Genomic DNA, 112869 nt, shown 5'->3' on the forward strand with positions numbered 1-112869 from the left:
GGCCTCGGGACGGAGTCCGATTTCCGCGTCCGCCTTCCCTGCGGCAAGGACCATGCCCAGCCGCCACTCCGGTACGTCGGAAAGCGGCCGGAGCTTGATGAGCGCGGAAGCCCAGTCCTCGGTTGCGAGAAGCCTGGCGACCGGGCCGCGGTAGCCTTTCGCCTGGTCATAGGCGATGAGCCCCCTGCGCAGTGCCTTCATCGCAGCCTCCTGCAATCGCGGGTCGAGCGTCGTGCGCACCGAAAAGCCGGCGGTGTAAAGGGCGGCCTCACCATATTGGCCATTGAGCTGGCGGCGGACCTCTTCGGTGAAATAGTCGGAACTTGCGATCGCGGACGAAGGCCGGCGTTGCTGGACGCCGAGCGGGGCGGCGGATGCCCTGGCGGCAGTCATGGCATCGATGACACCGTTCTGACGCATCTGGTCGATGACCCAGTTGCGGCGGCCCATTGCGCGTTCCGTATGGCGATCGGGATCGTAGTTGTTGGGTGCTTTCGGCAGGGCTGCGAGGAAGGCTGCCTCCGAAACCGAGAGTTCGCTTACCGGCTTGTCGAAATAGGTGAGTGCGGCCTGTGCCACGCCGTAGGCGCCGCGCCCAAGATAGATGTCGTTGAGATAGAGCTCGAGAATGCGGTCCTTGGAGTAGGTCTGGTCGATCCGCAGCGAGAGGATCGCTTCGCGCAGCTTGCGTTCAACCGTGCGGTCCGAAGACAGGAGGAAATTCTTGGCGATCTGCTGCGTGATCGTCGAGCCGCCGATCATGCGCCGGCCGGAACCGTAATTGGCAAGATTGGACAGGAGCGCCGTGGCGATGCTCGCAACGTCGATACCGGGATGGAGGTAGAAATTCTTATCCTCGGCCGAAAGGAATGCCTGGCGGATACGCGCGGGAATCGCGCCGATCGGCAGGAAAAGCCGGCGTTCGCGCGCGAGTTCTCCGACCATCGTACCGTCGCCCGCATAGAGGCGGGTGGTGACCGCGGGTTCCCAGTTCGCGAGCGTGCGGTGATCGGGCAGGTGTCGCGTCAGCGCCGCGACGATCGCGGCCGCCGCGAGCGCGACGATGGTCGCGAGATTGAGGGATGTGCCAAGCAGACTTGCGATGAACTTCATAAGGGCGGAACGGACCTTTGGGGCAAAAGGAAAGCCTGGCCCGCACGGATGCCCGTGCGGCGCGCAGCCTATCTGGAACGGCTTCGCCGGCATCCGAGATGCCGACTGCCGAGCGATGCGGGTGGGCTATGGCCAGGTAAAACGACGCATGGGATCGATCCCCGTAAGCGGCGTGGTCGGCCGCACCTTCCCGAGCTGATGCTGCCGAGCGACAGCGGTGTCAGCCGATGAAGTTCACCGTAAAGGGATTGTGCCGGAGCAACAAACCACGTTTATTTGCGAGACCCATTAGATGAGTTAGGGCATTCATGGTCAGGCCATATCTTCCGCTCAATGCGCTGCGCGCCTTCGAGGCATCGGCGCGGCATCTAAGCTTCACCCGCGCGGCGATCGAACTCTGCGTGACGCAAGCCGCGGTGAGCCATCAGGTCAAGCTGCTCGAAAGCCGACTGAACGTGACGTTGTTCAAGCGGTTGCCGCGCGGACTGATGATCACGGCAGAGGGCGAGGCATTGCTGCCGGTGCTGCGCGATTCGTTCGACCGGATGGCGGATATGCTCGAGCGCTTCGAGGCCGGCCATATCCGGGAGGTGCTGATGATCGGTGCCGTCGGCACCTTTGCCGTCGGCTGGCTGTTGCCGCGGCTTGCCGACTTCCAGGCCAAATATCCGTTCATCGATGTTCGGCTTTCGACCAATAACAATCGGGTCGACATGGCGGCGGAAGGCCTGGATTTCGCCATCCGCTTCGGCGGCGGCTCCTGGCATAATATCGAGGCGACCCGGCTGTTCGACGCGCCGCTTTCCGTGCTCTGTATTCCTGAGATCGGCGATCGGCTGAAGACGCCCTCCGATCTCCTGAACGAAACGCTGCTCAGGTCCTACCGCGCCGATGAATGGGTGAACTGGTTCGACGCGGCCGGCATTGCCTATCCGGCGCCGCTGCTAAAAGGCATCGTCTTCGATAGTTCGCTGGCGATGATGGAGGCGGCGGCCCAGGGGATCGGCGTCGCGCTCGCACCGCCGCTGATGTTCTCGCGGCTGTTGTCGAACGGCACCATCCGACAGCCGTTCGACGTTCACACCTCGATGGGAAGCTACTGGCTGACACGGCTGAAATCACGGCCCATCACGCCGGCGATGGAGGCGTTTGGCGAGTGGCTATCTGCCGCGGCGGCGCAGGAGGCAGTGGCCTTGCCATCGCCTCCGGCACAAGAGGTGCTCGCTGGCTGAAACCGAAGATCTGTTCTTCCTACAGCGCCTCGCGGAGCAGTTTCACCGTGCTGGGTAGCACGCAAGCCATCGAGATCGTTATAAGACCAAATAATTCTAATGCCTGCCCTGAATTCTTGTGATGCCCGTTTTGATCCTCCAGGGCGCCTTGGCCGGCGCCAACGGCGAGAAGCCGTTCGCGTCTTGCTCAGGCGCTTTTTGCCGTCGAACATTCGTACACTATGCGCCCCGTTTGCGGGTCGACGCCGGCGAGGCTGACTTCGTAGCCCCAGAGGTGGCGCACATGGCGCAGCGTCGCGTCGCGACTGCCTTCTTCGAGCACGATTCCGCTCTTCACATTGTGCTGCAATCGAAGATGTCGGTCGCCGAGGAGATCGACGTCCATCACCTGGATATCGGGCTGGTTGGCGCCGACGTCGTAACTGTTGGCGAGGACAGAGCGAACGGCCGAATAGCCGCGTTCGTTGTGGATCGAAGCGACCTCGACAAAACGGTCAGACGCACGGTCTGCGAGGTGGAACAGCCGGAATTTGCGTATCACCGCCGGGCTCAGATATTGCAGGATGAAGGATTCGTCGCGGTGGTTGGCCCAGGCGTCGCGCAGCGTCTCCATCCAGTCGCCGTTGCCGGCAATGGAAGGGAACCAATCGCGGTCCTCGTCCGTCGGCTCGGTGGCGATCCGCTGGATGTCCTGCATCATTGCAAAGCCGAGCGCATAGGGATTGATGCCGGGATAACGCCGGTCGTCGAAATCCGGCTGGAAGACGACGTTGGAGTGGCTCTGCAGGAGTTCCAGCATGTGGCCCTCGCCAATCCGGCCCTGGTCGTAGAGCCGGTTGATGATGGTGTAGTGCACGAAGGTGGCGCAGCCTTCGTTCATGACCTTCGTCTGGCGCTGCGGGTAGAAATATTGCGCGATGACCCGGACGATCCGGAGCAGCTCCCGCTGCCACGGTTCCAGGATCAAGCTGTGCTTCTCGAGAAAATAGAGCAGATTCTCTTCCGGCAGGTTCAGCACTTTCTTGCGCTCGGAAGCGTCCCGCTCGGCGTCGGCCGGGTCACGGCTCTCGGCCGTCTGCGGCAGCGTTCGCCAGAGATCGCTGTAGGTCTGTTCCTCATATTCCAACCGTTCCCGCGCCCGTTCCCGAACCTTTTCGGAGGAGAGCCGCGGCGGCCGGCGATAGCGGAAGACGCCCTGGTCCATCAGCGCGTGGGCGGAATCGAGGATCGCCTCGACCGCGGCGGTTCCGTGCCGTTCCTCGCATTTGGCCACGTATTTCTTGGCGAAATCCATGTAGCTCAGAATGGCTCCGGCATCGGTCCACTGGCGGAAGAGGTAGTTGTTCTTGAAGAAATGATTGTGGCCGAAGGCTGCGTGCGCCGTGACCAGCGCCTGCATCGCCATCGTATTCTCTTCCATGAGATAGGTGATGCAGGGATTGGAATTGATCACCAGCTCATAGGCAAGGCCGCGGTGGCCCTTACGGTAGTGGTGTTCCTCATAGGCGAAGCGCTTGCCGAAAGACCAGTGCTGGTACATGAGCGGCATGCCGACCGAGGAATAGGCGTCGAGCATTTGCTCGGAGGTGATGATCTCCAACTGGTTCGGGTAGACGTTGAGGCCCATTTCCTCGAGCGCGACTTGCTCGATCGCGTCATAGGCACGGGAAAGCGTCACGAAATTCCAGTCCGAGCCCTGGAACAGGAGACCTGAAGTCGCACGTCGAGCCATCCGGTCTTCCCTCATTTCCGGGTACGTGTGGCCGGCTGCCGGGCAAAGAGCCTGCGGAAGACCGGGTAGATGTCGGCGGGCTTGGCGATCCGGGTCATTTGGAAATTCGCCTTTTCGCCATCCACCGTGCGATAGGCGCGCCAGAGCGCGGTGCCGTTGTCCGTCGATCCGAAGATTTCCGTCTCGCGCTCGTCGATGATCTCGACATAGGCGTAATACTGGCAGAGCTTCGTCAGCTTCTCCCGGAGCAGCGCGGCGCAATGCTCGGAATCACCGATGATGTTGTCGCCGTCCGAGGCCTGCGCGGCATAGATGTTCCAGATCTGCGAGGGATAGCGTTCCTCGATGACCCTGATCATCTCCTCGAGCGCGGTCGACACGACCGTGCCGCCGCTCTGGGTACTGTAGAAGAACGTCTCCTCGTCAACCTCGCGGGCTTCGTCCGTGTGGCGGATGAAGACGATGTCGATCCGTTCGTAACGCCGCTTCAGGAACAGGTGCAGAAGCACGAAGAAGCGCTTGGCGAGGTCCTTCTCGCGTTCGCCCATCGAGGCCGAGACGTCCATCAGGCAGAACATGACCGCATTGGCGTTCGGCAGCGGTTGCGCTTCGAAGCGGTTGAAGCGGATATCGACGGGGTCGACATAGGGAATGCGACGTCGCCTGCGCTCGATCCTGTTCAGTTCGCTGCGAAGCTCGCTGAGCCTCTGGCGGTCTTTCGGTGAAAGCTCCGGCGTCGCCTCCAGTCGCGCGATCTCCTCCGCGATGGCGGTCAGCTCCGTTTCTTTCGGTCGATGCAGCGCCAGGCGTCGACCGAAGCTGTTGCGCATGGTCCGCCCGACATTGATGTTGGTCGGCGTGCCCGCGGTGGCGAAGCCTGCGCGACGCGGTTTGAACAACACCGTTTCCTTGAGGCTGAGCTTGACCATGTCGGGCAGTTCCAGATCCTCGAAGAAAAGATCGAGCACCTCTTCGCGTGAAAGGACGAACTGGAAGTCGTCTTCGCTTTCTCCGGTCCCGGGGCGCCCCCGGCCGCCTCCGCCCCCACCTGCTTCCGGCTTCGGCAGGCGGTCGCCTGCCGAAAACTGCTTGTTGCCGGGAAGCACATAATTGCGTTCGCCGCTGCCCCGGGCCGGCTGGAACGTCGGCTCATTGGCGCCATCCGTCGGCATCGGCACGCCATGGGCGGCATCGACGTCGATGATCCTGTCGGCTTTGACCTGTTCCTTGATGACCCGCTTGAGTTCTTCGCGGGCCCGTTTCAGAAATCGCTGTCGGTTGCCGAGGCTCTTGTCCTTCGGATTGAGCCGCCGGTCGATGAAATTCGGCATATACCAATCCCCTGCTTCGGCATCGTCAGCCCGCCTTGTTGACCCGCATGTACCAATCGACCAGCCGCCGGACCTGACGCTCGGTGTAGCCGCGCTCGGTCATGCGCTGGACGAATTCGGCATGCTGCTTCTCGGTAGAGCTGTCCTTCTTCGAGCCGAAGCTGATGACCGGCAGCAGGTCTTCGACCTGGCCGAACATGCGCTTCTCGATCACGTCGCGAAGCTTCTCGTAGCTCGTCCAGGAGGGGTTGCGCCCATGATTCTTGGCGCGGGCGCGCAGGGTGAACTTCACGACCTCGTTGCGGAAATCCTTGGGATTGGCGATGCCGGCCGGTTTCTCGATCTGCGACAGTTCGCTGTCGAGGATCTCGCGATTAAGGATCTGCCCGGTGTCGGGATCCTTGAAATCCTGGTCCTCGAGCCATGCGTCGGCATAGGCGATGTAGCGGTCGAACAGGTTCTGGCCGTATTCGCTGTAGGATTCGAGATAGGCCTTCTGGATCTCGTGACCGATGAATTCGGCGTAACGGGTGGCAAGCTCGGACTTGATGAAGTCGAGATAGCTTGCTTCGGTCTCTTTCGGGAACTGTTCGCGGCGGATCGCCTGTTCCAGGATATACATGAGGTGCACGGGATCGGCCGCGACCTCCTTGGTGTCGTAGTTGAAGGTCTCGGACAACACCTTGAAAGCAAAGCGCGTGCTGATGCCGGTCATGCCCTCGTCGACACCGGCGGCGTCGCGATATTCCTGAACGGACTTCGCCTTGGGATCGGTGTCCTTCAGGTTCTCGCCGTCATAGACGCGCATCTTGGTGTAGAGCGGCGAGTTCTCGTGGCGGGCAAGACGGGTCGATACGGTGAAGCGGCTGAGGCATTCGAGAACTTCCGGTGCGCAGGGGCTCTTGGTGAGCTCGCTTTCGCGCAGCAGCTTCTCATAGATCTGCCGTTCTTCGGTGACGCGCAGGCAGTAGGGAACCTTGACCACCAGGATGCGGTCGAGGAAGGCCTCGTTGTTCTTGTTGTTCTTGAACTGCAGCCATTCCGACTCGTTGGAATGCGCAACGACGATGCCCTGATAGGGGAAACCTCCGAAGCTTTCAGTGCCGTTGTAGTTGCCTTCCTGGGTCGCCGTCAGCAATGGGTGCAGGACCTTGATCGGCGCCTTGAACATTTCGACGAATTCGAGCAACCCTTGCGTCGTGCGGTTGAGACCGCCGCTGTAGGAGTAGGCGTCGGGGTCTGCCTGGCTATAGTTTTCGAGCTGGCGGATATCCACCTTGCCGACCAGCGAGGAAACGTCCTGGTTGTTTTCGTCACCCGGTTCGGTCTTGGCGATGCAGATCTGGCGCAGGCGCGAGGGCATCAGCTTGACGACGCTGAACTTGGAGATGTCGCCGTCGACCTCGTCGAGCCGTTTCGTTGCCCAGGGAGAAATTAGGCCGGTGAGACGACGCCGTGCGATGCCGTATTTGTCTTCGAGGAGATCGGCCATGCGGTCGGGATGGAAGAGACCGAGCGGCGATTCGAAGACCGGGCTGATCTTGCCGCCGACTGCGAGCGTGTAGATCGGCTGCTGTTCCATCAGTTTCTTGAGACGTTCGGCGAGCGACGACTTACCGCCGCCGACCGGCCCGAGCAGGTAGAGGATCTGCTTGCGCTCCTCGAGCCCCTGGGCGGCGTAGCGGAAGTAACCGACGATCCGTTCGATCGTATCCTCCATGCCGTAGAAGTCGGCAAAGGATGGATAGATCTTGACGGTACGGTTTGAAAAGATACGGCCGAGACGTTCGTCCGCGCTGGTGTCGATCAGGGTCGGATCGCCGATGGCAGTGACCATCCGCTCCTGCGCGGTGGCATACATGCTTTTGTCGTCGCGACATGCGAGAAGATATTCTTGAAGGCTGATTTCTTCTTGCGCTGCACTCGTATAGATCTCCGAGAAGAGATCGAAGACATCGCATTCGCTCTTTTGCATCATGCTCTCCCGCGGCCGCTGGCTGAGACGGGGATCGCTGCTTATCGGCTCGCTCATTCGAATAAACGGCGTCCCATGCGCAATGTTCCCTCAGATTACTCGCTTTCTTCTGATTCTCGAAGGGGTTGATTTCATGGATTGACCGCAGGCTCACGAAATCCTGATCCGGATCGCGCCGGCGGAGTGCTTTTTCTTCTTCTTCTTCGGCCAGGAGTCGCGACGGAGTGGTGATTCCGCAAGTGCTTAGGGGGCACTGTGCATGGGTCTCGATGCGACAGGCGCCGGCACCGAGCACAGCAGCTGCACGGAGCGGTGGGCGGCGAGCGCCTACAGCGCCGCGCCTCTTATCAGACGCGCAAAGGTCGCCGTAGCACTTTGAATTGCGGCATGTTTTGTCTTTCAATCGGCTACGATCTAAAGAAACATGCAGTAAGCCCGCGGCAAAGTCGTCAGGACAGCCAGGCCGGCAGTCGCGCCGGCACCTGACCCGTCAGCGCCGCCTCGACGCAATCGCCAAGACTGCCGAAGCGAACCGCGCGGCCGGAAAGGCCGGGTCCGTAATGGGCATATTTGCCGGAATTGGTCATCAGCGCCCGGGTCGTCGTCGGGAAGACCGGTTCGGAGATCGAACACCAGCAGAGATCGGGCAGCACCTGAATGCCGCTTGCTTCAAGGCGCGAGAGCAACCCTTCTTCCTTCGCCTCGGCGATCGCGTCGCGTCCGGCCGTCACGATGACGGCGACATCACTGTGCCGCTTCCGACCGTCGAAGGCTTCGGCCAGTGCGCGGCATTCCTCGAGCGAAGCGTGCGGGCTGCCGATGGCGACGAGCTCGACTTCGGCAGGGCCTTCGTTGAAATGCACCCAGGCTTCGGCCATGTCGGCGCGCGTGATCTCCGTGCGGTCGGCATCTTCGGCGGCGGCCCCCTCGGCTTCAGGCGTGACGCCTTCCACATGCAGCATGGGTGCTGCGGACGTCGTGCCGAAAGCGGCGCAGAGCGCTTTGAGGTCGTCTCGGGAGGGCCGTGCGGAAGCAAGACCACGCAGAACCGGGATGCGATCGGGCGCGCCGCGGCCGGCGAGATAACCGATCAGCGGCCAGAAGGCATCGTCGATGTTCTCGGGAAGCTCCACGTCGATGATGCGCTTCGCCTTGCGGTGTTCGTCGAGATAGACGCCGGACAGTGGTGCGCGTCCCGTGAGCGCAATGCAGAGATCGAGGAAGTCAGGATGCTTTGCCGTGCGTGCGCCAAGCACCGTGTTGGCGAAGATGACGGCGTTGGACTCGGCCCAGGCAATGGCTTCGCCCGCCTTCGGCGCGCTGTCGAGCAGGTAGGGCGAGCAGGTGAAGGTCGGGCGGCAACCCATGCGCACATAGGCGTCGGCAAGCCTTGCGGCCGGATCGCCGAAGCTCTCCGGCACGCCCTGCGCCTGCCAATTGGCGCGGTCGACCGAAATCGCGTTCATCGTCGTCGGCACACGAACCTTGGCGCCCATGTCTGCCATCTTCTCGGCGAAGGTGAGGTTCGCGGGGCTCGCATAGATGCAGCCGTCGATGTGGCCTTGCACCACGTCCACGAGCTTTTCCGCACCCTGCTGGGCGGCCATGGCCGAGATGATGTGCATCGCCTGTTGCACTGCGATGCCGTCGCGGCCTTCGAGCATGGCGCGATCGTTCTCGGTGAAATCGAGTGCGGCCGTCGCCGGCGGTTCGACCGGGATCGTCAGGCCGTCGGCCACGATCGTCGTATCGCTAATGCGCGCCGACTTTGCCTCAAACAGCGCCTTGAAGGCTTCGCGCGAAACCCTGAGCACCGGCAAGGATTTGCCGAACATCTCAGCCGCAATTAGCGCCCCGAGCGTCAACACGTCCTCGGCTTCGCAAAACACCAGCGCGGCGGGTGCACGGCCGGTCAGCGCCATGTCGAGCAGAACGCCCGAACCGGTGCAGGAGCCGCGGCTCGACGGCATCATCAGGATGCCGCCGGTGAGACAGAGGCCATGCAGCGGATGGTGTACATCGATCACCCGGCCCGTAGCGGGGTCAACGCCACCCCAGAAGCTCAGCGCCTCCTCGGTGGCGATAACAGGGCCATCGGCGGAGCCGGTAAGAATGCTGCGGGCGGCGATCGATCGGGTCATTTGACGACAAATCCATGGGCGAAGGGGTCGCGGTCATCGATGAAAATCGTGTTGATGCCGGTCAAGCGGGCCCAGCCGGCGATCGAAGGAATGATGGCATCGCGGCCGGCGACCTTGGTCGCTGCTTCGACGCGGCCCTTGAACAGCGAGCCGATGATCGATTCATGCACGAATTCGTCGCCGACCCCAAGCTTGCCCTTAGCGGCGAGCTGGGCCATGCGTGCCGAGGTGCCGGTGCCGCAGGGCGAACGGTCGATCGCCTTTTCGCCGTAGAAAACGGCGTTGCGCGCGTGCGCCTCGGCCTTGGTCGGCTTGCCGGTCCACTGGATGTGGCTGAGGCCCTGGATCTCGGGGTGCTCCGGATGGACGAACTCGTATTTGGCGTTCAACGCCGCGCGCAGCTTCGGGCTCCAGCCGACGAGTTCGCCGGCCGTATGGTCGGCCATGTCGCGGAAGTTCTTCTGCGGCTCGACGATGGCGTAGAAATTGCCGCCATAGGCGACATCGACGACGATCTCGCCGAGGCCCTCGACGTCCGCCGTCAGCCCCTCGGCATAGAGGAAGCCGGGCACGTTGGTGAGGCGCACCTCCTCGACGAAGCGGCCCTCCTGGCGATAGGTGATGTCGACCTTGCCGGCCGGGGCGTCGATCGAAAGCTTGCCGGGCTCGCGCGGGGTGACGAGGCCATTCTCGATCGCCATGGTAATGGTGCCGATCGTGCCGTGGCCGCACATCGGCAGGCAGCCGGAGGTTTCGATGAAGAGCACGGCCACATCGCAATCGGCGCGCGTCGGCGGATAGAGGATCGAGCCGGACATCATGTCGTGGCCGCGCGGCTCAAACATCAGACCAGTGCGGATCCAGTCGAACTCGCGTAGAAAATGCGCCCGCTTCTCCAGCATGTTGGCCCCTTCGAGCCGCGGTCCACCGCCGGATACGAGGCGGACCGGATTGCCGCAGGTGTGGCCGTCGATGCAGGAGAAAGTGTGGTTGGCCATGGTCGATGCTCTGTCAGAACCTTTGAGGCGAGAAGGATTGGATATCGATCGCCGGACGCTGGCCGGTCAAGAGGTCGGCGACGAGCCGGGCAGTTCCCGCCGACTGTGTCAGCCCGAGATGGCCGTGGCCGAAGGCGTAGACGACGCGGCCCGTGGCGCGGGAGCGGCCGATCGCCGGCAGGCTGTCGGGCAGCGACGGACGGAAGCCCATCCATTGTACGCCGCCTTCGCTCTTGAAGCCGGGCAGGAAGGTCTCAGCCTTCTTCAGCATCGCTTGCGAACGGCGGTAGTTCGGCGGCAGCTTCAGACCGCCGAGTTCGACCGCGCCGCCGACGCGGATGCCGGTTGAAAGCCGCGTGACGACGAAGCCGTGACCGCCGAAAGTGACCTGCGTGCGCAGGTCAAAGGCATCCTGCGGAAGCGTGGTGTTGTAGCCACGTTCCGTTTCCAGCGGGATGCGTTCGCCGAGCGTGCGGGCGATCTGGTGCGAGAAGGCGCCGGCCGAGAGCACGACCTGGTCCGCACGCCGCGTCTTGCCGTCCGCCGTCAGCTCCACGCCGCCATCGACCGGCTTCAATGCCGCAACGTCGGCACGCTCGATGGTGCCGCCCTTGGCGCGGAAATGGTCGGCAAGCGCCAGCGTATAGAGCTTCGGATCGGCGATCGAGTACCAGCCTGGGGTGAATGTGCCGTGAGTGAAGCGCGGCGCCAGACCGGGCTGGATCTCGGCCATTTCGGCCGCACCCATATGACGGAATTCGATGCCGTGCTCGGCCCGGGCCTTCCAGCCGGGAAGCGAGGCCTTCAGTTCGGCTTCGCTTTCATAGACCTGGAGATTGCCTTCCTTGCGCAGCATCGGCAACGTGCCGGTTGCGGTGAGGAAAGGTTCGAGCTCCGCCTTGGAGAGGTCCATCATCGCCGTCTGCGCGGTCGTCGAATGGGCGACGCGGCTTGGCGAGCAGGCGCGCCAGAAGCGGAACATCCATGGGGCGATCTGCGCCGCATAGGCCGGGGGGACGCTCAAAGGCCCAAGCGGGTCGAGCAGCCACTTCGGCGCCTTCTTGAGGATGCCGGGCGAAGCAAGCGGCAGGATGTCGGTGAAGGCGAAGGCCCCGGCATTGCCGGCCGAAGCTCCGGCGGCCGGGCCTTCCCGGTCGAGCACGGTGACGGAAAGCCCCCGTGCCTGGGCGGCGATCGCCGCAGAAAGGCCGACAACGCCGGCGCCGATGACGATGACGTCAGGCTGAACTGCATCCTTCATGATCGGCTCAGTGCGTTGCTGCCAGGAACTTCTTGAGCTCCGGATCCTTCGGCGCGCCGAAGAGCGCTTCGGGTGCCGCGATTTCCGCCATCACGCCCTTGTGGAAAAAGGCGACACGATCGGAAACTTCGCGGGCGAATTTCATTTCATGGGTGACGCAGATCATCGTCATGCCTTCGGAGGCAAGCATGCGCAGCGTGTCGAGCACTTCGCCGACGAGCTGCGGGTCGAGCGCCGAGGTCACTTCGTCGAACAGCATGTATTCCGGCGACATGGCGAGTGCGCGGGCAATTGCCATGCGCTGCTGCTGGCCGCCCGACATGCGGGTCGGGTAAACCGAAAGCTTTTCGCCGAGGCCGACATGGGTAAGCTGCTTGACGGCGATCTCCTCGGCTTTCTCCTTGGAGAGTCCGAGCACCTTGCGCGGCGCCAGCATGACGTTTTCGAGCACGGTCAGGTGCGGGAAGGCGTTCCATTGCTGGAAGACGATGCCGACTTTGGCCCTGAGCTTGTTGAGGTCGGTCGACTTGGCGTGGACCTCGGTGCCATCAACCAGAATGCGGCCGGCATCGATCGGCTCGAGGCCGTTGATGCAGGTGAGCAGCGTCGACTTGCCGGAGCCGGAGCCGCCGATGACGGTGACGACTTCACCCTTGTTGACGGTGAGGTCGATACCTTTGAGAACCTCCAGCGAACCGAAGGATTTGCGGACGTTTTGGATCTCAATCATTGGACCACCGTTTTTCAAGGTAACCGCCGAGCCGGGCGATTGGGAAGCTGATGAGGAAGTAGATGGCGCCGCAGATCATCAGGATCAGCAGCGGTTCCTGCAGGCGTGTGACGAGCACCTGAGAGGCGCGCAGCAACTCGATCAGGCCGAGCCAGAGGACGAGTGCCGAGTCCTTCATGACGCCGAGCGTCAGGCCGATCCAGGACGGCAGCGAAACGCGGGTGGCAAGCGGCGCCACGATATAGCGCATGTCTTGCCACCAGGTCATGCCGAGCGACCGGGCAGCGCGGCGCGTCGTCGGCGGTACCGACGAGATGCCGCCGCGCACGATCTCGGTGCAATAGGCGGCCGTATAGAGCGACAGCACCACGCAGGAGGTCGTGAACGGAGGCCAGCCAAGCTTGGCGATCGACTGGAAGGCGTTGCCGAGTACCAGCTGGATGAGCAGCGGTACCGAGCGGAAGACGTCGAGCACGAAGGTCAACGGCACGGCCCAATAGGGGCCGACCTGGTTGCGCACGACGCCGAAGATGACGCCGAGGATCGTGCCGGCGGTAACCGAGACGGCCGTCACTGCGAGCGTCATCAAAGCGCCCTGCAGGAGGAAGCCGAGGTCACTTAGGGTGAGGGCGGTATTGAACATCTCTCACCTCTCCTTAGTAGCGGAACATGCGCGCGGCGAGCGCACGCGCCGCCAGCGTCACGGCCTTGGCGATGACATAGTAGATCACTGCGGCGATGGCGAAGAATTCGAAGGTGCGGAACGAGCGGGCGTTCAGCTCCTGCGTGATGCCCGCGAGGTCGGTGTTCATGCCGACGGTAACGCCGAGCGATGTCATCAGGATCGCCCAGACCATCTGGTTGGTAACGGGCAGGAAGGCGATGCGCAGCATCTGCGGCAGCACGATGTAGCGGAAGGCCTGGACCGAGGTCATGCCGAGCGAACGGCCGGCGCGCGTCTGGGTGTCGGGAATGGCCTTGAGGGCGCCGCGGAAATTCTCGGCGAGGTAGCCGGCATTGTTGAAGGCGATCCCGGCGAGCAGCGCCGTATAGGGGCTCAGGTGGATGCCGAAATTGCCGAGGCCGAAATGGGCCATGTAGATCTGGAACAGCGCCGGCGTGTTGCGGGCGATCTCGACCCAGGCGGTCGCAAAACTACCGAGGATGCGATTTCCGGACAGGCGGCAGGCTGTTAGCGCCAGCGCCAGTGCCAGGCCGATGACCATCGAGAGCAGAGCCACCTGCAAGGTGACCAACGCTCCATCGAGCATCTGCGGCAGAGCCTTCAGCGCCTGGTTCCAATGGAAGGTATAACTGAACATTGTTCGTCTCACCTCTGCGGAAACGAATAGCGGCGCGAAGCTACACTTCGCGCCGCCAGATGGACGGCCGGATTAGCGGTAAACGCCTTTGGCCGTAAGGTCCGGGAGCTCGCCGCCGACCCACTTTTCGTAGAGTTCTGCGTAGCGGCCGGTGCGGACCTGCTGGTTGATGAAGAGGTTGAGGAAGTTGATGAAGCCGTATTCTTCGCGGTTGGTGAAGAGCGCGACGTAGTCGGTGTCGAACGGAGCCTTGCCGACGACGGAGATACCGGCGAACTTGCCGCCCTTGACGTTGGCCTGGGCAACCGTCGAGGTCGAAACCGTGGCGTCGATCTGGCCCTGGCTGAGAGCGAGGAACACGTCGGCCTGGGTCTGGTACGGACGGAACTCACCGGCGCCCCATTCCTTGACCTGCTTTTCGAGCGCGATCGCTTCGAAGGTGCCGGCGGTGGCGCCGACGACCTTGCCCTTCATGTCTTCGAAGGACTTGACGCCGGACTTGTCGTTGGCGGTCACGGCCATTTCGAAGGCGAAGTAGGGGACCGTCATGCCGACCGTCTTGGCACGCTCAAGCGTGTCCGAGGTCGAGGCAACGCCGACGTCGACACGGCCCGACATCAGAGCGGGAATGCGCTCCGGGAACGGGGTCTCGACGATTTCGGCTGTGACGCCGAGTGCCTTGGCCAGATCGTTGCAGTAGTCGACGTCAAAGCCGATCGGGTTGTTGTTCTCGTCGCGAGAACCCATCGGCGGGAAGTCGAGCACGACTGCGCAACGCAGCGTTCCCGAGCCGATGACGTCATCCAGCTTGTCGGCATGGGCCTGGCTGGTCAGAGCTGCGGCCGCAACGAGGCCGAGCGCGAGCACCGAAGTCTTCATTCTCTCTCTCCCTGAAATGAATGCCGTAGAGGCTGAGCCACTATTTCGTTTTAGAGAGCACAAATCAATAGAAAAATACAATTAGTATACAAAAAGAATAATTTCATAACGCAGGATGTGCGCAAGGTTCCCATTTGTTTCGCCAAATGGGTTCCTTGCGCAGCGATCTGTCGCGGTTCACCAGCGGAAGCGGATGTGAGCGCAAAGGCGCGCGCACTTTTCCGCATCCGGCATTAGCCCTGGAAATCCTCGGGCAGCAGGGCTTCCGGCATGTTCTGGTAGGAAACGGGACGCAGGAAGCGGCGGATCGACATCGTGCCGACGCTCGTCGCGCCGAAGTTGGTCGAGGCCGGGTAGGGCCCGCCATGCACCATGGAATCCACCACCTCGACGCCGGTCGGGAAGCCGTTGACCAGCACGCGGCCGGCCTTGCGCTCGAGGATCGGACGCAGACGGCGGGCGGTCTCGAGGTCGGCCGGATCCATGTGGATCGTCGTGGTCAGCTGGCCCTGGAAGCCGCGGGCAAGCTGCTCCATCTCGCCCGTCGAGCCGACGCGGACGACGAGGGCGAGCGGTCCGAAGACTTCTTCGCCGAGCGCGTGGTCGGCGAGGAATTGTTCGCCTGAAGTCTCGAAGAGATTCGGCGAAGCGGATCGGCCGGAGGATTCGGTGGTCAGCAGCGGCTTCACGGTGTTACGGCTTTCAAAGCGCGCCTGTCCGTCGTGATAGGCCTTGGCGATGCCATCGGTCAGCATCGTCTGCGGCGCCACCTTGCCGAGAGCTTCGACGGCGGCGGTGGTGAAGCGATCGGCGTCAGCGCCGTCGACGACGACGGCGATGCCGGGATTGGTGCAGAACTGGCCGGCGCCCATGGTCAGCGAGCCGGCCCAGCCCTGGCCGAGCGTTTCCGCCCGTGCCTTCAGCGCTTCCGGCAGCAGGAACATCGGATTGACCGAGCCGAGCTCACCGAAGAACGGGATCGGCTCGGGACGCGCGGCGCAAAGGTCGAACAGGGCGCGGCCACCGGCCAGCGAACCGGTGAAGCCGACGGCCTTGATCAGCGGATGCTGCACCAGCGCTTCGCCGACTTGGCGGTTGCCGCCCTGGATCAGCGAAAACACGCCCGGGTGCATGCCGGTCTTGCGGATCGCGGCTTCGACGGCCTGTGCAACGATCTCGCCGGTGCCCGGATGCGCCGAATGGCCCTTGACGACCACGGGGCAGCCGGCGGCAAGGGCGGCAGCGGTATCACCGCCGGCCGTCGAGAAGGCGAGCGGGAAGTTCGAGGCGCCGAAGACGGCGACGGGACCGATCGGCCGCTGGATGAGCCGGATCTCCGGGCGCGGCGCTGGCTGACGCTCGGGCAGAGCCGCATCGAAACGGCGGTCGAGATACTCGCCCTTCTCGATGTGGTCGGCGAAAAGGCGGAGCTGGCCGGTGGTGCGGCCGCGTTCGCCCTGCAGGCGGGCTTCGGGCAGGCCGGTTTCCTGGCTGCCGATCTCGGTGATGGCCTCGGCGCGCGCCTCGATCTCATCGGCAATCGTACGCAGGAAGGCGGCGCGTTCAGCCCGGGTCGAATAGCCGTAGCTCAGGAAGGCTTCTTCGGCGGCCTCGGCGGCGCGGTTGACCAGTGCGACGGTGCCGGTGGCAAACTGATGGACCGGACCGTGCGCGGGCGCCGAGGCGAAGGTGCCCGCTCCGTCGAGCCATTCGCCGGCGACCAGGTGTTTTCCTTTGGGGGTGAAGGCCATCTGCGGATCCTTTCTTTCGATCCCGGATTGCCTTTTGTGGCAGAGGGGATCATGGCTGAATTGCACTCGTGGGATGTTTGTATACTATATGTATGCAGAACATCAATCGCCTGACTGGCTCATCCGGATCAGGCGCAGCATTTGAGAGGGAGAGAGATGAGCGAAACCAACACCCTGACGATCGCAACGCTTTTCGAGCGCGTCGAGGCGATCTTCCTGAAGGCGGGGCTCAACGCCGTCCAGGCCGGCGCGCTTGCCCGCGTGATCGTCGCCGGCGAGCGTGATGCCTGTAAATCGCATGGCATCTACCGCATCGAAGGAGCGCTTCGCACCGTCAAGGCCGGCAAGGTGAAGCCGGATGCCGTGCCGGAACTTGATGCGCAGGAGGATTCCGCGATCGTCAAGGTCAATGCCAAGGGCGGTTTCGCCAACCCGGCTTTCGAACTCGGCCTGCCCGTCCTTGCCGAACGTGCCCGCTCGCTCGGTCTTGCCGCGCTCGTCATCAATGATTGCACCCATTTCTCCGCGCTCTGGCCCGAAGTCGAGGGGCTGACGGGAGAAGGGCTTGCCGGCCTCGTCATGTGCCCGAGCTACGCGACCGTTGCACCGACCGGCGGCAACAAGCCGCTGCTCGGCACCAACCCCTTCGCTTTCGGCTGGCCGCGAAAAAACCAGCCGCCCTATGTCTTCGACTTCGCGACTTCGGTTGCCGCGCGCGGCGAGATCGAGTTGCACCGCCGCGCCGGCAAGCCTTTGCCGGAGGGCTGGGCGATCGATGCCGACGGTAATCCGACGACGGATCCGGAAGCAGCGCTCGCCGGCGCCATGCTGCCCTTCGGCGGCCACAAGGGCTCGGCGATCGGCACGATGATCGAGCTCCTCGCCGGCATCATGATCGGCGACCTGACGAGCCCGGAAGTGCTCGACTATCTCGGTACCACGACGCTGGCACCCTTCCATGGCGAGCTGATCGTTGCTTTTTCGCCGGAAAAATTCGCAGCCGGCCGGCCGGGCAATCCGTTTGCCCGCGCCGAGGTTCTATTCGAGGCGATCGTCGGTCAGGGTGCCCGCCTTCCGTCGCAGCGCCGCTTCGTCGCGCGCGCCAAGTCGGAGGCCGAAGGTGTCGTGCTCAACACGGCCGAGATGGAGCAGCTCGACCGGCTTCTCTCGCTCGGGCTCGACGCCGTCGCGTAAGCGGCGGCTCACCCGCCGCAGTCCTTCGGGATGGCGAAACCGCCAAACGAAAAAGGCCCTCTCATCATGAACTGACCCCCGAAAGTTGGACATCAACCTTCGGGGGTTTTGCATGTCCAAGCACAGCATGGCTTTCAAGCAGTCGGTCGTGGAGTTTTGTCTGCGCGGTGATCGCGGCTACAGGAGCGTTGCGGCGCAGTTCGGCATCGATCATGCGACGGTGCGCAAATGGGTTGCGGCTCATGCGGCGCATGGTTTGGCGGGATTGGAGAAGAAATTCAGCCCCTATGACGCCGCGCTCAAGCTGTCAATTCTGCAACGGATGTGGGAGGATGGGCTGTCCCGCCGGCAGGCAGCGGCGATCTTCGGCATCCGCAATGCCAGCTGCCTTTCGGATTGGGAAAGGCGATATGAACGCGGCGGTATCGAAGCCTTGGCCCCGCGCCGGAGAGGAAGGCCGCCATCCATGCCAAAGCCACCCGTCAAAGCCAGTGGAACGGATGCTTCGCAGAGCGATGAAACCAAGAGCCCGTGAGGAGCTGTTGGCGGAGCTGAACTATCTGCGCATGGAGAACGCCTACCTAAAAAAACTGGAGGCCTTAACGCGGGAACAGGCGCCGAAAAAGCGCAAGTCGTCCAAGCGTTAAGGCCATTCTATCCGCTCGACGGGTTGCTCAAGCTTTCCGGCCTGGCGCGCAGCACCTTTTACTATCAGCAGCGGGCGCTCGCCCGGCCAGACCGGAAGACCGCGCTCAAGGAGCGGATCCGATCGATCTTCGCGGCACACAAGGGCCGCTATGGCTATCGCCGGGTGACCGCGGCGTTGCGCGGATTGGGCGAGACGGTCAACCACAAGAGGGTTCAGCGGCTGATGGTCGAGCTCGGCCTGAAGTCCTTGGTCCGGCCGAAGAAATACCGCTCCTATAAGGGCCAGGCCGGACACGTGGCGCCCGATCGCATCCAACGGCAGTTCACCGCCGAGCGCATGAACCAGAAATGGGTGACCGATGTGACGGAGTTCAACGTGGCGGGCGAGAAGCTTTATCTGTCGCCGGTCATGGACCTCCACAACGGCGAAATCATCGCCTATGAAACCGCCAGACGACCTGTGTTCAAACTGGTCGAGCGCATGCTCAGCAAGGCTCTGCGCCGCTTGCAGGCCGATGAACGGCCGATCCTGCATTCCGACCAGGGATGGCATTACCAGATGCCGACCTGGCAGCGCATGCTTCGGGCGCGCAACATCGATCAGAGCATGTCACGCAAAGGCAACTGTCTCGACAACGCGGCCATGGAAAGCTTCTTCGCCACTCTCAAATCCGAATTCTTCCATCCCACGCGCTTCGAAAGCATCGACAGCCTGCAAGACGGCATCGCAGACTACATCCACTACTACAATCATCACCGCATCAGACTGAAACTCAAAGGGCTGAGCCCTGTACAATACAGGACCCAGCCCTTAAATCATCCCAGCCTATGAACCGTCCAACTTTATGGGGTCAGTTCATCACGGGGGCCTTTTCTTTGTGGCCGATACGGGCGATCAGGCCTTGTACTTCTGGACGGCGCCCGGGAGCTTGCTCCACTGGGCGTACCAGGTGTTGAACAGCTTGAACTGGGTCTCGACGTAGCCGCGCTGGCTTTCCGAAAGCACGTCGCTTTCGTTGAAGTGCAGCGTGTATTCCTTGTCGCCCTTCAGCACCATCATGTGCTTGAAGTAGAGAACGAGGTCCGGACCTTCGTCGAAGGAGGAGAGTACGGCGAGTGCCTGCTCCAGCTCCAGCGCCCGCTGGCGGGCGTCGACGTCGCCTTCGGCGGCCGCCTGCGCCAGGTTGCACATGTGGAGGACTTCCTTCGGCAGCACGCAGCCGATGCCGGTGATGGCGCCGGTCGCACCGCAGTTGACGAAGCCGTGGAAGACCGCGGTGTCGACACCGATCATCAGCGAGACGCCATCGTCACGGCTGGTGATGTTCTCGGCCGCATAGCGCATGTCGGCGGCTCCACCGAATTCCTTGAAGCCGACGAGGTTCGGATGTTCGGCACGCAGTGCGAAGAACAGGTCGGCGCGGGTGGCGAAACCGTAATAGGGGCTGTTGTAGATGACAGCCGGCAGGTCCGGAGCGGCCGACAGAATGGCCTTGAAATGGTTCTTCTGGGCGGCGACGACCGATCCACGCGACAGCACGCGCGGGATGACCATCAGGCCCTTCGCGCCGACCTTCTGGGCGTGCGCCGCATGGGCAACGGCCGAGGCGGTGTTGACGGCGCCGGTGCCGACGATGACCGGGATGCCGGCCTTGACCAGGCGTTCGACGCCTTCCATGCGCTGCGCGTCGGTCAGGAGCGGCCAATCACCCATCGAGCCGCAATAGACGACGGCGGACATGCCCTGAGCAATCAGCTCCTTGCCCTTGCGCACCAGCGCGTCGAAGTCGGGGGTGCGGTCTTCCTTGCAGGGGGTCATCAGCGCCGGGATGACGCCGGTGAAAATCTGAGCCTTCATCTGAAACTCCTCTCGGCTTTGGCTTCGGGCAACGGTGCACGCGCGCCCTTGCCTTTGATCTAGACAATAGCTGTTTGTATTTTATTTGTCGACAAGAAAAATACAAAGGCTCCTACAATGCAATATCGAGCTTGTTGTTGCGGGCAAAAAGCTTTTGCACCTGCTCGACGATCTGCTCGGCATGCGCCTTGCCGAGACGGTCCGCCGCCTCAACGTCGCGCGCTGTGATCGCGGCGATGATTTCCGCGTGCTCGTCGACGAAGCGCTGCGGGAACTGCTCCTCGTAGGACTGGTAATAGAGACGCAGGATCCGCCGCCCCTCGTCGAGCAGCCGGCGGAACAGGCTGGTGAAATAGGGATTGCGGCCGGCCTCGGCGATCGCCGCATGGAAAGCGGCATTGGTGGCGATCATCGCCAGCGCGTCGCGCGATTGAACGGCCGCCGCATAATCCTCGTGGAAGCCGCGAATGATCGGAAGGTCTTCCGGGCGATGGTTTTGCGCCGCAAGCCTTGTTGTGACCCGGTACATCAGCACCAGCGCGTCGAAGAACGGATTGAGATTGAGGAAGTCGATGTTGGCCACCATCGTCGAACGGTTCGGCAATGTGTCGATCAGTCCCTCGCCGGCAAGCCGCACCAGCGCCTCGCGGATCGGCGTGCGTGACATCTTCAGCCGTTCGGCGAGTTGCACCTCGTCGATCGGGCTGCCAGGCGGCAGCACAAGGTCGAGGATCTCGTCGCGCAGGAGGTCGTAGACCATTTTCACGCCGGAACCGCGCTTGCGTTCGGGGATGGGGCTGTTGTCGGTGTCGATATCGGTCATCTCAGAATCCTTTGTCGACAAAAGAAATACTTGTCTCCGTCGTGGGGATCAACAGCTTCCGTGTCGACGATTGTGCGAGGCTGACATATTCAGACGCGGTGCTTTGCCCGCTGGCAACCTGTTCAAGGTTACCCGCCGGCGTGATCAGGGCCGTCCGGATAGCGTTGCGGCATTGCTGATCTCATGCGAGCAGAAGGGCCGCTCTGCAGCCGTCGTATCGACCCATGCATTTCCCACATGGGAGCGCTGACTTTTGAGCGCTACAACTTACCAAGGGCCCTGAGCTATAAGGTGTTCATCGAAGCGAGACGAGGCGCCACGGACTGGCTGCCAGGCTTCGAAGCCCATTGAAAGGGGGATCAAGATGAATATCGCACGCTCTTTTAACAACTGGCGCAAGTATCGTCAGACGGTCACCGAACTGGGCCGCATGTCCAACCGGGAACTCCGGGACCTCGGCATCGAACGCGCCGACATCGACCGCGTCGCACGCACGGCCTTCGCCCGCTAAGGCGATCCACAAGACTGACTAAATTGCCCAAGCGCCTGCATCTCCTGCGGGCGCTTTTGTTTTACAGCCTTTCTTACGCCATCGTCTTCCTGCACCTCGATCTCGCCCTTTAACAAAATGATTAGTTTATCCAATTAAGGCGCCGTCGCTCTTGTCGGCTAAGAGTTTGCGCGCACCTTCGACAAGGTTTGAGTCCAAGCAAATGGTATGGAGGCGGCTGCGGCAATGCTGACAGAATCTGGCAGGGGTCGCGCGTAAAGTGTTCCCATGATCAGAGATAGAGGGATGACCGATGTCGGCGCGTGACATGTTTGAGGTGGGCGTAGGAAGCAGGCCGGGCGAGCGCAACTTCTGGATCGGCGTGGTTCCTGGCGATGACGGGCAGCATGCGTCGCAAGGCGGCTTCTCGCAATTTGGCTACGGCAAGGTTCAATCGTTGACGCGGATGAAGGCGGGCGACGGTTTTGTCGGCTACGCACCCAACGCGGCGTTCCACGGGCGCGGCCCCCACCCGTGCTTTACCGCCATTGGTGTGGTCAGGGAGCGCCTGCCCTATTTCTTCGGCATGAGCGGTTTTGCCCCGCACCACGACGACATCGACTGGGCCGACGGCATAGAAGCTCCGGTTCGCCCATGGCTGGACAGCCTGGAATTTGCCGAAGGCAACCGCAACTGGGACCAGAAGCTCCGTTTCGGTCATCTTGCCGTCAGTGAGCGCGATTTTCGCGTCATTGCCCAAGCAATGCACGCCGATCTCGGTTTGGTCTTTCCGAGAGTGCAGGCTTTTCCCCAACAACTGGCCGGGTAATCGCCAGCGTTTGGGACCCTTGCCGCATGCCGCGTGATGAAACCCAACGCAAGACGACCGTGCGCGTTGTCCGGAGAGTCGTGCGCGTAGCCATTCGAGTTGTCCCTGGCGATTTCCGCGGATACCGTGGGACACTCCTTTCTCTCGGGATGGCGTCCAAAACTTGCCTCGAAGTTTAGCGTCTACTGCCGGGTTTGGACCTCACCGCGCACGGCCCAGAACAAGGTGGCAAAGGAGCGTGGGCCGTCGGCCATTCCACAAAGATACGCGGCTTTGACATGGCGCTCTAATTCGCTGCGGTGCGCGTCTTGGAGGTTAGTGACATAGCTACCGGTCTTTCCCTGACCCGTGAGAAAGCCGGACCAATAGTCTCCGAACGACCGATACTCGAACATCGCGCCGAGTTGTTCTTCCACCACATTCGCGAAACCAACGGCACCGAACAGTCCTGCGAGCCCGCCATGCCAACCCAGTGGCTTGGATACCATTTCGTCGCGCATCGCCGCGCCATCAGGATCGAGCACCGCCGCCGCGTCCCAAACCAAGCTGAACGGCGTCCAGCCACAGCGGAAGTTGTTGACAACCACCGCTACGGTGCCAGCCGGCCGCGTGACCCGCCGGAGTTCGCGTAAGCCTCGGGTCGCGTCCGGAATCAAATCCAGAGCGAGCATAGACAAGGCGCGTTCAAAAACGCCATCCGTGTAGGGCAGATCCAAGGCATCACCAACGTCAAAGGTGACCGTCTTGTCGGCAGTCGCGCGTCGCGCGAAATCGACATAGGGCAGTGACAAATCGATGCCGGTTGCGCGTGCGTTCGCCGCCGCGATTGCACGCGTCAAATGTCCCGTGCCACAGCCGACGTCCAGAACGCGTTCGTTGGCTGAAACACCGGCAAAGCGCACGAAGGCAGGCGCGAGATGCTGACTGCCCCGCCCAACATACGCTTCATAGGCTTCGGGGTTTGTTGCCACGAACCCAGCCATGTCGCACACCTCACCAGGAACTGGCCGATCATTTCACTGCCGCCGGTAGGCGGTCAAGACGCAGCCGCACGAGAACGCCGAAAGCAGACTACGGTTCAGCGTGGTGCAACCTGTTCGAGCGCTTCAGCGATGCGATTGGCCGAAAGCATGCAAAGGCTCAGTCATCATGGTTCCTTGGCGATCTTCAGCTTGAGCGCGTATGTCTGGGGTGATTTTCTATACGCCTCCTCGCAGAGCGGTGAGCAGAACCAGAGGCCTTCACGAACTGCGCGCTTGTAAGCTGAATAGGGCGCATGCATTTTACAAACCGGATCGACCCATCCCGGGTCGGCCGACGGTGCAAGCTCGATCTCAAACAGTTCAACTTCGCTTGCCACGGAGCGCAATGCCTTAGGACCGAGGTTCTTGACCATGACGCCTCTTGCTTGAGCGGCCTCGGCGATCGGGCGCGTCGCGAGTAACTGGCCGGGGGAGGCGAGAGCGGCAACACGGGCTGCAACATTGACCGTCGAGCCGAAAATGTCGTCATCCCTGCGAATGACCGGTCCGTGATTTACGCCAGCCCGCGTCAGCGGCAACCGCGAATCCTTCCGGCATGCCTGCAACAACGTGCCAAGTGCCTGAATTGCCAGGTCTGGATCCGGAAAGGCGAGCATCGCCTCGTCGCCAATCCATTTGAGCGGCGGCTGGTAATCTCTAAGAGAAGTGCGAACCATGTTCTCGAAAAGTTCGAGTATGTAAATTGCAGAAGCATCGCCATAGACGTCGGCAATTGCGCTGAACCCGGCCAGGTCGACGAAAGCGACGGTTGTAGATGCGTTGGAGTATGTCCCATTCTGTCTCATGACGCTTCGCACCGCTTCATATGTGTTGTCGCAGTCTAGCTCACCCAGTGGGATAAACCCAACGTCCGATTTCGACGGGGATTATGCCGAGTTTGTAAGCCACCGCAGCCATTTCGTCACCCTCTTCACGAATGTGGTGGGTATGATGCCGACGGCATATCTGACCGCATGGCGCCTGGCATTGGGGCGAGCCGTCTCGAAGCAGGCAGCAGCGTGAAAACGGCGGCGGCACGGGTGGGATTTGGCAGCGCCGCCGCGTTCTCGCGAGCTGCAAGCCGAGCAAGGACGTCAGTGCGCCATTGTCGCGCCGGGTCGTCATGCACAGCGACCAGGCAAGGATAAAGTGTCGGATGGGCAAGCCCAGCCAATAGGCCCGCATTGACTGTTGCCTGGTCAATCGCTCGCCGGACGGCCAGTACGACAATGATCTCACGGATGTGGTCCTGGACGGTCCCTCCGCCACATCGGCTGTTCTCTACCTCGGCGACCAAGATGTCGGCCAATCCGCGCATCTGTGGTTGCTCTTCCAATGAGAAGACCAGCTCTTCAGGCAGCGCGCCAACGAGCGGATTGGCCGCTCCGCCAAAGTCGATCTTGGCGGCCGCAAGAATGGCAAGGCCGCTTCGCTGCAAGGGGCCGCCCAAGACCCGGAAAAGGATATGCGTGGGACCTTCGCCATCGCCATCGTATTCCATCACCTTCCCGGTCAGGACGCCAAGCAGTCGATCCTTCGCGACATCGCCACGCGGCTCAAGAGCGGAGCGCCATTGATCCTAGCGGGAAACCACTACGCATATGCCTCGCAACCTCTGATGATGGCGGCTTGGGCGGAGCGCTGGCGCATGAACGGCGCGAGTGGAGACGAGATCAAGTCCAAGCTCGGGAAGATCCTGCAAGGTGCCGACCCACCGGAATCCGAGGACGCCGTGGCGGCCCTCTTGATCGCCGCGGGGTTCGAAAAGCCGCAGCGCTTCTTCTCGAGCCTGTTCTGGGGGGCCCGGATCACTCGGCGCATCTGAATAGTCCCCTCCGTAGCAGCTTTTACCCGATGGGGAGCGTTTGCCGCAGGAGATCTCGCACGATCCATATCGAGGACGTCCTTGCCGCGTGAGCGACGCTGCTCGCGCTCAAAGCGCCGGGGCTGGCATTCGGCTCCCAGATGCGATTAGCACCGAAGTGGCTATGCCGGCCTCGCCCGGTCCGGCTGTTGGTTCGTGTCCACGGGCGGGGCCCCCACCGAGCCCGCCGGCACGCTTGCATACATGCCGGTCGTGCGGAATTCGGTCGGACTCAAGCCGAAGGAACGACGGAAGACCTTTGCGAAGTAATTGGGATCTTCGAATCCCGAGAGGATGGCCACTTCCTTGACCGGCAGGCTCGCCGTCTTGGTCAAGAGCTTCACGGCGCGCTGCAAGCGCTTCTGCAAGACATATTCGGCCGGCGCCATGCCTTCGCTGGCGGAGAAGACGCGTGAGAAATGCGCGCGGCTCAAGCCCGAGACACGCGCCAGCTCCTCGACCGGCAGGGGCTTTCCCAGATTGTTCATGATGTGATCGACGACCCGGTGCATCGTCCGATGCTCATGGCTGAACAATGGATGCGAGCCGAAGACGTCGTCATAGAGCGCCATCGCTGCCTCGTACGCAATCGCGGAAGCGCGCCCCGGCGTCTCGCCGCCGCGGATGAGCCGCAGGCTGCAATCGGCGAGATGCTCGATGGTTTCCGGCTGCAGCTTCAGGACCGGGCCGGTTACGGCGAGGATGGCGCGGTGAATGCGCAAGGCCTCGTCGCCGTTCATCGATATCCAGAAGAATTCCCATCGCCCGCCGTCTTCCAGCCAGTAGCGATGATTGTGCGGCACGAGCAAGAGCAGCGTCTCGCCCTCGCGCACCCGATAGCTGCGGTTCTCGTAGCGCAGGTTTCCGGCGCCGGCGATCGTGTGCTGCAGCACGGTGAAGGGTGTGTTGCCGCGCTTTCTTCCATCCCAGTCATAGGTGGCGTTGGTGCGGATTTCGTAGCCGGTGCTGGTCGGCATTGTGTGCAGGCTCTGGCGTCCCCGCGGCAGCGAAACGGTCCGCATGACCGGGCCGTTATTGATCAAATCTTGCAGCATGAAATTACCCATAAAAGCACAATACCGCTCTGGCGGGGTCGGCAATTATAAACATAATGACCGACCAATCGCGCAACGGCCGGCGCTTTCGGCCGAGCCAAAAGCTGGAACCGCGCGGAAGTTGCGCGTAGTAGCGGGGCAAATTCGTGAATTGATTTTACCCTTCTCAAGAAGTGGCGCAGTCCAGGAGGAGTGAAAAGAGCATGGCAAGTTTCAAGATCGCCATCATCGGCGCCGGCAGCATCGGCTTCACCAAGAAGCTCTTCACCGACATTCTCGCCGTGCCGGAGCTCACCGACATCGAAGTCGCGCTCACCGATCTCAGCGACCGCAATCTGGAGATGATCAAGGCGATCCTCGACCGGATCGTCGAGGTCAACCGCCTGCCGACGAAGGTAACGGCGACGACCGATCGGCTGAAAGCGCTGGAAGGTTCGCGTTACATCATCAGCTGCGTTCGCGTCGGCGGCCTCGAAGCCTATGCCGACGATATCCGCATCCCGCTCAAATACGGTGTCGACCAGTGCGTCGGCGACACGATCTGCGCCGGCGGCATCCTCTATGGCCAACGCAACATCCCGGTCATTCTCGATTTCTGCAAGGACATTCGTGCCGTCGCCGAACCGGGTGCCAAGTTCCTGAACTATGCCAACCCGATGGCGATGAACACCTGGGCGGCGATCGAATACGGCAAGGTCGACACGGTCGGTCTTTGCCACGGCGTCCAGCATGGCGGCGAGCAGATCGCCGAAATCCTCGGCGCCGGCGAGGGCGAGCTCGATTACATCTGCTCCGGCATCAACCACCAGACCTGGTTCGTCGATGTCAGGCTCAAGGGCCGCAAGATCGGCAAGGACGAACTGGTCGCCGCCTTCGAGGCGCACCCGGTGTTCTCCAAACAGGAAAAGCTCCGGATCGACGTGTTGAAGCGCTTCGGTGTCTATTCGACCGAGAGCAACGGTCATCTCTCCGAATATCTTCCCTGGTATCGCAAGCGCCCGGAGGAAATCACCCGCTGGATCGACATGTCGGATTGGATCCACGGCGAAACCGGCGGCTACCTCCGGTATTCGACCGAAACGCGCAACTGGTTCGAGACCGAGTTTCCGCAGTTTCTGGAGGCAGCCGGTCTGCCGCTCGACCCGAAGAAGCGCTCGAACGAGCATGCGAGCCATATCCTGGAGGCGCTGGAAACGGGCCGGGTCTACCGCGGTCACTTCAACGTCAAGAACACTGGCGTCATCACCAATCTGCCCGCGGATGCGATCATCGAATCCCCCGGTTTCGTCGACCGCTTCGGCATCAACATGGTCTCCGGCATCACGCTGCCCGAAGCCTGTGCCGCCACCTGCCTATCCTCGATCAATGTCCAGCGCATGTCGGTGCATGCGGCCATCACCGGCGACCTCGACCTCTTGAAGCTGGCAATGCTGCACGACCCCTTGGTCGGCGCCATCTGCACGCCGGAGGAGGTCTGGCAGATGGTCGACGAGATGATCGTCGCGCAGGCTGAGTGGCTGCCGCAATACGCCCATGCGATCGATGGCGCCAGGGAGCGCCTGAGCCGCGCCACGGTCAAGACGCGTGAGTGGAGCGGTGCCGCACGCCGCCAGGTCCGCTCACTCGACGAGTTGCGCGCCGAGCGGCGGGCCCGCGCAGCGGGCTGATCGATTGCAGCACGTGTCCGCGTGAGGAGACGCGGGCCCGTGCTGCGCGACTGCAGACTTTCTAAGGAGGAGGCCGCGCTCCGGCGCGGCGAAAGAGGGAGAATCTGAGCCAATGACCAGCCACAGACTGACGAAGATGGCGAGCCTGCTGCTCGTCGGTATCTCGACCTTCGCGCTTCAGGCGGCGGCGTCCGAACCAACCGTCGTGCCCGAGCAGCCGCCATTTCCGGCCCAGGGCAAGATCACCTATGTGCCGCGCGACTCGATCGCCGAGTTCAAGGCGCTGCCGGAATATAAGGAACCCGCCTGGGTCACCGAGAAATACGTCAAGACCGGCAAGCTGCCGCCGGTGGCCGAGCGTCTTCCGAAGGAGCCGATGGTCTTCAAGACCGGCAACATGCCCGACGGCGTCGGCGTCTATGGCGATACGCTGCGTCACGTCATCGGCGGACGGCCGGAAGGCTGGAACTACTCGGCCGGCCAGAGCCAGGGCTGGGGCGGCATCGACATCGGCATGTCCGAATGCCTGACCCGCACGGCGCCGCTCTTCCAGGTGGAAGCCAAGGACATCGAGCCGCTGCCGAACCTTGCCAAGAGCTGGGAATGGTCCGCCGATGGCCACAAACTGACGATGCATCTGGTCGAAGGCGCCAAGTGGTCCGACGGCGACCTCTTCGACGCCGACGACGTGATGTTCTATTGGGAGGACAACGTTCTCGATCCGAGCGTGACGCCACTGAACGGTGCGACGCCTGAGACCTTCGGCGTCGGCACGACCCTGAGGAAGGTCGATCAGTATACGGTCGAATGGACATTCAAGGAGGCCTTCCCGCGCCAGCACCTTTATGCCATGGCCTATGGTACCTTCTGCCCCGGCCCGTCGCATATCCTCAAGGCCAAGCATCCGAAATATGCGGGTACGACCTACGACCAGTACAAGAACGCCTTCCCGCCGGAATATATGAACATTCCCGTCATGGGCGCCTGGGTGCCGGTCGCCTATCGTCCCGACGATATCATCGTGCTGCGCCGTAACCCGTACTACTGGAAGGTCGATGAAGCCGGCAACCAGCTCCCCTATATCAACGAGCTGCACTACAAGCTCTCGACCTGGGCCGACCGCGACGTTCAGGCGATCGCCGGCTCCGCCGATCTTTCCAACCTCGAGCAGCCGGAAAACTTCGTCGAGTCGCTGAAGCGTGCCGCCCAGGATACGGCACCCGCGCGGCTTGCCTTCGGCCCGCGGCTCATCGGCTACAATCTGCACATGAACTTCTCTGCCAATGGCTGGGGCGAGCCGGACGAACGCGCCCAGGCCGTGCGCGAGCTCAACCGCAACGAGGATTTCCGCAAGGCGGTGACCATGGCCGTCGACCGCAAGAAGCTCGGCGAAGCGCTGGTCAAGGGACCGTTTACGGCGATCTATCCGGGTGGTCTTTCCTCCGGCACGAGCTTCTACGACCGGCAGTCGACGGTCTATTATCCCTACGACCTTAACGGCGCGAAGGCACTGATCGAAAAGGCGGGGCTCAAGGACACCGACGGCAATGGCTTCGTCAATTTCCCGGCCGGTACCGCCGGCGGGCGCGATGTCGAGATCGTGCTTCTGATCGATAACAGCTACAACACCGACCGCAACCTCGCGGAAGGCCTGATCGGCCAGATGGAGAAGATCGGCCTTCGCGTCGTGCTGAACTCGCTTGACGGCAAGCAGCGCGATGCCGCCAACTATGCCGGCAAGTTCGACTGGATGGTTCATCGTAATGCGGCGGAATATGCCTCGGTCGTGCAGAACACGCCGCAGCTTGCGGCGGCCGGACCGCGCACAAGCTGGCACCACCGCGCACCGGAGGGCGGCCAGCTCGACCTGATGCCGTTTGAACAGGAACTCGTCGACATCATCAACAAGTTCATTGCCAGCAATGACAATGCCGAGCGCGCGGACCTGATGAAGCAGTATCAGAAGGTCGCGACGACGCATCTCGATACGGTGGGCCTTACCGAATATCCGGGCGCACTGATCATCAACAAGCGCTTCGCCAACGTACCGACCGGAGCGCCGATCTTCATGTTCAACTGGGCCGAGGACACGATCATGCGTGAACGCCTCTTCGTGCCCGCCGACAAGCAGGGTGACTTCGAGCTCTTTGCTGAACAACTTCCGGGCAAGCCCGGCGAGAAAGGCCTCAGCAACTAAAGCCAAGCCGCTCCTCCGGCTGCAGGCCGGAGGAGCGCTCCATCACCCCAGCCGACAGAAGGAAACGGCATGTTCAGGTTTCTGCTTGTCCGCCTCGCCTCTGCCATTCCGGTGCTTTTGGTCCTGAGCGTGGCGACCTTCGCCATCATCCAGGCGCCGCCCGGTGACTACAGCGATTACATCCGCTCGCAGCTCATCAACCAGGGTGGCGCTTCCTACGAGGAAGCGGAAGCCCAAGCGCAGGCCTATCGCAAGGAACATGGCCTCGATAAGCCGCTGGCGGTGCAATACGCCAACTGGATGACCGGCATCCTGACGCGCGGCGATTTCGGACACAGCCTCTATTACAACAAGCCGGTTGCCGACGTCGTTGGCGAACGCCTGCCGCGCACGCTGGCCCTGGCGCTCGTCTGCCACATCCTCGCGTCCGTCATCGGCATTTCCTTCGGCATCATCGCCGCAACCCGGCAATATTCCTGGATCGACAGCCTGCTTTCGACCGTGTCCTTCCTCGGCATGACGGTGCCGCGCTTCCTGATGGCGCTGATCATCGTCTATGTCCTCGTCTTCCATTTCAATGTCAGCGAGATCAACAGCTTCCACTCGGCCCGCTACGGCGGCGCGCCCTGGTCCTTTGACAAGTTCGTCGACCTCGTCAAGCATGTCTGGCCGGTCGTTGCAATCGCCACTTTCGGCGGCCTCGCCTACAATATGCGGGTGATGCGCGGCAATCTGCTCGACACGCTGAACGCCCAATATGTCGAGACCGCTCGAGCGAAGGGCTTGAGCGAAGGTGCGGTGGTCATGCGCCATGCCGTGCCCAACGCGCTGCACCCGCTGATCATGTACCAGGGTGTGGTGCTGCCCTACATGCTGACGGGCGAGATCGAGACGGCGATCATCTTCGCGCTGCCGACCGTCGGCCCTGCTATCGTCGGCTCCATGTGGGTAGGCGACGTCTATGTCACCGCCACCTTCATGCTGGTGCTTTCGGCAACCCTCATCCTCGGCAACATCATCGCCGACATGCTGCTGGCCGCGCTCGATCCGCGCGTGCGTCTGGGGGGAGCCCACGCATGACCGTCGAGATTGAGACAGCCCTTCCGTTCACCGTCGAACCCAAGCAGGAGCATCACAACGAAAGCTACCAGGCGCTCGTCTGGCGCCGCCTGAAGCGTTCCTGGACCGGCATGCTCGGCCTGGTTCTCGTCGGCCTGCTGATCTTCATGGCGGTATTCGCCGACTTCCTGTCGCCGGTCGATCCGAAGGCCACGGGCGTCGCCTTTGCGCCGCCGCAGGCGATCAGCTTCACCGACAAGGACGGGAATTTCGTCCTGCCGCCGCGCAGCTACCCTTTGACCGAGGGTGCAGAGCTTGACCCGATCACGTTCCAGCCGATCATCGGCCCTGATTACGATAATCCGCAGATCCTCGGTTTCTTCGTCAAAGGGGCGCCCTACCGGCTCTTCGGCCTGATTCCGTCCGAACGGCATTTGTTCGGCGCGGTCGACGGTTCGCCGGTGCATCTGCTCGGCACAGACAAGTTCGGCCGGGACATCCTGTCGCGCATTCTCGTCGGATCACGCATCTCGCTGATGATCGCCCTCGTCGTCGTCTCGATCGTCACCGTCGTCGGCACGACGGTCGGCATGGCGTCCGGCTATTTCGGCGGCCGCTTCGATGTCTGGACGCAGCGCTTCGTCGAGCTGGTGCTCGCCTTCCCGCAACTGCCGCTCTACCTGGCATTGACCTCGTTGATCCCGGTGACGGCGCCGACCAATGTCTTCCTCGCCTTCGTCATCATCGTCATGTCGGCGCTCGGATGGGCGCAGATGTCACGCGAGGTGCGTGGCAAGACGCTGGCGCTTGCCCGCATCGACTATGTGCGGGCGGCGATTGCCGTCGGCGCCAGCGACCGGCGCATCATCTTCCAGCACATCCTGCCGAACGTGATGAGTCACGTGATCGTCGCGGTCACGCTCTCGATCCCGCAGGTGGTGCTGCTCGAATCCTTCCTTGGGTTCCTGGGCTTTGCGGTCAAGCCGCCGCTGATTTCCTGGGGGCTGATGCTGCAGGACACGTCCACCTATTCCGTCATCGGGTCCTATCCCTGGATCCTGTCGCCCGTCGCCTTCGTGCTTGTCACAGTCTTCGCCTTTAATGCCCTTGGCGACGGCCTGCGCGATGCCATCGACCCCTATTGAGGAGGATGCTCATGACAGAAACTATCGACATCCTCTCCGCTGCTCCCGCCGAGAGAAAGGACCTTTTGGAACGGAATGGCCGACCGATCATCGACGCGCGCAATGTCGCTGTCCGCTTCAAGGTCGAACATGGCACGGTGGAGGCGGTGAAGGACGTGTCCTTCCAGCTCTATCGCGGTGAGACCATCGCCATCGTCGGCGAGTCCGGCTCGGGCAAATCGGTGACGGCGCGCAGCGTCATGGGGCTTCTGTCGAAGCGCGCAACGATTGCCCGGCAATCGCGTATCGAATATGACGGCAAGGATGTGCTCAAGTTCTCGCCGCGCGAGCGGCGGGCTCTGCGCGGCGATCGGCTGGCGATGATCTTCCAGGAGCCGATGAGCTCGCTCAATCCCGTCTATACGGTCGGCGCGCAGATCGTCGAGGCGATCCGGGCCCACCGCAGGATCAGCCGCCGCGCAGCGACCGAACGCGCGCTCGAACTGCTGCGCCATGTGAAGATCCCCGATCCCGAGCTGCGGCTCAACCAGTATCCGCACCAGCTCTCCGGCGGCCAGCGGCAGCGCGTGATGATCGCCATGGCGCTCGCCAACGACCCGGACGTGCTGATCGCCGACGAGCCGACGACGGCGCTCGACGTGACCGTCCAGGCGCAGATCCTCAATCTGATCCGCGACCTGCAGCGCGAGCTCGGCATGGCAGTGATCCTGATCACCCACGACCTGACGGTCGTGCGCCAGTTCTCGGACTATGTCTATGTCATGCAATATGGCGAGGTGAAGGAGCACAACACGACAGCGGCGCTCTTCGCCAACCCCTTGCACCCCTATACCAGGCGGCTGCTTTCGTCGGAGCCCTCGGGCGCCGCCAATCCGCTACCGGACAATGCGCCGATCGTCCTTGACGGGCGGGATGTGAAGGTCTCCTTCATGCTGAAGAAGGGCGGCCTGTTCCGTTCGCAGTTTTCCGAGCTGGTCGCGGTCGACAAGCTCAGCCTCAATCTGCACAAGCATGAGACGCTCGGGCTCGTCGGCGAATCCGGTTCGGGCAAGACGACCTTCGGCCAGGCTCTGATCCGACTGCTCAATGCCGATGGAGGCGAGATCTTTTTCGACGGCATCCCGATCCACAACAAGGACCGCACCGCAATGCGGCCGCTGCGTTCGCGCATCCAGATCGTCTTCCAGGACCCCTTCGCCTCGCTCAATCCGCGCATGTCGATCGGCCAGATCATCGAGGAGGGGCTGGTCGTCAACGGCATTGGTGCCAATCGCAAGGAACGGCTCGACCGGGTGGTGGATGCGCTGACAGCGGCCGGAATGCCGGGCAACATCCTGTCACGCTTCCCGCATGAGTTCTCGGGCGGCCAGCGCCAGCGCATAGCGATCGCCCGCGCCATCGCGCTCGAGCCGGAATTCATCCTGCTCGACGAGCCCACCTCGGCGCTCGATCTCTCCGTTCAGGCCCAGATCATCGAACTGCTGCGCAAGCTGCAGGACGAGCGGGGCCTCAGCTATCTCTTCATCTCCCATGACCTCAAGGTCGTGCGCGCGCTCTGCCACCGGGTCGTGGTGATGCAACACGGCAGGATAGTGGAGGAGGGGCCGGTGAGCGAAATCCTGTCCAATCCCAAGACCGCCTACACCGAACGGCTTGTGAAAGCCGCCTTCGATGTGGCCGCATGACACCAGAAAGCAGAGGCAATCCATGACCAGACAACCTAAGATCACCTTTATCGGCGCCGGCTCCACCGTCTTCATGAAGAACATCATCGGCGACGTGCTGCAGCGCCCGGCGCTGTCGGCCGCGACCATCGCGCTGATGGATGTCAACCCTGAGCGCCTGGGCGAAAGCGAGATCGTCGCCGGCAAGCTGGTGCGCACGCTCGGCGTCAAGGCTGATATCGAGACCCATTCCAACCAAAAGAAGGCGCTGGAGGGTGCCGATTTCGTCGTCGTCGCCTTCCAGATCGGCGGCTACGAGCCCTGCACCGTCACCGATTTCGAGGTGCCGAAGAAATATGGTCTGCGCCAGACGATCGCCGATACGCTCGGCGTCGGCGGCATCATGCGCGGGCTTCGCACCGTGCCGCATCTCTGGAAGATCTGCGAGGACATGCTCGAGGTCTGCCCCAACGCCATCCTCCTGCAATACGTCAACCCGATGGCGATCAACACCTGGGCGATCGCCGAGAAATATCCGATGATCCGTCAGGTGGGTCTCTGCCACTCAGTCCAGGGCACGGCCTACGAGCTTTCGCGCGATCTCGATATCCCGGTTTCGGAGATTCGCTACCGCGCCGCCGGCATCAACCATATGGCCTTCTTCCTCAAATTCGAGCACAAGCAGTCAGACGGCAGCTACCGCGACCTCTATCCGGATCTCGTGCGCGGCTACCGCGAGGGCCGTTTCCCGAAACCCAGCCACTGGAATCCGCGCTGCCCGAACAAGGTCCGCTACGAAATGCTGACGAGACTCGGCTATTTCGTCACCGAAAGCTCGGAGCACTTCGCCGAGTACACCCCGTATTTCATCAAGGACGGCCGGCCCGACCTCATCGAGAAGTTCGGCATTCCACTCGACGAATATCCGAAACGCTGCGTCGAGCAGATCGAGCGCTGGAAGGGGCAGGCGGCCGCCTTCAAGGAGGCCGAGACGATCGAAGTGGCCGAAAGCCATGAATACGCCTCGTCGATCATGAACTCGGTCTGGACGGGCGAGCCCTCTGTCATCTACGGCAACCTCCGCAACAATGGCTGCATCACCTCGCTGCCGGAAAACTGCGCCGCGGAGGTTCCCTGCCTGGTCGACGCATCCGGCATCCAGCCGACTTTCATCGGCGATCTGCCGCCGCAGCTCACGGCGCTGATCCGCACCAACATCAACGTCCAGGAGCTGACGGTGCAGGCGCTGATGACCGAAAACCGCGAGCATCTCTACCATGCCGCGATGATGGATCCGCACACGGCGGCCGAGCTCGACCTCGACCAGATCTGGTCGCTCGTCGACGATCTGCTCACAGCCCATCGTGACTGGATCCCGGAATGGGCGCGGGTGTCGAAGAAGGTCCAGGCGGCCTGACATTTTCTCCCGGTCAGGTCGCGTCGAGCCCCGGAACCTCATGTCTTCTCCCTATGTCCTAGCCGATTCAAGGGCAAAACAGGCAGCAGGTTCCGGGGCTTGCTCTTTTCAAGCCGAAGTCGTCGCCTCCCGCGGCAGCACGATGCGCATGCAGGCGCCGCCGGACGGCGAGCGGGCGACGTCGACATAGCCGCCGTGCAACTGGACGATCTTCTGCACCAGGTTGAGGCCCAGGCCCGCCCCCTTGCCGTCCTTGCGAAGCCGCTGGAATGGCTCGAAGATCCGGTCCGTTTCGCTGCGCGGGATGCCGTCGCCGTCGTCGCACACATCGATCGCGCCTTGCGGGTCGACCTTGACCGTAATCGTGCCCCGTCGGCCGCCATGGTCGATGGCGTTCTGCACGAGATTGGTGAGCGCCCGCTCCAAAGATGCTTCGTCCCCTGTCACCACGACGGGGCGTGGATCCGCCTCGAAGGTCATCTCGTAGCCGGCGCCAAAGGCAAGCGGTGCGAGTGCAACGATCACCCGTTCGGCAAGGGCCGCGAGATCGACGGGCCTGAATTCGTCCTTCTGGGCATCGAGCCGTTCGAGGTCGAGAAGCTGACCTGCCAGGATCGAAAGGCGCGTCACGTCCTCGTTGAGGCGGGTCTTGTCCGGTCCCGGTGGCAGCGAGGCGATGCGGGCACCAAGGATGGCAACCGGTGTGCGCAGTTCATGGGCGGCTTGTGCCAGGAAACGCTTGTGCCTCGTATAGCCCTCGTCGAGGCGTTCGAGCGCATCGTTGACGGCCCTCACCAGCGGCAGGAATTCCGAGGGAACGCCTACGACCGGCATCTGGATGCCGCGCCGGTCGTATTCGATATGCGCCGCATGCGAGGCCGCATGGGAGAGGCCCGACAACATTCGCCGTACGACGACCGGCGTGACCACCACGGTCGCAAAGGCGAGCAGCAACAACATCGGCACGAAGATGGTGAGGAAGGCGCCGGTCGTGCTGAGCAGCAGGCGGCCGAAGGTCAGTTCCCCCTCGGTGCCGCTGAAGATCTGGACGCTACCCGCTGGCGACTCAAGCCATTTGACGACGGCTTCGGGGCGCGCGTTCTTGTCCGGGGAAAGCCTGAAACGGCCGTCGTTCATGTGCTCGAGGCCGGCGATCGCAAAGACGAAGGCTTCGGGCACCTTGCCCTCGGCGAGGCTGTGTCCTTGCTTGTCGCGTACGATGAACCAGATGTTTGCTACCCGCCGGCGCAGCCGGATCAGGTCAGGCGTTTCCTGAAGGACGAGCTTACCCTCGGCGTTGCGAGTGATCGCATCCTTCAACACGTCGACATTGCCGTTCTCGTAGCCGTCGATGAGGTAGCCGGTCACCCAGAGCAGGCCGACGGCAATGGCGATCACAACCAGCGTGGCGACCGTTTCGAACAGCACCAGCCAGCCCACGAGGCGCCATTTGAACGAATGCGGGGCTCTGCCGCTCATGAATCTTCTCTGAGGAGATAGCCCACGCCGCGAATGCCGTTGATGATCACTCCGGCATCCGCGTCTGCAAGCTTGCGGCGAACGCGCGAGATATGGGTGTCGAGCGCGTTCGACTGGATGTCGTCATCGAGGCCGAAGACGGCTTCCATCAGCGCTGCGCGCAGCACCATCCGGCCCATGCGCCGGGTCAGCGTCTCGAGCACCAGAAGTTCGCGCCGCGGCATCTTCAGCGGCGCCCCGGCGATACTTGCCTCGCAGTGCGCAAGGTCGAAGGAGAGACGCCCGACAGTGACAATATCGGACTGCACGGGCACGGGACGCCGCGCCAGCGCCCGCAGCCGCGCCAGCAGTTCCTCGAAGGCGAAGGGCTTGCCGATATAGTCGTCTGCGCCGCCATCGAGGCCGGCAACCCGATCCGCGAGATCGTCGAGCGCGGTCAGCACCAGCACCGGCACATTGTTGCCGCGCGACCGGATCACGGGAATGAGCGAGAGCCCGTCACCATCGGGCAGCTTGCGGTCCAGCACGACCACGTCGTAGACTGCATCGTTCAGGATCAAGGCGGCCTCAGTGAGGTCGCGCGCGTGGTCGGCGACCATCCGGTGATGGCTCAAGGCGGCCCTGAGCGCTCCCGCGAGTTCCTTCTCATCCTCGACCAGCAAGACCCGCATGAATGCGCTTTACCTCGTACAATGTGCTTACGCGCGCGACCCTAACGGCGCTTCATTGAGGGAACCTGTCATCCCGCCGCAAAGTAATCCCGATCGCTGCTGCCGTACAATCTTTCGTTGCGAATGCCGTCCATGACATGCTGTCTCAATGTAGATCCTTAGGCTGGGCGGCAATTGCTCGCGAACGTCAATTTTCGCGGGCAAAACCAACCTGGATCAGGACGCATGAAGGTCAGCAATCGAAAGCGACATTCAATCAAGGAGAAAGGAGAAGGGGCTGCTGGCCGCCACACCGTGCGGCAGGTTGTGGTTGCGCACACAAGGTGGCTTCTGCGGCATGGAACGCTGGTGCTTGCACTTGCTGCGGCGGGCTGCACCGGCCCGGATGTGACGCCGACCAACAGGCGGCTCGAACTGACGACCGGAGCAGTGCCCCGGCAGCAGCCAACCTCGGATGCCGGCGACACCGGTATCGTCCTTGCCTTTTCCGGAGGCGGTGCGCGCTCTGCCGCCTTCGGCTACGGCGTGTTGTCGGCGCTGGCGGAAGAGGCATCACCGGCCGCAAGGGGGCGTCGTCTTACGGATGATGTCGCTGTCGTCGCCGGTGTTTCCGGCGGCGCGGTGCTTGCCTCCTATTTCGCCCTCTACGGCCGTTCGGGCCTTGAAGATTTTCGCAAGCGTTTCCTCGGGCGCGATGTCGAGGCCTCGCTCAGGATGTCGTTTTCGCCGGCGAATATCCTGCGCGGCTATCGCGGCGGGGTGAACGATCTAACCGGCTTTCCTGCGTGGCTCGATGCGAACCTGTTCAAGGGAGCGACACTCGGCACCGTTGCACGACCGGGCCACCCGCGCCTGGTGATCCATGCGACCGACCTCTATAACCGCGCGCCGTTCATCTTCGATCGAGCGTCCTTCACCGCCATTTGCAGCAGTTACGACGACTATCCGCTCGCCTATGCCGTCGCGGCCTCGACCGCAGTCCCGGTGGTGTTTGCGCCTCTGACCTTAAGGAACTTCCGGACCGGTTGCGAGGCCTTGCCGGAAGTGCGCGCGCAGGCGGCGCAATCGCAGCCGCCAAGCTCGCTCGTCGCGCGCGAATACGCCGATTCACTCAGGCGCTACGAAACGGCGAAGGATCTCAACTATCTCAAGCTCTACGACGGTGGTCTGGTCGATGGCGTCGGAACGCAGAGCCTACTGCATCTGATGGGGCGGTCGGCGCCCGAACCCATTCCAGAGGAACGGGCCCTGCGCCTCAGGCACCTGATCGTCATCGTCGTCGATGCCTCGACCCGGGTCGGAGGGGATCTGTCGCAAACCGTGGACAGCCCCAAGGCGCCGGATGCGATCGTCGCGGCCATCGACGCGATGATCAACATCCCCAACCTCCAAAGCTTCGATGCCCTGCACGACCACCTGCCCGCCTGGCGCAACAAATTTGTGAAATGGCGTTGCGGTATGGATGGCGCAAGGCGGGGCTGCGGCGATCTTGATGTCGATGTCATCCGGCTGGCCTTGACCGATATCGTCGACCCGCCGGTGGCGCGGCGGATCATGAAGCTCCACAACAGGCTGGCATTGGATGCGGAGGATGTCGATTTGCTGTCGAGCCTCGGCCGGCGGTTGCTCATCGAGCATCCCGGATACCAGCGGTTCCTGGACCGCATCAGGCGGGGAACGACGGATGGGCGTATCAGCGCCTTTTCGGAGGCGCTCGCGCAATCTCAATAACAGTAAATACTAATGCAACCTCTCTGAATAAGCCTTTTGATGTGATAAACTCATCGCGGGAGCAACAGCCGGCTAAGGAGATGCCGGCCTCCATTTCATCTTGCTGTTCAATCGTTTGTGGATGTCGAGGCAGCGTCTCCACCATGCCGGGCAAGGTCGGGTCCATTGCGAAGTGGCCTTTGACCAACAACTCGGATTGGGAGGTGTACAATGGTTCGCAAACTGTTTCTCGTTTTGGCTGCCGCGGCGTCTGCGCTTGCGATCAACGGGGTCGCCTGGGCCGATTTCACAATCCTCGTGCCGTCGAGCAGTGAAGGTGACGGCCTAAGGGCTGCTGCCGCCGACTACTCGAAAATGAAGGGTACGAAGGTGGAGATCGTGCAGGCGCCTTATGCCAATGTGTTTGAGCAGGGCGCCAATGCAGGAGCGACCAAATCCGGCGTGTTCGACATCATCCTGATGGATGACCCATGGATTCCGTTTTTCGCCGAGAACGGACATCTGGAGGACCTGACGCCGTTCTTCAAGCAGGCGGGCTTGGAGGGGCCGGACACCGATTTCCTTTCGAAGTCGCTGGCAATATGCCGCAACCCGTACAATACGGGTCCCTACGTCTGCCTGCCCTATGTGGGAAACGCGCAGATGTTCTTCTACGACGCCGCGAAATACAAGGAAGCCGGTGTTGACGCCCCCAAGACCTGGGACGACGTATTGAAGGCAAGCCAGGCCCTGACCAAGGAAGGCGGCGGTCGCTATTTCGGTTATGTTTTCCGTGGCGGACAGGGTAACCCGGTCGTCGCCGATTTCATGCCGATCTTCTGGTCCTACGGCGCCAATATGTTCAACGAGGATCGTACGAAGGTGACGATCGATACGCCGGAAGGCGCGGCCGCGATGAAGACATTCATGGCGCTCCGCGACGTTTCTCCAAAGGGGATCGAGAGCTACAACGCCAACGAGGTTGGCACTGCGCTTGCCGCCGGCACCGCAGCGTCGTCAATCAACTGGCCGAACTGGGTTGCGACCTTCGAGGATCCGAGCCAATCGAAAATGGTCGGCAAGATATCCTACAGTCCGATTCCGGCGGGCACGAAACCGGGCAGCTCCGAAATCGGCCATTGGACCATGGGCATCATGTCGGCCTCCAAGAACAAGCAGGAGGCTTTCGACTTTATGATCTGGGCGACCTCGCCCGAGCAGATCAAGATCTCCGCCGAGCGCGGCAATCCGCCGGTCCGCACCTCGGTCTTCACCGACCCGGAACTGACCAAGCAGGAGAAATTCCGCCATTACCCCGTGCTGATGGAGGCGATCCAGGCCTCGACGCCACGGCCGCGTCATCCGAAGTGGCCGGAGATCGAAAATGCCTTCGGGATCGAGCTTTCCAAGGCAGTCGCGGGCACGATCACGCCGGAGGAGGCGCTGAAGAACTCACAGATAGCGGTCGAAGAAATCACCGGCCTTAAATAGGCGGACGCCTATATCGGTGGGGCCACAGGCTCTACTCTCGCGGCCGCACCGGAACCGACCGGTGGGGTCGCATCCGACGTCAGTAGCGAAAGCGCTCAACGTCTTACCAGAGACGCAACGGTCGCCGTCGCATTTTGAATTGCTGCATGTTTGCATCCTTGAATCGGCTACGGACACATGCAGTCGCGCCTGCGGGAGGAGCCAATGTTGAGGCCCGACAAAGGCATGCCGGCGGCGTCGCCCAGACCCGGTGGCGTGCTTGAGCATTGGACCGAGCGTCACCTGCGCTACCTGATGCTCGCGCCGACGATGATTGTCCTTCTGGCACTGACGATATTCCCCAGCTTCTACATGTTTTATGCGGCGGTCCACAGGATCAGCCCCAATCCCGACCTGCCCTGGGAATTCGTCGGCTCAGGCAATTTCGCGCGGCTGTTGACCGACGCACAGTTTCACGTCGCGCTGCGCAACACTGCGGTGTTCACGATCGTGGCGGTGACGTTTGAATTCTTGCTCGGACTGGGCCTGGCGCTGCTGCTCGATAGGTTCATCCGCCGGCTGACCTTTCTGAAAACCGTCCTGATGATCCCGATGATGCTGCCGCCGATCGCCGTCGCGATCACCTGGAAGATCATCTATGAGCCACAGTTTGGCGTCCTGAACGAGATCATGTTCCGTCTCGGCCTTCCATTGCAGGCCTGGGCGGGCGACGTGAATTTGGCGATGTTTTCAATCATCGTCGCCGATGTCTGGCAGTGGACGCCATTCATATTCCTCTTAATGTTGGCGGGGCTGGCAAGCCTGCCGATCGAGCCCTACGAGGCGGCGGCGCTGGACGGCGCCTCGTCCTGGCGGCAGTTCTGGGATCTGACGCTGCCCTTCCTGAAACCGGTCATCGCGATTGCCGTGCTCCTGCGCGTCATGGATGCCCTGCGCCTTTTCGATCTGGTCTTCATCCTGACGGGGGGAGGTCCGGCGGATCGAACGAAGGTTCTGAGCCTATACATCTATCAGGTCGCCTACCGCTTCGCCGATCCCGGCTACGCGGCGGCGATCTCTCTCTTCGTGCTGTTCGTGACGATCGTGCTGAGCACCTGGTTCATGAAGCGCATGCGGCTGGCGGAGTGAGGCGACGATGGCGACGATAAGAACACGCAGCCGTGGCAGCGAAATGCTTCTCCACCTGACCGCCTATCTGACGATCCTCGTCGCCCTGATCCTGACGTTGTTTCCCGTCTATTGGATCGCGGTGAATTCGTTCAAGTACGACATCGACATCTTCGCCGTGCCGCCCGAATGGCTGCCGCGCAACCCGACCTTGAAGCACTACCACGAGGCGTTCGTCCAGCGCCCGTTCCTGCGCTACGCGCTGAACAGCTTGCTCGTCGCGGTTGGAACCACGATCATTTCCGTCGGCTTCGGCACGATGGCTGGCTATGCCTTGGCGCGATTCAGCTATCCCTGGCAATGGCGCAAGCAGATCTCGTTCTGGATTCTTTCGACACGGATGATGCCGCCGATCGTCAGCATCATCCCGCTCTATCTGTTCTTCAACTCCTTCGACATGCTCAACACCAAGTCGGCGCTCATCATCGCCTACACTGCCTTCAACCTGCCGTTCGCCACCTGGATGATGAAGAGCTATTTCCAGGACCTGCCCGTCGAATTGGAAGAGGCGGCGATCGTCGACGGCGACACGCAATGGGGCGCCTTCCTGCATGTCGCCTTGCCGCTGGCGCGCCCAGGGCTTGCGGCCACCGCCATTTTCTGCCTGATCATCTCCTGGAACGAGTTTTTGCTTTCCCTGATCATCACGCTCACCGAGCAATCGCAGACGCTGCCGATCGGCATTGCCGGGCGGGTGACGCAGTATAAAACCTATTGGGGAGAAATCAGCGCCGCCGGGTTCATGGCCTGCGTGCCGATCGTCATCTTCGCGTTCATCGTTCAGAAGCATCTGGTCCGGGGGTTGTCTCTCGGGGCGGTCAAGGGGTGAGGCCATGGCGTCCGTGACGTTCAACAACGTCTCCAAGAAATTCGGCGAATTCGTCGCGGTGGCCGACTTCAACCTGGAGGTCCGGGACAAGGAGTTTCTCGTCCTGCTTGGCCCCTCCGGTTGCGGCAAAACCACGACGATGCGCATGGTCGCTGGCCTCGAGGAGGCGACCTCCGGCGATATCTACATCGATGCGGAACGCATTAATGGCGTCCTGCCGAAGTATCGCGACGTCGCGATGGTCTTCCAGTCCTATGCGCTCTACCCGCACCTGACGGTCGAGCAGAACATCGGCTACCCTCTCAAGATCCGCAAAGTGCCACCCGAGGAAAGCAAACGGCGCGTCGCCGAAGTCGCGCGTCGGGTGGAACTCGAGACCATGCTGTCGCGCCTGCCAAGGGAACTTTCGGGCGGTCAGCGCCAGCGCGTCGCGCTTGCCCGCGCGATCGTGCGCACGCCGCGCGTCTTTCTCATGGACGAGCCGCTCTCCAATCTCGACGCAAAGCTGCGCACCCAGATGCGCTCGGAGCTGAAACATCTCCAGCACGAGCTCCAGGTCACGACGATCTACGTCACGCACGACCAGATCGAGGCGATGACGCTGGCGCATCGGGTGGCGGTCATGAACAGGGGGGTGATCGAGCAGCTGGGTACGCCGCGGGAAATCTACAGCGATCCGCGCACGCTTTTCGTCGCCGGCTTCATCGGCTCGCCGCCGATGAACCTCATTCCAGGCGAGGCGCGGGACGGCATCTTCACGAGCGCTGGGCTGAGGGTGGGCGGGCTCGGCCAGGCGAGCGTTCCCCGCGCGGTTCTCGGCGTTCGCCCAGAAGATATCCATGCGACAGGAGTCGGGGGGAGCGATGCCAATCTGGTCGCCCCAATCTATTCGGTCGAGCTCACCGGCGAGAACACGCTCGTCAGCCTCAGGCTCGGCGCCCAGTTGCTGACCCTACGGGCAGACAAGAATTTCGCCGGCCAGATCGATCAGCCGATCGGAATCAAGGTCGCGGCCGACCAGGTGTTTCTGTTCGATGGCGAGTCTCAGCGTCGTGTCGACTTCTGATCTCCGGATGACGGCTGTGGCAATCGCGCTCACGTTTTTTGTGGCGGGGGCGGCCACCGCCGATGAGGGTCCGATCGCCGGCAATCCGCTCATCGACATTCCCGCCGGCACTTTCGTGTTCGGCCGTGATGACGGCCCGGATAACGAACGTCCGCGCCGCCTGGTGTTGGGCCACGCATTTGCCATCAACCGCACCGAAATCACCAACCGGCAATATCGAGCTTTCGCTGACGCGACGGGGCATCGTCCAGCTTTCTACGTCGGGCACCCGATTCTCGGCTTGGACGATCATCCGGTGGTCGGCGTAAGCTGGGGAGACGCCGATGCCTTTTGTCTTCATTATGGCCTCACTCTCCCTTCGGAACAGCAGTACGAGAGGGCGGCGCGCGGGACCGAGGGGCAGGCGTTTCCATGGGGTACTGCGCCCGCGGATGGTCGCCGCGCCAATGCCGGCGCCGCGCATTGCTGCGCTGGCGACGAGCGCGACGGCTATCCGATGACCGCCCCCGCCCTGTCCTTTGCCGATGGCGCAAGCGGCGAAGGGGTACTCAACCTCGTCGGCAATGTCTGGGAATGGACGAGCGATCTCTATGCCCCCTATGCCGCCACGGCCGCGAGCAGCGGCGCCAAATCGTATCGCGTGCTGCGCGGCGGGGCCTGGAACAGTGATCCCACACATCTTACCACAACCTATCGGTTGGCCTATGATCCCAACTTCCGGTTCTCGGGGAATGGCGGTTTCCGATGCGTCCGTTCCGGCAGATGACGATCCTCGTCGCCTTCTTGCTTCTCGCAGCAGGTACCGCTGCCGAGCCGGCGGTCGCGCCGGGCTACCGGCTTGAAAGCTTCAGCAAGGCCGGTGCTGCCTTCGGCGGCCTTTCCCGCGACGGCGAGGCTCTGCTCGTTACCGATCTTGCCAATGGCCGGCTCTATCGGCGGATGCCCGCGGGCGATTTCGAAGCGTTCGGTCCAGTCTTTCCCCATGGTCTCGACGTGATCGGCGATCCGACCGGGCCCTATCGGGTGCTTCGCGCCGGCGACAAGCTGGTCGTCGCTCAAGGATGGACGCCGGCGGATGTGGATGCCGGGCCCTATGACCATGCCCTCATTGCGATCGACAGTGCTGGTCGTCGCCGTGTCATCAACGCCGACTTCTGGAATCCTTTCGACCTCGTCGCCGCCGCGGATGCCTATTACGTCGTCGATTCGGCGCGCAACAGCGTCGAGCGTCTCGGAGCCGACGGTCGCAAGCAGACGCTCATGAGCTTTCGCCGCCTTCGTCAACAGGCGACCGCTCTGGAGACGCTTTCCCCGACGGAGTTCAACAAAGGGAGCTACGAGGTCGATGCCGTGCCGACCGGGATCACGCTTCGCCAGGGGCGTCTTTATGTTGCGCTTTTCGGCGGCTTTCCTTTCCTCGCCGGTGCCGGAAAGGTCGTTTCAATTCCCGAGAAAAGCAAGGGCGCGGAGCCGCGGCCGGAGGTCGATGGCCTGAATGCACCGGTCGCTCTTGCCTTCGACGAAAAGGGACGGATGCTCATCCTTGAACACGGCCTATACGACCAGCAGCAGGGGTTCCGAGCAAACAGCGGCCGGTTGCTGTTGTTCGATAATGCGACGGGCAGCCGGGAGACGGTGGTCGACGGGCTGACGCGACCGGTCTCCGTCCTCGTGTGGGACAACAGGCAGATCGTCATCTCCGAACTCGGCGGCACGCTGCTCTTTCTGGACCGCGAAGAGGGGCGGTGAAGGAACAACGAGCGCCGTGCGTCCTATCAGACGCGCAAGGGTCACGTTGAATTGCCGCAAGTTTTAATTCTTGGACCGGCGACGATCTGAGGAAACATGCCGTAGCGGAGCTATTCGAAGCCCGTTGCTGCGCTCAGCTCGCCCGTGCCTCCAGCCAGTCTTGCCACTCGTCCTCGTTGCCATGGAAGACGTTGAGGTCGATCTTACCGTCGACGCCGTGCGAGAGGCCGGAGCCCGAGTATTGCCAGAACAGCCATTTGCGGTTCGGGTAGACCTTGGATGGATGCTGGGCCACCGCGCGCAGCCAGAAGGGATAGTTCTGGAACGCGCCCTGCAGGTTGTCCTTATAGAAATCCGGTGCCGTGTAAATGATCGGGCGCTGGCCGTAATACGCCTCGAGCTTGTCCATGAAGACCTGCATCTTCTCGCGCACGCGCTCTGGCGACAGGCGCCGCTTGCAGCTGGATTCGCCGTTGTATTCGACGTCGATCACGGGCGGCAGCGCGCCGGGCTCGCGCGGAACGTTGCGGATGAACCAGTCGGCCTGCTCGCCGGCGGTGCGACACCAGTAGAAGAAATGATAGGCGCCGCGCCGCAGGCCGGCCGCCTTGGCGGCGCGCCAGTTCTTCTTGAACATCGGGTCGAGATGGTCGCCGCCGTCCGTCGCTTTGATGAACGCGAAATTCGCGCCCTGGGTGCGCAGCTTCGGCCAGTCGATCTCACCCTGCCAGCGCGAAACGTCGACGCCGTGAACGGCCATCTTGCGCGGATTTTTGGCGCGGCCGAAATTGATCGGCTTGGCATCGCGGAAACGGTGGCCGTAGATGCGCGAGCGCCCCTGCGGCATCGCCTGTGTGACCGGATTGGCGGGGGCTACGAAGGCCACCGGCCGAGCGCCCGGAACGGGCATGTCCATTGTCGCCGTTGTCGTCGTCGTATTGGCCGCCGGCGCAAAGGCTTTGGGCTCCGGAACCGGGCCGGCCCAGGCAAGCATCTCCTGCGGCGGTGCGGACTGGATGGTCTGCGGTGGCGTTACCTCGGCTGCTCTTGCGCCGACATTGGCGGCCGGTACCGGTGCGGCCGAAAGCACGACGGAACTGGTCGTTTCACGCGAGGGCCGCGGTGCGATGGTGTCCAGGCTCGAACTGGAAGAGCAGCCAGAAACAAGGCCGGCAAAAATGATTGCGGTCGCAGCTGAAAGACGCATGGGCACCCGTACGCAGGACAAGGTCGACGGCAATCGCCGGCCGACAGGTGTGAATAGCTAACCGAAGCTTACCCAAAAAGATTGAATCCAATCTTACCAACCCGACCCAACTTCGTGCACTGGAGGTTGCAGCGATGAGGGCACATTGACGCAGTCGCTGGAGTGTTTTCAGCCAGGGGCGTGTTCCATGCCGGTGCCGGCCCGCCGCCGCTGACCGGCGCGGAATTCGAGATTGCGGGCAATGGTCTCGTCAAGCGCGCCCGAGGCGTCGGTGACCATCGTCGGAGCAAAATGCGAGCGGAAGCCTTCGCCGAGCCGGAAGGCCGGCGTGTAGAGTGGTCCCAGCGGCTGCGTCGTCGTGACATAGGTGAGATTGTCGTCGCTCCCCGAGCGTATCGGGAGACCATGGCGATGCATGACCGAGGGAAGCGCCAGGCGCAGGCTGTTGGCAAGCAGGTGGATCATCTGCCGGCCCGAAAGCGAGCGGCGGTAATTGCGGTAGAAGCCGAGGCAATGGCGCAGGATTTGGGCGCGATTGCCGTCAAGGCGCGACAGCTTGCGGGCAAACAGGGCGACATCGTCAAGGTTGTCGAGGGGGCGCGTCATCAATGTGAACCCATCCATGTCGCGCAGCTTGGCAGACGGGAGGAAGCGACCCTCTGCAGCGCATTCGTCAAAGAGCGGCGTGCCCAGCAGCGGGATCGTCAGGCTCAGGAAGGCCGGCAATGGCATTCTGCTCTCGCCGGTGATGAAGGCCAGTTCGTCCTGCATCGCCTGCATCGTCTGCGCTGCCGGATCGAACATCAGTCCGTATTGGAAGGCGACGCCGGCTTTGAGACAGGTCTGAATGGCTTCCAGTTGCGGCACCACCAGGTTCTGCTTCTTCTGATAGCGCTTCAACTGCGCTTCGTTCAGCGTCTCGACGCCACTGAAGAGCCCGAGACAGCCGGCCGCGCGCACCGCTTCGAGATTGTCGGGGTCTCGGAAGAAATCTCCGGTGACGAGCGCGAACCAACCCTGAAACAGACCCTCGCGCCAAAGCGACCGGATCAGCCCGAGCTTAGCATGGAAGGCGTCCTTGCTGTTGCCGTAGAAATTGTTGTCGATGAACAGCACGTATTTCTTGGGCGGGGCATTGCGAAGTTGTGCTTCGATGTAGCCGAGATCGTAGCCGTGGTAGCGGCGGCCTTCCGCGGTGAGCGCGCAGAAACTGCACTTGAAATTGCAGTAGCGACTCGTCTCGACGTAACTGACCGGACCGCCCCAATTGGCGAGGTCGAAGCGTGGCAGGATCGTTTCGGAGACCGCCCATTCCCCGAAGACCTCCTTAATCACGGCCTGCATCTCCTCGACGTCGCCTTCGCAGGCGTAGTCGAAGGTTTCGGCGCTCGAAACCGGCAGATTGCGGACGACCGGTCCACCGGCGACGATGACGCAGCCTGGCGATTTCGTGCGGGCATAGGCGGTCAGGTGGCGCATCCGGTCGAAGGCGGCGGTGACTCCCGTCAGCACCAGCATGTCCAGTTCCGCAAAAGCCGTTTCGTCGACGAGCGGCCCGTCGTGAAATTCGCTGTAGGCGCGAAGGTGCACGCGATTGCGGGCAAAGGCGCCGGCCAGAAACAGGTGGCCGGTCCCCTGCGGGATGAAATCGGGGCGACCTTGCGGATTTCTGGTCTCGTCGAAATGGGCAAGCACGATCAGGACGCGGGGCACTCGAAACTGGGTCACGCTTGGCCTCCCTCGAACGCAACGATCGGAAGATGGGTCTGGAACTCGGCATGATCGAGTTGGAGGACCTCGCTCCAGGTGTTTTGCCGGACGACAAACATTGTCTCCAATGCCTGCCAGGCCGCCGCATCCTTCGGTCCAGCCGGGTGGTGCAACGAAGCGAGCGCTACGGCCGGCATCTCCAGCCGGATCGCCTCCGCGAAGGCGTATCGCGCCACGCGCTCGGCGCGGCGCTGCCGGCCGCGATGAAGGTACAGGGTCGCCTCGCCGAGCGCTGCCGCCGGGCGACCGATAGGATAGACGCGCGCGAAGCGCTCGAGCTTTCTGAGGACAAGCTGCGCCGCAGCCGGGTCGCCACCGTCCGGATCGCTCGCCACGTCGAACAGGCGGGCAAGTGCCGGCAGAGTTCGCGTCTTCATTGCCGGATTGAGCGTCTGGCACCAGGAGAACGCGCGCTCGAACCAGGTCCTTGCTGCGCCCGTGTCGCCCTGCCGTCGGGCGGCTTCGGCCAGAAGAGACGCGCCCTCGATGCAATGTACGAGTTCCAGTCCGTCGGCCCTTGTGGTGATGATCTGCTTGAGCTCATCGAGATCGGCGTCGATGGCAGACCATCGGCCAAGGGCCGCGTGCCCCCTGAGACGGCCAAGCAGGCCGCAGCCAAGCACCTGGATGTCGCCGCGCCTGCGGCCCTCTTCGCAGATCCGCTGAACCAGGATCTCCCATGGGGCAATGCCTTCGAAAGCCGAGGTCAGCAGCCAGGGACCGGAAATCGTCTCGAGGCCAACGGCCACTTCGCACCACCGCCTCAAATCACCGATGGTCGCGGCATTGTTGAGGCCAGCCTCGAACGCCCGCTTGCCTTCGCGCCAATGGCCGATGCCAATCTGGTACATGCCCGACAGGAGGTCGACACGCACGCGCGTTCCCAACTGGTCGACGCGCTCCGAAAGGGCGGCGGCCAAGCGGCTGTAGTGCTCGGCCTGCTTGTGCAGCGGGATGACGCCGCATATGGCGCCGAGGCTTGCATAATTGGTCGCGGTCGTTGGCGAGACATATTTGTTTCTTTCGGCAAGGTTCGTCGCACGAAGCGTCGCATGGATCAGCCGCAGCTTCTCGCTGGTGAAGTAGTAGATCCGCGTCAGGTCCTCATGCGCCTTTGCTGCGAGATGGAAAGGATCAGATGGTGATCGCGAGATCTCCCGTTCCAGGATCCAGTCCTTGTCCCCATGGGTCACGCGGCGCCACACCTGTTCTGCAAGATCGAGAACCAGATGCAGTGCGAGGCCGACCGAAGTGCGCGGAAGCGGCAGGCCGGACAGCCGCAGACCCTCCTCATAGGCATGCCGCGCAGCTTCGGCGCGGCCGAGATTGAGATTGGCTTCGCCAAGCAGGAAACAGGCGGCCGCCCGCCGTGCCGGCGTGATCGAGATCGAGAGATCGCGCCCAGTCTTGAAAAAGCGCTCGACCAGGTCGACGACGGCGGCATTGTCGAACTGGCGCAAGCGCAGTTCGGCGACGCGGTCCAGATAGTTGAACGCAAGTGTGGCCTCGCCGGCGCGCTCCCAATGGCTCAAGATGCGCGGCAGGCTTTCCGCATTGTCGGGCTGTCTGCTTTCCTCCATCGCTTGCGCGATCGCACGATGTGCCTCACGTCGCTGTTCCGAAAGCATGCTGTCGTAGATGGCCTGACGGATGACGGCGTGGCTGAATGTGAAACGTCCCGGGCGGTCATCCATGGGTTTGATCAGATGGGCCGCTTGCAGCCGTTCGATGCTTGCCTCGATGTCCAGGGCGGACTTCCTGATCGGCGGAAGCGCCCGGAGTTCCGCGGCGGAAAAGGTCGCGCCCATGGCGCTTGCGATCTTTAGGAGAGCCTGGAGCTCGGCCGGAAGCTGGTCGGTTCGGGCGATCACCGTGACCTTGGCCGTATTGAGCAAGGTTGCTTCGTTCGAATGGGTTTCGGGGAGTGACAGGGACGCCTGGGTCTCTGCGGCCTTCGGCAATCGCCGTTCGCCGATCATGCGGCAGATTTCGTGTATGAGCAGCGGGTTTCCGGCCGACTGCGCATACACCGCTTCGCAAAAGCCGTCTGCCGGGGAACTGCTGCCGATCGACGCGCGTACGAGTGAAATCGTGCCCTCGAGATCGAGCGGCAGGAGATCGAGTGTCTGCGCACCATTGTGGTGTTGTCCGGTCCATCGCGTCAGGTCTTGCTGTGTCCTGGCCGTACGGGTTGAAACGACGACCGGGATCGGTGCCGGTCCGGAAACCAGGCGTCCGAGCAACTGGCCGGATGCTTCGTCCAGCCAATGGACGTCTTCGAGCACGACGAGACCACGCCCCCAGGAGAGGCTGTCGGTCATGAGATCGCGCAGCAATTCACGCAGGCGGTGGGACCGCCCGTCGCCCGACATCGCCCGGGTCTCGGCCGTGTCGGTCAAAGTGAGGTTGATGGCATCGTTCAGCAGCGGCGCCAGATGAGCGAGTTCGGGTCGGTGGGCGAAGAACTGCATCACCTGATCCGAGGCATTGGCGCCGCGAAGGTCGCCGATGCCAAGCAGGTCGCGGATCACCCCACGCCAGGCGAAGTAAGGCACGTCACTCTCGATATCGTCGGCATGGCCGACCAGAACCTGGCTTCCATGGTCACGGCAGGTTTCGACGAAGGCGCGAAGCAGCGCCGATTTGCCGACGCCGGAATCGCCCTTGACGATCATCACCCCGGCCTGTCCTCGGCCCGCGCGCTCCACATAGGCGTTGAGTGCCGCGAGTTCGGCGGCCCGGTTGAAAAGAACGGGGGATTTGGTGTCGATCGTCGCGACGGTCTCGGCAATCGGCGCAAACGCGACCACGCCACCGCGCATGCCGGGCACGGCAAGTGTCCAGGGACCGGAAAAAGCAATCTGGCCGGCGGTTTCCTTCGCCGTTGCCTGGTCGACGAGAATGCGGCCTGCGGCGACGCTCGCCAGCCGGGAGGCCATGTTCACGGCAGTGCCGACCACGGTGTAGTCGGCGCGATGGATCGTGCCGAGTGCGCCGCAGAAGCTCTCGCCGGTCGAGATGCCCGCCGACAGGCCGAGATCCGGTTCATCGAGTTCGTTCGACAGGCGCAGGGCAGCGATGATCGCTCGGCGCGCATTGTCGGCGTGCTTCTTGCCGGGCAGGCCGAAGACGGCGAAGACCTCAAGCCCGCCTGAATGGAGCGCCGTGTGCAGGATCTCTCCGCCGGTGCGGCCGACGACTGCGATCGAGCGCGCCACGAGCTTGTTCAATCGGTCGAGATCCGTATCTAGGTCGCGGCCGACGATATGCACGAAAAGCGCGGTCACGGTCCTGAGGTCCGCGAGCCATTCCGAAAGCGGTGAGAGCAGGCGGCTGCGCAGCGACAGGGGGAGATAGGCCTCGAGCCGCTCGGATGCGGCGCCCGGCTGGGTACGGGGCGCTTCCTTCGTGGTCGAGCAGGGCTCGATGCTATCGAGGCGCGCTGTTCCTTCGCGGTTCAGCCCGCCCTTGGCCCGCTTGCCGATCAGCTGCCACACGGCATCGGAAACGAGAATCTCGCCGGCGTCGCTCAATTCGCCGCCATGATCGGCCTGGGCCAGGCAGTCGCCTCCGACGATCAGCCAACGCTGGTCTGCGCGTGGCAGCAGATGCAGCAGGGTGATGACGCCGGCGCCGACGGCGATGCGCAGCTGAAGGCCATCTTCGAGATTGCCCGGCCCGCCGATTTTCTCGCGGATCCGTTCGGCGCAATAACAGCTGCGCCAGGCCGTCTGTTCAAGCTCTTCGGCGGAGGAGGCCCGCCAGCCGGCAATCAGGCTGTCGCCGGCGAAACTCAAGACCGTGCCGCCATGCTCCTCGATATGGCTGATGAGCTCGCCCATGAAGGTGTTCAGAAGCAGGCTGACGCGTTCGGCGCCGGCGGCGCGGTCACTTTCGGACCATTTGGCAGTCAGGCGCGTAAAGCCGGAAATGTCGGCGAAAAGCAGCGAGCCGAGGAAGTCTTCGCGTGCCGGGGCAGCCGATTCCGTTGCTGCCGGGGAGGACCATTGGACCAGGGCTCCGGACAGGTAACGTTGGAACTCATATTTGCCGGCGCCACCAACCACGCAAAATTCTCCCCAAGATTTTAGAGTAACACGCCTCCTGTCTGACTGAAAGGCGACCCGCGCTGATCTTCGACTTTCCAGTAACGGCAAGTAAATACCTATTTCGCGAGGTGGCAGGACGGAGTAATGTTTGCCCGATTGTTCGAGGGGGTCTCGCAACAGGAGGGGACGATGGGGGTCGACTGGGCTGGTCCGGTTGCCGCCGTGACGCGCCGCGATTTCTTGCGGCTGGTTTCGGCGGGCGTGCTTGCAAATGTGCTTTCCGGATGCCGGCATCTGCCTTCGCCCGGCGCCTGCAGTCTCAGTCACCCGATCATCGACGTCCATTGCCATTTCTTCAATGCGGCCGATGTGCCGGTGGACGGTCTGGTTCGCTATGTGGCGCTGCGGGAGAAGATACCGGAGAAGCGGCTCTCTTCAAACGCGCAGGAGGCGAAGGGGCTGGAAAATGCCTTGGTGGTCTTTCTCGTTACCGCCCTTGGCGACGTCGCGCCCAAAGCCAGGCATGAACTTGCCGTTCTGAGAAAAAGGGAGCGGCGTCTTTCAGACACCGAACTCGCCCGGCGCAAGGATGAGCAATTGCGCGTCGCGATAAGAGATCTGGTCGCGCGTGCCAACGAGCAACGCTCGACGTTCTCGAGGCGCAGCTTTGGTGAATCCCCTGATTATGACGGTCTGTTGCGCCAGCTTGGCGGTACGTCCAATGTGCCGCAAACATTCCAGAGGCGTTTGGACCAGCGCCGTTCCGGCGGCGGCATGAGTGACGAGGAGGTCGATACCCTAGCCAACAACGCAAAGGCGCACGACCAGATCGGAACCTATCTTTCCTTCGTCCGGCTGATGCAGGACTACCGGGAAAATCTGGCGGAAGCCTATGTCAAGATCTTCGCGTCCAAATGCCGGCTTTCGCTGATCACGCCGAGCATTCTGGACTTCGACAAGTCGCTTCACGGGACATCATCGCCGCAGCGCGACCAGATCGACGTCATGGACGAGGTCCAGCAGATCGTCACCAGGAAGCACGGCATCCGGATGCATAGCTTCGTTGGCTTCGATCCGCACCGGGAAACGCAAAGGCCAGGCTCATCCCTGGCAAATGTCCAGTATGCGATCATGGAAAAAGGCTTCATCGGCGTGAAGATCTATCCACCGATGGGCTTCAAGGCATGGGGCAATGCAAACCCGGCGATCGATGCGGCGCTGAAGCGCCTTTATGTCTGGTGCCGCGACAACGACGTGCCGATCATGGCGCATGCGGAAAACAGCATCGGCGCCGGCTGTGGCTACGGCAATCTGGCAAGCCCCGCCTATTGGAAGAAACTGCTCGATACGAACCAATACGACAAGCTGCGGATCAACCTGGCGCATTTCGGTGCCTTTGACGAAATCCTGCGCCCCGGGGCACCGACGGGCGTCATGGTCTCTTGTCCCCAGGACAAGTTTTCCGGGCCGCCGAGCTGGGAGGAGATCATCGGCAGAACGATCGACCACGAACGCCGCCCGAACCTCTTTGCGGATTTAAGCTATCTCAGTGAGCTGGTCAGCAGCGACGACAAAACTCTTCACGCAGAGATCCGTCAGTTGCTGGACAAATGGCTGGCCGCCTACGATCCCGACGCCCGCCATCTGATGTTCGGGACCGACTGGTCGATGATGGCGCTCGAGAAGGATTACAATGCCTATGTTTCGCGGATCGCCGAGCAGCTGACGCTCGCCAGCGTCAGCGACGAGCATCAGCAGAACATCCTCTGGAGGAACGCTTCCCGCTTTCTCTGTCTCGATCGGCCAGGCAAAACGCGCGACCGGCTTATGGCCTATTGCCGCAAGCGCGGCCTCGATAGCACCTGGCTCGCAGATCTGGCGATCGCCTGAGATGAGGTCGTAGCACCTGCGATGTCAGGGAGGCTCAACGCCACCGCGCCGTACGTGCAATCCATTCGCGCGTCCGCCCTTCGGGATCGGCATTCAGCGTGATGTCGGTGACGACCGCGGCACTGTCGGCGCCATGCTCGAAGACGCCGGCAATCCGGTCGGTATTGAGCCCGCCGATCGCAATGAGTGGCAGCGGCGTGACGCGCTCCCGCCAGGCGGAGAGGCGCGGCAGCCCTTGCGGATCCCATTTCATCTGCTTGAGGATCGTCGGATAGATCGGCCCGAGCGCGACGTAGTCGGGCCTGGCGGCAAGGGCCGTCTCCAGTTCGGCCTCGTCATGGGTGCTGAGGCCGAGTTTCAGGCCAGCGGCGCGGATCGCGGCGAGATCAGCGTCGGCGAGATCTTCCTGGCCGAGATGGATGAAATCGCAGCCCTCTTCGATTGCGAGGCGCCAGTAGTCGTTGACGACGAGCTGGCAACCATGGCGGTCACAGATCGCCTTGGCCGCGCGGATCTCGTCGCGAAGCTCTGCATCCGGACGATCCTTGACGCGAAGCTGCACCAGCTTGACGCCGAGCGGTACCAGCCGCTCGATCCATGCCGCGCTGTCGACGATGAGGTAGAAGGGATCGAGCTTCACGCGAACACCGCCTTTCCGATGACGGGCGTGGAGGGTACGGCAAAATCGCGCGGTTCGAGCATGCCTGCCTCGAGGGCATCGCGTCCGGCATCGATCGCCCGGGCGAAGGCCGACGCCATGAGGGCCGGCTTCGCCGCTCCGGCGACGGCGGTATTGAGCAGCACCGCATCGAAGCCAAGCTCCATCACCGCCGTTGCGTGCGACGGGCGGCCAATGCCGGCATCGACGATCAGCGGCATATCCGGAAAATGGGCACGCATGGCTCTCAAGGCGGAGATGTTCTGTGGCCCCTTGGCGCTGCCGATCGGCGCGCACCAGGGCATCAGCACCCTGCATCCGGCTTCGACGAGGTGCTCGCCGACCACCAGGTCGTCGGTCGTATAGGGGAAGACCTCGAAACCTTCGGCTGAGAGGATGCGTGCCGCCTCGACCAACCCGAAGACATCGGGCTGCAGCGTATCCTGATGGCCGATGACTTCGAGCTTGATCCAGTTCGTGTCGAAGACCTCGCGCGCCATCTTCGCGGTCAGCACCGCCTCCGACACCGAGTGGCAACCGGCGGTGTTCGGCAGCACGCGCACGCCGAGCGCGCGGATCAGTTCGAAGAAGCCGCCGCCTTGTTTTCCGCCGGCGGTTTCGCGACGAAGCGAGACCGTGACGACCTCCGTTGCCGACGAACGAACCGCGTCTTCGAGGGAGGCAGGCGAGGGGTAGCGGGCGGTGCCCAGAAGCAGGCGGGAACGCAGTTCCTGTCCGTAAAGCGTCAGCATGGCTCAGCCTCCTTTCATCGGCGAGAGAATTTCGATCCGGTCGCGATCGTTGAGGGAATGGGCCGAACGGTCGGCCCGGTGCACCAGCTCGCCATTGACGGCGGTAGCAAGCCAATCCCCTTCGAAGTCGAGTGTCGCCAGAAGCTCGGCAAGGGTCGTGACTGCGAGGTCATGCTCCTCGCCGTTGACAATCAATTTCATGCGGCGTCTCCCTTCAGGTTCCAGGCAAGCGCAAGGTCCGCCGCTTCCTCGGCCAAGGCCGGCGAAAGCAGGAAGCCATGACGGTAAAGCCCGTTGAGCGCGATGGTGTTTCCGGCGCGATTGATGTGCGGCAGGTTGTCTGCAAAGGCCGGTCGGACGCCGGTGCCGGTTTCGAGAAGGCGCGCCTCGCCGAAGGCAGGGTGCAGCGCATAGGCGGCATTCAGCAACTCCATCAGGGAGCGGACAGTGATCGGACCGCCATCATCGGATTCGATCATGGTCGCCCCGCACATGAAGAGGCCGTTGCCGCGCGGCACGATGTAGAGTGGGATGCGCGGGTGGATGAGACGGACTGGCCGCGACAATTCCACTTCATCGCTTTGCAGGTAGAGCATCTCGCCACGTACCCCACGCAGTCCGGCGGTGCTGCTGATTCTTGCGGCGCCACGGCAATCGGCGATCAGATCGTAGCCGCCATCGCTATCCGTCTCGCCGATGAGGGCGACACCGCTTTCGACAAGCTTTTGCCTTAGCAAGGAAAGCGCTCGGCGCGGGTCGAGATGCGCCTCGCCCGGAAAAAACAACGCCTCCCGGAAGCGCCCGGCAAGCGCCGGCTCCAGCGCTGTGACCGCCTCGGCATCGAGCCACTCGAAGCCGGAGGTGCGTGAAGCGAAGCGTTTGAGTTCGCCGGCGTCGCGTGGCGGGGCGACGACGAGGGTGCCGTTGCGCGATACCTCTCCGGGAAGCGCCCGATCCCACCAATCGATGGCGGCTATGCCGCGTGTCAGCACCGGTTCCTCGGCGCTCTCGCGCTCGCACCAGGGCGCAAGCATACCGCCGGCAAACCAGGATGCGGCCCCGCCGAAGTCTGGCTGCCGCTCCGCAACCGTCACTTCGACGCCTCGGGCGGTCAATTCATGGGCGAAGGCCAGTCCGACGACGCCGGCGCCTTTGATGAGGGCGCGCATGGTCAATGCGCCCAGCCGCGGCCAGCGGGACGTGTGATGGGAAAAGTCGCGGTGAAGATACGCATTGCCGAGGCTCCATTATTGGAGACCCAGTTCGACCGGAAGGGAGGGAAGGACGCCTTGCCGAAGTCTGTACGCGCGAACGCGACGATTGCGGCAGCGATGTCTGCACCGTCCCTACGCCAGTATGAACTGGATCAGGTTCAACGGGTCACTGCGCTGCGCAAACCGCCTAGCAGAATCTCAGCCCCTTGCCGGGACACCCCTGGTGAATGCGTTAAACTGACCGGCAGTGTCGGTCCTTGTCAAGGCCTGCCGTCTTCTACACGATGGGTAGAATCCCGGCTGAAAAAATAATCTATAAAATTGCCGCCGAGAGATGACGCGTGCGCAGCGAGTTGTCACTTGCGGCTTGCCGGGCGAGCAATCGCCCGGTTCGGAAACGCTGCAAGCCGCAAAAGCGATCATTCAAATCGGATATCACTCGCTGATCGCTGCATTTCGTCGGGTGCCGCCATCGTTAAGCATTTGCAGTGCGTTCCGGCATCCTCCGCTATTTCTGCTGGCCCTAATCGAGTTGCATTCTGCGCCCACTGGTTGAATATTTCCGTCGGTTTTTCCGAGGGGTGGTTGCTTGCTCAAGAATGAGAAGAAATTATAGATAATATCAGAATCTATCTATATTGCTTCGCGAAGCCAGAGGGAGTGAGCAGCAGTGCTGGATGCAAACATATCGATCGAGCCGACTTCGAACACCGTCGAAACCACCGAAAACCGGTGGGATCTCGCCGAAGCGCAAGAAATCTATCAACTGCCGTTCAACGACCTGCTGTTTCGCGCCCATTCCATCCATCGCTCCCATTTCGATCCCAACGCCGTCCAGATGAGCCGACTGCTCTCGATCAAGACCGGGGGCTGTGCCGAAGATTGCGGTTATTGCAGCCAGTCGGCACATTACCCGACCGGGCTCAAGGCGTCGAAATTGATGGAGGTCGAGCGCGTTCTCGCTGAAGCGCGGAAGGCAAAAGACGGTGGCGCGACGCGCTATTGCATGGGCGCCGCCTGGCGCAGTCCGAAGGAGCGCGACATGGAGGCGATTGTCGCCATGATCAGCGGCGTCAGGGCACTCGGCATGGAGACCTGCATGACGCTCGGAATGCTGACACCCGCCCAGTCCGAGCGTCTCGCGGACGCCGGGCTCGACTACTACAACCACAATGTCGATACGTCGGAGCGGTTCTACAGCGAGATCATCACCACCCGCACCTTCGCCGATCGCCTGGAGACGCTCGCCAATGTCCGCGACGCCGGCATCAAGGTTTGTGCCGGCGGCATCCTCGGCATGGGCGAAACCGTTGACGACCGGGTCTCGATGCTGGTGACGCTCGCCAACCTGCCGGTGCCGCCTGAAAGCGTGCCGATCAACATGCTGATCCCCATCCCCGGCTCGAAACTTGGCGATGCAGCGCCGGTCGACCCGATCGATTTCGTCCGCACCATCGCGCTCGCGCGCATAATGATGCCTAAGTCCCATGTGCGCCTCTCGGCCGGCCGCACCGACATGAGCGACGAGATGCAGGCGCTCTGTTTCTTCGCCGGCGCCAATTCGATCTTCGTCGGCGAGACGCTGCTGACCGCCGACAACCCGGGCGAGGACCATGATGCGGGCCTCTTCCGCCGCCTCGGGTTGGAGCCGATGGCGCTTGCCGCAAAAGAGGGCGCTGCCGAATGACCGCGAGCCTCGTCACCTGCCACGCGAAGACGCTACACGGCCTCGAACGCAAGGGGCGCCGGCGTGAACTTGTCGCCGGGGGTGGCATCGACTTCACCTCCAACGACTATCTGGCGCTTGCCGGGTCGCCGCGGTTGAAGGCCGCGATCACCGCTGCGATCGAGCGCGGCGTGCCGGTCGGGTCTGGCGGCTCGCGGCTCCTGCGCGGCAACCATGCGGAACACGCGGCGCTGGAGGCAGAGGCAGCCGCCTTCTTTGGCGCGGAGAGGGCGCTCTTCTTCGCCAGCGGCTATGCGGCCAATGCCGCCTTGTTTTCGACGCTCCCACAGCGCGACGACATCATCGTCCACGACGCCTTGATCCACGCGAGTGCCCATGAGGGTATCGCCGCAAGCAGGGCCGGTGCGGTCGCGGTCAAGCACAACGACGTCGATGCCTTCGCCGATGCGATCGGTATCTGGCGCCAGCGCGGCGGCATGGGGCATCCCTGGATCGCCGTCGAAAGCCTCTATTCGATGGATGGCGACCGGGCGCCGCTTGCGGATCTTGCGGCACTTGCCGCGCGGTATGATGGATTTCTGGTCGTCGACGAAGCGCATGCGACCGGTGTTTTTGGACCGGACGGCCGCGGTTTGGCCGCGGAATTGGAAGGCCGACAAAATCTCGTCGTGCTCCACACCTGCGGCAAGGCGCTTGGCGTCTCCGGTGCGCTGATCAATGCAAATGCGGTGCTGTGCGACTACCTCGTCAATCGCGCCCGCAACTTCATCTATTCGACGGCGCCTTCGCCGCTCACTGCCGCCGCCGTCCGCGAGGCTCTGGTGACGCTCGTGGATGAGCCTCGGCGCCGGGCGGAGTTCGATGATCTCCGGACCTTCGCCAATCGAGCATTCACTGACACCCTCGGCATCGAGGGTAGTGGCTCGCAGATCCTTCCGGTCCCGGTCGGCGACAACGGTTGCGCCGTACGAATTGCCGCGCGCATGCGCAAAGAAGGCTTCGACATCAGGGCCATCCGTCCGCCGACCGTCCCAGAGGGGACCGCGCGGCTCCGGATCGCGATTACGCTGAACGTCGACCGTCCGACGATCGCGAATATGCTGGAGCGCTTGACGGCCGCAATGGCGCAGGAGCGGCCATGATGCCCCGTTTCGTCGTCACCGGCACGGACACCGGCATCGGCAAGACGATATTCTCTGCGGCGCTGACCGATGCGCTTTCCGGCAGCTACTGGAAGCCAGTACAGTCGGGGCTCGACGGGGAGACCGACAGCGAGGCCGTAGCACGGCTCGGCAGGGTTCCACCCGAACGGATTCTGCCCGAGGTCTATCGGCTCATGACTCCGGCCTCGCCACACCTGTCGGCACGGATCGATGGCGTGACGATCGTGCCTGACAGCCTCTCGCCGCCGGCAGTGAACCGACCGCTGGTGATCGAAGGGGCCGGTGGGCTCCTCGTGCCGCTCACCGAGCGGGTGGTCTTCGCCGACGTGTTTGCGCGCTGGCAGATCCCGGTGATCCTCTGTGCCCGCACCGGGCTCGGCACGATCAATCACACCTTGTTGTCGCTCGAGGCACTGCGTCGCCGTGCAATCCCGCTCCTGGGCGTCGCCTTCATCGGCGACGAACAGGCGGACAGCGAGGCGATCATTGCGGAACTGGGAAAGGTTCGGCGGCTCGGCCGGCTGCCGCGGCTCGATCCGTTGACCCCGGATCGCCTGCGACAGGCCTTTCGCGAAAACTTCGACATCGACTGCTTCCATGAGGTGACGGCATGAGACGATCTCCGGTCTGGCACCCCTTCACCCAGCATGCACTGGAGCCGGCGATGCGACGCGTCGTCCGGACCGAGGGCGCCTATCTCATCGATGAAGACGGGGCGGCGATCCTCGATGCGATCTCGTCCTGGTGGGTCATCACCCACGGCCACCGGCATCCCGCCATCATGGAAGCAATCCGCGCGGCCTCGCAAACCTACGATCAGCTCATCTTTGCTGAGTATACCCATGCGCCGGCAGAAGAACTGGCGAGCAGGCTGATCGAGATTGCGCCATCTGGGCTCGCCCATGTGTTCTATTCCGACAGCGGCTCGACCGCGGTCGAAGTCGCACTGAAGATGGCACTTGGTTTCTTCCACAATCTCGGCCGACCACGGAACCGTATCTGCGTTCTCGAAAACGGCTATCACGGCGACACGATCGGCACGATGTCGGCGGGAGAAAGGGGCGTCTTCAATGCGCCTTACGCACCGCTGCTCTTCGCCGTCGATCGGCTGCCGTTTCCGGAGCCGGGCAAAGAGCAGACGACGCTGGATGCCTTCGAGGCGGCCTGCGCCTCCGGCGAGGTCGCGGCCCTGTTGATCGAACCGCTGCTTCTCGGTGCGGGCGGCATGAGGACCTACCCGGCTTCGGTCCTTTCCGAGTTGAAAGGGATCGCCGAACGGCACGGCAGCCTGTTGATCGCCGACGAGGTGATGACGGGATGGGGAAGGACGGGCAGCCTGTTCGCTTGCGAGCAGGCTGGCATCACGCCCGACATCCTTTGCACCTCGAAGGGGCTGACCGGTGGCGCGTTGCCGCTGGCGGCGACGCTCTCAACGGCTGAGATCTTCGAGGCACATCTCTCGACGGATCGACGCAAGACCTTCTTCCATTCGAGTTCCTATACGGCCAATCCTATCGCCTGCGCTGCAGCCGTCGCCAATCTCGCCGTCTGGAAAGAGGAGCCTGTGCGGGAACGCATCGACGCGTTGACGGAGCAGCAGCGTCGGCATGTCGCGCGCTTTGCCGAAGATCCCCGCTTCAGCGGTACCCGCCAGCTTGGTACGATTGCCGCCCTTGATCTCAAGGTTCCAGCCGCCGGTTATCTCTCCGAGGCCGGCCCGCGGCTCAAGGCGTTCTTCCGCGAGCGCCGTCTGCTGATCCGCCCGCTGGGCAACGTCATCTATCTGATGCCGCCCTATTGCGTCACTTCCGAGGAGCTCGACCGGGCCTATGGAGCGATCGACGAGGCGGCTTCACTTTTCGCGGCTGGGCGGCTGTGAGGGTCGCGCGCTCATCCCGTCTTGTCGGTTTCGGCCATGCGGTGCCGGCGCGGCGTGTTGAAAACGCCGAGATCGAAACACAGCTCGGTCTCGATCCCGGTTGGATCGAGCGCCGTACTGGCATTCGCGAGCGGCGTTGGGTCGAGGACGGCGATACGCTGACGGGTCTGGCAGCGGCAGCCGGGGCCGCGGCGCTCAGTGACGCTGGTTTGCCCAAGGGCGACGTGGCCCTGACCCTGCTCGCGACCTCGACGCCCGATCATCTCCTGCCACCTTCGGCGCCGCTTCTTGCCCATCGGCTCGGGCTGGGCCGTTCGGGCGCGATCGATCTGGCCGGGGCATGCTCGGGCTTCCTCTACGCTTTGACACTCGCCGACGGCTTCGTCCGTTCGCAGGGAAAGCCTGTGCTGGTGGTGGCGGCCAACATTTTGAGCCGGCGCATCAATCCGGCGGAAAGGGCAAGCGCCGTTCTCTTTGCCGACGCGGCCGGTGCCGTCGTCGTTACGCCTTCCGATGATCCGCAGACCGGCTTGCTTGGTGTTGATCTTGCCGCCGACGGCAGCCGTTACGACCTGATCTCCATCGCCGCCGGCGGCAGCAGCCAACCGTTCTCGCCGGGTATGCCGCCCGAGGATTTCCTGATGACGATGCGTGACGGGCGGGAGATGTTCGCCCGGGCGGTGGAGATGATGGCGTCCTGTGCCAAGCGCGCCCTGGATGCCGCCGGCTGCAGTCCAGAGGAGATCAGCCGCTTCGTGCCGCACCAGGCCAATGCCCGGATCTTCGACGTCGTCTGCGATCGCCTTGCCATCGAACCGGCAAGAACGGTGCGCACCATTGCGGACTATGGCAACTCTTCCGCCGCCACGATCCCGCTCTCGCTGTCGCTGGCGCACGAGGTAAAGCCGTTCGCTCGCGGCGAGAAACTGCTGTTGACGGCGGCGGGCGCCGGGCTCACTGGAGGTGCGGTCGTGCTTGGTTTCTAGCGCAATTCCAGGAAGACCGTTTCACACTTTTCCTCATCCCGTCTCGCCTTGCCTCAGGGGACGGGTGGTGCCGCGCAGGATCCGCGCTCGATAAGCACGGGCCGCAGCTTGTATTCTTCTTGCAGCGCGTGGCTGCCGAGCACGCCCTCGAGTGCCAGCCGGGTGATCTCGGCGATCGGCTGGCGGATGGTCGTCAGGCGCGGCAGCACCAGCGAGGCGAGCGGAATATCATCGAAGCCGACGATCGAAAGGTCTGTCGGCACGCGCAGGCCCATGTCGCCGGCGGCACGTAGAAGGCCAATCGCCTGCTGGTCGCTGGCGGTGGCGATCGCCGTCGGGCGGGTTGCGTCTGCTTGCGTCAGCAGCTTCTTACCAAGCTCCTCGCCCGAGCGATAGTCGAAGTGACCTTCGACGACTTGCGGCGCGACATACTCACCGGGATTCGTCTCCCGAAACTCGTCGAGGCGTCGCAGAAAGCCTTCACGGCGTTCGGCCGAGACGTCGGTCGAGTTCGGCCCGCTGATATAGCCGATGCGCCGATGACCAAGGGCCAGTAGATGGTCGGCGGCGAGATAGCCGCCCTCCCGGTTGTCGACCGCGACAAGCGCGTGCCCGCTCAAGGGCCGGTCGATCGTGACCGTCCGCGTGCCCGAAATCAGGCCGTCAACGAGGCTGTTGCTGACGGGGACGAGGATCAGGCCGGCCGGCAGGCGCCCGAGCAGTGTCTCAATCTGCTGCTTCTCCGCTTCCGGGTCGTCATGGGTGTTGGCCAGCAGAACCGAATAGCCCTCAGCAGACGCGAGCATCTCGACGTGTTTGGCAAGTTCGGCGAAGAAGGGGTTGGTGATATCAGGGACGACGAGGCCGATGATGTCGGTCTTGTTGAGCCGGAGACTCCGCCCGAGGATGTTGGGCCGGTAGCCGATCGCCTCGATTGTCGCTTCCACCTTGGCTCGAATGTCCTCGCTGACAGTCTTGTTCTTGGCGAGCACGCGCGAAACGGTGCCGACGGAGACGCCGGCACGCTGGGCAACATCCTTTATCGTCGGGTTCAAACGATCGCTCCCGGTGTCGTGCGTTGGATCGGCTGCAGATAGAAAATTATGCAGCGGATCAAAGTCTTACAGCATTACTCGCGTCCTGGCCGACGGGCAGCTGATTTCCTCTTAAATCAGAGAATGCCGCGAACCGGTAGCGGCTTCCAGCACAAAATTCACAATGATGAAACGTTTCATATTGACAGTCACGATGTGTTTCGTTCTTCTAGCGACCGAAGCACCTCACGCTTGCCCGCGTGATGAAACGTTTCATCGATGGTTGGAGGACCATCTTTTCACCGGAGGAAGAACCCATGAAATTTTCACGATTCGCATCCATCGTCGCGCTCACCGTTGCCACTGCGCTGCCGACGATCGCCGTGGCCGCCGACAAGCCCGTTGTCGGCCTCGTCATGAAGTCGCTTGCCAACGACTTCTTCAAGAACATGCTCGAAGGCGCCGAAGCACATGCGAAGAAGCGCGGCGACTATGAGCTCAAAGCGATCGGCATGCAGAACGAGACCGATTTCGAAAGCCAGCTGAACGGCGTCGAGAACTTCATCACCCAGGGTGTCGATGCGATCGTCATTGCGCCTGCCGACTCCCGCGCCATGGTTGCGCCACTGAAGAAGGCAATGGACGCCGGCATTGTCGTCGTCAATTTCGACGTCTCGCTCGACGAGCAGGCGAAGAAGGATGCGGGCATCGATCTCGCCTTTGTCGGGCCCGACAATCGCGGCGGCGCCAAGATGGTCGGCGATGCGCTTGCCAAGGATCTCGGCGCCGGCGCAAAGGTCGTGATCCTCGAAGGCAACCCCGGCGCCGACAATGCGGCGCAGCGCAAGCTCGGTTTTGAAGACGCGATTGCCGCCGGCAAGCTCGATCTTCTCGACTCCAGAACGGCGCACTGGGAAACCGAGGAGGCGAACGCCGTCTTCTCCACCATGCTGACCGCCCATCCCGATATCCAGGGCGTTCTCGCCGCCAACGATTCCATGGCGATCGGTGTGGTCAAGGCGCTTGATGCGGCCGGCCGTAACGACATCAAGGTCGTCGGCTTCGACAACGTGCCGGCGGTTGCTCCCATGCTGAAGGACGGCAAGTTGCTGGCTACGGTTGACCAGTTCGGTTCGCAGATGGCCGCGAACGCGATCGATAAGGCGCTCGAAGTCGTTGCCGGCGGCCCCAAGCTCGAAGGCTGGGTCAAGACCGATATCGAGCTCGTGACCAAGGACAACGTGAAATAGCCCAACACCGCTTCGAACCGCGCCGGGCGATGCCCGGTGCGGCTACTGTATGTTCCTTAAATCTGATCCGATTTAAGGAACAACATGCAGCATTTCAAAGTGCTACAGCGACCTTGCCCGTCCAATGAGACGCGCGGCGCTGTAGGCAGAGGCAGCAGTCCACAGGGTAGCGAACGGCTTCCGGCTCGCACTGCTACGTTTCAAAGGGCTAGATCATGATCAACGCGGAAACCGTGCGCGCGCAGGCGGCCGGCGTTTCAACGCCGCCCGTTCTGGAGTTGCATGATGTCAAAAAGTCCTTCGGCGGCACCAGGGCGCTGAACGGCGTCAGCCTGTCCATTCAGCCGGGCGAAGTGCATGGACTCATCGGCGAGAACGGCGCCGGCAAATCGACCCTGATCAAGGTTCTCTGCGGCATCGTTCGTCCGGACGAGGGCGCAATCAACCTTGCCGGCCGGCCTTATATGCCGACCACGCCGCGCGAGGCCAAGGTCAACGGCCTTCAGGTGGTGCACCAGGAGTTCAACCTGCTGCCCTATCTGTCGGTGGCGGAGAATATCTTCATCGAACATCTGCCGCGCAATGCGCTCGGCATCGTCAAGCGGCAGGAGATGCATGCCGGTGCACGGGCCGCGCTTGACGCCATCGGGCTCAGCGATATCGACGTGCACTGGCCGGTCGAGCGGCTTGGCATCGCTCATCGCCAGCTCGTCGAGGTGGCGCGCGCGCTGATGACGGAAAGCCGCATCCTCATCCTCGACGAGCCGACGGCAACGCTGACAGCGCGCGAGACCGAGCGGCTGTTCGCGATCATAAACGACCTTCGCAGCCGCGGCGTTTCGATCATCTTCGTGTCGCATCACCTCGACGAGGTCTTCCGTATCTGCGATCGGGTGACGGTGTTGCGCAATGGCGAGACGGTGTTTTCGCGGTCGATTGCCGCCACCAGCCAGGACGAGCTGGTGCGCGCCATGGTCGGCAGGAAGCTGCAACAGCAGATGGCAAGCGAGATTGTCTCGCTTGCCCGGCCGGAAGAAGCGCTGTCGCTCGTCAACTTCCGCCATCTGCAATCGCCCCATGCTCACGGCATCTCACTTCGGTTGCATAGGGGCGAAATCCTCGGGATCGCCGGCCTCGTCGGTTCGGGGCGCACCGAGCTGCTGCGTGCGATCGCGGCGGCGGAACTGCCACTCTCCGGCGAGCTTCGCCTCGAAGGTGCGCCCATTTCCTTCCGCTCGCCGCGCGAGGCGATCAATGCCGGCATCGGTTTCGTCACCGAGGACCGCAAGGAGGAGGGGTTGATCCTCAATATGCCGATTGCGGCCAATGTCACGCTCGCCTCCCTTGCGGACGTGTCGCGTGCGGGCATCCTCGACGCGAAGGCGGAGATCGCGGTGACGCAGAGGCTCGGCGCCGAGCTGAAGCTGAAATATGGCGGCCCTGGCAAGAATGCCGCGACGCTTTCGGGCGGCAACCAGCAAAAGGTGGTGCTCGCCAAATGGCTGGCGCGCAACCCGAAGGTGCTGCTGCTCGACGAGCCGACCCGGGGCGTCGACGTTGGCGCAAAGGCCGAGATCTATGCGCTGATCCGCCAGTTCGCCGAACGCGGTCTGGCGCTGCTGATCGTCTCGTCCGAGCTGCCGGAATTGATGACGCTGTCGGACCGCATTCTCGTGATGTCGCAGCACCGCGTCGTCGGCGAACTGTCGCGGCCGGAATTCTCCGAAGAACGGATTCTGCAATACGCCTACCAGGGCGAACAGCAACAGGGGAGGCACTGAGATGCAAGCACTCGAAAAGACCCAAGTGACCGAAACCGACGACACGCGCCGGCTGGCGGGCTGGTCGCCAAAAGTGCTTCTGCGCGACGCCGGCATCGGTCTGGCGCTGCTGCTGCTGATCGTCTTCTTCTCGGTCAGCACCGAGCACTTCCTGACGCCCAACAATATCTCCAACATCCTGACGCAGATCACCATCAACCTGATCCTCGCTGTCGGCATGACCTTCGTCATCCTGATCGGCGGCATCGATCTCTCCGTCGGCTCGATGCTCGCCTTCTGCGCCGTCGTCGGCGGCACGGTTCTGACGATCCCCGATCTCTCGGTGTTCCAGGCGGTGGCGCTCGCGACGCTTGCGGCCATCGGCACCGGTGTCGTCTGCGGTTTCCTCAATGGTTGGATCAGCGCCTTCTGGGGGCTGCCCTCGTTCATCGTCACGCTCGGCATGCTGAATATCGCGCGCGGCGCGGCGCTGCAGGTCACGGATGCGCGGACGATCTACTCCTTTCCGCCGAGCTTCAACGCCTTCGGCTCGCAGATGATCTTCGGCGTTCCCGTGGTCTTTCTGATCGCGCTCGTGCTTGTCGCGATCGCCTGGTTCGTGCTGTCGAAGACAGTGTTCGGCCGGCTGCTCTACGGCATCGGCAACAACGAGGAGGCCGTGCGTCTCGCCGGTCATTCGCTGATGTTCTACAAGGTGGCGGCCTTCACCATCGCCGGCGCCCTGGTGGGCATCGCCGCGATGGTCTACATGGCGCGCCTCAACATCGCGAGCCCGATCATCGGCATCGGCTTTGAGTTGAATGCGATCGCGGCCGTCATCATCGGCGGAACGAGCCTCAACGGCGGCCGCGGCACGGTGATCGGCACGTTGCTCGGCGCCTGCATCACCGGGGTCCTGGCCAACGGCCTGATCCTGTTCGGGCTCAGCGACTTCATGCGCCAGATGATCACCGGCGTTGTCATCATCCTCGCCGTCATCATCGACAAGTATCGCGAGCGGCTGACCGGCGTCTGAGACGCGGGCAAGGTGTCGGCGGCCTGCCGCCCGCTCCAACGACGACAAACGATCACGCGCGCGGTGGGCCGACGAGGCTCGCACGCGGCGCCGTCTCGCGCCCGGATCTCCGGGCGGAAACAAGCTGAAAACAAGCTGAGAAAAGGATACGCTGATGCTCAAGAACATCGACCCGGCGCTGAACGCGGACGTGCTGCACGCGCTGCGCTCGATGGGCCACGGAGACCGGATCGCGCTCGTCGATGCGAACTTTCCGGCCGACACGATTGCCCGCCACACCCGGCTCGGTTTGCCGCTGCACATTGCCAATGTCTCGGCGGCGCGCGCGGCGAGGGCCGTGCTTTCGGTCATGCCGCTCGATACCCCGCTGCAGCCCTCAGCAGCAAGGATGGCGGCTGAAATCAAGGCAGGCGAGTTGCCGGATGTCCAACGCGAGGTGCAGGCCGAAATCACGCGTGCAGACGGCGACGCACCGAAGATGTATGCGATCGAGCGCTTCGCCTTCTACGAGGAGGCAAAGCGGGCCTATTGCGTCATCGTGACCGGTGAAGCTCGCGCCTATGGCTGTTTCCTGTTCACCAAGGGCGTGCTGCCGCCCGCCAGCCATTGGGACGAAGCAATGTGACTGAAGCCGGCATCGCTGTTTCGTCGTCGCGCACCGCGATTGCACTCGGCCCGTGGCTCATGCAACCGGGAACTCCGCGGATATAGGCACCTTGACCCAGGCCGCTCCCGTCTGGCCGTGGTGGAAGCCGTTGGAAAATGGGATGCCCGGATAGACGGATTCGAGCCGTGCCAGGCTTTCACCGATGGTACGCCGGCCGGCAATCGCGTCGTCGTAGATTTCGGCGACGGCGACCATGTCGCAATCCTGTGGCGACAACCGGATCCGGGAGACGCCGGCGGCGGCCAGTTCGAGGAGTTCCTGCATCAGCGTCTGGCAGGTGTGCGACATGGTCTGCACACCATTGAGGGCCAGGAAAGGCTGGCGGTCGAGCGTCTCGACGGTCAGGCCATCCGTGTCTTGGCCACAGATGAACTGGCAATTATCCTTGATCAGGCCCTTGGAACGGGCATGGGCGCAGCGCGCCGAGATCGCCAAGGGTACGCGGCCGAAGGCGAAGACCTCGAAAGCGACGCCCGGATTGTCCTGAATGATGCCTCGCACCGATGCCATCGGCAGCTCCGGCGGCAAACAGATGCTCCTCGCCCCCCGCGATGCCAGCAGCCTTGCCGTGGCGCCGTTGTAGACGTTGACCAGCGGTCCGATCGAATGCGGCTTGCCGGCAAGCAGGTGCAGGGCGGATAGGTCGTTGGCCTCGATCGGATGGGCGCTGTCACGCACCAGTCCGCGCACAAGCTGGCTCTCTCGCTCCAGCGTCACGAGCGCCAGCGAGGCGAGGCTCACCTTTTTGCCGGCGCTTTCCAGCCGTTCGATGACATCGCCGAGTTGCGGTTCGATGAAATGTAGTCGCTTCGAGCAGACGGCCTCGCCGATCGTTACCTGGGCGATCGGCGCCTCGTCGGCAATGCGGAAGTAGAAGTCGCGCCACTTGGGGCCGTCCCAGAGATAATAGATCGGGCCGAGGCTCAAGGCCGGTTTGGATGGGCTGACGGACGTGGTCATGGGCCGGTTACCTCCAGCGCTTCTCATAGGCGCCTGTTGTCGTCTTTTGGCCTTCGCTCAGAGCTTTCAGCCGCGATACAAGCGCGGGCCGTTCGGCGGCGCCGGCGGTCAGCGCCCGCCGCATGACCGAGACGACCTCGGCAACATAAGCCTTGCCGCGCTGCCGCCCTTCGATCTTCAGTGCGCTGACGCCGGCGCTGCGCAGCGCATCGATATGGTCCATGACGTCAAGCGAGACCGGATCCTCGAAGGCGTAGCCGCGTTCCTCGGCAATGTCGAAGCGCCCCTTGCAGAGCGTCGGATAGCCCGCGGCCTCGCCGGCCGGGAAGCGGTTGATCGTGTAGTCGCCGAGCTCGGAGACGAGTTCGCGCCCGTCCTGGCGGTAGCGCACGTGGCTGGCGGGCGAACAGACGCCGTGCATGTTGGGCGACTTGCCTGTGGCGTAGGACGAGAGCGAACAGCGCCCCTCGGCCATCACGCAGAGCCCGCCAAAGGCGAAAACCTCGATCTCGCAATCGATCTGATTGGCAAGGCGGGCGATGTCGGCGATCGTCAGTGTGCGCGGCAACACGACGCGTTTTGCCGCGAAAGCCTCGACGAGGAACCGCACGGCATCGGCATTGGAGGCGGAGGCCTGCACCGAGACATGCAGCCGCTGCTGCGGATGGCGCTCGACCGTGTAGGCCATCAGGCCGAAGTCGGCGAGGATGACGGCATCGGCACCGAGTGCCACGGCGTCGTCAACTGCCTGGTGCCAAAGTGTCTCCTGGCCGGCGCGCATGAAGGTATTGATCGCAATGAAGGTCATCACCTTGCGCTGCTTGGCATAGGCAATGGCCGTTCGGAGTTCCTCTCGCGAAAAGTTCAATCCGGGAAAATTGCGGGCGTTTGTCTCATCGCGAAAGCCGCAATAGACGGCGTCGGCGCCGGCATCGACGGCTTCGCGGAAGGCGGCCGGCGTGCCGGCTGGGCAGATCAGTTCCATTGGGAAGTCTCCTCCTTGAGAACGCGGCCAAGTGCGCGTTCACGGATCTCCTCCCCGGCGCGGCGTACGAGTGGCGCGAGCGGCCCGCTCATGCGCGCGAGATCGTTTGGAAGATCTATTTCGCAATCGTCGAGGGCGTTGCGTAGCGCCAGCATCGCCTCCATGTCGCCGCTGACCGTGAGATCACGGGAGAAGAAGACGGCGTCGCCATCGATGCGCCCTTCGAGCAACGCCAGCAGCAGGACGAATTCGCCTTCCATGCGGGCGTCTGACGCGGGCGCGCGCTCCTTGCGATGGACGGAGATACGCCGCACCGACGGCTCGACCAGAAAGCCGATCGGCAGATCAGACGGCAGGAAGGCGTAGCGCTTGGCGGCATGGTCGGCGAGGCGATCGAAGAGGCCGGGATGGGCCGCGATCACGCGGGCAAAGACCCGTTGCACCACGCTTTCGATGGCGACGAGGGGAACGAAGCTCAGGGGTGCGGTGATCGCGAGCGGAAGGGTCATTTACTACCTGTGGGGCGGCCTGCGGAGCGACGGAATCGGAAGGTGATGCGCATGTTAGACGCCCGCCGCCCGCGGTTGTTTGCGCCACATCAAAGACAAGGGCCATTCGCCGCCACAAACAGGCTCCATGAACAGGACCTTTCGCCCATCTCAGGGCTTCGCAACGCTTCGGGATTTTGTCGATACGCTTGAGCGTGAAGGCGACCTGAAGCGCATCTCGCGACCCGTTTCGCTGGTGCACGAGGTGACCGAGATCCACCGCCGCGTGCTCGCGGCCGACGGGCCCGCGCTTCTTTTCGAGCAACCGGTCGATGCCTCTGGTGCCGTGCAGCCGATCCCGCTTCTTGCTAATCTTTTTGGGTCGGAACGCCGGATCGAACGTGGTTTCGGCCTGATGCCGGGAGGACTCGATACGCTGGCCGGCGCCTTGGCGGAACTGCGCGATCCACGAGCGCCGCAATCGCTGCGCGATGCCTGGGACAGGCTGCCGCTGCTGAGATCGGCGATGTATATGCGGCCGCGAAAAGTGGCGCGTGCGCTTTGCCAGGAAATCGTGTGGCGCGGTCGGGAAATCGACCTCGGCCGCCTGCCGGTTCAATGGTGCTGGCCCGGCGAGCCGGCGCCGCTCATCACCTGGCCGCTGGTGATCACGCGTGCGCCGGATGACCCGCTGGATGTCAATGTCGGCATCTACCGCATGCAGGTGCTAGGCCCTGATCGCGTGATCATGCGCTGGCTCGCCCACCGCGGCGGCGCTCGCCACCATCGCCTGTGGCAACGCTTGGGTCAGGACATGCCGATCGCGGTCGTCATCGGCGCTGACCCGGCGACGATCCTTGCCGCCGTCATGCCGCTGCCGGACGGATTGAGCGAACTGAATTTCTCGGGATTGCTCAGGAGGGGCAGGACGCCGCTCGTCACGGCGAAGACCGTGCCTCTTTTGGTGCCAGCCAATGCCGAGATCGTGCTGGAGGGCACCGTTTCGGCAGTCGAAACGGCGCAGGAGGGCCCCTATGGCGACCACACCGGCTATTACAATTCAATCGAGCCATTCCCGGTCATGCGCCTGTCGGCAATCACCATGCGCCGCAACCCGCTCTATCTCTCGACCTATACCGGCCGGCCACCGGACGAGCCTTCGCGGCTCGGTGAAGCGATGAACAGGCTGTTCGTACCGCTGGTCCGCAAACAGTTTCCGGAGATATCCGATCTCTGGCTGCCGCCCGAAGCCTGCTCCTACCGGGCGATGGTCGTTTCGATCGACAAGCGCTATCCGGGGCAGGCCAGGCGCGTGATGATGGGGCTTTGGTCGATGCTGCCGCAATTCAGCTACACCAAGCTGATCATCGCCGTCGACCCGGATATCGACGTGCGCAACTGGTCCGACGTGATGTGGGCGCTTGCGACACGGTTCGATGCCAGCCGCGACGTAACGGTGATCGAGGGCACTCCGATCGACTATCTCGACTTCGCCTCGCCGCGCTCGGGTCTCGGCGGTAAACTCGGGCTCGACGCCACCAACAAGATCGGTAGCGAAACCGATCGTGAATGGGGGCGTGTTCTGGATATGTCGCCGGGGATCGTCAGTCAGGTCGATGCGATCTGGGCGGATCTCGGGCTTGGAGGCCTGACGCGATGAACAGGATGAAGATCGTACTCGGCGTGACCGGCGCCTCCGGCGCTGCGATCGCCGTGCGTATCGCCGAGCGGCTCAGCGAAATCGAAGATGCCGAACTGCATCTCATCCTGTCGCCCGCGGCGCACCGCACGCTCGCGCACGAGGTCGGCGCGGAAGCGCTTCCGTCCTTGTTACGTAAGGCCGCGCGAACCTATGACCACGCAGACATCGGCGCGGCGATTGCTAGCGGGTCGTTTTCGACGGCAGGCATGATCGTCGCGCCATGCTCCATGCGCACGCTTGCGGCGATCGCCAGTGGCATGGCCGACAATCTCGTGGTTCGTGCGGCCGACGTGCATTTGAAGGAGCGGCGCAGGCTGATACTGATGGCGCGCGAGACGCCGCTGCATCTCGGCCATATGCGCAACATGTGCGCCATCACCGAAATGGGGGCGATCGTCATGCCGCCGGTGCCGGCCTTCTACCATCGCCCCGAAACCGTTGAAGCCATCGTCGACCATCTGGCGGCTCGCGCGATCGATCTCCTGGCGTTGCCGATCACGCCATTGGCAAAGGCCTGGCAAGGAGAAGACCAAGGCTAGTCGAAGGCGAATGCCTGGAGCAGGGGGTCGGCTCCGAAGAGGACATCGTGCCCGCCGAGCAGCAGCCAGACGGCAATCGCGACGGTCGCAAAGGCGGCGATGATCATGACGGGGTCGGCGCGCAAACGGGTTTTGCCCCGGATGATCGCTGCAAAGGGCCAGACCGATGTTCCCTTCGAGGCAGCTCGCCAGCCGGCACCGAGGCGCCGGCGGGCGCGCCTTTCGAGCATGAAGAAACCGCCGACGGAAAAGAGCGCGAAGCCGCCGAAGAGCACGAGCGAGCGCAGGTCGCCATTCGGTACGATATGGCCGGCGGCCCAGAGCAGGAAGCCCCACAGCACCGGATGGCGGGTGATCGTCAGGATGGCACCGGGCCGTTCGTTTCCCTGGTAGATCGAAATCGACAGCGCGTTCTCGCTGAAGAGGCCGGCCAGCACGAGAAAGATCCCCAGCGGCGCCAGAACGAAGGTCACCCAGGCCTGCCAGGCGGTCGGTTCCCAGAGTGGGATGAAATCGAGCTGCAGCGCCGCGTGAAAGACGAAGCCGAGGGCGAGCACGGAGAGCAGCGAATAGACCGCGAAATAGGTCGAGCGGCCGAGCCGGTCGATCAGGCCCTGGCGAAGCGCCGGCCAGGCCGGCACGAGATGGAGCAGGAGGAAGACGGCGAAGGCGAGGAGAAAATAGGTCATGTCGATCGACTCACGCGTGGCGCCATAGAAGCAGGCGCTCCGTTGCTACATGGCGGCGAACGGTTTCGAAAAACCCCCGTAACATATAGCCGATCGCGTCCCAATTGACCGATGCCCTGTTGTCGAGAACTGCTCTCAGCACGCGCACCAGTTCGATGGCGGCCCGATCGTCCTGGTCATGCTCGGCGCGCAGCCGCGCGATCAAGGCGTCGCGATCTTCGCCAGCCCGCTGGTCTTCGACTGCGGGAAACAGGATCATTTCCTCCAGCGCATGGACCCGCCTGAGCTTTTCCGGCAGTTCCGTCATGATCATGCGGCAACTCGCGGCGTCGATACGATGCGGGATCGAATCGGCGAGCGATTCGAGCCGGTCGCATAGGTCGAGAAGTCCGCGGTAAGCCTGTCCCAGCTCCTGTTGTCCCGAAAATCGCTGCTGCATAGAACCTGCTCCATTAGGTATTGATGCCTCAACTACACCCACTGAAGGCGGCCATCTTTGACATTTCTCAAAGTCTGCGGCGCGACCCTTCGCCGCTCGGGACTACAGCGCTCCGCGCCCTGCAAGACGCGCAAAGGTCGCCGTAGAGTTTTGAAATTGCTGCATGTCCCGGCCTCCATTGATCGGCTGCGATCAATGGACCCCCGCGGTCGGTCGTGAGCGCATGACGATTGCCGGATTTATCGCATCACGAACGCGGGTCCATGCGCTCGAGCCATGCGGTGAGCCTCGATCGCTCGCGGACCAAACCATCCTGATTGAAGTGGTGGACACAAAAATGCGCCCACGAATTTTCGTAGGCCATCTCCATATCCCCGGTGACCGAGGTCGTACCCAGCCCGATTTCTGCGTAGGTAAATTCGAAACTGCCGCTCGGACGCGCCATCGCAATGTGGAACGGCTGGCCGGTAAACTCGTTGATCTTCGGCCTGCCGCGGCTCACCATGACGCCGGGTATCTCTACCCTGGCGGTTCTGAGCTCCAAGTCCGCCTCAAGCTGAATCGACAGGAACAATGTCTTGCAAAATTCGGAGCATGTGGACGCGAATACGGAGAAGAGATTGCTCAAGGGTTCGCCGGCGTCGCCGGAGATGATCGCTTCAAGCGCGATCCGTTGAGCTTGGTTTGCGCGCTCGTCGATAACGATCTGGCGCCGGCCATTTCCGTCCTTGATTTCTCCGGGCCACTTGTAGATTGCCGCCCAGTTCAGGCCCGCGATCGGCGTATCACCGTAGTAGCCCTCTACCAGGTTGCCGACGAAGGCCGACTGACAGTAGCCGTGTGTGCTCGGCAGGTTGAACTGGCAGCCGCAATTCATAGCGCAATTGCAGTTGTCGTAGGTCTCGCTTTTGAATAGCCATTGGTCGATCATCCCTCCAATCCTCCCCTTGAACGGTCGCATTTGTAAGAGGGTATTTCTTCCGCTCAGCGCCTCGAAGCGGTGATCGTCCTCTCGAGGAGGCAAGCCCTGACCGACTTTGTCTGCGGCGCGAATGGTAGTATCGCCCCGCGCCTGCTTCGCTCACGGGACCCGCTCCTGTTTGGATGCGGAAGAAGCGAATTTTAGCAGTGTCGAAAGGTCGCTTCAATCGGCACCGCCCGCCACGAAGGGAGGTTGCTCCACCGGTCTCCGACATCCGTTGGCGTGGGCGACGCTGCCGCTCAGCGGTCGAGAAAGAGAACGATGGCGATCGCGACGGAGGAGAGGATCGCCGACAGCGTCGCGCCGCGCTGCAGCACGCCCATGCGATAGAGCACGAGGGCGAAGACGATGATGATGGGGGTGGCGACGGAAAGGCCGATCTGTGCGTCTGTCATCGGAGGGCTCCTTTGTCACCGCCAATAGCCCCGCACCCTGCCGCCTTCTTTGCTCAATCGCAAAGACAGGGTGTGCGCCCGCGCCTAGCTCAAGCCTCGAGTTTTTGAGGCGGGATGAAAAACGTGTGCTGTTTTCCGGCCGCTTCCCGCTCCAACCCATTGAGACCTGACGGAGGCGCTGACATGGATGCCCGCAGTTATCCGATTGCCGCAGCGGCGGAAGAGGACACCACGGACACCCTGCTGCTCTGGGTGCTCGTCTGGAGCGAACTTGCTGCCTTCGGCATCCTGCTCGTCGGCTTTCTGGTTGTCGGCCTCATCCAGCCGGACGCATTTGCGGTCGCTCGTTCGCATCTCGATCCGCTGCTTGCCGGTATCAACACGCTCGTTCTCCTGACCAGCGGCTGGCAGGCGGCCCTGGCGACAAGGCCTCGGGCCTCGCTCGGGCAGCGTCGGCGGGCGCTGGTGAATGCCGCGCTCTTCGGCTTTGCCTTCGTCGCGATCAAGCTCTTCGAATACAGCGCGGAAGCCGGTGTCGCCGGAGATCCCGCATTCGGCTCCTTCTTCGAACTCTATTTCCTCGTTACCGGCTTTCACCTGCTGCACGTGGTCTTCGGCGCCCTCGTGCTGCTCATCGTCGCCTGGCGGCCGGCTCCCGGCAATGTCGCGCTCATCACTACGCTCTGGCACGTGATCGATCTCGTCTGGATCGTGATGTTTCCGCTCGTCTATCTCGTGTAAGTTCCATGACCGACCGCAATCCAAAACAATTGTTCAACACCTGGCTCGTGCTCGCCGCGATCGTGATCTCGAGCATGGCGCTGATGGCGGTTGCCGGGCCGACGGTGATCGTCATCGCCGTCCTGCTCGGGCTCGCCATCGTCAAGAGCCGGGTCGTCGCGCTCGATTTCATGGGGCTCAGCCATGCGCCGTCTGCTCTCCGTCTCGGTCTTCTGATCTGGCCCGCAGCACTGGTCCTGCTCGCTGCGGCGAAGCTGGTGCTGAGCGCCGTTCTCCTCACCTGAGGTCACCCGCCGACTTGTTTGCCGAAACGCAAAGAAGCCGCTGCCGATTTCCCTAGACATGGGGTCGCCCCGATTGTTGCCGACGCCACACGGGGAGGGGATCAGATCAGCCGGCCGCGCGCTTTGCGGCCATCTGAAATCGAAAGGACCACGTGATGGCAGAACGCCTCACCAAAACCGGGGCCCGTAACGTCTTTTACGGCGGGTCCTTCTTTTTCTTCGCAATCTTCGTCGGGCTGACTGCCCACAGCCACTACTACATGCGGACGACCTCGACGGACGAAACGACGCTGACCGACTCGGTCGCGCGCGGCAAACACGTCTGGGAAAAGAACTCCTGTATCAACTGCCACACATTGCTGGGCGAGGGCGCCTATTTCGCACCCGAGCTGGGCAATGTCTGGAAGCGCTTCGGCGGCGAGGCCGATCCGGACGGCGCCCGCGAAACGCTGAAGGCGTGGATGGCCGCCCAGCCGACCGGCATCGAAGGGCGGCGGCAGATGCCGCAGTTCAACCTCAGCGAACAGGAACTCAACGACCTCGCCGACTTCCTGGAATGGACGAGCCGCATCAAGACCCAGAGTTGGCCGCCGAACGAGGCCGGCTAAATAGAGCAATTGGAGTGTGACGCCATGAAATACCAAACCCAGAAGGTCGCGATGCTCTATTTCTATGGAGCGCTCGGCCTCTTCCTCGCCCAGGTGCTGTTCGGCGTGCTTGCCGGCACCATCTACGTCCTGCCCAACACGCTCTCCGAGCTCCTGCCCTTCAACATCGTGCGCATGGTCCATACCAACGCACTGATCGTCTGGCTGCTCATGGGCTTCATGGGTGCTACCTATTACCTGCTGCCCGAAGAAGCGGAAACCGAACTCTACAGCACGAAGATCGCCATCGCGCAGTTCTGGATCTTCCTGATCGCCGCGGCCGTCGCCGTCGTCGGCTATCTCATGCATATCCACGAGGGTCGCGAATTCCTCGAACAGCCCTTCGCGATCAAGGTCGGCATCGTCATCGTCGCGCTGATGTTCCTCTACAACATCACGCTGACGGTGCTGAAAGGCCGCAAGACCACGGTTACCAACATCCTGATCTTCGGGCTTTGGGGTGTCGCGATCTTCTTCCTCTTCGCCTTCTACAACCCGATCAACCTCGCGCTCGATAAGATGTACTGGTGGTACGTCGTCCACCTCTGGGTCGAAGGCGTCTGGGAACTGATCATGGCATCGGTGCTCGCCTTCCTGATGATCAAGCTCAACGGAATCGACCGCGAAGTCGTCGAAAAGTGGCTCTATGTCATCGTCGGCCTGGCGCTCTTCTCCGGCATTCTCGGCACGGGCCACCATTACTACTGGATCGGTGCGCCGGGTTACTGGCAGTGGATCGGTTCGTTGTTCTCGACGCTGGAAGTCGCACCCTTCTTCACCATGGTGATCTTCACCTTCGTGATGACCTGGAAGGCCGGCCGCAAGCATCCGAACCGTGCCGCCCTCCTCTGGTCGATCGGCTGCTCGGTCATGGCCTTCTTCGGTGCCGGCGTCTGGGGTTTCCTGCACACGCTGTCTTCGGTCAACTACTACACCCACGGTACCCAGGTGACCGCGGCCCACGGACACCTCGCCTTCTTCGGCGCCTATGTGATGCTGAACCTCGCAGTCATGGCCTATGCCATCCCGGAGATCCGCGGCCGCGCCCCCTATAACCAGTGGCTGTCGATCACAAGCTTCTGGATCATGTGCACCGCCATGTCGGTCATGACCTTCGCGCTCACCTTCGCCGGCGTTCTCCAGGCGCACCTGCAGCGCGTGCTCGGCGAAAGCTACATGGACGTTCAGGATCAGCTTGCGCTGTTCTACTGGATCCGCCTCGGCTCCGGTGCCGTCGTCCTGATCTCGGCGCTGATGTTCATCTGGGCGGTTCTCGTGCCCGGCCGGGAGCGCAGCGAGAAACTCAGCGGCGTCGTCCAGCCCGCCGAATGACCCATCAGCCGGCGCGGTTCCCCGCGCCGGCACCCCCCAAGAATTTTCAGCATGGAGACCTGCCATGAGCCCTGTCCAAACCGCCATCAGTCGCGCGGCGCTCGATATCCCCGCCTATAGTCCCGCCGGCAATGAATGCACGCTGTTCGAAAGCGCCTGGGTGCGGCAGTTGCCGCTGCTCCTCAAGGGACCGACCGGTTGCGGCAAGACTCGCTTCGTCAGCCACATGGCAGCGAAGCTCGGCCTGCCGCTTTCGACCGTGTCCTGCCATGACGATCTTGCCGCCGCTGACCTCACTGGTCGCTATCTGCTGAAGGGTGGCGACACCGTCTGGGTCGACGGCCCCCTGACCCGCGCCGTGCGCGACGGCGGCGTTTGCTATCTCGACGAGATCGTCGAGGCTCGCAAGGATGTCGCCGTCGTCCTGCATCCGCTGACCGACGATCGCCGCATGTTGCCGCTCGAACGCACCGGCGAACTGCTCGAAGCCCCCTCGAGCTTCATGCTGATCGTCTCCTACAATCCCGGCTACCAGAACCTGCTGAAGAGCCTTAAGCCCAGCACCAGGCAGCGCTTCGTGGCGATCGAATTCGATTTCCTGCCGAAGAACCAGGAGATCGCGGTCGTTTCCCAGGAAAGTGGATTGCTGGAAAGCCAGGTGGCGCCGCTCGTCAATCTCGCGCATCGGCTGCGCGCCCTCAAGGGGCATGACCTGGAAGAAGGCGTGTCGACCCGGCTGCTCGTCTACTGCGCCTCGCTGATCGATGCCGGCATGCCGGTCAAGGACGCGGTGCGGGCCGCGATGATCGAGCCGCTCACCGATGAGCCGGATGTGCGCGCAGCACTTCTCGAAGTAGCCGGCTCCCTGATCGCCTGAGGTGAGCCATGCTTGATTTCCTCGAGCTCGAAGAAACCGTCGGGCGGGCATGGCACCGTTTCGTCGGCAACACCAGAACGTGGCGGCGCTATCCGGAAGAAGCGATGAAGCTCACCGACATGATGCCGGTGCTCGGCGTGTCCTTTCGCGGACATGGCGGCGAGGCGGCGGTGCAGATTGTGCCGGCCCGTGGTCGAACCTCTACCCATCGATTGCGGTGGCGGCAGCGCATGGGGCTCGGCGAAGAGAAGCTCGTGCAGCCGGCGCGCGACCACGCGTCGCTGATGCTGCCTGGCGAGATCGATATCTTTCCGACGAAGGACCTCAACCGGGATCTCTATCACTGGCTGGTTGCCTTCATGGCAACGATGCCGGTCGACCCCGTCAGTGAAACCGATCCGCTCCGCCGCGACCTGGCGCTCGTGTCGCGCGCCCAGGAGACTGTCGAGGAGGTGTTCCAGCGGTTTCCGGGACTTCGGCGGCGCTATCGGCGCCTGGCGGAAGCGACGCTTGCCGAGCGGCAGCGGGGCGCGTTGCCGGCGACCGAACAACATCTCGAAAACCATATCCTGCGCCTCCTGCGCAAGGCTGCGGGTCAGGCGGATGCGACGCTGCCGGTGATTTTCCCGCATCGCGCGCCGCCCGGCTATTTGCCGATGCTGCCGATGCCGCTCTGGCCGGACACGCTGGGTCGGGCGGAAACCACGACCACGCGCGACGAGGATGTCGCCGCGACGCCGGGTACTCAGGCCGCGGTTACCGAAGTCGAACGCCATGTCGCCGTTCGCGAAAACCCGGAAAACCGCAAGGGCGAGCGTAGCCCCTTCATTCTTAACCGCTTCGAGAAGATCCTGGCCATGGCCGAGATGGTCAATGTCGACCGCCCCGGCGATGACAGCGACGACCACGACAGCAAGGCTGCCCAGGAACTCGACGACATGACGCTCGGCGAGCGCAAGGGGCGGCCCTCGGCGCGCTTCCGCTTCGATCTCGACCTGCCGCCGGAAGCGGTCGATCCGACGCCGCTGATGGCCGAGCTCACCTATCCCGAATGGAACTACCGGACAGGCCAATATCTCAAAGACCATTGCCGCGTGCTGGCGATGGCGGCCTCCGGCCACGAAGAGCGCCCTGAACTCACGGATGAAAGCAAGAGCCTGATACGCCGCGTGCGACGCCAGTTCGAAGTGCTGCGTCCGCGGCATGAGATGCTGCGCGCCCAGCTGGACGGCGCCGATCTCGATCTCGACGCGGTCGTGCGTGCCTGCACCGAACTCGCCGCCGGCGGCCAGGGTAGCGATCGCATCCACTTGATGAGTCGGCCGCAGATGCACGATCTGGCGGTGACGATCCTCGTCGACGTGTCGCTGTCGACTGACTCCTGGTCCGACAACCGGCGGGTGCTCGACGTGGAGAAAGACGCCCTGCTCATCCTGGCGCACGGGCTTTCCGCTTGCGGTGACAACCACTCGATCCTGACCTTCACGTCGCGACGGCGCGACTGGGTGCGGGTCGAAACGGTCAAAGCCTTCAACGAGGCGATGGGACCGCTGGTCGAGGCGCGCATTGCCGCGCTGAAGCCCGGCTATTACACCCGCATCGGTGCGGCCATCCGCCATGCCTCGGCCGAGCTGCGGCGGCAACCGAACCGCAAGAAGCTTCTCCTGGTACTGACCGACGGCAAGCCCAACGACATCGACCATTATGAGGGACGCTTCGCGCTTGAAGACAGCCGCCGCGCGGTCACGGAGGCGCGTCGGAGCGGCATCAACACCTTCGCCGTCACGGTCGACCGCGAGGCGAAGTCCTATGTGCCCGCCATGTTCGGCCAGAACGGCTACGCCGTGGTCGGCAACATCTCCCGCCTGCCGGCGGCATTGCCGGGGATCTATCGCAATCTGGTGGGGTGAGGCGGACCCGGTCAGGAAACAAAAGGCCCGGCAACCGCCCCAGCCACTAACGTAAATGGCTTCTACTCGCCGGACATGGTCGAGAAGTGCCTGGTGATCTTCCGCACCTACTTCAACTTCATCGCCAAGGGCAAGGACCGCAACACCCCAGCCATGTGTCTGGGCTTGGCCAAGGGCGCGATCCGCTTCGAAGACGTCCTGTACTTCGAATAATCGCCCAGCTCGAGAAATTGCGGGATCGGCACTGCCTAACCAGTCTAAAGGCAAATTCCGCCATACTCGGCTTTCAGGTTAGACACTGAACCACCGTCAGCCTCCCAGAAAATCCGCCAACTCAGCCTGCAAGGTAACCCCGCCTTTTCAAACACGGCTCGTCGACCTGCAGAATCGACCGTGAAGCCTTCCTTTTCCAGGGACGTCACAAGCTCTGTTTCAGTGGTTGCCCCCGAGAACTTGACGGTAACTCTTCTTTGAAACTCCCTCTCACCGTCGGAAAATCTACTAGGTAGCCCCCTTGCGATCTCTGGTAGCAATGGAAGAGGTGGGAACAAAATCAGGTATCCACCTCCAACTACGATGATCGACGATATGACACCAATCAGAAGGATTATTCGAAGCATCGGCATCGCTCGCAATCGTGCTCTCCCCCTCGCGAGCAACGACGATAAACACTGAGCGTAGTTTTTCAACAGTATCGGCCGTCAGCGGTCATGGCTAAGAAATGTGGAACCGTACAATTTTAGCGATTCCACATTTACGTTAGTGGCTGGGGAAACCGTCGGGCCCTTGCTACTTGCACATGACTGTGTGACGAGAGAGGCGTACCCTCTCCGTCATCCTCGCCATTGTGGCGGTGATGTGCGACCCGACGGCCGTCGGGTCGAAAGACTCTTCAGCCCAAGGACTTGGGCTGACTGGACTCCTGTGACAAGCACAGGAGTGAGGGAGGTCTTGGATGGCGCCAGGGCTCTTTGGGCCTATCCGATTATGCCTTCACGCCGCCTTGCTGTGCACTCGCTGAGACTCATCGATATAGGCATCGAAGGCCGCCGCCACCGCGCGGATGACGAAGCGGTGCTCGGGCCTGACCGTGATGACGCCATCAGCGATATCGATCACACCGTCCTGTTGCAGTTCAGTCAATTTGCCGTTGCCTTCGATGAGCGACTGCCAGTCCCGGCCGTGCGTCGCGGCGATTGCGGAAATATCCGCGCTGAAATCGCACATCAACCGTTCAATGATCACGGCACGCAGCCTGTCCTCGTCGGTCAGCCGGTAACCCTTCGTGGTCGCGAGCCGGCCCGAGGCGATGCGGCTTGCGTAAACACCCGGCGGTACCTCGTTCTGGACATAACCGTCGCGCGAGCGGCCGATTGCCGAGGCGCCGAAACCGATCAGCGTCTCGCAATTGTCGGTCGTATAGCCCTGGAAGTTGCGGCGAAGCCGTCCGGCTGCCTGGGCGGTGACGAGATCGTCATCAGGCAAGGCAAAATGATCGAGGCCGATCTGCCGGTAGCCGGCCTTGACGAGCGCCTCACTGATCGCCATCGCCTGTTCGGCGCGGGCGCTACTGTCCGGCAGTGCCTTCTCGTCGATCATGCGCTGGTGTTTCTTAAAGCTTGGCACATGGGCGTAGCCGAAGACGGCGAACCGTTCCGGATACATCGCCACGGCCGCTTCGACCGTCTCGATGCAGGAGCGAATTGTCTGATGCGGCAGGCCGTAGATCAGGTCGAAATTGATCCCGCCAATGCCCGCCCCACGCAGATGATCGACGGCCTCGGCCGTCTGCTTCTCGCTCTGAATGCGATTGATCGCCTTCTGCACGACGGGATCGAAGCTCTGCACGCCGAGGCTTGCGCGCCGCACGCCACCTTCGCCGAGCGCCTCGGCCATGGCGAGCGTCAGCCGGCGCGGATCGATCTCGACGGCGACGTTGGTCGACGGAGTGAGAGCGAAGCGTTCGCGCATCAACGTCATCAGCGCCAGGAATTCGTGCGGCTCGATGATCGTCGGCGTACCGCCGCCGAAGTGCACTTCCGCCACCGGCAAGGGGCGTCCGACGGTATCGGCGACCATGCGGATCTCGTCTCGGAGCACGTCGAGATAATCGAGGATCGGATCGTCCTTCTTGGTGATCGTCGTGTGGCAGCCGCAATACCAGCACATCGATCGACAGAAAGGGATGTGCAGATAGAGCGACACGTCCTGCCCGCCGGGGATCGCTTTCAGCCAGTCGCCATAGGTCTGCTCGTCGACAGATGCGGCAAAGCGTGGCGCGGTCGGGTAACTCGTGTAGCGCGGCAGGCGCATTTCACCGTATTTCAGGAGCGCGGAAGCTAACATTTCGTCCTCATCTGGGTGGCGATGGATGCATCTTTCTAGGCTGCGCGGCCCGGCAACTCTTTGCGAAAAGTCAAGGACGGGGGTGGTCTCGGGCAAACCGGGATTTGTTTGCGCTTCGACAAAATGTCGCGGTCCGGCCGTCGTTAGGTTGCGGAAATCCGGGGCGTGCGCGCCGGCGTTTCCCGGATCATCAAGCAACGACGGCGACTAGAGCGGATGACCATGAGCATTGCAGAGACCGACAAGCCCTTCATCGACGTGCGGACGATCCCGCCGGTGGAGCGCCATCCCAAAATCTTCGGCATGTTGAACGCGCTTGCCGAGGGCGGCGCCTTCATCATCATCAACGATCATGATCCGCGTCCGCTGCACTACCAGTTGGAGACGCGTTATCCGGGCGAGTTCACCTGGGAATATCTCGAGCAAGGACCTGATGTCTGGCGTGTCGAAATCGGCCGGCAACAATCCTCCGGCTGCGATTGCTGCTGCGGCGGGCACTGAGCCCCTCGGTGCGCCTCGAGAGCGGGATGAAGAAAAGTCTGTGCGGACTTCCGCGCACATCCCGCTCTAACTTACGAGAATCGATCACGTTTATTGGTTTTTGATCGGCTCGGCCAAAACCCATCGTGATCTAGGGGATGAACCGCCATGTTCGCAGCCACGCTGTCCCGCTGGACCATGTCCTATTTCGCGGCCGCGCTGATCTTTCTCGTCCTTGGCGAGATCATGATGGTTCTCGGCTACGGCCACCCGGTCTCGGCCCTTGAGGCGCCGGAAACGCTGGCGCTCGTCCATATCGTCGTCCTGGGCTGGTTGAGCCTGCTGATGACCGGTGCGTTGCTACAATTCGTGCCGGTTCTCGTCGGCCGGCCGTTGTCCTTTCCGAGCGTTGCCCTGCCGGCACTCCTGTTGCTCATTGTCGGCATCGCCAGCCTGACGCTCGGCTTCGTCAGCCTTTCGGGCACGATCGATCTTCCGGTGACGCTGCTTCCTCTCGGAGGCGCCTTCTCGATCGTCGGGTTCTCAGTGCCTGGCTTCGCCTTCGCGGCGACACTCTGGCATGCGCGCCCGCTGCCGCTTCCCGCCCGCTTTGTCGCGGTCGGTCTCGCTGCGCTCCTCGCCACGATGCTGCTCGGCGGCGTCTATGCCGGCGTGCTCTCGGGATTGATCGATGCGGAAGGCGCGATCGACCTGACGATCGACGGGCTTTCGCTTCATGCCTCCCTGGGCCTTTGTGGCTGGTTGAGCTTCACCACCATGGGCGTCAGCTACCGGCTTTTGACCATGTTCATGCTTTCGCCGGACAAGGAACGCGCAAGCAGCCGGCTCGTCTTCGTGCTCGGTACGCTTTGTCTCGGCCTTCTGGCCGCAGCGGTCCCTGTCGTTCTCGTGGGCGCATTCGGCCGTGTGCCGCTTCTCATCCTTGCCGTCGCTTCCGGCGCTGCAGTCGTGGCGATCTATGTCGGCGATATCCTGCGCATCTATCGGGAGCGCCGGCGTAAGGCGATCGAGCTCAACAGTCGCGCCAGCATCGGTGCCTTCGCATCCCTGATCGCCGCGACCGTGCTGTTCGTCGCCCTGTTGGCGGCCGGCCGGCTCGACACCGGTTCGGGCGCCGTCATCTATCTCGTCACCTTCGGCTGGCTGACCGGCATGGGTCTCGCCCAGCTTTACAAGATCGTACCGTTCATGACCTGGCTCGAATGCTATGGGCCGGCACTTGGGCGTATGCCGACGCCGCGGGTCCAGGAACTCGTCGTCGAGGCCGCGGCACTTCGCTGGTTTCGGCTCTATTATCTGACGGTTGCGGTCGGGACGCTGGCCCTGCTGATCGGTAGCGCGATCCTGTTTCGCTTTGCGAGCTTCGGCCAATTGATTGCCATCAATGCTCTCATCATGGAGTTCGTGCGAACACGCCGACTGATCAATGTTCCGGCCGAACTTCGATTGCCTGATGGACTTGTTCGACCGGGCCTGTTTCTGCCATCCATTCCTCACGGAGGTTCCCATGAGCCAAGATCCCTTTGAACTCGACGTTCGACCGCTGTTGCGCGGCGGCAGCGATCCGTTTCAGGCCATCATGAATGCTGTCGACAGCCTGGCGCCAGGCCAGGCGCTGAAGCTGATTGCCACCTTCAGGCCCGTTCCGCTCTTCAGCGTCATGGCCGGTCGCGGTTTCACGCATCAGGATCGCCCGCTCGACAATGGCGACTGGGAGGTTTTGTTCACGCCCGAAGGAGAGGTCGACGAGATCCGGCTTTCGGCCGGCGAAACGGATCTCGATACCTGGCCGGATCCGAGCCGCCAGCTCGACCTGACCGATCTCGATCCGCCCGAGCCGATGGTGCGCATTCTGGCGACGGCCGAGAAAATGACGGAGGGCGAAGTGCTCTTCGCCTTGCTCGCGCGCGAACCGCTGTTCCTCTATCCGGAGCTCGCCAAGCGCGGGCACAAATGGGCCGGCAATTTCGACGCGACCGGCGAGACCTACCGGATCCTCATTCGCATCGGCGGAGGGCGTACCCATGTCGGCGCCTGAAACCCTAGATCTCGAAGCGAAGATTCGCGATGCGCTGCGCATCATCATCGATCCCGAAATGGGCAAGAATGTCGTCGATCTCGGCCTGATCTATGACATCGACGTTCAGGAAGGCGGGATCGCCCGCGTCACCATGACGACGACGATCAAGGGCTGCCCGGCGACGGCCTTCCTCAAGGAGGCGGTTCAGAACTGCGTCTGGTATGTGCCGGGTGTCGAGTACGCCGAAGTGCGCCTGACCTACGAGCCTCCATGGACGCCTGAGATGATGGCTGACGGCGCGGTCGAATTCACGAAGGGCAGCATCTTCTGAAAGTGGTCTTGCAAAAAAAAGCGCCGCTGATCCGGCGCCTTTTGCTTTGGGTTCGAAACGCGCCGTCAGGATGAGGCGCGCGGCGAGCGGCGTTCGCGCACCAGCATCGGCCCGTATTCGAGCGTGAACAGAGCGAAAGCGGCGATCCACAACGCACCCGAAAGCGCGACCAGGTGTTGGTAGTGCGCGGGCAGCACCTCCGCCAGCGGCCGGATCAGCGCTGCGGTCATGATCGCGACATAGGAGGCGTTGGTGAGCGCCGAGCCGACCAGCTGCCTGCCGGTGTGGCCGCGGCTGGCGCGGGTCATGACGGCGAGCATCATCGACGCGACGACGCCGACGGTCAGCACATGCATGACCGGGTATTCGCTCAGGAGTTCGATCGCACCGGCTGATATCGCGAGGAAGCCGAGCGGCACGAAGGCATAGGCCGCGTGCAGCACGAAGAGCAGCTTTTCTGGCCAGGTCGCCAGTCCGCGCCAGCGGAACAGCCGCACCGTATGGAAGGCGCAGGCGACGAGCGCGATCGCCCCGGTGACGATGTGAACAGGTGCGAAGGTCCAGGCGGCAAGCGCCGCGATGCCGATCAGGATCGCCGCCGTGTCGAAGCGGTTATAGGGCACCGGGAAATCGGTGCGCCCGACCTTGTTCAGCCAGTTGCGCGTGAAGCTCGGCACGATGCGCCCGCCGACGATCATGATCAGCATAGTGTAGGCGCCGATCGCCAGCCGCGCTGCGGCATCGACGTCGAGGTCGCTGAGAACCGAAAGATGGAACCAGATGTTGGCGGTGGACAGGAGCACCAGCCCGCCGATGACCTTCAGGTCCTTCCACTTCCGGCCGACGATCACCTCGCGCGCGCAGATCAGCAGGAGGACCGGCAGGAACAGCGCTTCGATACCTGCGGCGACGGGCAGACCGATGACACCGCTCGAAAGCAGCGCGGCCCGACCGACGATCCAGAGCCCGAAGAGGGCGGCGAGCGGGCGCCCGGAAACCGGAAGCCTGCCGGTCCAGTTCGGGATCGCCGTCAGCAGGAAGCCGCCGAGCACGGCGGAGGAGAAACCGAACAGCATTTCGTGAGCGTGCCAATGCGCGGCGCCGTAGTTGCCGGCAAGGTCGACCCCGAGAATCAATGCGGAGATCCAGAGTGCCATGGCGCCGATCGCCCAAAGGGTGGCGCCCAGAAAGAACGGCCGGAAACCGTAGGAGAAGAGTACCGGGCCGGTGGTCGAGAGCCCGCGCGGAATGCCGCCGCTCGGTTTCGGTCTTATGAGTCTGTCCAACATGATCATCGTCCTTGTCGTGCGTGCTTGCGGATGAGGCTTGATCTATCAATGGCTTCGGAGCCGCTCTTTGCGAAAACGCAAGTATTGTTACCCGGCTCCGCCATGTGCGTTCATGCGGCGGCAAAGAAAAGCGATCTCCGCGAAAGGATTTGTTCCAAGACAAAGACGCGATTCGTCTCCGGTTCTACTTTTCTTGTGACTGCTGGGGGACCGGTGGTCGAGACCGGAGGTGAGGCTGCCCAAGTCGGCGTCGCCCACCCTAACTCGTTGAATACAGGCGCGTTTCGCAGAAGGCCAATTCCGGCCGCTGGAGTGCGTCGAAGGAGAGCAAGATGACTGAACAACTTCAGATGACCCGCCGGACTATGCTTGCCGGTGCTGCCCTGGCGGGCGCGGTTGCGCCGCTTCTCCATACCGCGCAGGCTAAGGCGGCCGGTGCCGCCACGGCAGCGGGTGCTGCCCCCGTCGACATCTCGACCCTGCCGCGCGTGAAGGTCGATCTCGTCAAGCCGCCTTTCGTGCATGCCCACGAGCAGGTCGCCAAGACCGGACCCCGCGTCGTCGAATTCACCATGACGATCGAGGAAAAGAAGCTGGTGATCGACCGTGAGGGCACCGAGATCCACGCGATGACCTTCAATGGCTCGGTGCCGGGCCCGCTGATGGTCGTGCATGAAAACGACTATGTCGAACTGCGGCTGATCAACCCGGCGACCAACACGTTGCTGCACAACATCGACTTCCACGCCGCGACCGGCGCTCTGGGCGGTGGCGCGCTGACCCAGGTCAACCCGGGCGAGGAGACGACGCTTCGCTTCAAGGCCACCAAGCCCGGCGTCTTCGTCTACCATTGCGCGCCTGAAGGCATGGTGCCCTGGCACGTCACATCGGGCATGAACGGCGCCATCATGGTGCTACCGCGTGAAGGCCTGAAGGACGAGAAGGGCCAGCCGCTGACCTATGACAAGGTCTACTATGTCGGCGAACAGGACTTCTACGTGCCGAAGGACGAGGCGGGGAACTACAAGAAATACGAGACCCCCGGCGAAGCCTATGAAGATGCGGTGAAGGCGATGCGCACGCTGACCCCGACCCACATCGTCTTCAACGGCGCGGTCGGCGCGCTGACCGGCGACAATGCCCTGACCGCGGCCGTGGGCGAGCGCGTGCTCGTCGTCCATTCGCAGGCCAACCGCGATACGCGGCCGCACTTGATCGGCGGACATGGTGACTATGTCTGGGCAACCGGCAAGTTCCGCAATCCGCCGGACCTCGACCAGGAAACCTGGCTCATTCCGGGCGGAACCGCGGGCGCTGCCTTCTACACCTTCCGCCAGCCGGGTGTGTACGCCTATGTCAACCACAACCTGATCGAAGCGTTCGAACTGGGTGCTGCTGGCCACTTCAAGGTCACCGGCGAATGGAACGACGACCTCATGACTTCGGTCGTCAAGCCGGCGTCGATGTAGCCTGAAGCAAGGTAACCGTGGGGCCGCGGTCTCAGCGACCCCACACGCCAAGGGCACGCGCCTGCCAGCGCGTGCCGTTTCCCCGGAGACCTCCCATGCCCAGCAAAAAGAAATCTGCGGTTTCGCTCCTGTCGCTCGCAGCGCCGGCCGTTCTTCTGGTCGCCATCGGCGGCGGGCTTTCGGCGAAGGTGGGGCTGTTCGACGATCTCAAGGACGGCGTCGACCTGTCGGTCAAGGCACCGGTGACCGTGACGATCGCGCCGCGTGAAATGAGCTATCGGGCAGAGGGACACTTCCTGAAGAACGGTTTTGCCGTCGATGCGCCCATCGTCGTCGCAGCGCTTAAGGAGCCGCTCGAGATCATGAAATACCAGGTGACGCGTCAGGACTATGAACGCTGCGTTGCCGACGGCGCCTGCCAGCAGCCGGAAGGCGGGCATGGCGCGGGCCTGCCGGGTGTGCCGATGACCGGGGTCAACTATACCGATGCGACTGAATATGCGGCGTGGTTGACGAAGAAGACCGGTGTGGTCTGGCGCCTTCCGACCGACCAGCAGTGGGCCTTTGCCGCCGGTTCCAAGTTTCCAGACGATGCGCTCGGGATCGACGGCACCAAGGACAATCCGGCGCTGCGCTGGCTGGCGGACTACGAGCGCGAAGCGAGCCGGCAGCGCGCAGAGAACCCGATGCCGCAGCCATCGGGCGCTTTCGGCGAAAACGAGTATGGGGTTGCAGACCTGGACGGCAATGTCTGGGAATGGACCGAGACCTGCCACCGCCGCGTCACCATCGGCGAAGACGGCGAGGTGCTGAAGGAGTCTCCTGCCTGTGGCATCTTCGTCGTCAACGGCAAGCACCGGGCGTCGATGAGCTTCTTTATCCGTGACCCGAAAAGCGGCGGCTGCGCCGTCGGCGTACCGCCGGATAATCTCGGCTTTCGGCTGGTGCGCGACGGTCGCTGGTATTCGGCCTTGCTCTATGCCTTCGAACGCCGGCTCCAGGGCGCTGGGTGACACGGCGCGGCCGGTAGAGCCGCCAAGTCCTCGCGCCTCAGCCGGCATGGATCCAATACATGCTTTTGCCCCTGGATCGCCGCCGGTCCAGGGGCAAGAACATGTGGTATTCGAGGTGCTGCCGCGACCTTTGTGCGTCTGACCGGTCGTGCGGCGCTCTGGTCCTTTTGCAGGGTCCTGGGCTGTGCTACATCAGGGCAACTCAAACGGCAGGATATAGGGCCAAAGTGGCTGCACTTGATCGCACACTCGTCAAATCGCTCCCTCTGTTCCAGAAGATGAGCGATCCGGAACTGGATTCGCTGCTGACGCGCGCCACGGTGCGGCGCGTTCCGCAGAACGAAGCGGTGTTCGAACAAGGTGCGACAGCCGATTTCTTCTTCCTGCTGCTGCACGGTCGGCTGAAGGTGACCCAGGTCACCAAGGATGGGCAGCAGATCATCGTCCGGGTCGTCAATCCCGGCGATCTTTTCGGCTTTGCCCGTGCGCTCCAGCGCAGCGACTACCCGGGAACCGCGACGGCAGCAATCGAGAGCCTCGTTCTCGCCTGGCCGACGGAGCTCTGGAACGTTTTCGTCGAGAAGAACCCCCACCTTGCCGTCAACGCCATGCATACGATCGGCCAGCGTCTCGACGAGGCGCATACCCGCATCCGCGAAATGTCGACGGAAGAGGTCGAGCGCCGCGTCGCCCACACGGTGCTGCGGCTGGCCGAGCAGGCCGGCAAGCCCGATGGTGGCGGTATCCGCATCGATTTCCCGATCTCGCGCCAGGATATCGCCGAGATGACGGGAACGACGCTGCATACGGTCTCGCGCATCCTCAGCGCCTGGGAAGGCCAGGGCCTCGTCCAGGGCGGCCGGCAGAAGCTGACGCTCAAGGACATTCCAGGCCTGCGGCGTCTCGCCGAACGCGTCGGCGGCTAGATCTCGGATGCCCCTACGGACTGACGGAACAACTACGGTTTTGCGGCGCGAATGGCGTAGCGGTGCTGTGACTGCCGCGCCAGACCTTTGAAGACATTCCAGTTCCTCGCCTGGGTGCGATGGATCTCGCCAAGATCGGTATCGACCTCGATATCGACAAATCCGGCCCTCTGCAGAAGAACGACGACGGCCTCGGCGCGCGCACCTTCAGAGAAGTGAACGCGCGAGAGGATGCTGCGATGCGTCGCCATCATCTGTGATGAGCCGCTCGGCGTTTCCGACTTGAACACGCCGAGTTGTTGTCCCCAGGCACTGAGCTTCGAGAACAACCGCTCGAGCCCGCTGGTATTCACAAAGTCGCCATCGACGATCAGCAGGGTTCCGCCCGGTTTGAGAACGCGAAGCCACTCCGTGAAGGCTGCGGCCGGATCGACGAGCGTCCAGACGAGATGCCGGTTTACGACGACATCGTAGTGGTCATCGGGTTCCATGGTGTTTTCGGCGTCACCCAGACCAAAACGGATGGAACGACCCCGCTTGCGGGCCTTTTCACGGGCGCGTTCGAGCATCGGCTCGGCCCAGTCCAGGCCCTGCACCTTGAAGCCGAGATCATCGAGCAGGTGCGAAATGACGCCGGTGCCGCTTGCAAGATCCAACGCGCTGCGGCCGGACCCCGGTCCGAGATGGCGTAGAAACAGCCTGTGCCAGGCCGCGCGCTCGTCCTCCGAGAAGACCTCATGTCCTGGCGACAGATCGAAGGTCGCGGCGCGTTCCGACCAGTAGGCCTTGATTTCATCCCGCAGGTTGTAGTTCTGCCGATCCGTTACATCGCTCATATCGATACCGCTCGCCCTTGTTTGGAGGCGTTCTAAAAGATAAATGTTGACTAATAAAGTCATGAAACATTAGATCGCGTCGATTTTCCCAGCGGAGCAGAAAACAATGCAGTTTTTCAACAGGGTGGCCGCGGCCGCCACGGGCTTTTGCGTGCTTTTTTCAACGGCAGCCTTCGCTGATGTCGTGACGTTGAGAGATGTCACCGGTCGCGACGTCGAGGTCAATGTACCGGTCGAGCACGTCATCCTCGGTGAAGGGCGCCAGATCTATTTCCTCGGCGCCCTCGACCGCGATGAGCCGCTCAAGCGCGTCGTCGGCTGGCGCGACGACCTGGCGAAGGCGGATCCTGAAAGCTACGCCGCCTATCTCGCGAAATACCCTGACATCGCCAAGCTGCCGACCTTCGGCGGCATGAAGGACGGGACCTTCGACATCGAGCAGGCGGTGGCGCTGAAGCCCGATGTCGTCCTGATGAATGTCGATGCCAAGACGGCGACGGAAGAGGCCGGCTACATCGAAAAGCTCGCCAAGGTCGGCATCCCGCTCGTCTATGTCGACTTCCGCGAAAAGCCCATGGAAAACACCGAGCCGAGCATGCGTGTGATGGGCAAGCTTCTCGGCAAGGAGGAAAAGGCCGAAGAGTTCATCACGTTCCGCGCCGAGAACATCGCCAAGGTGACCGACGTGCTGGCGAAGGCCAATCCGAAGAAGCCGCTCGTCTTCGTCGAGCGCGCCGGCGGTTACTCCGAGGATTGCTGCATGTCCTTCGGCAACGAGAATTTCGGCAAGATGGTCGAATTCGCCGGCGGCGTGAACATGGCGAAGAACATCATTCCCGGCACATTCGGCACGGTCAATCCGGAGCAGATCATCGCCGCAAATCCGGAGCAGATCATCATCACCGGCGGCAACTGGCAGGGTTATGTGCCGGGGGGGGCCTGGGTCGGCGTCGGCTACGGTGCCGATGAAAAGGAAGCCGTCCGCAAGCTCGAAAACCTCACCAAGCGCCCGGCCTTTACCGGCGTGCAGGCGGTCAAGGACGGCCAGGTCCATGCCATCTGGCACCAGTTCTACAACAACCCCTACCAGTTCGTCGCGATCCAGCAGATCGCCAAGTGGCTGCATCCCGACCTCTTTGCCGATCTCGACCCGGAGGCGACGTTCAGGGAGTTGCACGAGCGTTTCCTGCCGCTTCCTTACAAGGGTGGCTACTTCGTTTCGCTGACGACCAGCAAGTAACTGCATCGGCGGCTAGCGGAACGGGAGGCCGCCGGCGCCGCGATCGAAAGGTATGAGAATGTCGATCTTCAGGAAAATCGCGTCCGCGATGATTGCGGCGGTCGTGTTGGCGGCTCTGCCGGCCGGCGCTGCGGAAATCGTCGACGTCACCGGCCGTCGGGTCGAAATGGCGCTGCCCGCCAAACGGATACTGCTTGGCGAGGCGCGACAGATTCACATCGCCGCGGCGCTGAAGGGGGTGCAGGTCTTCGATACGATCGTTGGTTGGCGCGACGATCTCATCAAGAAGGATCCGGATTCCTACGCCGCCTATGTCGAGCGGTTCCCCGAGATCGAGAAGCTGCCGCGCTTCGGCTATATCCCGACGGGGGATTTCAGCCTCGAAGCGGCTATTGCGCTCAAGCCTGACGTGTTGACGCTGAACCTCGAAGCGCGAGATGCAGTCGAGGAATCTGGCTTCATCGAAAAGGCCGCGGCTGCCGGCATTGCCGTCGTCTATGTTGATTTCCGCGTCGATCCGGCGGCCAACAGCGAGAAATCCGTCGAAATCCTCGGCCAGCTCTTTGGCGCCGAAGCAAGGGCGCGCGAATTCATCGAATACCGCAACGCCCAGATCGCGCTGGTGACCGACCGGCTGGCCAAGGCCGGGGCGGTTGCGCGTCCGAAAGTGTTCATCGAACGCTCGCCCGGCATCACCGGCGAATTCGCCTGCTGCCGAACCTTCGGTCCGGCCAATTTCGGCGAGATGGTGGAAAAGGCCGGCGGCCACAATATCGGTTCGGACGTCATCAAGGGCACCTTCGGGGACCTCAATCCCGAGCAACTCATCGTCAGCGATCCGGACCATGTCATCATCACCGGCAGCAACTGGTCGGCCGAATCCGATCTCAACCAGTTCGTCAGCGTCGGCCGCGGTGCCGATGCAGCAGCGGCTGAGACGCGGCTGCGCGGCCTGATGCAGCGCCCGGGCTTTCCCGGCTTGAAGGCGGTGAAGGAGGGCAACGTGCATGCGGTCTGGCACCAGTTCTATGGTGCGCCCTACGAGTTCGTGCCGATCCAGCAATTCGCCAAGTGGTTCCACCCGGAACTTTTCGCCGACATCGATCCGGATCGGACCTTCCGCGAGTTTCATGAGAAGTTCCTGCCGGTGATCTATCGCCCGGGTTACTTCATCTCGCTTGCGACAGGGGGTGAATGATGGTTGCCATGACCGACCATATTTCCGGCATTGAGGGACGAGGGCGCTACCGCGCCCTCGTTCTGCGCCGTCTGGTGCTGATCTTCTGTCTCATCGGCGCGCTCTTTGCATCGGTCGCAGTCGACATGGCCCTCGGACCTGCAAACTATCCGCTCGCCGACGTGCTGACGGCGCTGTTTCGGCCTGACACGGTGAGCGACCAGCTTCGCGTGGTCATCTGGGACATCCGCATGCCGATCGCGCTGATGGCGGTGACGGTGGGCGCCTCGCTGTCGGTCGCGGGCGCGCAGATGCAGACGATCCTCGCCAATCCGCTCGCAAGTCCGTTCACGCTCGGCATTTCCGCCGCTGCCGGGTTTGGCGCGGCCCTCGGCCTCGTTGCCGGCGTCGCGGTCTTTCCGGTCGCGGTTCAATACATGGTGCCGATCAACGCCTTCCTGATGGCGATGCTGGCAGCACTCTTCATCCATTTCGCCTCCACCATGCGCGGCGTCACGGTGGAAACGATCGTGCTGCTCGGCATCGCGCTCGTCTTCACCTTCAATGCCGCGTTGTCGCTGCTCGAATATCTCGCCTCCGAACAGGCGCTGGCCGCTGTCGTGTTCTGGACGATGGGCAGCCTCACCAAGGCAACCTGGCCGAAGGTCTGGATCACCGGTGCCGTGCTGCTTTTCGCTCTGCCGCTCTTCGCACGGCACGCCTGGGCGCTGACGGCGCTTCGGCTCGGCGACGACAAGGCGGCGAGTTTCGGCATCAATGTTCGCCGGCTAAGGCTCGAAGCGATGATGACGGTGAGCCTGCTTGCGGCGATTCCGGTTTCCTTCGTCGGCACGATCGGCTTCGTCGGCCTCGTCGCGCCGCACATCGCCCGGATGCTGGTCGGAGAAGATCAGCGCTTCTTCCTTCCCGCCTCGGTTTTGTGCGGGGCACTCTTGCTCTCGGTCACCTCCGTCGTCAGCAAGATGCTGATCCCGGGTGCCGTGCTGCCGATCGGCGTCATCACCGCACTCGTCGGGGTGCCCTTCTTCTTCGTGCTGATTTTCACCAATAGGAGGCGCGCATGGTAAGCCTGACGCTGGAAAAAGTCGGCGCGACCTATGGCCGGCGAACCGTGCTGTCCGACGTCAATACCGGCGTGCTCAGAGGCGGCGGCCTGACGGCGGTGATCGGTCCGAATGCGGCCGGCAAGTCGACGCTGTTCAAGCGCATAGCAAGCCTGACGTCCGGGCCCGGAACCGTCCATCTGTCCGACACCGCCAAGGGGACCGAGGGCATCTGCTACATGCCGCAGGATACCGGCGCCAATGCCGTGCTCACAGTCTATGAATCGGTGCTCTTGTCGGCCAAGCAGGGCTCCGGCTGGAAGGTGAAGGACAGCGAGCTCTCGGAGATCGATCGGGTGCTTTCAGAACTGCGGATCGCCGATCTCGCTTTTCGCGGCCTCGGCGAGCTCTCCGGCGGCCAGCGCCAGCTCGTCTCCATTGCCCAGGCCCTGGTGCGTAAGCCCGAAGTGCTGTTGATGGACGAGCCGACCTCGGCGCTCGATCTCTTCCGCCAGATCGAGGTGCTCGGCTTCATGAAACGCCTGTCGGCGCAATCGGGAATGGCGGTGCTGATCGCGCTGCACGATCTGAACCATGCGCTGCGCTATTGCGACGACACGATCGTCATCGGCGGCGGTTCGGTGCTCGCGAGCGGTCCGACCCATGAGGTCATCACCGCGGACATGCTGCGCTCCGTCTACCGCGTCGAGGCGCGTGTCGAGGCTTGCTCGATGGGGCGTCCTGTCGTCATCGTCGACGAGTCGCTGTAGGCGCTGTTCCGGCATGAGGCACTTCGCCGCCGCGGCGGCGAAGTGCGGATTTTCGTAATCAGGTCGGCCTGTGCCCCTTCAAGCCGTAGAAGGCGATATAGGCATAGCAGGCGACGGGCATCAGGAAGGCGAGATGGATGCCGAGCGTGTCGGCAAGTCCGCCCTGGATCAGCGGCAGGAGCGCGCCGCCGACGATCGCCAGGCACAGGATGCCCGAGCCCTGGCTCGTGTATTTCCCGAGACCGTAGAGCGCCAGGCTGAAGATCGCCGGGAACATGATCGAGTTGAAGAACCCGATCGCCAGGACCGACCACATGGCAACGCGGCCGCCGGCAAAGACGGTGAGGAGCAGCAACATGATCGCTGCGACCGCGTTGAAGGCGAGCGCCTTGCCGTCGTCGACGAAGCGCATCGCAACCGCGCCGATGAACCGGCCGATCATCGCTCCGCCCCAGAAATACATCACATAGTGGGCGGCGTCGGCTTCGGAGAGGCCGGCAATGTCGGGCTGATTCAGGAAGTTGACGAGGAAGCTGCCGATGCTGACTTCCGCGCCGACATAGACGAAGATGCCGATCGCACCGAGAACCAGGTGCCGATAGTGCCAGGCCGACTTGGCGTCGGTGATCGGCTCGATCTCGTCATGCACTTCGACGGTCGGCAGCTTCAGGGCGGCGAAAAGCGCCGCAAGCAGCAGGAAGGCGGCGGCAAGGAGCAGATAGGGCAGCTTGACCGCGCTCGCTTCCGCGAGCCTTAGAGCATCAAGTTGCTCTGGCGTCGGATCGGCAGTCGCGACGACCGCAGCCGACAGGATCAGCGTCGCGCCGAACATCGGGGCGAGCGTGGTGCCGAGGGAGTTGAAGGCCTGGGTCAGCGTCAGGCGGCTTGCGGCCGTGTCCGGCGGACCAAGCACGGTCACATAGGGGTTGGCCGAGACCTGCAGCAGCGTGATGCCGCTCGCCAGCACGAAGAGAGCGCCGAGGAACAGCGCATAGATGCGATAACTTGCCGCCGGTACGAAGAGCGCGCAGCCGACCGCGGCGATGACGAGACCGAGCACGATCCCCCATTTGTAGCTGATGCGCTTGACCAGCGCGCCGGCAGGAAGCGAGACGATGAAATAGGCGCCAAAAAAGCAGAACTGGATCAGCATCGACTGCGTGTAGTTGAGCGAGAAGACGTTCTTCAGATGCGGGATCAGAATGTCGTTCAGGCACGTGATGAAGCCCCACATGAAGAACAGTGAGGTGAGTGCGAAGAGGGCAAATCGATAGCCCGTGGCGTCCGATGACGCGGATGAGACCGCGCGCGCGGGCTCAGAGCCCTTGGTGATGATACCTGCCAATGGTTTAACCTCATGATGTCGTTGACGCCGGAGCTTGGGCCTTGGGAGGGCGTCCAATTGGACGCGCCGGCGACAGCCGGTGATCTTTGTTTGGGAGCACGAAGATGCCCGGGCTGCGCGGCGCTTATACCGCGCGAGCGGGGTTTTGACAGTGCGAAAGGCAGGATTTCCCCGATCGCCGGGCAGGTGGAACTGCCGCGGGCACTGACTGCAGGTCAGAGGGTAGCAAGCTCGCGATTGGAAAGGGTGCCGCCGTTGGCCCGCTTGATGTCGAGCTTCTGTTCAAGCGCCGCCACGATATCCTCACTGAAATCGATCGAGGTAAGCTCGGCGATCTCGGGCAGGGCCCCGGGGGTAAAGACATTCACCTCGACGAGCTTGTCGCCGACCACGTCGAGCCCGACAAGGAACATGCCGTCGCGCACCAGCTTGGGACGCATCTGTTCGGCGACGGCGAGCATTTCGGGCGTTATCACCGCGGCGATCGGCCTGCCGTTGACATGCATGTTGGACCGCAGCTCGCCGTCCGCCGGGACGCGCCGAACCGCGGCATAGGTATCGCCGCGTTTGAGCGGCCGGCCGTTCATCAGGAACAGCCTGACGTCTCCTTCGGTCGCTGCCGGCAGATATTCCTGCGCGATCACATAGCCCATCTCGGAGACCGCCTCGAAGATCTGATTGAGGTTCGTCTCGTGGCTGGAACTGACCTTGAAGACGTTCTTGCCGCCGGAGCCTTGCAACGGCTTGAGGATGACGCCCCCGGGGTGCTCGTCGACAAAAGCCTTTATCTCCTCGATGTGCTTTGAGATCAGTGTGGTCGGCCGAACGATTTCGGGGAAGCCCTGAAGATAGAGCTTGTTCTGCGCTCGTGCCAGGCCGTCGGGGTCGTTGACGACAATTGTCCCGCGTTCGGCTGCAAGCCGTCCGAAGATCACGCCGGAGTGGGCGGCCCAGGAGCGAGGGCCGGTGTCTTCCGACGGATCGCTTCTGAGAAACAGAACCTGGATTTCGGCAATGTCCAGGATATCGTGCTGTGTGGCGCCGCTTCGCAATGCGGCGATGAAGGCCTCGGCCTTGGGCGGCTTCGCCGAACCGAGTTTCAGGGCGTGGATCGTCAGCCGGCCATCGGGCCTCAGGGTGAAATCGCCGGGCGTGATGTAGGCAATCTCGTGGCCGCGGGCGAGCGCTGCAAGCGCCAGCGACGTCGTCGCGTAAAACGTCTCTTCACCCTCGATCGAGTTGACGAAAAAGGCGATGCGCATCCGGTTTCCTAGTGGTCCGACTCCGACATATGCTGCGATCTCAGTGCGTTCATCGGAACGCACGGCGCTCTAGTCTGCGACCATGTCGAGCGGGGTCATTCCCCTCTCGGCTCTTTGAAGCCGGTCGCGCGCTTTGACGTCATCGAGAAAAATAGGGCGAATGGCCGCGGCACCAAGGAGGCCGCGCAAATTGAGTTCCTGGATTGCACCGAAATGCGACGCGGCGATCTTGCCCATCCAGAAGGGTTCGAGACTGCCGCCGTCGGCGAGGTGGTCGAGAAGCTGCAGCAGGCCGCGCATGTAGATCGCGTCCTTGACCAGTCCGCCGCCGCGATAGATGCGAAGCGTAATGTTGAAGGCCTCGGCGGTCCCGAAACCGTGGTCATCGACGAGCATCCGGTAGGTTTCCGGAAACTCGGCGCCGTCGAGCAGGGCAGCGCAGCCGACAACTCTCGCCGCAAGCACCCGCAGCCGATCTGCGGTCATGCCGGCGCTCAAGTATTCGGCGAAAACGGCGAGCCCTTCCTGCATGCCCTCGTAACCTGCAAGGCCCGAGCGCAGAATCCTGAGACCCTGTGCCGAGCCGTTGAAGTAGGTCAGCAGGTGCACGCCCACCTCATGATTGAGCAGCGCCTCGACGCGGTCGGCGTCGAGTGCCGAGCTTCGGGCGATCAGCAATTGGCCACGCGAAACGAGCAGGCCGGCGGGCAGATCGTCGCGAATTTCGACGGACGCGGTGAAATCGGGCGATTGGCGCCGATAGGCTGATATCATCGCCTGCCCACGCTCCCTTATGTAGTCGCAGCCGCGCTTGTTGTCGGATGTCGGCGACGTGTTGCCATCGGTGGCGGTTTCCGCAAGGACGTCGGAAGCGGCGTCGAGAAGCTCGTCTTCGACCGGGCCGTAGAGGGCGCGACCGAGTTCAACGAATTTGCGGGTCTCGCGGGCGGAAATCATCGAGAGTTGGAGATCGACTTCCTGCTGCTTTTCGCGATAGAGGGCGTAGAGCAGCGGATCTTCGAGATGCTCGAAATTGAGGGTGAAGAGTTTGCGCTTGGCCGTTTCGATCTGCAGCGTCAGCGGGCGATAGTAGAGGCGGGGACTTCGCGAAAAGCCGCTCGACGCGAACTCAGCCCAGGCGGCCTCGGCGTTGATCGGCGTTACCGCGAGCAGGAAATCGAAGCTGGAGGCGATGTCGTCCATGCCGCGATCGGCGCGCACGACCGCATCGACGAAGGCCTTCCGGCCAAGGGCACGGTGCGTCGGTATCCGGAAGTCGTCAGACCTGGCGCGGGCGAAGGCTGTGATGGCCCGAAGGCCGGCATCGAAGACGCTTGCGACCAGCCGCTCGCGCAATTGCGGATAGATGCGGCGGGTGCCGGGCTCGCAATAGATCGGCGCGAAGCGTACGGTGAGATGAGGATAGTCGATCGCCAGGGATTTCCGCCGCGCGGTCGCATCCGGGTTTCGCTCGACGAGCGTCACATGTGGCGTTCGGAACTTTCCTTCGATCGTTGCAGCTGTCTCGATCAGTGCTTTCGCGGCAACCTGCTCGGCGCCGGTCGTCCCGGCGACAACCTCGATCAGGAACGGCGGCAGGAAAGGCGCGTCCTTGGCGGGCGGATCGTCGCTTTCGAGTTCCGCAAATTCGAGAACGATGAACATGCCCAGTCGTTCTTCGATCACGCGGCCGACCCGTTCGATGACGGCGGCGGCGATATCGACGCTCGGCGCCAGCAGATAGGCGGCATTCGCCTGGGCGATGTCGCGCGCGACCGGCTGCTGGTGCTCGGCGGTGATATGAACGCAGAGGAAGGGAAGCAGGCGGTCGATGTGCAGCCGTCCACCCTCGCCGAAGTCCCGTCGCACGGCACGGCCACTCTTCAGTCGGACAATGGCTTCATCAAGCCACTCCGATCCAGGACCGGCGAGCATGGGTGTCCGGTCCGTCATCGCTGCCTCGCGAGCGCCTCGGTCAGGACCGGAGCGAGCGATCCGACCAGTGTGCGCAGCGACCGCAGCGCTTCGAGATCCGGCTTGCCAGTCCACTCGTCCATGAAGGTTTTCTTGAACTCGATCGCGATCGCGCAACCGGTATCGGGAAAGTGCTCGTGGATGAAGCGCGTCTGTTCCCCGCGCCCCTGGAAGGCGATGTTCTCGCGCACATCCACCGGCCGGCCCGCGACCGTGGTGGCGCTGACGGTTGATATCAGCGTGTCGATGACGCCGGCCCATTTGACCCGGTCCATGGACGAGGTTCCGATATTGACCTCGGGTGTTTCGGCGATATCGGCCGGTTCGGCCTCCGGCCCCTGGCGTCGATGGTTGTAACTGTGCACGTCAAGAACGATGAATCGCTGATGGCGGCGCTCGATTGCCGTCAGCATCGACCGCAGCATGGCATAGTATTCGTCATGGAGGGCAAGGGAGGCCTCGATCAGCTCCGCCGACGGCGGCTCCCGCCAGACGGAAAGGCCCCAAGCCTGAGCCGGCTGGAGATAGACCGCGCCGGGACGGGCACGGTTGATGTCGACCTCAAAGCGGGATCGATGGACGACAATGCGGTTGGCGAGATCCCGGATGATAAACTCGGTGAATGGGTCCTCTTCGCGCAGCCTTTGCTCGTCCGTCAGGGCCACCAGCGCCCGGGCGTCGCTGCGCATGGCATGCCCATTGTGGATCGCGGTGCCGACGATCGGTCCATCGCCGCGATGGACAGTCCACCAGGCGTTCTCAGTGGCTGAACGGAACTGTTCCGTCGGCGCGCGTTGCATGATCGCTCCCGTGACCCTCGTTATGGGCGCTTCGGGAATGCAACTCCCGGGCATGCCCGAGAGTTCCGGAACGAGGCAAAAATGTTGGGCTCACGCTGCGAGCTCGCCCAGGATCCATTGACGGAAGGCGCTGATCTTCGACGAATTGCGCCGCGTTTCCGGGTAGACCAGCCAGTAGGCCTGGTCGTCGTTACAGAGGAGATCGAAGGGCTGGACGAGGCGCCCATCGGCTAATTCCGCGGCAAAGAAGGCGGGCGTCAGGATTGCGACGCCCTGGCCGGCCGTCGCGGCGTTGCCCTCATAGACCTGTGCGCCCATGCTTGCGCCCGGACGGCTCGAGAGGCCCTCGGCCGGCACATTTGCGGCCATGAACCACTTGGCCCACCAGGGGTCGCCCGGATCGAGCAGCGGCAGACGCAGGAGATCGGCCGGCTCTTTCACCCCGCCGATGCTTGCGGCGAGGCTCGGGCTGAGCATGGGGGTGAAATCGGCGTTGATGAGCCGGTGTGCCGCAAGCCCCGGCCAGTCGCCGCCGCCTGAGCGAATACCGATATCGACCTCTTCGCGGCTGAAGTCGACCAGGTGGGGCTCGGTTTGAAGGCGGACGGCAAGCGAGGGGTGGGCGATCTGGAAGGAGCCAAGGCGCCGTGCCAGCCAGTTGGAGGCGAAGGTGGCGATCGTGCTGATCACCAGCGTTCCCTGGGCACCGCCGCGCGCCGTCACGTAGGCTTCGCTGAGCTGCTCGAAGGCTTGCGTCACGGCGGGTGCGAGCCGTTGCCCCACTTCGGTCAGGGCGATCTGGCGCGGCCGGCGCAAAAACAGAGGCGCGCCGACACGATCCTCGAGAACCTTGATCTGATAGCTCACCGCCGCCTGGGTCATGCCGAGCTCGGTTGCGGCCTTGGTGAAGCTTCCATGCCGGGCAACCGCCTCGAAGACGCGTATCGCCGTCAATGGCGGGAGCGGAAGTGTCTTATGCATCAAATGGCCTTATGTATGGTGAGCGAAATTCGATTGGAAGGTGATGTGGTTCATAACCATTTTCAAGGTCCGTCCATTAGACGGATTGATGAAGAGGATGATGGCTATGACAACCATTCAAGTACGTAGTTTTTCGTCGACAAACGATTTTTCCGCGGGCTCCTGGCTGGCGTTTCTGTTCGCCCGGAAGCGCCCGGTGCTTGATGTCGTCGACGTCAGGGACCTGTCGGATCATCTGAAGCGGGACATGGGCTTCCTCGATGGCAACCGCCCCGACGCGAAGGACCTGCCCACCGCTTGACGTCTCCCGACCTGGGCGAGCCTCCCATCGCCCAGGTCCCACCCATGCCGCAGGGTGCGACAGCGTTGCCGGCAAACCCATCCATCTCCCCGCCGCTTGCGCCTGCGGCATGAACCAAAGGCGGTGCAGTTTTTTCACGTCTCGCCCGCTCTTTGGGTCAGATTTCCTTTAATCTACCATTTGTGTGGATAATCTCGGAGAAGCTCGGTCAGGAATTGGGCCGGGCAGAAACGCTCTCCGGTCGGCGCGAGTTGCGGCGACTGCTGAAACGAGGTCTGAGATGAGTATGCTGCGGCAATATGAGCGCTTGAGCGCAATCCGCGAGGTCTTGCAGGGCCGGCTGGAACTGCACGAGGCGCGGGACTGTTTCGGTTTCGACGATATCGAGGACGGAACGGCCAATGAGCTCAGGAACCGTATCGCCGAACTCTCCGATGAGATCTCGACCTTGAGGAGTCGTTGCGATCGATACGAAAGCTTCGGCCGCCAATGACCAACCCGAACGGCGGCAGCGCGTCGCCGATGAATGGACCATCCCCATGACATTGCATGTGAATTCACGTGTCGCGGACCACGCGATCAATCCGCTGTTCCTCGAACGCTGGTCGCCGCGGGCCTATTCGGGCGAAGAGATTTCCGAGGCCGCGCTGTTCGAAATCCTGGAGGCCGCCCGCTGGGCGCCATCCGCCTACAATGCCCAGCCCTGGCATTTCGTCTATGCTCGCCGCGGCGGACGGGACTGGGAGAAGCTGCTCGGCCTTCTGAACGAGTTCAACCGCAGTTGGGCAAAGGAAGCCTCGGCCCTCATTTTCGTGCTGTCGAAGACGTCGCTGTTGCCGCCGGGCGCCAGCGAAGAGGTGCCCTCCTACACCCATTCCTTCGATGCGGGCGCGGCCTGGGGTGCGCTCGCCCTGCAGGCGGCCCATTCCGGCTGGCAGGCGCACGGTATGGCCGGCATCGACTATGATCGCGCGCGGGCCGAACTCGAAGTGCCCGAAAACTTCCGGATCGAGGCCGCCGCCGCGATCGGCCGTCAGGGCGACAAGGCACTGTTGCCGGAGGCCCTGAAGCAGCGCGAACAGCCGAGCCCGCGCAAGGCCCTCTCCGAGATCGTGTCCGAGGGGCGCTTCGTGGCCGGCTGAGCCGCGGCAGGCTTGCAGCGGGAGAGCGGGCACGCTGGCATCCGCTCTCCTCAGCGATCGTCCGATTCATTCCTGCTGGTTGCATTCAACGCCTGCACGCTGATGGCCGCGACGAGGCCCGTCAGGACGATGCCGGAAAAACCGATCACCAGAGCCAGCACCCGTGCGGTCAGGTATTTCGGCGTGATGTCGCCGTAGCCGATCGTCAGCCCGGTGACGAAGGTGAAATAGAGAGCCTCATCGAGCCGCCAGTCCTCGATCTGGCCGATGATGACACCGGATCCGGTCATCACGATCAGGATCGCGGAGAAGATCGGCCACAGCACCTGAAGCTGCTGGTAAAGATTCGAGAAGAACAGGCGCCGCATTCTTTTCGAATGGCTCCTGCGATGAGATGCCGCCACGCAATCCTCCCTTTCGCGGGACTGGAAGCCCGCCATGCCAACGATCCCGTTTCGCGTCTGTCGCCGGGATTCCCGCTCGGCTCCGCATCCGCCACCGTCAAGATAGCCGCAAGTCGAGCAGCCTGCCAGCGGCTGCGTTGAGAGACGGGAACCGACGTTCGATCTCCGGCCGCGGCGCTCCTTGCAACGGTTTTTACCCAGTGCTATCGCTTTAGAATTACTTCATGAAAGCTTCTGTCAGAGGGCGGTCCGGATGGCATCGAACGAGCATTCGCCTGTCGGCGACGGTCGCGGTTTCACCACGGGTTTACGGCTCGATGTGATTGCAGGTCTCACGGCCGCTGCCGTGGTTCTGCCGAAGGCGATGGCCTATGCCACGGTCGCCGGTCTGCCTGTCAGTGTCGGTCTCTACACCGCCTTCGTGCCGATGATCGTCTACGCGCTTCTCGGCACCTCCCGGGTCCTGAGCGTCTCGTCGACGACCACCCTTGCGATCCTCGCCGGAACGCAGCTCGGGCTTGCCGTCCCCGATGGCGATCCCGGCAGGCTGATAACGGCAACCGCGACGCTGACGGCGATGACCGGCGGGATTCTTATCCTCGCTTCCGTTCTCCGCTTCGGCTTCGTCGCCAATTTCATCTCCTCGCCGGTCCTGATCGGCTTCAAGGCCGGCATCGGCCTCGTCATAGTGCTCGACCAGGTGCCGAAGCTGCTTGGCCTTCACATCACCAAGGAAGGCTTCTTCCGGGATATCGTCAGCATCGTCGGCCACTTGCCGGAAACCTCGACGCTCACCTTGGCGATTGCGGCTGCCGCCCTGGTGGCGCTGCTGGCGATGGAGCGGCTCTGGCCGCATTCGCCGGCGCCGCTTCTGGCCGTGGCGGCGGGTATTGCGCTTTCCTGGCTTGCCGGTCTCGAGGCACTCGGCGTCTCCATCGTCGGCTTCATTCCGCAGTCGCTGCCGTCGATCACCCTGCCTAGCCTCGGTCTCGCCCGAGAGCTTCTGCCCGGTGCTCTGGGGATTGCGCTGATGAGCTTCACCGAGACCATCGCCGCCGGGCGTGCATTTGCCGCTCCCTCCGACCCGCCGATCAGGGCGAACCGCGAGCTGCTGGCGACGGGCGCCGCAAACCTCGCCGGTGCCTTGTTCGGCGCTATGAGCGCCGGTGGCGGCACATCGCAAACCGCCGTCGTGCGCGCCGTCGGCGGGCATTCGCAAGTGGCGTCGCTGGTCACTGCTGCGGCCGCGGCGGCGACCATGCTCGTCCTGGCGCCTTTGCTCGGCCTGTTGCCGCAGGCCGTCCTCGCGGCGATCGTCATCGTTTACTCGGTCGGCCTCATCAAGCCGGCGGATTTCTGGTCGGTGCGCAAGGTCAGGCGGATGGAGTTTCGATGGGCGCTTGCGGCCTTCCTCGGCGTGCTGTTCTTCGGCACGCTCCAAGGCATCATCATCGCGATCATCCTGTCGTTCATCGGGCTGGCCCGCCAGGCTTCGGCACCGAAGGTGCATGTCGTTGGCCGCAAGCGTGGCACCGATCGGCTCCGGCCGCTGTCACCGGATCATCCAGACGACGAGACCTTTGAAGGCTTGCTGATTATTCGGCCGGAGGGACGCCTGTTCTTTGCCAATGCCCAGCAGGTGGCAGACCAGGCGCAGATGCTGGTCGCCAAGCACAAGCCCAGGATTCTCGTGCTCGACATGAGCCGCGTCTTCGATATCGAGTATTCCGCGCTGCAGATGATGATGGAAGGCGAGCGCCGCATCAGCGAACACGGGGTTACCGTCTGGCTGGCCGAGCTGAACCCGGACGTGCTCGCCTATGTGCGGGCTTCCGGTTTTGCCGATCAGCTCGGCCCCGATCGCCTGTTCGTCAACACCCGCACCGCCCTGCAGCACTACCTGCAGAACGCCGCTCCGGCCGCGGCCTGACTCATTCCCCGATCAATTCCCCGGTGCCGCCGAAAGCTGGTGGGAAATCGCGATATTTGGGCAAGCCGTCCTTCATTGGCAGCACGGTCTCCTGATAGTTGACGTGGAGCGCGGGCTTGAACGGCAATGCCGGGATGACGGCAGCAGAGACGTCCGTCACGCCCCACAGCGGATGCTCGGTCATGAGATGACCGCCGCAGACTTTGCACCATTTGCGCACGCTCGTCGCGGTCTTCTGATAGCCGACGAAATTATCGGCGCCCTTGACGATCCGGACTTTCTCCGGCGGCCAGAGCGTGAAGGCGTTCACCGGCCCCGCCGACCACGTCCGGCACGAACTGCAGTGACAAAAGCCCATGGCGGTCGGGTCGCCGCTCACTTCGATCTCGACTGCGCCACAGAAGCACGTTCCGTTGTAGCTACCGTTCCCTGCCATGACTCGTCTCCTCTCGGCTCGCGCCACCCGGAGTATGGTCCTCGCGGATGACCGAAGTGACCCACGCCTGAGCGTGTCACGCCTGGTCGTGAGGTCAACGCCTTCTTTCGAGCTAGTTTGAGTTGCCGGGAGTCCTGGCGGCGTCGCGAAGGGTGAAACGGTTTTCCGCGGGAATTGCGGAACGGCAGACAGTTGTGCAAAGCCGCACGTCCGGCTCTGGCGCAAGCTCACCGCACGAGGCTCGGCGGCAGCACGATGCGCGCTGACAGGCCGCCGCTTTGGCAATTGCGGAGTTCGAGTTCCGCGCCGGTGCGATCCAGCGCCTGTTCGACGATGCTCAAGCCGAGGCCGCTGCCGACCGCCGTCTTGAAGCGGCCACGGAAGAAGCGCTCGGTAACATGCGGCATCTCCTCGTCGGGAATGCCGGGTCCCATGTCTTCGATCGCGAAGACGAGGCGGTCCACCTCCATCTTGCAACTGCAGGAGACCGTTGCGCCCGGCGGCGAATGGTTGAGGGCGTTTTCCAGGAGGTTGCGTGCCACCAGCCGGAAGAGGTTCGGATCCATGCCGATCCTGAGACCGAACAGCTGCGCGTCGATGGCGACATCGACCCTGTGAGCCTGGCCGACGAGTTCAGTCCGAAGGGCCGTCAGCATTTCACCGACATCGCAGTCGGCTGCCGGTTCGGCGCTCTCTGAGGCCCCAACCGAAGCGATGTCCAGCAATTGTCGCACCAGCTTTCCGGTGCGGTCGACCCCGGCGACGATCTGGCCGAGCGCCTTTTCGCGGATTTCGCCATCGTCGCTCGCGAGCGCGACCTGGGCTTGCGTCTTCAGGCCGGCCAGGGGCGTGCGTAACTCGTGCGCGGCAAAGGCGATGAAGTTCTGTTCGCGCTCGCGGGCGCCGGCGACACGGGCGAAGAGACCATTCAGGGATTTCAGAACCGGGCTGATTTCGCGCGTCGTGCCGAGGTCTTCGATCGCGTGCAGATCGGAGGCCTCGCGCGCTGCGAGATCGCCGGCGAGTTTCCTGAGCGGTGCCAAACCGCGCCCGACGCTGAGCCAGATCAAGACGGCGAGCAACGGGATGATCAGCAGGGCCGGCAGCAGCAATCCCTTGACCATATCGTTGACCAACCGGTCGCGGATACGCAGGTTGTCGCCGACGAGGACGCGCACGCCGAGGCTGGCGTTCTCAACCGCGAAGACCCGCCAGGTCTCACCGTTGATGACGGTTTCCGAGAAGCCCGTCGCGTGTGGCGCAAGGGTCGTGTCGGGAGCGCTGTCGGACTTGCCGATCAGTGTGCCGTCCAGCGACCAGATTTGACAGGAGAGTTGGCGATCGTAGTGCGGATGCTCGAGCAGCGGGATCTTGGTCGCGCTTTGTATCAGGCGGTTGGCGTCAGCGTCGCCTTCTTCCTTCAACATGTCGGGGCTGACAATCAGCGAATTCACCATGCGCGCGGCCTCCATCAGCCGTGCGTCGAGCACCCGCTCGACTTCGGCGCGGGTGCTGAGAAAGATCCAGACCGTGGCCGAAAGCCAGAGAAGGCCCGTCGTGACCAGCAGGATGGCGAAGAGGCGCGTGCGCAGTGACCGCATCAGCCGGCCCCGCCCAAGCGATAGCCGATGCCCCTGACGGTTTCGATCAGGCCGGGCCCGAGCTTGCTACGCAAATGATGGATATGGACCTCGACGGCGTTGCTTTCGATTTCCTCCTGCCAGCCGTAGAGCCTGTCTTCCAGCTTGGTCTTCGAGAAGATGAGGCCGGGATGTGCCATCAGCGTATGTAGGATGGAGTATTCGCGCCGGGATAGCTGCACCGGCCTGCCCGCCTGTTCGACCGACCGTCGAGCGGGATCGAGCCGCAAGCTCGCCCATTCGAGCGCAGCCGTTGCGCGGCCCGTAGACCGCCGGGACAACGCCCGCAGCCGAGCTGCCACCTCGTCGAGGTCGAACGGTTTTCCCAGGTAGTCATCGGCCCCGGTGTCGAGGCCGGCTACCCGATCGCGAACCGTGTCACGGGCGGTCAGCAGCAGCACTGGAGTGTCATTCTGACCGGAGCGCAAGTCCTTGAGGATATCCATGCCTGAGCCGTCTGGCAGCATCAGGTCGAGCACGATCGCGTCGAAGCCGTTGGCGGCGAGCGCGGTTGCTGCCGCGTCGCAGGTGCCGACGGCATCGGTGGTGAAGCCGGCCAGCGCCAGGCCCACCTTCAAGCCGTCTCTGAGGATATCGTCGTCTTCGACGATCAGGACTCGCATTGCTATTCCTCACATTCTTGAGAGCCGAACTTTTAAGGCGCTCCCTTAAGGCAGCCTTAAGGTAGGCCTTCCCTGTGAAGCGGCATTGCAACAATCGAATCGTTGAATGCCCGATATGACCGAATCAAACGAGCCCTCTTCATCCATGGCCGATCACAAGACCGGCATCACGCTCACCCGCCGCAGCCTTTTCGTCGGCACAGCCTCCCTGTTTGTCACCGGCTGTGCGACCGCAGGCCCGACGCCTGTACTGATCCCGGCGGCGGCAACGGTACCGGCAACGACGGGATCGGTCGTGCCGCCGATGTACTATGCGATGCCGGACGAAGAGTTCCCGATTCCCGAAGTCAAGGTCGCCGAGGTCGATCCGAAGTTCTGGCGGCAGGAGGTGGATTATCCGACCGATGAGCGGCCCGGCACGCTGATCGTCGATACGCCGGCGAAGTATCTCTATCACGTGCTGCCCGGCCGACGGGCAATGCGCTACGGCATCGGCGTCGGCCGCGAGGGGTTCGCCTGGTCGGGGCGCGCGGTCGTTGCCTACAAGCGCCAATGGCCGCGCTGGACACCGCCCGACGAGATGGTGGCGCGCCAGCCGAAGCTCGCTCCCTACAGCATCGCCAATGGCGGCATGCCCCCGGGCCTGAAGAACCCGCTCGGTGCGCGTGCCCTCTACATCCACAAGGACGGCAAGGATACGCTCTACCGCATCCACGGCAGTCCCGAGGCGCATTCAATCGGCAAGGCGGTTTCGTCCGGCTGCATTCGTCTGCTCAATCAGGACGTCGTCTATCTCTACGACCAGGTGCGGGACGGCAGCACCATCGTCGTCATTCCAGATCCGACAAAGCGTCATCTGGCGATCGGATAGAACGGGCAACCGTGGCGGCGCGGGAATTCTGCAACACTCCGAATGCGAGTGCCTTCGGCGGTGGCGATCCACGCCAAAGAATGATTTTCACCACATTTCGGTCACGGTTCGGCCCAAGAGCCTGGGCCTCTCCTCGGAAAAATTTCCAATTGAAATCCCAACCTGGAATAGAAAAAAGTGTCGATGAATTTGTCCCGCCGGTCGCTGCTCGCGGTGATCGCCAGTTCCGTCTTGAGCGCCTGCACGCAGATCCCGAAACCCGAACCGAAGCCGAAGCTGATCGAACCGATCGCCGGAAACGGCAATCCGCCGGGGGAGGCATCGGGTTCAGCGGTCGGACCGACGAAGACCTTTGATTATGCAAAGGCCTACGCACCGGTGAAGGACGAGGGCTACGACGTTCCCGGCATCCAGTACGGTGAGATCAAACCGGAATTCCTGCGCCAGGAGGTGGCTTACGTGACCAGCGAGCCGCCCTATTCCATCGTCGTCGATACCCAGAGGATGTTCCTGTACTGGGTGCTGCCGGGCGGTCGTGCGATCCGCTACGGCGTCGGTCTCGGCGCGGCGGGCCGCGCCTGGAAGGGGCGCGCCGTGGTCCAATGGAAGCGGAAATGGCCGCGCTGGACCGTGCCTGACGACATGATCGCGCGCCAACCGCACCTCAAGAAATACGGCATCGAAGCCGGCGGCATGGATCCGGGCCTCGACAATCCGCTCGGCGCCCGCGCCATGTACATCTTCCAGAACGGTCAGGACACACTTTACCGCATTCATGGCTCGCCGCAGTGGCGCTCGATCGGCAAGAACGCGTCCGCCGGCTGCGTACGCATGCTGCAGCAGGACGCGATCGATCTCTACGATCGGGTGAGGGGCAAGACGCCGCTTCTCGTTCTGTAGCGCGCTACCGCCTTGAACCGGACGCGCCGCCTTACAGGGGCTGCGGAGGCGGCAGTCCGTCCGGGCCCATCTGCATATAGTCCGACGGCTCAGGCAACGGCTGCTGGTCCGGAAGTGGCTGTGACTCCGGCATCGGCTGCGATTGTACCATGCCGCCGCCGGTCAGGTCGGTGACGACGATCGGCGTGCCGTTCGGCACACGATTGTAAAGGTCAACCACGTCCTGGTTGATCATGCGCACGCAGCCCGACGACACGGATTTGCCGATGGTCCACCATTCCGGCGAGCCATGGATGCGATAGAGCGTGTCCTCGCCGTTCTGGAAGATGTACATGGCGCGGGCACCGAGCGGGTTCTTCAGGCCGGGATCCATGCCGCCCGCCTCGATGCTGAACTGCTGCAACTCGGGCTGGCGGGCCACCATTTCGTTCGGCGGCTTCCAGCGTGGCCATTCGCGCTTGTACTGGATGACGCCGCGGCCGGCCCAGGCGAAGCCGGCGCGCCCGAGGCCGACGCCGTAGCGCATCGCCTGGCCGTTCTCGTAGACCCGGTAGAGAAAGTGGCTGCCGACGTCGACCACCAGCGTGCCCGGCTTTTCGCCGGTCGGATCGGCGACCATCTGGCGGTAAAAGCGAGGATCGATCTTCTCGTAGGGAATGGCCGGCAGCGGATAAAGTTCGTTCGGCTTCTCGCCGTACATGTCCGCAAGGAACGCGTTCGCTTCCGGGACCGGCTCCGGAGCATAGGTGCGCGTCACCGTCGGCCGGGTCGAAGCGCAACCCGCTAGACCGGCAGCCGCGATCCCCGCGGAGAGTTGCAGGAAGGTGCGGCGGCGGATCTCTCTTTCAGGCATGGAACCCTCGATGGTCCTGTATTCGCTTCTGGCGATGCAACCGACCTTTTAAGTCATTTGTGCGTCGCCAGCCGACGAACGATTACAGGCCGGCGTAGGGATCCGCCAGCGCCGCTTCGGGTCGGCTGATAGGATACTTAGTTGCCGAGATCTTCGCGGCCAGCTTTTCAGCACCGTTTTTCTCGAGAAGCGCCCGGAAGCTCGGATGCATGCCACCGTCGACATAGGCGTTGAGCGGGGCCGGCGTCTCGCTTGCCATCAGGCTCGCGAGCTTCACGTCTTCCGATTGCAGCTTCGCAACGAGCCCGGCGTCAGGTGTCGATACCGCGGGCGGGCAGGCGGCGAGCGGATCGGAAGGCTCGCCGTCCGCGAACTCGGTGTTGAAGACATAGCGGCGACCGCAGGCGGAAACCTTCGGCTGGCGCTTCGTCGTTTCGAAGATGTCGTAGCCCTGCTTGATGTTCTTCCAGAAATCGAAATTCGGATCGCCGCGGTGCTTGGCCATGTTTTCAGCCGTCATGCGGAAGGGATAGGCCTGCACCTGGAAGGTGCCCTGGCCACCGGCAAGGGCACGCTGGACCACGGAGTAGATCTCGCCGACGCCCTGATCTGTTAGGGCGTAGCAGCCCGACGACGAACAGGCGCCGTGCACCATCAGCGCTTCGCCGGTATAGCCGAGCGCCGACTCCAGCCGGTTCGGGTAGCCGAGATTGAAGGACAGGAAATATTGCGACTTCGGATTCAGCATGCCGGCGGAAACATGGTAAAAGCCTTCCGGCGCCTGGCGGTCGCCGACCTTCGTCTTCGGCCCGAGTTTTCCCGACCAGCGGCACATGGGGTAGGTCTTCAGAAGCGTATATTGCCCCTGCTTGTTCTGTTTCCAGACCTCCAGCT

102 protein-coding genes, 1 pseudogene and 1 riboswitch (2 of these 104 cut by a window edge) are annotated in these 112869 nt (G+C 62.8%); of the genes and pseudogenes, 54 read left to right on the plus strand and 49 right to left on the minus strand.

The genetic code is table 11. The features are described 5' to 3' along the window. Nucleotides 1-1113: the 5' portion of a penicillin-binding protein 1A gene (locus tag BHMPCIPO_RS25505; protein ID WP_173519524.1), read on the minus strand. It extends 1341 nt beyond the left edge of the window; the window shows 1113 of its 2454 coding nt (coding positions 1-1113); its start codon is at nucleotides 1111-1113; its stop codon lies beyond the left edge, outside the window. 308 nt (nucleotides 1114-1421) lie between these two features. Between BHMPCIPO_RS25505 and BHMPCIPO_RS25510 the strand changes: the two genes are divergently transcribed. Further along, complete coding sequence (locus tag BHMPCIPO_RS25510) at nucleotides 1422-2345, plus strand: LysR family transcriptional regulator (protein ID WP_173519525.1); 924 nt, start codon at nucleotides 1422-1424, stop codon at nucleotides 2343-2345. A 187-nt stretch (nucleotides 2346-2532) separates the two neighbouring features. Here BHMPCIPO_RS25510 and BHMPCIPO_RS25515 read toward each other — a convergent pair whose 3' ends face one another. From BHMPCIPO_RS25515 to BHMPCIPO_RS25565, 11 genes are all read right to left on the minus strand, one after another. Further along, nucleotides 2533-4077, minus strand: a complete 1545-nt coding sequence (locus tag BHMPCIPO_RS25515) for a SpoVR family protein (protein ID WP_173519526.1) — start codon at nucleotides 4075-4077, stop codon at nucleotides 2533-2535. 11 nt (nucleotides 4078-4088) lie between these two features. Next, complete coding sequence (locus tag BHMPCIPO_RS25520) at nucleotides 4089-5408, minus strand: YeaH/YhbH family protein (RefSeq protein WP_173519527.1); 1320 nt, start codon at nucleotides 5406-5408, stop codon at nucleotides 4089-4091. A 25-nt stretch (nucleotides 5409-5433) separates the two neighbouring features. Then, nucleotides 5434-7383: a PrkA family serine protein kinase gene (locus BHMPCIPO_RS25525; RefSeq protein WP_173519528.1), complete on the minus strand. Its 1950-nt coding sequence runs from the start codon at nucleotides 7381-7383 to the stop codon at nucleotides 5434-5436. Nucleotides 7384-7832: 449 nt separating this feature from the next. Continuing rightward, on the minus strand, nucleotides 7833-9524 hold the full coding sequence (lhpI, locus tag BHMPCIPO_RS25530; RefSeq protein WP_173519529.1) for a cis-3-hydroxy-L-proline dehydratase: 1692 nt from the start codon (nucleotides 9522-9524) through the stop codon (nucleotides 7833-7835). Next, entirely contained in the window at nucleotides 9521-10522 is a 1002-nt protein-coding gene (locus tag BHMPCIPO_RS25535; protein ID WP_173519530.1) for a 4-hydroxyproline epimerase, read from the minus strand. The genes lhpI and BHMPCIPO_RS25535 overlap by 4 nt, the downstream gene beginning before the upstream one ends. Before the next feature lie 13 nt (nucleotides 10523-10535). After that, on the minus strand, nucleotides 10536-11783 hold the full coding sequence (locus tag BHMPCIPO_RS25540) for an NAD(P)/FAD-dependent oxidoreductase (RefSeq protein WP_173519531.1): 1248 nt from the start codon (nucleotides 11781-11783) through the stop codon (nucleotides 10536-10538). A 7-nt stretch (nucleotides 11784-11790) separates the two neighbouring features. Continuing rightward, a complete protein-coding gene (locus BHMPCIPO_RS25545; RefSeq protein WP_173519532.1) occupies nucleotides 11791-12513 on the minus strand; it encodes an amino acid ABC transporter ATP-binding protein in 723 nt (240 codons plus the stop codon). Beyond that, complete coding sequence (locus BHMPCIPO_RS25550) at nucleotides 12506-13156, minus strand: amino acid ABC transporter permease (RefSeq protein ID WP_173519533.1); 651 nt, start codon at nucleotides 13154-13156, stop codon at nucleotides 12506-12508. Before BHMPCIPO_RS25550 ends, BHMPCIPO_RS25545 begins: the two co-directional genes overlap by 8 nt. Nucleotides 13157-13169: 13 nt before the next feature. Beyond that, nucleotides 13170-13835, minus strand: coding sequence for an amino acid ABC transporter permease (locus BHMPCIPO_RS25555; RefSeq protein ID WP_173519534.1), 666 nt, complete (start codon nucleotides 13833-13835; stop codon nucleotides 13170-13172). Between the two features lie 72 nt (nucleotides 13836-13907). Continuing rightward, complete coding sequence (locus tag BHMPCIPO_RS25560) at nucleotides 13908-14714, minus strand: ABC transporter substrate-binding protein (RefSeq protein WP_173519535.1); 807 nt, start codon at nucleotides 14712-14714, stop codon at nucleotides 13908-13910. Between the two features lie 233 nt (nucleotides 14715-14947). Then, nucleotides 14948-16465: an aldehyde dehydrogenase (NADP(+)) gene (locus BHMPCIPO_RS25565; protein WP_173519536.1), complete on the minus strand. Its 1518-nt coding sequence runs from the start codon at nucleotides 16463-16465 to the stop codon at nucleotides 14948-14950. 156 nt (nucleotides 16466-16621) lie between these two features. On the opposite strand from BHMPCIPO_RS25565, the gene BHMPCIPO_RS25570 reads away from it, so the two are divergent. Next, on the plus strand, nucleotides 16622-17659 hold the full coding sequence (locus BHMPCIPO_RS25570) for an Ldh family oxidoreductase (protein WP_173519537.1): 1038 nt from the start codon (nucleotides 16622-16624) through the stop codon (nucleotides 17657-17659). A 112-nt stretch (nucleotides 17660-17771) separates the two neighbouring features. After that, a pseudogene (locus BHMPCIPO_RS25575) lies at nucleotides 17772-19139 on the plus strand (IS3 family transposase). A gap of 63 nt (nucleotides 19140-19202) precedes the next feature. On the opposite strand, the gene BHMPCIPO_RS25580 reads toward BHMPCIPO_RS25575, so the two are convergent. Continuing rightward, complete coding sequence (locus BHMPCIPO_RS25580) at nucleotides 19203-20165, minus strand: dihydrodipicolinate synthase family protein (protein WP_173519538.1); 963 nt, start codon at nucleotides 20163-20165, stop codon at nucleotides 19203-19205. Nucleotides 20166-20277: 112 nt separating this feature from the next. Continuing rightward, nucleotides 20278-20988 (minus strand): GntR family transcriptional regulator, encoded by a 711-nt coding sequence (locus BHMPCIPO_RS25585; protein ID WP_173519539.1) that lies wholly within the window; start codon nucleotides 20986-20988, stop codon nucleotides 20278-20280. A 364-nt stretch (nucleotides 20989-21352) separates the two neighbouring features. On the opposite strand from BHMPCIPO_RS25585, the gene BHMPCIPO_RS25590 reads away from it, so the two are divergent. Beyond that, entirely contained in the window at nucleotides 21353-21499 is a 147-nt protein-coding gene (locus BHMPCIPO_RS25590) for a DUF1127 domain-containing protein (RefSeq protein ID WP_173519540.1), read from the plus strand. Between the two features lie 292 nt (nucleotides 21500-21791). Further along, nucleotides 21792-22307 carry an EVE domain-containing protein gene (locus BHMPCIPO_RS25595; RefSeq protein WP_173519541.1) on the plus strand — a complete coding sequence of 172 codons (516 nt, stop codon included), beginning with the start codon at nucleotides 21792-21794 and terminating at the stop codon, nucleotides 22305-22307. 182 nt (nucleotides 22308-22489) lie between these two features. On the opposite strand, the gene BHMPCIPO_RS25600 is transcribed toward BHMPCIPO_RS25595, so the two are convergent. The 3 genes from BHMPCIPO_RS25600 to BHMPCIPO_RS33715 form a co-directional block, all read right to left on the minus strand. Continuing rightward, nucleotides 22490-23290 (minus strand): class I SAM-dependent methyltransferase, encoded by an 801-nt coding sequence (locus BHMPCIPO_RS25600; RefSeq protein ID WP_173519542.1) that lies wholly within the window; start codon nucleotides 23288-23290, stop codon nucleotides 22490-22492. Nucleotides 23291-23454: 164 nt separating this feature from the next. Further along, complete coding sequence (locus BHMPCIPO_RS25605) at nucleotides 23455-24135, minus strand: adenylate/guanylate cyclase domain-containing protein (protein ID WP_173519543.1); 681 nt, start codon at nucleotides 24133-24135, stop codon at nucleotides 23455-23457. 125 nt (nucleotides 24136-24260) lie between these two features. Next, nucleotides 24261-24830 carry a cupin domain-containing protein gene (locus BHMPCIPO_RS33715; protein ID WP_173519544.1) on the minus strand — a complete coding sequence of 190 codons (570 nt, stop codon included), beginning with the start codon at nucleotides 24828-24830 and terminating at the stop codon, nucleotides 24261-24263. Between BHMPCIPO_RS33715 and BHMPCIPO_RS25615 the strand changes: the two genes are divergently transcribed. Further along, complete coding sequence (locus tag BHMPCIPO_RS25615; protein WP_210266649.1) at nucleotides 24795-25154, plus strand: hypothetical protein; 360 nt, start codon at nucleotides 24795-24797, stop codon at nucleotides 25152-25154. The two genes, BHMPCIPO_RS33715 and BHMPCIPO_RS25615, sit on opposite strands and share 36 nt — an antisense overlap. Before the next feature lie 161 nt (nucleotides 25155-25315). On the opposite strand, the gene BHMPCIPO_RS25620 is transcribed toward BHMPCIPO_RS25615, so the two are convergent. Beyond that, a complete protein-coding gene (locus BHMPCIPO_RS25620; RefSeq protein ID WP_173519545.1) occupies nucleotides 25316-26260 on the minus strand; it encodes an AraC family transcriptional regulator in 945 nt (314 codons plus the stop codon). A gap of 191 nt (nucleotides 26261-26451) precedes the next feature. On the opposite strand from BHMPCIPO_RS25620, the gene BHMPCIPO_RS25625 reads away from it, so the two are divergent. From BHMPCIPO_RS25625 to BHMPCIPO_RS25650, 6 genes are all read left to right on the plus strand, one after another. Further along, the gene (locus tag BHMPCIPO_RS25625) at nucleotides 26452-27915 is read left to right on the plus strand and encodes an alpha-glucosidase/alpha-galactosidase (RefSeq protein ID WP_173519546.1); all 1464 of its coding nucleotides are present in this window, start codon (nucleotides 26452-26454) and stop codon (nucleotides 27913-27915) included. 112 nt (nucleotides 27916-28027) lie between these two features. Continuing rightward, complete coding sequence (locus BHMPCIPO_RS25630) at nucleotides 28028-30112, plus strand: ABC transporter substrate-binding protein (protein WP_173519547.1); 2085 nt, start codon at nucleotides 28028-28030, stop codon at nucleotides 30110-30112. Between the two features lie 69 nt (nucleotides 30113-30181). Next, nucleotides 30182-31192: an ABC transporter permease gene (locus BHMPCIPO_RS25635; protein WP_173519548.1), complete on the plus strand. Its 1011-nt coding sequence runs from the start codon at nucleotides 30182-30184 to the stop codon at nucleotides 31190-31192. After that, complete coding sequence (locus tag BHMPCIPO_RS25640) at nucleotides 31189-32316, plus strand: ABC transporter permease (RefSeq protein ID WP_173519549.1); 1128 nt, start codon at nucleotides 31189-31191, stop codon at nucleotides 32314-32316. The genes BHMPCIPO_RS25635 and BHMPCIPO_RS25640 overlap by 4 nt, the downstream gene beginning before the upstream one ends. A 5-nt stretch (nucleotides 32317-32321) precedes the next feature. Further along, complete coding sequence (locus BHMPCIPO_RS25645; protein WP_173519550.1) at nucleotides 32322-34001, plus strand: ABC transporter ATP-binding protein; 1680 nt, start codon at nucleotides 32322-32324, stop codon at nucleotides 33999-34001. Between the two features lie 22 nt (nucleotides 34002-34023). Beyond that, complete coding sequence (locus BHMPCIPO_RS25650) at nucleotides 34024-35397, plus strand: alpha-glucosidase/alpha-galactosidase (protein ID WP_173519551.1); 1374 nt, start codon at nucleotides 34024-34026, stop codon at nucleotides 35395-35397. Nucleotides 35398-35505: 108 nt separating this feature from the next. On the opposite strand, the gene BHMPCIPO_RS25655 is transcribed toward BHMPCIPO_RS25650, so the two are convergent. Both BHMPCIPO_RS25655 and BHMPCIPO_RS25660 read right to left on the minus strand, forming a co-directional pair. Continuing rightward, on the minus strand, nucleotides 35506-36876 hold the full coding sequence (locus BHMPCIPO_RS25655; RefSeq protein WP_173519552.1) for a sensor histidine kinase: 1371 nt from the start codon (nucleotides 36874-36876) through the stop codon (nucleotides 35506-35508). Then, a complete protein-coding gene (locus BHMPCIPO_RS25660) occupies nucleotides 36873-37547 on the minus strand; it encodes a response regulator transcription factor (protein WP_173519553.1) in 675 nt (224 codons plus the stop codon). The genes BHMPCIPO_RS25655 and BHMPCIPO_RS25660 overlap by 4 nt, the downstream gene beginning before the upstream one ends. Before the next feature lie 348 nt (nucleotides 37548-37895). On the opposite strand from BHMPCIPO_RS25660, the gene BHMPCIPO_RS25665 reads away from it, so the two are divergent. The 7 genes from BHMPCIPO_RS25665 (at nucleotide 37896) to BHMPCIPO_RS25695 (ending at nucleotide 45559) form a co-directional block, all read left to right on the plus strand. Further along, nucleotides 37896-39278, plus strand: a complete 1383-nt coding sequence (locus BHMPCIPO_RS25665) for a patatin-like phospholipase family protein (RefSeq protein WP_173519554.1) — start codon at nucleotides 37896-37898, stop codon at nucleotides 39276-39278. 210 nt (nucleotides 39279-39488) lie between these two features. Next, nucleotides 39489-40748: an ABC transporter substrate-binding protein gene (locus BHMPCIPO_RS25670; RefSeq protein WP_173519555.1), complete on the plus strand. Its 1260-nt coding sequence runs from the start codon at nucleotides 39489-39491 to the stop codon at nucleotides 40746-40748. Between the two features lie 204 nt (nucleotides 40749-40952). Then, on the plus strand, nucleotides 40953-41876 hold the full coding sequence (locus BHMPCIPO_RS25675) for a carbohydrate ABC transporter permease (protein ID WP_173519556.1): 924 nt from the start codon (nucleotides 40953-40955) through the stop codon (nucleotides 41874-41876). A 7-nt stretch (nucleotides 41877-41883) separates the two neighbouring features. Then, complete coding sequence (locus tag BHMPCIPO_RS25680) at nucleotides 41884-42744, plus strand: carbohydrate ABC transporter permease (RefSeq protein WP_173519557.1); 861 nt, start codon at nucleotides 41884-41886, stop codon at nucleotides 42742-42744. Between the two features lie 4 nt (nucleotides 42745-42748). Beyond that, nucleotides 42749-43810, plus strand: coding sequence for an ABC transporter ATP-binding protein (locus BHMPCIPO_RS25685; protein ID WP_173519558.1), 1062 nt, complete (start codon nucleotides 42749-42751; stop codon nucleotides 43808-43810). Between the two features lie 7 nt (nucleotides 43811-43817). Next, the gene (locus BHMPCIPO_RS25690) at nucleotides 43818-44576 is read left to right on the plus strand and encodes a formylglycine-generating enzyme family protein (RefSeq protein ID WP_173520190.1); all 759 of its coding nucleotides are present in this window, start codon (nucleotides 43818-43820) and stop codon (nucleotides 44574-44576) included. Further along, on the plus strand, nucleotides 44555-45559 hold the full coding sequence (locus tag BHMPCIPO_RS25695) for a ScyD/ScyE family protein (protein ID WP_173519559.1): 1005 nt from the start codon (nucleotides 44555-44557) through the stop codon (nucleotides 45557-45559). Before BHMPCIPO_RS25690 ends, BHMPCIPO_RS25695 begins: the two co-directional genes overlap by 22 nt. Before the next feature lie 133 nt (nucleotides 45560-45692). On the opposite strand, the gene BHMPCIPO_RS25700 is transcribed toward BHMPCIPO_RS25695, so the two are convergent. From BHMPCIPO_RS25700 to BHMPCIPO_RS25710, 3 genes are all read right to left on the minus strand, one after another. Further along, nucleotides 45693-46766, minus strand: a complete 1074-nt coding sequence (locus BHMPCIPO_RS25700) for a glycoside hydrolase family 25 protein (RefSeq protein ID WP_173519560.1) — start codon at nucleotides 46764-46766, stop codon at nucleotides 45693-45695. Nucleotides 46767-46934: 168 nt separating this feature from the next. After that, entirely contained in the window at nucleotides 46935-48494 is a 1560-nt protein-coding gene (locus BHMPCIPO_RS25705) for a B12-binding domain-containing radical SAM protein (RefSeq protein ID WP_173519561.1), read from the minus strand. Beyond that, nucleotides 48491-52603: an AAA family ATPase gene (locus BHMPCIPO_RS25710; RefSeq protein ID WP_173519562.1), complete on the minus strand. Its 4113-nt coding sequence runs from the start codon at nucleotides 52601-52603 to the stop codon at nucleotides 48491-48493. The genes BHMPCIPO_RS25705 and BHMPCIPO_RS25710 overlap by 4 nt, the downstream gene beginning before the upstream one ends. Before the next feature lie 126 nt (nucleotides 52604-52729). On the opposite strand from BHMPCIPO_RS25710, the gene BHMPCIPO_RS25715 reads away from it, so the two are divergent. Continuing rightward, complete coding sequence (locus tag BHMPCIPO_RS25715) at nucleotides 52730-54475, plus strand: amidohydrolase family protein (RefSeq protein WP_173519563.1); 1746 nt, start codon at nucleotides 52730-52732, stop codon at nucleotides 54473-54475. Between the two features lie 34 nt (nucleotides 54476-54509). On the opposite strand, the gene BHMPCIPO_RS25720 is transcribed toward BHMPCIPO_RS25715, so the two are convergent. The 4 genes from BHMPCIPO_RS25720 to thiO are packed head-to-tail and all read right to left on the minus strand — an operon-like array spanning nucleotide 54510 to nucleotide 57054. Beyond that, the gene (locus tag BHMPCIPO_RS25720) at nucleotides 54510-55115 is read right to left on the minus strand and encodes a thiamine phosphate synthase (RefSeq protein WP_173519564.1); all 606 of its coding nucleotides are present in this window, start codon (nucleotides 55113-55115) and stop codon (nucleotides 54510-54512) included. Further along, nucleotides 55112-55885, minus strand: coding sequence for a thiazole synthase (locus BHMPCIPO_RS25725; protein WP_173519565.1), 774 nt, complete (start codon nucleotides 55883-55885; stop codon nucleotides 55112-55114). Before BHMPCIPO_RS25725 ends, BHMPCIPO_RS25720 begins: the two co-directional genes overlap by 4 nt. Before the next feature lie 3 nt (nucleotides 55886-55888). Beyond that, on the minus strand, nucleotides 55889-56086 hold the full coding sequence (gene thiS / locus BHMPCIPO_RS25730) for a sulfur carrier protein ThiS (protein WP_173519566.1): 198 nt from the start codon (nucleotides 56084-56086) through the stop codon (nucleotides 55889-55891). Next, complete coding sequence (thiO, locus tag BHMPCIPO_RS25735; protein WP_173519567.1) at nucleotides 56083-57054, minus strand: glycine oxidase ThiO; 972 nt, start codon at nucleotides 57052-57054, stop codon at nucleotides 56083-56085. The genes thiS and thiO overlap by 4 nt, the downstream gene beginning before the upstream one ends. Before the next feature lie 156 nt (nucleotides 57055-57210). Continuing rightward, nucleotides 57211-57331: riboswitch (TPP riboswitch) on the minus strand. A gap of 459 nt (nucleotides 57332-57790) precedes the next feature. On the opposite strand from thiO, the gene bioB reads away from it, so the two are divergent. From bioB to bioZ, 5 genes are read left to right on the plus strand one after another with little or no spacing between them, the layout of a single operon-like run. Next, nucleotides 57791-58786: a biotin synthase BioB gene (gene bioB, locus BHMPCIPO_RS25740; RefSeq protein WP_376741721.1), complete on the plus strand. Its 996-nt coding sequence runs from the start codon at nucleotides 57791-57793 to the stop codon at nucleotides 58784-58786. Beyond that, nucleotides 58783-59928: an 8-amino-7-oxononanoate synthase gene (locus tag BHMPCIPO_RS25745; protein ID WP_173519568.1), complete on the plus strand. Its 1146-nt coding sequence runs from the start codon at nucleotides 58783-58785 to the stop codon at nucleotides 59926-59928. Before bioB ends, BHMPCIPO_RS25745 begins: the two co-directional genes overlap by 4 nt. Then, nucleotides 59925-60563, plus strand: coding sequence for a dethiobiotin synthase (gene bioD / locus BHMPCIPO_RS25750; protein WP_173519569.1), 639 nt, complete (start codon nucleotides 59925-59927; stop codon nucleotides 60561-60563). The genes BHMPCIPO_RS25745 and bioD overlap by 4 nt, the downstream gene beginning before the upstream one ends. Further along, nucleotides 60560-61828: an adenosylmethionine--8-amino-7-oxononanoate transaminase gene (locus BHMPCIPO_RS25755; protein ID WP_173519570.1), complete on the plus strand. Its 1269-nt coding sequence runs from the start codon at nucleotides 60560-60562 to the stop codon at nucleotides 61826-61828. The genes bioD and BHMPCIPO_RS25755 overlap by 4 nt, the downstream gene beginning before the upstream one ends. Next, the gene (gene bioZ, locus BHMPCIPO_RS25760) at nucleotides 61825-62814 is read left to right on the plus strand and encodes a 3-oxopimeloyl-[acyl-carrier-protein] synthase BioZ (protein WP_173519571.1); all 990 of its coding nucleotides are present in this window, start codon (nucleotides 61825-61827) and stop codon (nucleotides 62812-62814) included. Before BHMPCIPO_RS25755 ends, bioZ begins: the two co-directional genes overlap by 4 nt. Nucleotides 62815-62867: 53 nt before the next feature. Here the strand turns inward: bioZ and BHMPCIPO_RS25765 are convergent, their stop codons facing one another. Beyond that, on the minus strand, nucleotides 62868-63869 hold the full coding sequence (locus BHMPCIPO_RS25765; RefSeq protein WP_173519572.1) for a LacI family DNA-binding transcriptional regulator: 1002 nt from the start codon (nucleotides 63867-63869) through the stop codon (nucleotides 62868-62870). Nucleotides 63870-64165: 296 nt separating this feature from the next. Here BHMPCIPO_RS25765 and BHMPCIPO_RS25770 point away from each other — a divergent pair, with 296 nt between their 5' ends. The 4 genes from BHMPCIPO_RS25770 to BHMPCIPO_RS25785 all read left to right on the plus strand — a co-directional run bounded on the left by BHMPCIPO_RS25770 (nucleotide 64166) and on the right by BHMPCIPO_RS25785 (nucleotide 68519). Next, nucleotides 64166-65098, plus strand: a complete 933-nt coding sequence (locus BHMPCIPO_RS25770) for a sugar ABC transporter substrate-binding protein (RefSeq protein WP_173519573.1) — start codon at nucleotides 64166-64168, stop codon at nucleotides 65096-65098. Nucleotides 65099-65313: 215 nt separating this feature from the next. Next, nucleotides 65314-66879: a sugar ABC transporter ATP-binding protein gene (locus BHMPCIPO_RS25775; RefSeq protein ID WP_173519574.1), complete on the plus strand. Its 1566-nt coding sequence runs from the start codon at nucleotides 65314-65316 to the stop codon at nucleotides 66877-66879. 1 nt (nucleotide 66880) lies between these two features. Continuing rightward, entirely contained in the window at nucleotides 66881-67894 is a 1014-nt protein-coding gene (locus tag BHMPCIPO_RS25780; RefSeq protein WP_246304563.1) for an ABC transporter permease, read from the plus strand. Between the two features lie 154 nt (nucleotides 67895-68048). Beyond that, the gene (locus BHMPCIPO_RS25785) at nucleotides 68049-68519 is read left to right on the plus strand and encodes an RbsD/FucU family protein (RefSeq protein WP_173519575.1); all 471 of its coding nucleotides are present in this window, start codon (nucleotides 68049-68051) and stop codon (nucleotides 68517-68519) included. Between the two features lie 57 nt (nucleotides 68520-68576). Here the strand turns inward: BHMPCIPO_RS25785 and ubiV are convergent, their stop codons facing one another. The 3 genes from ubiV to ubiT are packed head-to-tail and all read right to left on the minus strand — an operon-like array spanning nucleotide 68577 to nucleotide 71015. Then, nucleotides 68577-69521 (minus strand): ubiquinone anaerobic biosynthesis protein UbiV, encoded by a 945-nt coding sequence (ubiV, locus tag BHMPCIPO_RS25790; RefSeq protein WP_173519576.1) that lies wholly within the window; start codon nucleotides 69519-69521, stop codon nucleotides 68577-68579. Between the two features lie 7 nt (nucleotides 69522-69528). After that, nucleotides 69529-70506, minus strand: a complete 978-nt coding sequence (gene ubiU / locus BHMPCIPO_RS25795) for a ubiquinone anaerobic biosynthesis protein UbiU (protein WP_173519577.1) — start codon at nucleotides 70504-70506, stop codon at nucleotides 69529-69531. Next, a complete protein-coding gene (gene ubiT / locus BHMPCIPO_RS25800) occupies nucleotides 70497-71015 on the minus strand; it encodes a ubiquinone anaerobic biosynthesis accessory factor UbiT (RefSeq protein WP_173519578.1) in 519 nt (172 codons plus the stop codon). Before ubiT ends, ubiU begins: the two co-directional genes overlap by 10 nt. A 127-nt stretch (nucleotides 71016-71142) precedes the next feature. Here ubiT and BHMPCIPO_RS25805 point away from each other — a divergent pair, with 127 nt between their 5' ends. Next, the gene (locus tag BHMPCIPO_RS25805; protein WP_173519579.1) at nucleotides 71143-72654 is read left to right on the plus strand and encodes a UbiD family decarboxylase; all 1512 of its coding nucleotides are present in this window, start codon (nucleotides 71143-71145) and stop codon (nucleotides 72652-72654) included. Further along, complete coding sequence (locus BHMPCIPO_RS25810; protein WP_173519580.1) at nucleotides 72651-73235, plus strand: UbiX family flavin prenyltransferase; 585 nt, start codon at nucleotides 72651-72653, stop codon at nucleotides 73233-73235. Before BHMPCIPO_RS25805 ends, BHMPCIPO_RS25810 begins: the two co-directional genes overlap by 4 nt. On the opposite strand, the gene BHMPCIPO_RS25815 is transcribed toward BHMPCIPO_RS25810, so the two are convergent. From BHMPCIPO_RS25815 to BHMPCIPO_RS25830, 4 genes are all read right to left on the minus strand, one after another. Next, the gene (locus tag BHMPCIPO_RS25815) at nucleotides 73232-73924 is read right to left on the minus strand and encodes an NnrU family protein (RefSeq protein ID WP_173519581.1); all 693 of its coding nucleotides are present in this window, start codon (nucleotides 73922-73924) and stop codon (nucleotides 73232-73234) included. The two genes, BHMPCIPO_RS25810 and BHMPCIPO_RS25815, sit on opposite strands and share 4 nt — an antisense overlap. Nucleotides 73925-73934: 10 nt before the next feature. After that, a complete protein-coding gene (locus tag BHMPCIPO_RS25820; RefSeq protein ID WP_173519582.1) occupies nucleotides 73935-74363 on the minus strand; it encodes a hemerythrin domain-containing protein in 429 nt (142 codons plus the stop codon). Nucleotides 74364-74610: 247 nt separating this feature from the next. Next, entirely contained in the window at nucleotides 74611-75294 is a 684-nt protein-coding gene (locus BHMPCIPO_RS25825) for a DUF1326 domain-containing protein (protein ID WP_173519583.1), read from the minus strand. A gap of 290 nt (nucleotides 75295-75584) precedes the next feature. Further along, nucleotides 75585-75740, minus strand: a complete 156-nt coding sequence (locus BHMPCIPO_RS25830; protein ID WP_089044838.1) for a hypothetical protein — start codon at nucleotides 75738-75740, stop codon at nucleotides 75585-75587. A gap of 183 nt (nucleotides 75741-75923) precedes the next feature. On the opposite strand from BHMPCIPO_RS25830, the gene BHMPCIPO_RS25835 reads away from it, so the two are divergent. From BHMPCIPO_RS25835 to BHMPCIPO_RS25860, 6 genes are all read left to right on the plus strand, one after another. Continuing rightward, entirely contained in the window at nucleotides 75924-76481 is a 558-nt protein-coding gene (locus BHMPCIPO_RS25835; protein WP_173519584.1) for a cytochrome c oxidase subunit 3, read from the plus strand. 5 nt (nucleotides 76482-76486) lie between these two features. Continuing rightward, complete coding sequence (locus tag BHMPCIPO_RS25840; RefSeq protein ID WP_173519585.1) at nucleotides 76487-76765, plus strand: cytochrome C oxidase subunit IV family protein; 279 nt, start codon at nucleotides 76487-76489, stop codon at nucleotides 76763-76765. A gap of 155 nt (nucleotides 76766-76920) precedes the next feature. Beyond that, nucleotides 76921-77373, plus strand: a complete 453-nt coding sequence (locus BHMPCIPO_RS25845; protein ID WP_173519586.1) for a c-type cytochrome — start codon at nucleotides 76921-76923, stop codon at nucleotides 77371-77373. Nucleotides 77374-77397: 24 nt separating this feature from the next. Further along, complete coding sequence (locus BHMPCIPO_RS25850; RefSeq protein WP_173519587.1) at nucleotides 77398-78744, plus strand: nitric-oxide reductase large subunit; 1347 nt, start codon at nucleotides 77398-77400, stop codon at nucleotides 78742-78744. A 64-nt stretch (nucleotides 78745-78808) separates the two neighbouring features. Further along, complete coding sequence (locus BHMPCIPO_RS25855; RefSeq protein ID WP_173519588.1) at nucleotides 78809-79621, plus strand: CbbQ/NirQ/NorQ/GpvN family protein; 813 nt, start codon at nucleotides 78809-78811, stop codon at nucleotides 79619-79621. An 8-nt stretch (nucleotides 79622-79629) separates the two neighbouring features. Then, complete coding sequence (locus tag BHMPCIPO_RS25860; protein ID WP_173519589.1) at nucleotides 79630-81531, plus strand: nitric oxide reductase activation protein NorD; 1902 nt, start codon at nucleotides 79630-79632, stop codon at nucleotides 81529-81531. A 993-nt stretch (nucleotides 81532-82524) separates the two neighbouring features. On the opposite strand, the gene hemN is transcribed toward BHMPCIPO_RS25860, so the two are convergent. Further along, nucleotides 82525-83877 (minus strand): oxygen-independent coproporphyrinogen III oxidase, encoded by a 1353-nt coding sequence (gene hemN / locus BHMPCIPO_RS25865; RefSeq protein ID WP_173519590.1) that lies wholly within the window; start codon nucleotides 83875-83877, stop codon nucleotides 82525-82527. A 222-nt stretch (nucleotides 83878-84099) separates the two neighbouring features. Between hemN and BHMPCIPO_RS25870 the strand changes: the two genes are divergently transcribed. From BHMPCIPO_RS25870 to BHMPCIPO_RS25885, 4 genes are all read left to right on the plus strand, one after another. After that, entirely contained in the window at nucleotides 84100-84378 is a 279-nt protein-coding gene (locus BHMPCIPO_RS25870; RefSeq protein ID WP_376741699.1) for a DUF2249 domain-containing protein, read from the plus strand. Nucleotides 84379-84525: 147 nt separating this feature from the next. Further along, nucleotides 84526-85905, plus strand: a complete 1380-nt coding sequence (locus BHMPCIPO_RS25875; protein WP_173519592.1) for a hypothetical protein — start codon at nucleotides 84526-84528, stop codon at nucleotides 85903-85905. Further along, a complete protein-coding gene (locus BHMPCIPO_RS25880; RefSeq protein WP_173519593.1) occupies nucleotides 85886-86416 on the plus strand; it encodes a DUF2249 domain-containing protein in 531 nt (176 codons plus the stop codon). The genes BHMPCIPO_RS25875 and BHMPCIPO_RS25880 overlap by 20 nt, the downstream gene beginning before the upstream one ends. Further along, the gene (locus BHMPCIPO_RS25885; RefSeq protein WP_173519594.1) at nucleotides 86403-86729 is read left to right on the plus strand and encodes a metal-sulfur cluster assembly factor; all 327 of its coding nucleotides are present in this window, start codon (nucleotides 86403-86405) and stop codon (nucleotides 86727-86729) included. Before BHMPCIPO_RS25880 ends, BHMPCIPO_RS25885 begins: the two co-directional genes overlap by 14 nt. A gap of 65 nt (nucleotides 86730-86794) precedes the next feature. On the opposite strand, the gene BHMPCIPO_RS25890 is transcribed toward BHMPCIPO_RS25885, so the two are convergent. Further along, on the minus strand, nucleotides 86795-88018 hold the full coding sequence (locus tag BHMPCIPO_RS25890) for an NnrS family protein (RefSeq protein WP_246304564.1): 1224 nt from the start codon (nucleotides 88016-88018) through the stop codon (nucleotides 86795-86797). A gap of 332 nt (nucleotides 88019-88350) precedes the next feature. Here BHMPCIPO_RS25890 and nirK point away from each other — a divergent pair, with 332 nt between their 5' ends. From nirK to BHMPCIPO_RS25905, 3 genes are all read left to right on the plus strand, one after another. Then, entirely contained in the window at nucleotides 88351-89487 is a 1137-nt protein-coding gene (gene nirK, locus BHMPCIPO_RS25895) for a copper-containing nitrite reductase (RefSeq protein WP_173519596.1), read from the plus strand. 95 nt (nucleotides 89488-89582) lie between these two features. Beyond that, entirely contained in the window at nucleotides 89583-90500 is a 918-nt protein-coding gene (locus BHMPCIPO_RS25900; RefSeq protein ID WP_173519597.1) for an SUMF1/EgtB/PvdO family nonheme iron enzyme, read from the plus strand. A gap of 227 nt (nucleotides 90501-90727) precedes the next feature. Then, entirely contained in the window at nucleotides 90728-91426 is a 699-nt protein-coding gene (locus tag BHMPCIPO_RS25905) for a Crp/Fnr family transcriptional regulator (RefSeq protein ID WP_247959178.1), read from the plus strand. 32 nt (nucleotides 91427-91458) lie between these two features. Here the strand turns inward: BHMPCIPO_RS25905 and BHMPCIPO_RS25910 are convergent, their stop codons facing one another. After that, entirely contained in the window at nucleotides 91459-92262 is an 804-nt protein-coding gene (locus BHMPCIPO_RS25910) for a class I SAM-dependent methyltransferase (protein ID WP_173519599.1), read from the minus strand. Nucleotides 92263-92368: 106 nt separating this feature from the next. Between BHMPCIPO_RS25910 and BHMPCIPO_RS25915 the strand changes: the two genes are divergently transcribed. Genes BHMPCIPO_RS25915 through BHMPCIPO_RS25930 form a run of 4 tightly spaced genes read left to right on the plus strand, consistent with a single transcriptional unit; the run spans nucleotide 92369 to nucleotide 96513 of the window. Then, nucleotides 92369-93502, plus strand: a complete 1134-nt coding sequence (locus BHMPCIPO_RS25915) for an ABC transporter substrate-binding protein (RefSeq protein WP_173519600.1) — start codon at nucleotides 92369-92371, stop codon at nucleotides 93500-93502. A 58-nt stretch (nucleotides 93503-93560) separates the two neighbouring features. Continuing rightward, a complete protein-coding gene (locus tag BHMPCIPO_RS25920; RefSeq protein WP_376741700.1) occupies nucleotides 93561-94700 on the plus strand; it encodes an ABC transporter substrate-binding protein in 1140 nt (379 codons plus the stop codon). Further along, complete coding sequence (locus tag BHMPCIPO_RS25925) at nucleotides 94697-95767, plus strand: FecCD family ABC transporter permease (protein ID WP_173519602.1); 1071 nt, start codon at nucleotides 94697-94699, stop codon at nucleotides 95765-95767. The genes BHMPCIPO_RS25920 and BHMPCIPO_RS25925 overlap by 4 nt, the downstream gene beginning before the upstream one ends. Continuing rightward, nucleotides 95761-96513 carry an ABC transporter ATP-binding protein gene (locus BHMPCIPO_RS25930; RefSeq protein ID WP_173519603.1) on the plus strand — a complete coding sequence of 251 codons (753 nt, stop codon included), beginning with the start codon at nucleotides 95761-95763 and terminating at the stop codon, nucleotides 96511-96513. The genes BHMPCIPO_RS25925 and BHMPCIPO_RS25930 overlap by 7 nt, the downstream gene beginning before the upstream one ends. Before the next feature lie 58 nt (nucleotides 96514-96571). Here BHMPCIPO_RS25930 and BHMPCIPO_RS25935 read toward each other — a convergent pair whose 3' ends face one another. The 5 genes from BHMPCIPO_RS25935 to BHMPCIPO_RS25955 all read right to left on the minus strand — a co-directional run bounded on the left by BHMPCIPO_RS25935 (nucleotide 96572) and on the right by BHMPCIPO_RS25955 (nucleotide 102875). After that, on the minus strand, nucleotides 96572-97846 hold the full coding sequence (locus BHMPCIPO_RS25935) for a sugar MFS transporter (protein ID WP_376741722.1): 1275 nt from the start codon (nucleotides 97844-97846) through the stop codon (nucleotides 96572-96574). A gap of 227 nt (nucleotides 97847-98073) precedes the next feature. Then, nucleotides 98074-99120 carry a glutathione synthetase gene (locus BHMPCIPO_RS25940; protein WP_173519604.1) on the minus strand — a complete coding sequence of 349 codons (1047 nt, stop codon included), beginning with the start codon at nucleotides 99118-99120 and terminating at the stop codon, nucleotides 98074-98076. Nucleotides 99121-99189: 69 nt separating this feature from the next. Continuing rightward, a complete protein-coding gene (locus tag BHMPCIPO_RS25945) occupies nucleotides 99190-101073 on the minus strand; it encodes a peptidase MATCAP family protein (RefSeq protein ID WP_173519605.1) in 1884 nt (627 codons plus the stop codon). After that, a complete protein-coding gene (locus tag BHMPCIPO_RS25950) occupies nucleotides 101070-101894 on the minus strand; it encodes an N-formylglutamate amidohydrolase (protein ID WP_173519606.1) in 825 nt (274 codons plus the stop codon). Before BHMPCIPO_RS25950 ends, BHMPCIPO_RS25945 begins: the two co-directional genes overlap by 4 nt. A 90-nt stretch (nucleotides 101895-101984) precedes the next feature. After that, on the minus strand, nucleotides 101985-102875 hold the full coding sequence (locus tag BHMPCIPO_RS25955) for a LysR substrate-binding domain-containing protein (protein WP_173519607.1): 891 nt from the start codon (nucleotides 102873-102875) through the stop codon (nucleotides 101985-101987). A 106-nt stretch (nucleotides 102876-102981) separates the two neighbouring features. Here BHMPCIPO_RS25955 and BHMPCIPO_RS25960 point away from each other — a divergent pair, with 106 nt between their 5' ends. The 3 genes from BHMPCIPO_RS25960 (at nucleotide 102982) to BHMPCIPO_RS25970 (ending at nucleotide 104318) form a co-directional block, all read left to right on the plus strand. Beyond that, nucleotides 102982-103176, plus strand: a complete 195-nt coding sequence (locus BHMPCIPO_RS25960) for a hypothetical protein (protein ID WP_173519608.1) — start codon at nucleotides 102982-102984, stop codon at nucleotides 103174-103176. Between the two features lie 280 nt (nucleotides 103177-103456). Next, complete coding sequence (locus BHMPCIPO_RS25965) at nucleotides 103457-103669, plus strand: hypothetical protein (RefSeq protein ID WP_376741701.1); 213 nt, start codon at nucleotides 103457-103459, stop codon at nucleotides 103667-103669. A gap of 46 nt (nucleotides 103670-103715) precedes the next feature. Then, on the plus strand, nucleotides 103716-104318 hold the full coding sequence (locus BHMPCIPO_RS25970) for a nitroreductase family protein (protein ID WP_210266651.1): 603 nt from the start codon (nucleotides 103716-103718) through the stop codon (nucleotides 104316-104318). A gap of 50 nt (nucleotides 104319-104368) precedes the next feature. On the opposite strand, the gene BHMPCIPO_RS25975 is transcribed toward BHMPCIPO_RS25970, so the two are convergent. After that, nucleotides 104369-104686 carry a potassium channel family protein gene (locus BHMPCIPO_RS25975; protein ID WP_173519609.1) on the minus strand — a complete coding sequence of 106 codons (318 nt, stop codon included), beginning with the start codon at nucleotides 104684-104686 and terminating at the stop codon, nucleotides 104369-104371. Nucleotides 104687-104975: 289 nt separating this feature from the next. On the opposite strand from BHMPCIPO_RS25975, the gene BHMPCIPO_RS25980 reads away from it, so the two are divergent. Further along, entirely contained in the window at nucleotides 104976-106652 is a 1677-nt protein-coding gene (locus BHMPCIPO_RS25980) for a SulP family inorganic anion transporter (RefSeq protein ID WP_173519610.1), read from the plus strand. 1 nt (nucleotide 106653) lies between these two features. On the opposite strand, the gene BHMPCIPO_RS25985 is transcribed toward BHMPCIPO_RS25980, so the two are convergent. The 3 genes from BHMPCIPO_RS25985 to BHMPCIPO_RS25995 all read right to left on the minus strand — a co-directional run bounded on the left by BHMPCIPO_RS25985 (nucleotide 106654) and on the right by BHMPCIPO_RS25995 (nucleotide 109351). Then, entirely contained in the window at nucleotides 106654-107088 is a 435-nt protein-coding gene (locus BHMPCIPO_RS25985; RefSeq protein WP_173519611.1) for a GFA family protein, read from the minus strand. Between the two features lie 227 nt (nucleotides 107089-107315). Beyond that, nucleotides 107316-108689 carry an ATP-binding protein gene (locus BHMPCIPO_RS25990; RefSeq protein ID WP_173519612.1) on the minus strand — a complete coding sequence of 458 codons (1374 nt, stop codon included), beginning with the start codon at nucleotides 108687-108689 and terminating at the stop codon, nucleotides 107316-107318. After that, nucleotides 108689-109351, minus strand: coding sequence for a response regulator (locus tag BHMPCIPO_RS25995; protein WP_173519613.1), 663 nt, complete (start codon nucleotides 109349-109351; stop codon nucleotides 108689-108691). The genes BHMPCIPO_RS25990 and BHMPCIPO_RS25995 overlap by 1 nt, the downstream gene beginning before the upstream one ends. A gap of 115 nt (nucleotides 109352-109466) precedes the next feature. On the opposite strand from BHMPCIPO_RS25995, the gene BHMPCIPO_RS26000 reads away from it, so the two are divergent. Both BHMPCIPO_RS26000 and BHMPCIPO_RS26005 read left to right on the plus strand, forming a co-directional pair. After that, a complete protein-coding gene (locus tag BHMPCIPO_RS26000; protein WP_246304567.1) occupies nucleotides 109467-110222 on the plus strand; it encodes a L,D-transpeptidase in 756 nt (251 codons plus the stop codon). A 183-nt stretch (nucleotides 110223-110405) separates the two neighbouring features. Continuing rightward, complete coding sequence (locus BHMPCIPO_RS26005; RefSeq protein ID WP_173519614.1) at nucleotides 110406-111122, plus strand: L,D-transpeptidase; 717 nt, start codon at nucleotides 110406-110408, stop codon at nucleotides 111120-111122. Nucleotides 111123-111153: 31 nt separating this feature from the next. Here BHMPCIPO_RS26005 and BHMPCIPO_RS26010 read toward each other — a convergent pair whose 3' ends face one another. Then, complete coding sequence (locus BHMPCIPO_RS26010) at nucleotides 111154-111975, minus strand: L,D-transpeptidase (RefSeq protein ID WP_173519615.1); 822 nt, start codon at nucleotides 111973-111975, stop codon at nucleotides 111154-111156. Nucleotides 111976-112057: 82 nt separating this feature from the next. Then, nucleotides 112058-112869, minus strand: partial view of a hypothetical protein gene (locus BHMPCIPO_RS26015; protein WP_376741702.1) — the 3' portion only. 208 nt of this gene lie beyond the right edge of the window; only the last 812 of its 1020 coding nucleotides appear in the window; its start codon lies beyond the right edge, outside the window; the stop codon is at nucleotides 112058-112060.

It is taken from the genome of Ensifer sesbaniae (assembly GCF_013283665.1).
Lineage (GTDB): Bacteria > Pseudomonadota > Alphaproteobacteria > Rhizobiales > Rhizobiaceae > Ensifer > Ensifer sesbaniae.

Bases quoted from the DNA above. Each gene is read 5' to 3' on its own strand.
- BHMPCIPO_RS25510 (WP_173519525.1), top strand. From the start codon at position 1,422: ATGGTCAGGCCATATCTTCCGCTCAATGCGCTGCGCGCCTTCGAGGCA.
- BHMPCIPO_RS25515 (WP_173519526.1), bottom strand. From the start codon at position 4,077: ATGGCTCGACGTGCGACTTCAGGTCTCCTGTTCCAGGGCTCGGACTGG.
- BHMPCIPO_RS25520 (WP_173519527.1), bottom strand. From the start codon at position 5,408: ATGCCGAATTTCATCGACCGGCGGCTCAATCCGAAGGACAAGAGCCTC.
- BHMPCIPO_RS25525 (WP_173519528.1), bottom strand. From the start codon at position 7,383: ATGCAAAAGAGCGAATGCGATGTCTTCGATCTCTTCTCGGAGATCTAT.
- lhpI (WP_173519529.1), bottom strand. From the start codon at position 9,524: ATGACCCGATCGATCGCCGCCCGCAGCATTCTTACCGGCTCCGCCGAT.
- BHMPCIPO_RS25535 (WP_173519530.1), bottom strand. From the start codon at position 10,522: ATGGCCAACCACACTTTCTCCTGCATCGACGGCCACACCTGCGGCAAT.
- BHMPCIPO_RS25540 (WP_173519531.1), bottom strand. From the start codon at position 11,783: ATGAAGGATGCAGTTCAGCCTGACGTCATCGTCATCGGCGCCGGCGTT.
- BHMPCIPO_RS25545 (WP_173519532.1), bottom strand. From the start codon at position 12,513: ATGATTGAGATCCAAAACGTCCGCAAATCCTTCGGTTCGCTGGAGGTT.
- BHMPCIPO_RS25550 (WP_173519533.1), bottom strand. From the start codon at position 13,156: ATGTTCAATACCGCCCTCACCCTAAGTGACCTCGGCTTCCTCCTGCAG.
- BHMPCIPO_RS25555 (WP_173519534.1), bottom strand. From the start codon at position 13,835: ATGTTCAGTTATACCTTCCATTGGAACCAGGCGCTGAAGGCTCTGCCG.
- BHMPCIPO_RS25560 (WP_173519535.1), bottom strand. From the start codon at position 14,714: ATGAAGACTTCGGTGCTCGCGCTCGGCCTCGTTGCGGCCGCAGCTCTG.
- BHMPCIPO_RS25565 (WP_173519536.1), bottom strand. From the start codon at position 16,465: ATGGCCTTCACCCCCAAAGGAAAACACCTGGTCGCCGGCGAATGGCTC.
- BHMPCIPO_RS25570 (WP_173519537.1), top strand. From the start codon at position 16,622: ATGAGCGAAACCAACACCCTGACGATCGCAACGCTTTTCGAGCGCGTC.
- BHMPCIPO_RS25580 (WP_173519538.1), bottom strand. From the start codon at position 20,165: ATGAAGGCTCAGATTTTCACCGGCGTCATCCCGGCGCTGATGACCCCC.
- BHMPCIPO_RS25585 (WP_173519539.1), bottom strand. From the start codon at position 20,988: ATGACCGATATCGACACCGACAACAGCCCCATCCCCGAACGCAAGCGC.
- BHMPCIPO_RS25590 (WP_173519540.1), top strand. From the start codon at position 21,353: ATGAATATCGCACGCTCTTTTAACAACTGGCGCAAGTATCGTCAGACG.
- BHMPCIPO_RS25595 (WP_173519541.1), top strand. From the start codon at position 21,792: ATGTCGGCGCGTGACATGTTTGAGGTGGGCGTAGGAAGCAGGCCGGGC.
- BHMPCIPO_RS25600 (WP_173519542.1), bottom strand. From the start codon at position 23,290: ATGGCTGGGTTCGTGGCAACAAACCCCGAAGCCTATGAAGCGTATGTT.
- BHMPCIPO_RS25605 (WP_173519543.1), bottom strand. From the start codon at position 24,135: ATGAGACAGAATGGGACATACTCCAACGCATCTACAACCGTCGCTTTC.
- BHMPCIPO_RS25615 (WP_210266649.1), top strand. From the start codon at position 24,795: ATGCGTGGGACCTTCGCCATCGCCATCGTATTCCATCACCTTCCCGGT.
- BHMPCIPO_RS33715 (WP_173519544.1), bottom strand. From the start codon at position 24,830: ATGGAATACGATGGCGATGGCGAAGGTCCCACGCATATCCTTTTCCGG.
- BHMPCIPO_RS25620 (WP_173519545.1), bottom strand. From the start codon at position 26,260: ATGGGTAATTTCATGCTGCAAGATTTGATCAATAACGGCCCGGTCATG.
- BHMPCIPO_RS25625 (WP_173519546.1), top strand. From the start codon at position 26,452: ATGGCAAGTTTCAAGATCGCCATCATCGGCGCCGGCAGCATCGGCTTC.
- BHMPCIPO_RS25630 (WP_173519547.1), top strand. From the start codon at position 28,028: ATGACCAGCCACAGACTGACGAAGATGGCGAGCCTGCTGCTCGTCGGT.
- BHMPCIPO_RS25635 (WP_173519548.1), top strand. From the start codon at position 30,182: ATGTTCAGGTTTCTGCTTGTCCGCCTCGCCTCTGCCATTCCGGTGCTT.
- BHMPCIPO_RS25640 (WP_173519549.1), top strand. From the start codon at position 31,189: ATGACCGTCGAGATTGAGACAGCCCTTCCGTTCACCGTCGAACCCAAG.
- BHMPCIPO_RS25645 (WP_173519550.1), top strand. From the start codon at position 32,322: ATGCTCATGACAGAAACTATCGACATCCTCTCCGCTGCTCCCGCCGAG.
- BHMPCIPO_RS25650 (WP_173519551.1), top strand. From the start codon at position 34,024: ATGACCAGACAACCTAAGATCACCTTTATCGGCGCCGGCTCCACCGTC.
- BHMPCIPO_RS25655 (WP_173519552.1), bottom strand. From the start codon at position 36,876: ATGAGCGGCAGAGCCCCGCATTCGTTCAAATGGCGCCTCGTGGGCTGG.
- BHMPCIPO_RS25660 (WP_173519553.1), bottom strand. From the start codon at position 37,547: ATGCGGGTCTTGCTGGTCGAGGATGAGAAGGAACTCGCGGGAGCGCTC.
- BHMPCIPO_RS25670 (WP_173519555.1), top strand. From the start codon at position 39,489: ATGGTTCGCAAACTGTTTCTCGTTTTGGCTGCCGCGGCGTCTGCGCTT.
- BHMPCIPO_RS25675 (WP_173519556.1), top strand. From the start codon at position 40,953: ATGTTGAGGCCCGACAAAGGCATGCCGGCGGCGTCGCCCAGACCCGGT.
- BHMPCIPO_RS25680 (WP_173519557.1), top strand. From the start codon at position 41,884: ATGGCGACGATAAGAACACGCAGCCGTGGCAGCGAAATGCTTCTCCAC.
- BHMPCIPO_RS25685 (WP_173519558.1), top strand. From the start codon at position 42,749: ATGGCGTCCGTGACGTTCAACAACGTCTCCAAGAAATTCGGCGAATTC.
- BHMPCIPO_RS25690 (WP_173520190.1), top strand. From the start codon at position 43,818: ATGACGGCTGTGGCAATCGCGCTCACGTTTTTTGTGGCGGGGGCGGCC.
- BHMPCIPO_RS25695 (WP_173519559.1), top strand. From the start codon at position 44,555: ATGCGTCCGTTCCGGCAGATGACGATCCTCGTCGCCTTCTTGCTTCTC.
- BHMPCIPO_RS25700 (WP_173519560.1), bottom strand. From the start codon at position 46,766: ATGCGTCTTTCAGCTGCGACCGCAATCATTTTTGCCGGCCTTGTTTCT.
- BHMPCIPO_RS25715 (WP_173519563.1), top strand. From the start codon at position 52,730: ATGTTTGCCCGATTGTTCGAGGGGGTCTCGCAACAGGAGGGGACGATG.
- BHMPCIPO_RS25725 (WP_173519565.1), bottom strand. From the start codon at position 55,885: ATGCTGACGCTTTACGGACAGGAACTGCGTTCCCGCCTGCTTCTGGGC.
- thiS (WP_173519566.1), bottom strand. From the start codon at position 56,086: ATGAAATTGATTGTCAACGGCGAGGAGCATGACCTCGCAGTCACGACC.
- thiO (WP_173519567.1), bottom strand. From the start codon at position 57,054: ATGCGCGCCCTCATCAAAGGCGCCGGCGTCGTCGGACTGGCCTTCGCC.
- BHMPCIPO_RS25745 (WP_173519568.1), top strand. From the start codon at position 58,783: ATGACCGCGAGCCTCGTCACCTGCCACGCGAAGACGCTACACGGCCTC.
- bioD (WP_173519569.1), top strand. From the start codon at position 59,925: ATGATGCCCCGTTTCGTCGTCACCGGCACGGACACCGGCATCGGCAAG.
- BHMPCIPO_RS25755 (WP_173519570.1), top strand. From the start codon at position 60,560: ATGAGACGATCTCCGGTCTGGCACCCCTTCACCCAGCATGCACTGGAG.
- BHMPCIPO_RS25770 (WP_173519573.1), top strand. From the start codon at position 64,166: ATGAAATTTTCACGATTCGCATCCATCGTCGCGCTCACCGTTGCCACT.
- BHMPCIPO_RS25775 (WP_173519574.1), top strand. From the start codon at position 65,314: ATGATCAACGCGGAAACCGTGCGCGCGCAGGCGGCCGGCGTTTCAACG.
- BHMPCIPO_RS25780 (WP_246304563.1), top strand. From the start codon at position 66,881: ATGCAAGCACTCGAAAAGACCCAAGTGACCGAAACCGACGACACGCGC.
- BHMPCIPO_RS25785 (WP_173519575.1), top strand. From the start codon at position 68,049: ATGCTCAAGAACATCGACCCGGCGCTGAACGCGGACGTGCTGCACGCG.
- ubiV (WP_173519576.1), bottom strand. From the start codon at position 69,521: ATGACCACGTCCGTCAGCCCATCCAAACCGGCCTTGAGCCTCGGCCCG.
- ubiU (WP_173519577.1), bottom strand. From the start codon at position 70,506: ATGGAACTGATCTGCCCAGCCGGCACGCCGGCCGCCTTCCGCGAAGCC.
- ubiT (WP_173519578.1), bottom strand. From the start codon at position 71,015: ATGACCCTTCCGCTCGCGATCACCGCACCCCTGAGCTTCGTTCCCCTC.
- BHMPCIPO_RS25805 (WP_173519579.1), top strand. From the start codon at position 71,143: ATGAACAGGACCTTTCGCCCATCTCAGGGCTTCGCAACGCTTCGGGAT.
- BHMPCIPO_RS25810 (WP_173519580.1), top strand. From the start codon at position 72,651: ATGAACAGGATGAAGATCGTACTCGGCGTGACCGGCGCCTCCGGCGCT.
- BHMPCIPO_RS25815 (WP_173519581.1), bottom strand. From the start codon at position 73,924: ATGACCTATTTTCTCCTCGCCTTCGCCGTCTTCCTCCTGCTCCATCTC.
- BHMPCIPO_RS25820 (WP_173519582.1), bottom strand. From the start codon at position 74,363: ATGCAGCAGCGATTTTCGGGACAACAGGAGCTGGGACAGGCTTACCGC.
- BHMPCIPO_RS25825 (WP_173519583.1), bottom strand. From the start codon at position 75,294: ATGATCGACCAATGGCTATTCAAAAGCGAGACCTACGACAACTGCAAT.
- BHMPCIPO_RS25830 (WP_089044838.1), bottom strand. From the start codon at position 75,740: ATGACAGACGCACAGATCGGCCTTTCCGTCGCCACCCCCATCATCATC.
- BHMPCIPO_RS25835 (WP_173519584.1), top strand. From the start codon at position 75,924: ATGGATGCCCGCAGTTATCCGATTGCCGCAGCGGCGGAAGAGGACACC.
- BHMPCIPO_RS25840 (WP_173519585.1), top strand. From the start codon at position 76,487: ATGACCGACCGCAATCCAAAACAATTGTTCAACACCTGGCTCGTGCTC.
- BHMPCIPO_RS25845 (WP_173519586.1), top strand. From the start codon at position 76,921: ATGGCAGAACGCCTCACCAAAACCGGGGCCCGTAACGTCTTTTACGGC.
- BHMPCIPO_RS25850 (WP_173519587.1), top strand. From the start codon at position 77,398: ATGAAATACCAAACCCAGAAGGTCGCGATGCTCTATTTCTATGGAGCG.
- BHMPCIPO_RS25855 (WP_173519588.1), top strand. From the start codon at position 78,809: ATGAGCCCTGTCCAAACCGCCATCAGTCGCGCGGCGCTCGATATCCCC.
- BHMPCIPO_RS25860 (WP_173519589.1), top strand. From the start codon at position 79,630: ATGCTTGATTTCCTCGAGCTCGAAGAAACCGTCGGGCGGGCATGGCAC.
- hemN (WP_173519590.1), bottom strand. From the start codon at position 83,877: ATGTTAGCTTCCGCGCTCCTGAAATACGGTGAAATGCGCCTGCCGCGC.
- BHMPCIPO_RS25870 (WP_376741699.1), top strand. From the start codon at position 84,100: ATGAGCATTGCAGAGACCGACAAGCCCTTCATCGACGTGCGGACGATC.
- BHMPCIPO_RS25875 (WP_173519592.1), top strand. From the start codon at position 84,526: ATGTTCGCAGCCACGCTGTCCCGCTGGACCATGTCCTATTTCGCGGCC.
- BHMPCIPO_RS25880 (WP_173519593.1), top strand. From the start codon at position 85,886: ATGAGCCAAGATCCCTTTGAACTCGACGTTCGACCGCTGTTGCGCGGC.
- BHMPCIPO_RS25885 (WP_173519594.1), top strand. From the start codon at position 86,403: ATGTCGGCGCCTGAAACCCTAGATCTCGAAGCGAAGATTCGCGATGCG.
- BHMPCIPO_RS25890 (WP_246304564.1), bottom strand. From the start codon at position 88,018: ATGTTGGACAGACTCATAAGACCGAAACCGAGCGGCGGCATTCCGCGC.
- nirK (WP_173519596.1), top strand. From the start codon at position 88,351: ATGACTGAACAACTTCAGATGACCCGCCGGACTATGCTTGCCGGTGCT.
- BHMPCIPO_RS25900 (WP_173519597.1), top strand. From the start codon at position 89,583: ATGCCCAGCAAAAAGAAATCTGCGGTTTCGCTCCTGTCGCTCGCAGCG.
- BHMPCIPO_RS25910 (WP_173519599.1), bottom strand. From the start codon at position 92,262: ATGAGCGATGTAACGGATCGGCAGAACTACAACCTGCGGGATGAAATC.
- BHMPCIPO_RS25915 (WP_173519600.1), top strand. From the start codon at position 92,369: ATGCAGTTTTTCAACAGGGTGGCCGCGGCCGCCACGGGCTTTTGCGTG.
- BHMPCIPO_RS25920 (WP_376741700.1), top strand. From the start codon at position 93,561: ATGTCGATCTTCAGGAAAATCGCGTCCGCGATGATTGCGGCGGTCGTG.
- BHMPCIPO_RS25925 (WP_173519602.1), top strand. From the start codon at position 94,697: ATGATGGTTGCCATGACCGACCATATTTCCGGCATTGAGGGACGAGGG.
- BHMPCIPO_RS25930 (WP_173519603.1), top strand. From the start codon at position 95,761: ATGGTAAGCCTGACGCTGGAAAAAGTCGGCGCGACCTATGGCCGGCGA.
- BHMPCIPO_RS25940 (WP_173519604.1), bottom strand. From the start codon at position 99,120: ATGCGCATCGCCTTTTTCGTCAACTCGATCGAGGGTGAAGAGACGTTT.
- BHMPCIPO_RS25945 (WP_173519605.1), bottom strand. From the start codon at position 101,073: ATGACGGACCGGACACCCATGCTCGCCGGTCCTGGATCGGAGTGGCTT.
- BHMPCIPO_RS25950 (WP_173519606.1), bottom strand. From the start codon at position 101,894: ATGCAACGCGCGCCGACGGAACAGTTCCGTTCAGCCACTGAGAACGCC.
- BHMPCIPO_RS25955 (WP_173519607.1), bottom strand. From the start codon at position 102,875: ATGCATAAGACACTTCCGCTCCCGCCATTGACGGCGATACGCGTCTTC.
- BHMPCIPO_RS25960 (WP_173519608.1), top strand. From the start codon at position 102,982: ATGACAACCATTCAAGTACGTAGTTTTTCGTCGACAAACGATTTTTCC.
- BHMPCIPO_RS25965 (WP_376741701.1), top strand. From the start codon at position 103,457: ATGAGTATGCTGCGGCAATATGAGCGCTTGAGCGCAATCCGCGAGGTC.
- BHMPCIPO_RS25970 (WP_210266651.1), top strand. From the start codon at position 103,716: ATGACATTGCATGTGAATTCACGTGTCGCGGACCACGCGATCAATCCG.
- BHMPCIPO_RS25975 (WP_173519609.1), bottom strand. From the start codon at position 104,686: ATGCGGCGCCTGTTCTTCTCGAATCTTTACCAGCAGCTTCAGGTGCTG.
- BHMPCIPO_RS25980 (WP_173519610.1), top strand. From the start codon at position 104,976: ATGGCATCGAACGAGCATTCGCCTGTCGGCGACGGTCGCGGTTTCACC.
- BHMPCIPO_RS25985 (WP_173519611.1), bottom strand. From the start codon at position 107,088: ATGGCAGGGAACGGTAGCTACAACGGAACGTGCTTCTGTGGCGCAGTC.
- BHMPCIPO_RS25990 (WP_173519612.1), bottom strand. From the start codon at position 108,689: ATGCGGTCACTGCGCACGCGCCTCTTCGCCATCCTGCTGGTCACGACG.
- BHMPCIPO_RS25995 (WP_173519613.1), bottom strand. From the start codon at position 109,351: ATGCGAGTCCTGATCGTCGAAGACGACGATATCCTCAGAGACGGCTTG.
- BHMPCIPO_RS26000 (WP_246304567.1), top strand. From the start codon at position 109,467: ATGACCGAATCAAACGAGCCCTCTTCATCCATGGCCGATCACAAGACC.
- BHMPCIPO_RS26005 (WP_173519614.1), top strand. From the start codon at position 110,406: ATGAATTTGTCCCGCCGGTCGCTGCTCGCGGTGATCGCCAGTTCCGTC.
- BHMPCIPO_RS26010 (WP_173519615.1), bottom strand. From the start codon at position 111,975: ATGCCTGAAAGAGAGATCCGCCGCCGCACCTTCCTGCAACTCTCCGCG.